This window comes from Streptomyces sp. LN549 (assembly GCF_043203805.1).
Classification (GTDB): Bacteria; Actinomycetota; Actinomycetes; order Streptomycetales; family Streptomycetaceae; genus Streptomyces.
Window position 1 is genome coordinate 746863 of record NZ_JAZHRI010000002.1, and the last position, 114920, is coordinate 861782.

Annotated in this window: 105 protein-coding genes and 1 pseudogene (2 of these 106 only partly in view); 50 read left to right on the forward strand and 56 right to left on the reverse strand. The window is 70.5% G+C overall.

The window, feature by feature from the left end; all coding sequences use genetic code 11:
- Positions 1-372: the 3' portion of a hypothetical protein gene (locus SH922_RS03380; protein WP_393054497.1), read on the forward strand. 93 nt of this gene lie to the left of the window's left edge; the window shows 372 of its 465 coding nt (coding positions 94-465); the start codon falls outside the window, past its left edge; the stop codon is at positions 370-372.
- 464 nt (positions 373-836) lie between these two features.
- The gene (locus SH922_RS03385) at positions 837-1610 is read left to right on the forward strand and encodes a hypothetical protein (RefSeq protein WP_393054499.1); all 774 of its coding nucleotides are present in this window, start codon (positions 837-839) and stop codon (positions 1608-1610) included.
- Between the two features lie 779 nt (positions 1611-2389).
- Here the strand turns inward: SH922_RS03385 and SH922_RS03390 are convergent.
- The 4 genes from SH922_RS03390 to SH922_RS03405 form a co-directional block, all read right to left on the reverse strand.
- Positions 2390-2923: an Lrp/AsnC ligand binding domain-containing protein gene (locus tag SH922_RS03390; RefSeq protein WP_393054501.1), complete on the reverse strand. Its 534-nt coding sequence runs from the start codon at positions 2921-2923 to the stop codon at positions 2390-2392.
- Between the two features lie 1009 nt (positions 2924-3932).
- On the reverse strand, positions 3933-4226 hold the full coding sequence (locus tag SH922_RS03395; protein ID WP_393054503.1) for a putative quinol monooxygenase: 294 nt from the start codon (positions 4224-4226) through the stop codon (positions 3933-3935).
- A gap of 32 nt (positions 4227-4258) precedes the next feature.
- Entirely contained in the window at positions 4259-6820 is a 2562-nt protein-coding gene (locus SH922_RS03400; protein WP_393054505.1) for a GH32 C-terminal domain-containing protein, read from the reverse strand.
- 219 nt (positions 6821-7039) lie between these two features.
- Positions 7040-8002, reverse strand: coding sequence for a carbohydrate kinase (locus tag SH922_RS03405; protein WP_393054507.1), 963 nt, complete (start codon positions 8000-8002; stop codon positions 7040-7042).
- A 248-nt stretch (positions 8003-8250) separates the two neighbouring features.
- Between SH922_RS03405 and SH922_RS03410 the strand changes: the two genes are divergently transcribed.
- From SH922_RS03410 to SH922_RS03425, 4 genes are all read left to right on the forward strand, one after another.
- Positions 8251-9273: a sugar ABC transporter substrate-binding protein gene (locus SH922_RS03410; RefSeq protein ID WP_393054509.1), complete on the forward strand. Its 1023-nt coding sequence runs from the start codon at positions 8251-8253 to the stop codon at positions 9271-9273.
- Between the two features lie 128 nt (positions 9274-9401).
- Positions 9402-10397 (forward strand): ABC transporter permease, encoded by a 996-nt coding sequence (locus tag SH922_RS03415; RefSeq protein WP_393054511.1) that lies wholly within the window; start codon positions 9402-9404, stop codon positions 10395-10397.
- A complete protein-coding gene (locus SH922_RS03420; protein ID WP_393054513.1) occupies positions 10394-11227 on the forward strand; it encodes an ATP-binding cassette domain-containing protein in 834 nt (277 codons plus the stop codon). Before SH922_RS03415 ends, SH922_RS03420 begins: the two co-directional genes overlap by 4 nt.
- 74 nt (positions 11228-11301) lie before the next feature.
- Positions 11302-12318 carry a LacI family DNA-binding transcriptional regulator gene (locus SH922_RS03425; protein WP_393054515.1) on the forward strand — a complete coding sequence of 339 codons (1017 nt, stop codon included), beginning with the start codon at positions 11302-11304 and terminating at the stop codon, positions 12316-12318.
- A 162-nt stretch (positions 12319-12480) separates the two neighbouring features.
- Here the strand turns inward: SH922_RS03425 and SH922_RS03430 are convergent, their stop codons facing one another.
- Complete coding sequence (locus SH922_RS03430) at positions 12481-13176, reverse strand: GH32 C-terminal domain-containing protein (protein ID WP_393054517.1); 696 nt, start codon at positions 13174-13176, stop codon at positions 12481-12483.
- Positions 13177-13384: 208 nt separating this feature from the next.
- Here SH922_RS03430 and SH922_RS03435 point away from each other — a divergent pair, with 208 nt between their 5' ends.
- The gene (locus SH922_RS03435; protein WP_393054519.1) at positions 13385-13834 is read left to right on the forward strand and encodes a hypothetical protein; all 450 of its coding nucleotides are present in this window, start codon (positions 13385-13387) and stop codon (positions 13832-13834) included.
- A 106-nt stretch (positions 13835-13940) separates the two neighbouring features.
- Here the strand turns inward: SH922_RS03435 and SH922_RS03440 are convergent.
- Positions 13941-14153 (reverse strand): annotated as a pseudogene (locus tag SH922_RS03440) (IS5/IS1182 family transposase); the annotation flags it as partial.
- Positions 14154-14263: 110 nt separating this feature from the next.
- The gene (locus SH922_RS03445; RefSeq protein ID WP_393054521.1) at positions 14264-14386 is read right to left on the reverse strand and encodes a hypothetical protein; all 123 of its coding nucleotides are present in this window, start codon (positions 14384-14386) and stop codon (positions 14264-14266) included.
- 424 nt (positions 14387-14810) lie between these two features.
- Here SH922_RS03445 and SH922_RS03450 point away from each other — a divergent pair, with 424 nt between their 5' ends.
- Positions 14811-16199: an MFS transporter gene (locus SH922_RS03450; protein WP_393054523.1), complete on the forward strand. Its 1389-nt coding sequence runs from the start codon at positions 14811-14813 to the stop codon at positions 16197-16199.
- A 59-nt stretch (positions 16200-16258) separates the two neighbouring features.
- On the opposite strand, the gene SH922_RS03455 is transcribed toward SH922_RS03450, so the two are convergent.
- Both SH922_RS03455 and lnt read right to left on the reverse strand, forming a co-directional pair.
- Positions 16259-16741, reverse strand: coding sequence for an NUDIX domain-containing protein (locus SH922_RS03455; RefSeq protein WP_393054525.1), 483 nt, complete (start codon positions 16739-16741; stop codon positions 16259-16261).
- 30 nt (positions 16742-16771) lie between these two features.
- Positions 16772-18367 carry an apolipoprotein N-acyltransferase gene (gene lnt, locus SH922_RS03460; RefSeq protein WP_393054527.1) on the reverse strand — a complete coding sequence of 532 codons (1596 nt, stop codon included), beginning with the start codon at positions 18365-18367 and terminating at the stop codon, positions 16772-16774.
- A 195-nt stretch (positions 18368-18562) separates the two neighbouring features.
- On the opposite strand from lnt, the gene SH922_RS03465 reads away from it, so the two are divergent.
- Positions 18563-19636 (forward strand): O-antigen ligase family protein, encoded by a 1074-nt coding sequence (locus tag SH922_RS03465; RefSeq protein ID WP_393054529.1) that lies wholly within the window; start codon positions 18563-18565, stop codon positions 19634-19636.
- Between the two features lie 66 nt (positions 19637-19702).
- Here SH922_RS03465 and SH922_RS03470 read toward each other — a convergent pair whose 3' ends face one another.
- Positions 19703-20263 carry a hypothetical protein gene (locus tag SH922_RS03470; RefSeq protein WP_393054531.1) on the reverse strand — a complete coding sequence of 187 codons (561 nt, stop codon included), beginning with the start codon at positions 20261-20263 and terminating at the stop codon, positions 19703-19705.
- 69 nt (positions 20264-20332) lie between these two features.
- Positions 20333-21118, reverse strand: coding sequence for a glutamate racemase (locus SH922_RS03475; protein WP_393054533.1), 786 nt, complete (start codon positions 21116-21118; stop codon positions 20333-20335).
- A 58-nt stretch (positions 21119-21176) separates the two neighbouring features.
- Here SH922_RS03475 and SH922_RS03480 point away from each other — a divergent pair, with 58 nt between their 5' ends.
- Positions 21177-22349 (forward strand): glycosyltransferase, encoded by a 1173-nt coding sequence (locus SH922_RS03480; RefSeq protein WP_393054535.1) that lies wholly within the window; start codon positions 21177-21179, stop codon positions 22347-22349.
- A 31-nt stretch (positions 22350-22380) separates the two neighbouring features.
- On the opposite strand, the gene SH922_RS03485 is transcribed toward SH922_RS03480, so the two are convergent.
- The 9 genes from SH922_RS03485 to SH922_RS03525 form a co-directional block, all read right to left on the reverse strand.
- Entirely contained in the window at positions 22381-23733 is a 1353-nt protein-coding gene (locus tag SH922_RS03485; RefSeq protein WP_393054537.1) for a TerD family protein, read from the reverse strand.
- 193 nt (positions 23734-23926) lie between these two features.
- A complete protein-coding gene (locus tag SH922_RS03490) occupies positions 23927-25210 on the reverse strand; it encodes an MFS transporter (protein ID WP_393054539.1) in 1284 nt (427 codons plus the stop codon).
- A 168-nt stretch (positions 25211-25378) separates the two neighbouring features.
- Positions 25379-27697 carry a beta-glucosidase gene (locus SH922_RS03495; RefSeq protein ID WP_393054541.1) on the reverse strand — a complete coding sequence of 773 codons (2319 nt, stop codon included), beginning with the start codon at positions 27695-27697 and terminating at the stop codon, positions 25379-25381.
- A gap of 269 nt (positions 27698-27966) precedes the next feature.
- A complete protein-coding gene (locus tag SH922_RS03500) occupies positions 27967-28647 on the reverse strand; it encodes a GntR family transcriptional regulator (RefSeq protein ID WP_393054543.1) in 681 nt (226 codons plus the stop codon).
- Between the two features lie 91 nt (positions 28648-28738).
- Complete coding sequence (locus SH922_RS03505) at positions 28739-29677, reverse strand: NAD(P)-dependent oxidoreductase (RefSeq protein ID WP_393054545.1); 939 nt, start codon at positions 29675-29677, stop codon at positions 28739-28741.
- A 162-nt stretch (positions 29678-29839) separates the two neighbouring features.
- The gene (locus SH922_RS03510) at positions 29840-31264 is read right to left on the reverse strand and encodes a gluconate:H+ symporter (RefSeq protein WP_393054547.1); all 1425 of its coding nucleotides are present in this window, start codon (positions 31262-31264) and stop codon (positions 29840-29842) included.
- Positions 31265-31347: 83 nt separating this feature from the next.
- A complete protein-coding gene (locus SH922_RS03515) occupies positions 31348-31863 on the reverse strand; it encodes a ribose-5-phosphate isomerase (RefSeq protein WP_393054549.1) in 516 nt (171 codons plus the stop codon).
- 64 nt (positions 31864-31927) lie between these two features.
- A complete protein-coding gene (locus SH922_RS03520; protein WP_393054551.1) occupies positions 31928-33664 on the reverse strand; it encodes a dihydroxyacetone kinase family protein in 1737 nt (578 codons plus the stop codon).
- A 330-nt stretch (positions 33665-33994) separates the two neighbouring features.
- A complete protein-coding gene (locus SH922_RS03525) occupies positions 33995-34930 on the reverse strand; it encodes a sugar phosphate isomerase/epimerase family protein (RefSeq protein ID WP_393054553.1) in 936 nt (311 codons plus the stop codon).
- A 972-nt stretch (positions 34931-35902) separates the two neighbouring features.
- Here SH922_RS03525 and SH922_RS03530 point away from each other — a divergent pair.
- The 4 genes from SH922_RS03530 to SH922_RS03545 all read left to right on the forward strand — a co-directional run bounded on the left by SH922_RS03530 (position 35903) and on the right by SH922_RS03545 (position 40585).
- Positions 35903-36379: a DUF6643 family protein gene (locus SH922_RS03530; RefSeq protein ID WP_393054555.1), complete on the forward strand. Its 477-nt coding sequence runs from the start codon at positions 35903-35905 to the stop codon at positions 36377-36379.
- 58 nt (positions 36380-36437) lie between these two features.
- Entirely contained in the window at positions 36438-37262 is an 825-nt protein-coding gene (locus SH922_RS03535) for an MOSC domain-containing protein (RefSeq protein WP_393054557.1), read from the forward strand.
- 133 nt (positions 37263-37395) lie between these two features.
- Positions 37396-38001: a hypothetical protein gene (locus SH922_RS03540; RefSeq protein ID WP_393054559.1), complete on the forward strand. Its 606-nt coding sequence runs from the start codon at positions 37396-37398 to the stop codon at positions 37999-38001.
- Between the two features lie 151 nt (positions 38002-38152).
- The gene (locus SH922_RS03545) at positions 38153-40585 is read left to right on the forward strand and encodes a right-handed parallel beta-helix repeat-containing protein (RefSeq protein WP_393054561.1); all 2433 of its coding nucleotides are present in this window, start codon (positions 38153-38155) and stop codon (positions 40583-40585) included.
- On the opposite strand, the gene SH922_RS03550 is transcribed toward SH922_RS03545, so the two are convergent.
- The gene (locus SH922_RS03550; protein WP_393054562.1) at positions 40545-42929 is read right to left on the reverse strand and encodes a hypothetical protein; all 2385 of its coding nucleotides are present in this window, start codon (positions 42927-42929) and stop codon (positions 40545-40547) included. The two genes, SH922_RS03545 and SH922_RS03550, sit on opposite strands and share 41 nt — an antisense overlap.
- 195 nt (positions 42930-43124) lie before the next feature.
- Here SH922_RS03550 and SH922_RS03555 point away from each other — a divergent pair, with 195 nt between their 5' ends.
- The 3 genes from SH922_RS03555 to SH922_RS03565 all read left to right on the forward strand — a co-directional run bounded on the left by SH922_RS03555 (position 43125) and on the right by SH922_RS03565 (position 45107).
- Entirely contained in the window at positions 43125-43967 is an 843-nt protein-coding gene (locus tag SH922_RS03555; RefSeq protein WP_393054564.1) for a DeoR/GlpR family DNA-binding transcription regulator, read from the forward strand.
- A gap of 53 nt (positions 43968-44020) precedes the next feature.
- Positions 44021-44473, forward strand: coding sequence for an SRPBCC family protein (locus SH922_RS03560; protein WP_393054566.1), 453 nt, complete (start codon positions 44021-44023; stop codon positions 44471-44473).
- A 154-nt stretch (positions 44474-44627) separates the two neighbouring features.
- A complete protein-coding gene (locus SH922_RS03565; RefSeq protein ID WP_393054568.1) occupies positions 44628-45107 on the forward strand; it encodes an SRPBCC family protein in 480 nt (159 codons plus the stop codon).
- Positions 45108-45154: 47 nt separating this feature from the next.
- On the opposite strand, the gene SH922_RS03570 is transcribed toward SH922_RS03565, so the two are convergent.
- Positions 45155-46306, reverse strand: coding sequence for a PLP-dependent cysteine synthase family protein (locus SH922_RS03570; RefSeq protein ID WP_393054570.1), 1152 nt, complete (start codon positions 46304-46306; stop codon positions 45155-45157).
- A gap of 226 nt (positions 46307-46532) precedes the next feature.
- Between SH922_RS03570 and SH922_RS03575 the strand changes: the two genes are divergently transcribed.
- Positions 46533-46850, forward strand: a complete 318-nt coding sequence (locus SH922_RS03575) for a hypothetical protein (protein WP_393054572.1) — start codon at positions 46533-46535, stop codon at positions 46848-46850.
- Between the two features lie 186 nt (positions 46851-47036).
- Positions 47037-47558 carry an ATP-binding protein gene (locus SH922_RS03580; RefSeq protein ID WP_393054574.1) on the forward strand — a complete coding sequence of 174 codons (522 nt, stop codon included), beginning with the start codon at positions 47037-47039 and terminating at the stop codon, positions 47556-47558.
- Between the two features lie 151 nt (positions 47559-47709).
- On the opposite strand, the gene SH922_RS03585 is transcribed toward SH922_RS03580, so the two are convergent.
- The 3 genes from SH922_RS03585 to SH922_RS03595 are packed head-to-tail and all read right to left on the reverse strand — an operon-like array spanning position 47710 to position 51340.
- On the reverse strand, positions 47710-50280 hold the full coding sequence (locus tag SH922_RS03585) for an ABC transporter permease (RefSeq protein WP_393054576.1): 2571 nt from the start codon (positions 50278-50280) through the stop codon (positions 47710-47712).
- Positions 50277-51053, reverse strand: a complete 777-nt coding sequence (locus SH922_RS03590; protein WP_393054578.1) for an ABC transporter ATP-binding protein — start codon at positions 51051-51053, stop codon at positions 50277-50279. Before SH922_RS03590 ends, SH922_RS03585 begins: the two co-directional genes overlap by 4 nt.
- On the reverse strand, positions 51050-51340 hold the full coding sequence (locus SH922_RS03595) for an SHOCT domain-containing protein (protein WP_393054580.1): 291 nt from the start codon (positions 51338-51340) through the stop codon (positions 51050-51052). The genes SH922_RS03590 and SH922_RS03595 overlap by 4 nt, the downstream gene beginning before the upstream one ends.
- 203 nt (positions 51341-51543) lie before the next feature.
- Here SH922_RS03595 and SH922_RS03600 point away from each other — a divergent pair, with 203 nt between their 5' ends.
- The 4 genes from SH922_RS03600 to SH922_RS03615 are packed head-to-tail and all read left to right on the forward strand — an operon-like array spanning position 51544 to position 54041.
- Positions 51544-52113: a TetR/AcrR family transcriptional regulator gene (locus tag SH922_RS03600; protein WP_393054582.1), complete on the forward strand. Its 570-nt coding sequence runs from the start codon at positions 51544-51546 to the stop codon at positions 52111-52113.
- Positions 52114-52154: 41 nt separating this feature from the next.
- The gene (locus tag SH922_RS03605; protein WP_393054584.1) at positions 52155-52553 is read left to right on the forward strand and encodes a cupin domain-containing protein; all 399 of its coding nucleotides are present in this window, start codon (positions 52155-52157) and stop codon (positions 52551-52553) included.
- A 10-nt stretch (positions 52554-52563) separates the two neighbouring features.
- Entirely contained in the window at positions 52564-53145 is a 582-nt protein-coding gene (locus SH922_RS03610; RefSeq protein ID WP_393054586.1) for a DUF4865 family protein, read from the forward strand.
- Entirely contained in the window at positions 53139-54041 is a 903-nt protein-coding gene (locus SH922_RS03615; RefSeq protein WP_393054588.1) for a phosphotriesterase, read from the forward strand. Before SH922_RS03610 ends, SH922_RS03615 begins: the two co-directional genes overlap by 7 nt.
- Positions 54042-54084: 43 nt before the next feature.
- On the opposite strand, the gene SH922_RS03620 is transcribed toward SH922_RS03615, so the two are convergent.
- On the reverse strand, positions 54085-55299 hold the full coding sequence (locus SH922_RS03620; RefSeq protein ID WP_393054590.1) for an ROK family protein: 1215 nt from the start codon (positions 55297-55299) through the stop codon (positions 54085-54087).
- 262 nt (positions 55300-55561) lie between these two features.
- On the opposite strand from SH922_RS03620, the gene SH922_RS03625 reads away from it, so the two are divergent.
- The 4 genes from SH922_RS03625 to SH922_RS03640 all read left to right on the forward strand — a co-directional run bounded on the left by SH922_RS03625 (position 55562) and on the right by SH922_RS03640 (position 58324).
- Positions 55562-56683, forward strand: coding sequence for an MFS transporter (locus SH922_RS03625; protein WP_393054592.1), 1122 nt, complete (start codon positions 55562-55564; stop codon positions 56681-56683).
- A 114-nt stretch (positions 56684-56797) separates the two neighbouring features.
- Entirely contained in the window at positions 56798-57169 is a 372-nt protein-coding gene (locus SH922_RS03630; protein ID WP_393054594.1) for an SCO4225 family membrane protein, read from the forward strand.
- A gap of 21 nt (positions 57170-57190) precedes the next feature.
- On the forward strand, positions 57191-57946 hold the full coding sequence (locus SH922_RS03635) for a maleylpyruvate isomerase family mycothiol-dependent enzyme (protein WP_393054596.1): 756 nt from the start codon (positions 57191-57193) through the stop codon (positions 57944-57946).
- A 63-nt stretch (positions 57947-58009) separates the two neighbouring features.
- A complete protein-coding gene (locus SH922_RS03640) occupies positions 58010-58324 on the forward strand; it encodes a DUF6332 family protein (protein WP_393054598.1) in 315 nt (104 codons plus the stop codon).
- Here SH922_RS03640 and SH922_RS03645 read toward each other — a convergent pair.
- The 3 genes from SH922_RS03645 to SH922_RS03655 form a co-directional block, all read right to left on the reverse strand.
- On the reverse strand, positions 58285-58950 hold the full coding sequence (locus SH922_RS03645; RefSeq protein WP_393054600.1) for a response regulator: 666 nt from the start codon (positions 58948-58950) through the stop codon (positions 58285-58287). The genes SH922_RS03640 and SH922_RS03645 overlap by 40 nt on opposite strands.
- On the reverse strand, positions 58947-60296 hold the full coding sequence (locus SH922_RS03650; RefSeq protein WP_393054602.1) for a sensor histidine kinase: 1350 nt from the start codon (positions 60294-60296) through the stop codon (positions 58947-58949). The genes SH922_RS03645 and SH922_RS03650 overlap by 4 nt, the downstream gene beginning before the upstream one ends.
- A gap of 167 nt (positions 60297-60463) precedes the next feature.
- Positions 60464-61198 carry a TetR/AcrR family transcriptional regulator gene (locus SH922_RS03655; protein WP_393054604.1) on the reverse strand — a complete coding sequence of 245 codons (735 nt, stop codon included), beginning with the start codon at positions 61196-61198 and terminating at the stop codon, positions 60464-60466.
- A gap of 128 nt (positions 61199-61326) precedes the next feature.
- Here SH922_RS03655 and SH922_RS03660 point away from each other — a divergent pair, with 128 nt between their 5' ends.
- Positions 61327-61779 (forward strand): nitroreductase family deazaflavin-dependent oxidoreductase, encoded by a 453-nt coding sequence (locus tag SH922_RS03660; RefSeq protein ID WP_393054606.1) that lies wholly within the window; start codon positions 61327-61329, stop codon positions 61777-61779.
- Positions 61780-61848: 69 nt separating this feature from the next.
- Here the strand turns inward: SH922_RS03660 and SH922_RS03665 are convergent, their stop codons facing one another.
- Complete coding sequence (locus tag SH922_RS03665) at positions 61849-63063, reverse strand: geranylgeranyl reductase family protein (protein WP_393054608.1); 1215 nt, start codon at positions 63061-63063, stop codon at positions 61849-61851.
- Positions 63064-63247: 184 nt separating this feature from the next.
- Between SH922_RS03665 and SH922_RS03670 the strand changes: the two genes are divergently transcribed.
- Positions 63248-64612 (forward strand): dipeptidase, encoded by a 1365-nt coding sequence (locus SH922_RS03670; protein ID WP_393054610.1) that lies wholly within the window; start codon positions 63248-63250, stop codon positions 64610-64612.
- 151 nt (positions 64613-64763) lie between these two features.
- Positions 64764-65441 carry an MBL fold metallo-hydrolase gene (locus SH922_RS03675; protein WP_393063454.1) on the forward strand — a complete coding sequence of 226 codons (678 nt, stop codon included), beginning with the start codon at positions 64764-64766 and terminating at the stop codon, positions 65439-65441.
- Here SH922_RS03675 and SH922_RS03680 read toward each other — a convergent pair.
- The gene (locus tag SH922_RS03680; RefSeq protein WP_393054612.1) at positions 65400-66437 is read right to left on the reverse strand and encodes an NUDIX domain-containing protein; all 1038 of its coding nucleotides are present in this window, start codon (positions 66435-66437) and stop codon (positions 65400-65402) included. The genes SH922_RS03675 and SH922_RS03680 overlap by 42 nt on opposite strands.
- Positions 66438-66656: 219 nt before the next feature.
- Between SH922_RS03680 and SH922_RS03685 the strand changes: the two genes are divergently transcribed.
- The gene (locus SH922_RS03685; RefSeq protein ID WP_393054614.1) at positions 66657-66833 is read left to right on the forward strand and encodes a hypothetical protein; all 177 of its coding nucleotides are present in this window, start codon (positions 66657-66659) and stop codon (positions 66831-66833) included.
- Positions 66834-66872: 39 nt separating this feature from the next.
- On the opposite strand, the gene SH922_RS03690 is transcribed toward SH922_RS03685, so the two are convergent.
- Together SH922_RS03690 and SH922_RS03695 are read right to left on the reverse strand one after the other, a co-directional pair.
- Complete coding sequence (locus SH922_RS03690) at positions 66873-67298, reverse strand: hypothetical protein (RefSeq protein WP_393054616.1); 426 nt, start codon at positions 67296-67298, stop codon at positions 66873-66875.
- A 9-nt stretch (positions 67299-67307) separates the two neighbouring features.
- Entirely contained in the window at positions 67308-67574 is a 267-nt protein-coding gene (locus SH922_RS03695; protein ID WP_393054618.1) for a hypothetical protein, read from the reverse strand.
- A 195-nt stretch (positions 67575-67769) separates the two neighbouring features.
- On the opposite strand from SH922_RS03695, the gene SH922_RS03700 reads away from it, so the two are divergent.
- Positions 67770-68918 carry a hypothetical protein gene (locus tag SH922_RS03700; RefSeq protein WP_393054620.1) on the forward strand — a complete coding sequence of 383 codons (1149 nt, stop codon included), beginning with the start codon at positions 67770-67772 and terminating at the stop codon, positions 68916-68918.
- Between the two features lie 1041 nt (positions 68919-69959).
- Entirely contained in the window at positions 69960-72002 is a 2043-nt protein-coding gene (locus SH922_RS03705; protein WP_393054622.1) for an NPCBM/NEW2 domain-containing protein, read from the forward strand.
- 158 nt (positions 72003-72160) lie between these two features.
- On the opposite strand, the gene SH922_RS03710 is transcribed toward SH922_RS03705, so the two are convergent.
- Positions 72161-73117, reverse strand: a complete 957-nt coding sequence (locus SH922_RS03710; RefSeq protein ID WP_393054624.1) for an ROK family protein — start codon at positions 73115-73117, stop codon at positions 72161-72163.
- A gap of 180 nt (positions 73118-73297) precedes the next feature.
- On the opposite strand from SH922_RS03710, the gene SH922_RS03715 reads away from it, so the two are divergent.
- A complete protein-coding gene (locus SH922_RS03715) occupies positions 73298-74326 on the forward strand; it encodes a LacI family DNA-binding transcriptional regulator (protein ID WP_393054626.1) in 1029 nt (342 codons plus the stop codon).
- A gap of 10 nt (positions 74327-74336) precedes the next feature.
- Here SH922_RS03715 and SH922_RS03720 read toward each other — a convergent pair whose 3' ends face one another.
- The 5 genes from SH922_RS03720 to SH922_RS03740 all read right to left on the reverse strand — a co-directional run bounded on the left by SH922_RS03720 (position 74337) and on the right by SH922_RS03740 (position 78853).
- Positions 74337-75635, reverse strand: coding sequence for a DUF6986 family protein (locus SH922_RS03720; RefSeq protein WP_393054628.1), 1299 nt, complete (start codon positions 75633-75635; stop codon positions 74337-74339).
- A 182-nt stretch (positions 75636-75817) separates the two neighbouring features.
- Positions 75818-76780, reverse strand: coding sequence for an electron transfer flavoprotein subunit alpha/FixB family protein (locus SH922_RS03725; RefSeq protein ID WP_393054630.1), 963 nt, complete (start codon positions 76778-76780; stop codon positions 75818-75820).
- Positions 76781-76838: 58 nt separating this feature from the next.
- Entirely contained in the window at positions 76839-77624 is a 786-nt protein-coding gene (locus tag SH922_RS03730) for an electron transfer flavoprotein subunit beta/FixA family protein (RefSeq protein ID WP_393054632.1), read from the reverse strand.
- A gap of 199 nt (positions 77625-77823) precedes the next feature.
- Positions 77824-78330: a flavin reductase family protein gene (locus SH922_RS03735; protein WP_393054634.1), complete on the reverse strand. Its 507-nt coding sequence runs from the start codon at positions 78328-78330 to the stop codon at positions 77824-77826.
- Positions 78331-78526: 196 nt separating this feature from the next.
- Positions 78527-78853, reverse strand: coding sequence for a TlpA family protein disulfide reductase (locus tag SH922_RS03740; protein WP_393054636.1), 327 nt, complete (start codon positions 78851-78853; stop codon positions 78527-78529).
- Between the two features lie 218 nt (positions 78854-79071).
- Here SH922_RS03740 and SH922_RS03745 point away from each other — a divergent pair, with 218 nt between their 5' ends.
- Entirely contained in the window at positions 79072-79794 is a 723-nt protein-coding gene (locus SH922_RS03745) for a lysophospholipid acyltransferase family protein (protein ID WP_393054638.1), read from the forward strand.
- 114 nt (positions 79795-79908) lie between these two features.
- On the opposite strand, the gene SH922_RS03750 is transcribed toward SH922_RS03745, so the two are convergent.
- From SH922_RS03750 to SH922_RS03765, 4 genes are all read right to left on the reverse strand, one after another.
- Positions 79909-80508, reverse strand: a complete 600-nt coding sequence (locus tag SH922_RS03750; protein WP_393054640.1) for a transglutaminase family protein — start codon at positions 80506-80508, stop codon at positions 79909-79911.
- A 73-nt stretch (positions 80509-80581) separates the two neighbouring features.
- A complete protein-coding gene (locus tag SH922_RS03755; RefSeq protein ID WP_393054642.1) occupies positions 80582-81664 on the reverse strand; it encodes a threonine aldolase family protein in 1083 nt (360 codons plus the stop codon).
- Positions 81643-82410, reverse strand: coding sequence for an SDR family NAD(P)-dependent oxidoreductase (locus SH922_RS03760; RefSeq protein ID WP_393063455.1), 768 nt, complete (start codon positions 82408-82410; stop codon positions 81643-81645). The genes SH922_RS03755 and SH922_RS03760 overlap by 22 nt, the downstream gene beginning before the upstream one ends.
- 26 nt (positions 82411-82436) lie before the next feature.
- Positions 82437-83834 (reverse strand): DUF6421 family protein, encoded by a 1398-nt coding sequence (locus tag SH922_RS03765; protein ID WP_393054644.1) that lies wholly within the window; start codon positions 83832-83834, stop codon positions 82437-82439.
- 337 nt (positions 83835-84171) lie between these two features.
- Here SH922_RS03765 and SH922_RS03770 point away from each other — a divergent pair, with 337 nt between their 5' ends.
- Together SH922_RS03770 and SH922_RS03775 are read left to right on the forward strand one after the other, a co-directional pair.
- Positions 84172-84324, forward strand: a complete 153-nt coding sequence (locus SH922_RS03770; protein ID WP_393054646.1) for a hypothetical protein — start codon at positions 84172-84174, stop codon at positions 84322-84324.
- Positions 84325-84376: 52 nt separating this feature from the next.
- Positions 84377-85060: a glycerophosphodiester phosphodiesterase gene (locus tag SH922_RS03775; protein ID WP_393054648.1), complete on the forward strand. Its 684-nt coding sequence runs from the start codon at positions 84377-84379 to the stop codon at positions 85058-85060.
- A 49-nt stretch (positions 85061-85109) separates the two neighbouring features.
- Here the strand turns inward: SH922_RS03775 and SH922_RS03780 are convergent, their stop codons facing one another.
- Entirely contained in the window at positions 85110-85667 is a 558-nt protein-coding gene (locus SH922_RS03780) for a GNAT family N-acetyltransferase (protein WP_393054650.1), read from the reverse strand.
- Positions 85668-85907: 240 nt separating this feature from the next.
- Here SH922_RS03780 and SH922_RS03785 point away from each other — a divergent pair, with 240 nt between their 5' ends.
- The 6 genes from SH922_RS03785 (at position 85908) to SH922_RS03810 (ending at position 89706) form a co-directional block, all read left to right on the forward strand.
- Positions 85908-86513 (forward strand): DUF5134 domain-containing protein, encoded by a 606-nt coding sequence (locus tag SH922_RS03785; RefSeq protein WP_393054652.1) that lies wholly within the window; start codon positions 85908-85910, stop codon positions 86511-86513.
- 85 nt (positions 86514-86598) lie between these two features.
- Positions 86599-87534 (forward strand): M56 family metallopeptidase, encoded by a 936-nt coding sequence (locus SH922_RS03790; RefSeq protein WP_393054654.1) that lies wholly within the window; start codon positions 86599-86601, stop codon positions 87532-87534.
- A 133-nt stretch (positions 87535-87667) separates the two neighbouring features.
- A complete protein-coding gene (locus SH922_RS03795; protein ID WP_393054656.1) occupies positions 87668-88360 on the forward strand; it encodes a phosphatase PAP2 family protein in 693 nt (230 codons plus the stop codon).
- 47 nt (positions 88361-88407) lie between these two features.
- Positions 88408-89109, forward strand: a complete 702-nt coding sequence (locus tag SH922_RS03800; RefSeq protein ID WP_393054658.1) for an HAD family hydrolase — start codon at positions 88408-88410, stop codon at positions 89107-89109.
- A gap of 70 nt (positions 89110-89179) precedes the next feature.
- Positions 89180-89359: a hypothetical protein gene (locus SH922_RS03805; RefSeq protein ID WP_393054660.1), complete on the forward strand. Its 180-nt coding sequence runs from the start codon at positions 89180-89182 to the stop codon at positions 89357-89359.
- 122 nt (positions 89360-89481) lie between these two features.
- On the forward strand, positions 89482-89706 hold the full coding sequence (locus SH922_RS03810; RefSeq protein ID WP_393054662.1) for a hypothetical protein: 225 nt from the start codon (positions 89482-89484) through the stop codon (positions 89704-89706).
- A gap of 278 nt (positions 89707-89984) precedes the next feature.
- On the opposite strand, the gene SH922_RS03815 is transcribed toward SH922_RS03810, so the two are convergent.
- Positions 89985-91475 carry an LVIVD repeat-containing protein gene (locus SH922_RS03815; protein ID WP_393054664.1) on the reverse strand — a complete coding sequence of 497 codons (1491 nt, stop codon included), beginning with the start codon at positions 91473-91475 and terminating at the stop codon, positions 89985-89987.
- A 175-nt stretch (positions 91476-91650) separates the two neighbouring features.
- On the opposite strand from SH922_RS03815, the gene SH922_RS03820 reads away from it, so the two are divergent.
- The gene (locus tag SH922_RS03820; protein ID WP_393054666.1) at positions 91651-92319 is read left to right on the forward strand and encodes a DUF305 domain-containing protein; all 669 of its coding nucleotides are present in this window, start codon (positions 91651-91653) and stop codon (positions 92317-92319) included.
- Between the two features lie 109 nt (positions 92320-92428).
- Positions 92429-93799 carry an FAD-dependent oxidoreductase gene (locus SH922_RS03825; protein ID WP_393054668.1) on the forward strand — a complete coding sequence of 457 codons (1371 nt, stop codon included), beginning with the start codon at positions 92429-92431 and terminating at the stop codon, positions 93797-93799.
- A 62-nt stretch (positions 93800-93861) separates the two neighbouring features.
- Here SH922_RS03825 and SH922_RS03830 read toward each other — a convergent pair whose 3' ends face one another.
- Positions 93862-94230, reverse strand: a complete 369-nt coding sequence (locus tag SH922_RS03830) for an ArsR/SmtB family transcription factor (RefSeq protein ID WP_393054670.1) — start codon at positions 94228-94230, stop codon at positions 93862-93864.
- Positions 94231-94381: 151 nt separating this feature from the next.
- Here SH922_RS03830 and SH922_RS03835 point away from each other — a divergent pair, with 151 nt between their 5' ends.
- Complete coding sequence (locus SH922_RS03835) at positions 94382-94957, forward strand: YdeI family protein (protein ID WP_393054672.1); 576 nt, start codon at positions 94382-94384, stop codon at positions 94955-94957.
- Positions 94958-94964: 7 nt separating this feature from the next.
- On the opposite strand, the gene SH922_RS03840 is transcribed toward SH922_RS03835, so the two are convergent.
- From SH922_RS03840 to SH922_RS03870, 7 genes are all read right to left on the reverse strand, one after another.
- Positions 94965-95381, reverse strand: coding sequence for an acyl-CoA thioesterase (locus tag SH922_RS03840; RefSeq protein WP_393054674.1), 417 nt, complete (start codon positions 95379-95381; stop codon positions 94965-94967).
- Between the two features lie 66 nt (positions 95382-95447).
- Complete coding sequence (locus SH922_RS03845) at positions 95448-96527, reverse strand: aldose epimerase family protein (protein WP_393054676.1); 1080 nt, start codon at positions 96525-96527, stop codon at positions 95448-95450.
- 102 nt (positions 96528-96629) lie between these two features.
- Positions 96630-97667: a LacI family DNA-binding transcriptional regulator gene (locus SH922_RS03850; RefSeq protein WP_393054678.1), complete on the reverse strand. Its 1038-nt coding sequence runs from the start codon at positions 97665-97667 to the stop codon at positions 96630-96632.
- A 98-nt stretch (positions 97668-97765) separates the two neighbouring features.
- Positions 97766-98809 (reverse strand): ABC transporter permease, encoded by a 1044-nt coding sequence (locus tag SH922_RS03855; RefSeq protein ID WP_393054680.1) that lies wholly within the window; start codon positions 98807-98809, stop codon positions 97766-97768.
- A complete protein-coding gene (locus SH922_RS03860; RefSeq protein ID WP_393054682.1) occupies positions 98806-99780 on the reverse strand; it encodes an ABC transporter permease in 975 nt (324 codons plus the stop codon). Before SH922_RS03860 ends, SH922_RS03855 begins: the two co-directional genes overlap by 4 nt.
- Entirely contained in the window at positions 99777-101456 is a 1680-nt protein-coding gene (locus SH922_RS03865) for a sugar ABC transporter ATP-binding protein (RefSeq protein WP_393054684.1), read from the reverse strand. Before SH922_RS03865 ends, SH922_RS03860 begins: the two co-directional genes overlap by 4 nt.
- Before the next feature lie 168 nt (positions 101457-101624).
- Positions 101625-102710: an ABC transporter substrate-binding protein gene (locus SH922_RS03870; RefSeq protein WP_393054685.1), complete on the reverse strand. Its 1086-nt coding sequence runs from the start codon at positions 102708-102710 to the stop codon at positions 101625-101627.
- Between the two features lie 516 nt (positions 102711-103226).
- On the opposite strand from SH922_RS03870, the gene SH922_RS03875 reads away from it, so the two are divergent.
- Both SH922_RS03875 and SH922_RS03880 read left to right on the forward strand, forming a co-directional pair.
- The gene (locus tag SH922_RS03875) at positions 103227-105680 is read left to right on the forward strand and encodes an RICIN domain-containing protein (protein WP_393054687.1); all 2454 of its coding nucleotides are present in this window, start codon (positions 103227-103229) and stop codon (positions 105678-105680) included.
- Positions 105681-105846: 166 nt separating this feature from the next.
- Entirely contained in the window at positions 105847-108117 is a 2271-nt protein-coding gene (locus SH922_RS03880) for an AbfB domain-containing protein (protein ID WP_393063456.1), read from the forward strand.
- Between the two features lie 77 nt (positions 108118-108194).
- Here the strand turns inward: SH922_RS03880 and SH922_RS03885 are convergent, their stop codons facing one another.
- Together SH922_RS03885 and rph are read right to left on the reverse strand one after the other, a co-directional pair.
- Positions 108195-108707, reverse strand: coding sequence for a GNAT family N-acetyltransferase (locus SH922_RS03885; RefSeq protein ID WP_393054689.1), 513 nt, complete (start codon positions 108705-108707; stop codon positions 108195-108197).
- 25 nt (positions 108708-108732) lie between these two features.
- Positions 108733-111342 (reverse strand): rifamycin-inactivating phosphotransferase, encoded by a 2610-nt coding sequence (gene rph / locus SH922_RS03890; RefSeq protein WP_393054690.1) that lies wholly within the window; start codon positions 111340-111342, stop codon positions 108733-108735.
- 465 nt (positions 111343-111807) lie between these two features.
- Here rph and SH922_RS03895 point away from each other — a divergent pair, with 465 nt between their 5' ends.
- Entirely contained in the window at positions 111808-112905 is a 1098-nt protein-coding gene (locus SH922_RS03895; RefSeq protein WP_393063457.1) for a MerR family transcriptional regulator, read from the forward strand.
- 155 nt (positions 112906-113060) lie between these two features.
- Positions 113061-113552 carry a hypothetical protein gene (locus tag SH922_RS03900; protein WP_393054692.1) on the forward strand — a complete coding sequence of 164 codons (492 nt, stop codon included), beginning with the start codon at positions 113061-113063 and terminating at the stop codon, positions 113550-113552.
- Between the two features lie 102 nt (positions 113553-113654).
- Here SH922_RS03900 and SH922_RS03905 read toward each other — a convergent pair whose 3' ends face one another.
- Positions 113655-114920, reverse strand: partial view of a LamG-like jellyroll fold domain-containing protein gene (locus tag SH922_RS03905; RefSeq protein ID WP_393054694.1) — the end only. The gene runs 2019 nt beyond the window's last position; the window shows 1266 of its 3285 coding nt (coding positions 2020-3285); the start codon falls outside the window, past its right edge — the gene reads right to left on this strand; the stop codon is at positions 113655-113657.

Sequence of the window (114920 nt, forward strand, 5' to 3'; positions counted from 1 at the left end):
CTCGACGAGATCGAGGCAGCGCGTCAGAAGCGCGTCCACTGGGAAGCCGCCGTGGAAGAAGCGCGCGTCCAGTACGCCGAGGCGTACCGCTTCAGGCACTTCGAGGCGCAGGAAGCGGCATGGCGCCACGCCATCCGACTGACGGATTACGTGAGCGCCGTACTCGCCCGGGTCGAGGCCATGCCCCCAGGCCAGGCCAGAACCGAAGCCGAAGCATGGCTCGACTGGGCAGCAGCACGCGTGGAGCGCCTCAACCCTCTGAACACACCGCCCCGCCTGCCCGACATCCCCGAACCACGAACCGACAGTCTCAGGCCCTTTCTCGGGCACTGGAGCCCCTACGACCCCCACAGCACGCGAGGATGCGCATGACGCTCCAGACCCGGCCCCAGTCGGTATCGATCCCTGCGACCGAGGCGCGGGTTCGTGTGCCTGAGGCGTCGGTCTCCCGCCAGTCCGTGGTGTTCTGCTCCACCCAGGTCAGCCAGGTAGTCCCGTGTACATCGCGGGGGCCGAAGCCGGCGAACTCCCCTTGCAGCCCAGCCGAGGCGTCACCCGGGAAGCCCCGGTCTTCCGCCAGGGGGCGGAAGCCGAAGGAGTTCCGGACAGCTGATCGGTGGCAGCACGCCAGCTTCTGTTCATCATGCGGTCTTCTGATGGGCAAAGCATTCACGGCATGGAGATCGTCTTCGGTGAGATCCACAGCGCGGGGCCCTCGCTGGACTGGGCCGCCGCCCAACGCCCTTGACTACCCCGGGGACCTCAACTCGGCCGACGAAGCCCGGTCGTGCCCGCCGGTGTGGGCTCGACTGACCTCAGGAATGGACCAACACCTCATGAAGCGACGCAACTTCGCTGCTGCTCTGACCGCCGGTACGGCCGCTCCCGCGCTGATGGGCGCAGCCCCTGCGCGGGCGGCTGACGGCTCCGCAACCGGTCTGCGTCAGCACATGCGTGCCGTCCTGGCCGCGGAACTCGCGGACAGGGATGCGGCCCAAGCCCTGACTCCCCTTCTTCACGATGTGGGATTCGACTGGCATCCGGAGACGGTGCCGGTAGCTGACTGCGACTTCGTCCTGGCGTTCGGCTTCGGCAACCGCCCCCCGGCCGGCGGCGGCGACCCGGCCAAGGTCCGCTACGAGCCGGGCCCGGTGAACGAGGAACTGGCGGACACGGTTGCGAAGGTCCGGGCCCGGCGCAATGTTCCGGTCTACGCCCAGTGGGAGATCGCCCGTTTCCTGACTTCCAAGTACGGGATGTCGGACGTGACGTCGATCGAGCCGTTGATTGCGCCGGACGGCACGATCACCTACCTGAGCACGGACGGGGTCGCGGCTCAGGTGGCGGAGGCCCGGAAAGGGGCGCCCGGCGGTGCCGGCACCGCTTGCGTCATCGGCTTCCGCGACCATCACAAGCGGTGCGTCCAGACCACCCGGGACCGCGGCTTGAAGGCTTACGCCCCTCGTGGTTTCGACATGCCGCACACCTACGATCCGGAATCGGGCCAGCCCTGGACCCGCCGCCGCGACCTCTACCTCGTGAACGACATGCTGGCTCAGTGGTCGGCCCTGCGCTCCAAGCTGATCGCCGAGGCCTTCCCGAACGGATGACCCGACCCCGACATGTCGAGCCCGAGGGACGTTAGGGCCCGGTGAGCCGCCGGCCCCGGTCACCACCGGGGCGCAGGCGCTGGTGCTCCTCGTTCCGGCAAGCACACGCCGTTGTTGGCCACTGGGTCCAAGGGCGCGGCGGCCCGAGTATGCCGGAGGGCACGGGCAGCTGTGAACCGCGTGGCGGTACGTCATGTCCCGCAGCTGCCGGCTGGCGTGTCCGGTTCATTGATCAAGTCATGTGTCGGATTTCAGACTGTCGGCTTCGGACCAGGCGTCCGGGCCGGGTCACCGGGACCCAGATCCGTCGACTCTGTCGTCGGTGCATGCGGACGCGAGCATGCTGTGGTGTTCATGCTTCCCGGGTTGTGTGCGGTGAGGCGCTCGTTGTTCGAGCGGAGGTGGAAGGCCCTCACCGCCGCCCTGTCGCAGGGCGGTTGGAGCTGAGGGCAGCTGTGCGACGTGAGGTCGCGCGATATGAGTGACCTGGAAGCTCAACACCGTTACGGGCGATCTTCGTCAGGGCCCCTTCCAGCCTCAGAGGGCATTATGAGCCATAGCGCCCTGTTCCTGTCTTGGGGTTGGTGAGGATCGCTGGTCGGGGGTTCGCGGCCGGTGCTACTGGCGGGGTTGAGCGAACAGGCTGGGTTCGGGCTGGTAGGCCGGGGATTCCGGTGCGACGGCTGCGCAGGCCGCCGCCTGTTCCCGGACGGTGGCGCCCCAGCCGGCCAGCTGCTCCTGAGCATTGAGACGACATCGGAACGACCGGCGATCCACATCTACGAATGGACAGGTCTTCCAGAGGTACGAGACGTACGGGGCCGATGCGTAGGCACACGGGCTGAACTGATCCCGCCGACCCGCAGTACTTCACAACGTCCCTGGTGCGGTGAAGGTGGGTGGGGCTGCGCGCCCCGCCTCTCGGCCGCCCTCTCCGGGCTCGGTGGCCGGGTGCTCGTTCCAGCTGTGCGCACGTCCAGGGGGATGCCGCCGATGCGGTAGCCCTGTTCGTCGAGGAGGTGGCCGCTGAGCTTCAGCGGCCACAGGGCCACGGCCCGGTCGGTGATCTCCAGGCCGGGGACGCGCTGGGCGAGTCGTACCTCGAAACGCTGTACGTCGGTGAGGGACTTCACCCACGCGATGATGAGGATGTTGTTCCGGCCGGTGACGCCGGCGCACAGCCGGACCTCCCGGGCGCCGGTGACTCCGCGTGAGACGTGTTCCAGCTCCCCGGCGGCTGCCCGGCCCCATTGGATCACCGTGACCGGCCACTCCGACAGGGGGCGTGCGACCTCGCAGCGGGTTTGGACCATGCCGGCGGCGAACTGTCCGACCGGCAGGCCGCTGAGTCACGGCGACGGCCGGCTGCGCGCCGCCTGGATCAGCTGCTAGGCCTCGCCCCACCGGGTGCCACTGGTCATTGCTCACAAAGTGTCAGGGAGGAAGGGGCACTCCTACTGGGCTCGGTGGACCTACCAGAGGCCCGGGCAGGGTGTGAGGTCCAGCCGGTGGAAGAAGTCTTCCTGGACGGGCGAAAATGGCCGCGCACCCGGCGTTGCGGTGGAGACCCTCTGGGGACACACCGAACGCGCCGGCGGTCCGAAACTGCCCGCGAAGACGGTGGTCTGTACTCAGTTCAAGGGCTCCGGGAAGAAGGCCTGTTACCGGCTTCCCTGATCTGGTGCGCTTGTCTCCAACCGTCCACGGGGGCCGCTCGCAACTTGAGCCGCCGGCACACGCGGCAAGGCCCCGCTCTCACCGGAACCGGTGCGAGCGGGGCCTTCGAGCGCCTTGCGAGTGATCTGTGCAGCCAAACGCCGTGCACCCACGTCACCGTGTGATGTCAGGCATGCTTGAGCATGGTGTTGGAGCAGGTGGAAGAGGTGCCCTTTTACTCCATGCCTTTCTGCGCCGCTATACGCCCGCGGGCGGGCGGCCCGGGGTCCTTGCCGCGGTGGGTCTGCCCGCGGAGCCGGCGGAGGAAGTGCAGGAAGCGCTGCGCGCGTTGACGCTGCCACTCTCGCGGCATCGCACCGATGCCCGGCCACCGGCGGTCCTGGCCACGGCGCGTGGACTGCGGGCCGAGCAGATCCTGCAGGCGCGAGCGTTGTCGGCTGCACCCTTCCCCCCGCTCTTGCTGTTCAGCCTGAGATCGCCCGGCGGGTCGCGGAGCGGGGGTAGGCGGGGCACGCTTCGCCGACCGGCGAGCGGGTCGCCTGGCGGAGTGAGCAGCAGGCTCACACCGCCGAGTTGTATCGCGGATCCCGATCTGTGGAGGTGCGAGGACTGGGTTCGCTTCGCAGCCCGCCGGACGTCATGTCGTCAGGACTCGGGATCGAGGAAGGTCAGGCGAGAGGCGACCTCCTCGATCAGTGGGGCGAGGGCAGTGTTGAACGGGTCGGCGCACTGAGCCGTGAGGTGGCGATGGAAGGCGGCCTCGTCCTGGTACGTCTCGAAGATGAGGTAGGCACGAGGGCTGGACGCCTTGGTGTAAACCTCGAAGGACAGGTTGCCGACCTCCTTGCGCACCGTCTGGGCATACTCCCGCAGGAGGTGTGCGACCTCGTCCTCCGCTCCTTCGCGGGCGGTGAACTCGGCGAGCAGGGTCTTCTTCACGTCCGGTCCTTTGCGGTCGGGGATCACTCGCGTCACTTCCGAGAGGATTCGAGGTGCCAGACGCGGGCGTGGTCCAGCTTCACCGATCCGTTCTCGGCGAAGACCTCCACTCCCTGGCTGGAGGGATCGGGGAAGATCTGGTCCGTGATCACCGCTTCGCCGCTGCCGCCGAAGACCTCGACGGATGACCAGTCGACGACGATCCGCAGCTTCACCTTGCCGTTCACGGCGTGCAGGGGTGCGCGCTGGACGCCGGCGAAGGTGTCGCTGAAGTCCACAGCGCCGGAGCGGGTCCGGTCGACGTACAGCTCCTGCGTCGTGGTGTCGTATCCGATGACGGTCTCCTCTCCGCCGGCACCGGTGCGCACCTTGATGCCGAACCGTTCGGCGTCCTTGAGGGAGAAGGTCGCCTCGATATCGAGGGTCTTGCCCTGGGCCGCGCCGCGGCCCAGGGGCCGTGACGTGCTGGTCACCGTGGTGCCGGCCGACGCCACCGGGCGGCCCTCCCGCAGGGAGGTCAGACTGCTCACCGGCTCGCTGGTCAGCTTGATCCGGCCGTCCACGGTGCGCAGGGCCATCTGACGGGGGATGCTCTGCGCGCTGCGCCAGGGGGACGTGGGGAGGGAACCGCTGTACTCCCAGTTGTTCATCCAGCCGATCATGTGCCGCTTGTCGCCCGGTGCGTCCTCCCAGGACACGGCCGCGTAGTAGTCCTTGCCGTAGTCGGCCCAGTCGGCACGCTGCACGGCGGACCTGGCGGGCGTTGCCGCGGCGGTGAACTGGTCGGCCATGATCTGGCCCCAGCCGCCGGTGTTCATGTCGACGATCTGGATCTGTGCTTTCTTGCCGGCGTACGAGCGCATGTCGATGGAGGCCCAGTCCAGTGTTTCGCTGTTGGTGCCGGTGGCGCTGCCGACGACCTTGCCGTCGACGACCAGATTGACTGCCGTTTCCCGGGAGATGGGCTGCGCCCGGGTGTCGGAGAGCACGATGTGGTCGACGTTGATGTGGCCCCATCCGCTGGTATTTTCGTCGACGATCTTGATCTGCGCCTTCTTGCCGATGAGTTCGCGGACGTCCCATGAGTCCCAGTTGAGTGCCTCGCCGTCGTGTCCGGTGGCGCTGCGTACCACCTTGCTGTCGACGAGGAGTTCGACGGCGGTGGACTCGGCCTGACTTGCGGGATGGTTGCCGCCGCCGATGAGGAAGTTGACGTAGTTCTTGTCGATGGTGAACTCCGGCGAGGTGAGGCTGCCGGTCGTGGCGTCGCCGTTCAGGAAGGAGTTGGCCAGACCACTGCCGAGGAAGCCGGTGACTTCCTGCTGGCCGGCGTGACTGCCGGTGGCCGGTGCGGTTCCGAAGGCATCGCCCGTGACCGTCCAGTTGCCGTAGGTGCCGCCTTCGAAGTCGGCGAGGGTCGTCCCCTCCGGTACTGGTCCCCGTTCCTGCACGGTGCCCGCCTGGTGGGGGTGCCGTCCGCCGGCGATCTTGAAGTTGAGGTACGGGCTGTCGACGGTGAAGGGCGGGGAGGAGAGGGTTCCGGTGCCGCCGTCACCCGCGTGGAAGCTGTTGGCGAGGCTTTTGCCCTCGAAGCCGCTGAGGGGTCCCTGCCCGGTCAGCGCCCCGGCCGTCGGTCCCCGGCCGAATGCGGTGCCGGTAGCCGTCCATGTACCGAAGTCCGGGTTCTCGAAGTCCTGCATGACGGTGCCGGTGGGCGGGGTGTAGGAGCCCTTGTCGTCGGCGGTGAACTTCGTGCCGTCGAAATCACCGACGAAGTACTGGGCGCCCGAGCCGCCGGCGATGCCGCCGGGGTTGATGTTGACGACCAGGACCCACTTGATGTTCTTCTTGTTCCCGTCGACCGCCAGGGGGAACAGGTCGGGGCATTCCCAGACGCCGCCCGTCGCCCCGGCCGGCCCGAACTCGCTGAGCAGGTCCCAGTTCTTGAGATCCTTCGAGGAGTAGAACTGCACCTTGTGCTCGGTGGACAGCAACACCGTCATCAGCCAGCTCTTGGTCGGCGCGTACCACTGGACCTTGGGGTCGCGGAATTCCTTGGAGCCGATGTCGATGACCGGATTGCCGTCGTACTTGGTGAACGTACGTCCGCGGTCGTTGCTGTAGGCGAGCGACTGGGCCTGGGTACCGGTGCTCTTGTCGTAGCTCGTGTAGATCGCCACCATGGGCGGGTTCTTCTTCGTGCCGAATCCGGTGGTGTTGTTCCAGTCGATGACCGCGCTGCCGGAGAACACCATCTCCTTGTCGTCGTGGGACAGGGCGAGCGGCAGCTCCTTCCAGTGCATGAGGTCGGTGCTCACCGCGTGTCCCCAGGACATGTCGCCCCAAGAGTTGCCGTTGGGGTTGTACTGGTAGAAGAGGTGGTACTCGCCCTTGTAGTACACCAGTCCGTTGGGGTCGTTCATCCAGTTCTTCTGCGGCGTGTAGTGGAACTGGGGCCGGTAGGTCTCGGCGTACGGCCGGGTTCCGGAGGCGACTGCCTGAGGCGTCAACAGGGCGGCGGACAGGGCGCATACGGTCGCCGTCGCGGCGATCATCCGCGTGCGGGCATGCCGGGATACGCGTCTTGAGGTCATGGTGTCTCCTGGACTGCGGCCGATTCCGCAGCCGGGTGCTTTCCGGCGCGCGGACGGAACGTAAAGGGAGGCCCTGCTGACGGTGTGGCACCGCGTCGGCCATGAGTGTCATCGTTGACTTATGTCAGCGATGACACCGAGTGGGGCCGATGATGGACGCATTCCGGCCGACGCGTCAACGGCTGGGACGCATTTCCCCCGGCTCGGCCGGACTGCCCGTCACACGATGATCTGCGATGCGTACTGCGGCAGTTGGCTCTGCCACGGAGGGTTCGGACCGGCGACCGAGCAGGTCAGGGCCGCGACATGGGCGGCGAACCGGCAGGATTCCGCCACCTCGCCCAGGCGGAGAGCGGTGAGCCGCCCCCCGAGGAGTCCACGCACACCCAGATGGTGCAGCAGACCCGCCGTGAAGGAGTCACCCGCCCCGACCGTGTCGACGACCCGCGTCGTCACAGCCGGCACGTGCACCCGCTCGCCGTCCAGCGAGACGAGAGCACCATCGGAGCCACGCGTGACCACGACGAGCCGTGCGCCGGCAGCGTGCCAGACGTCGCACGCTTGCTCCAGAGGCGTTTCCGGCAGCAGGAGCCTGAGGTCCTCTTCGCTCAGCCGCAGTATGTCCGCGAGGTCGCACCAGTGCCGCAGTTTCGCGCGGTAGGTCTCGGGATGCACCAGCAGCGGCCGGACGTTGGGATCGATACTGATGGTGGCCCGGGACGAGGCCGTTGCCAGGAACTCCTCCACCGCCGCCGCCCCCGGCTCCCGGACCAGGGCGAGCGAACCCGTGTGCAGACAAGCGGTGGAGGACAGGTCCACACCGGCCAGTTCGGCGCTCGACCACTGCCAGTCGGCCGTGCCCTGCGCATGGAACGCATACGCGGCCTGCCCCTGGGCGTCCAGGTCCGCCACCGCCAACGTGCTCGGCTCCGACGCCACGACTACGTGCGACAGGTCCACCCCTGAAGCCTCCAGGTGCGCCCGGAACAGCCGGCCGAACACATCCCCGGACAGCCGCGCGAGGAAGCGGGACGGAGTGCCCAGGCGGGCCAGGGCCACGGCCGTGTTCGCTGGCCCACCACCAGGCAGTACATGCAGGTCGAGCTCATTCGGAGCACTTGCGGGCCGGGCGAACGCGTCTGCGACGCATTCGCCCAGGACGGTGATCTGACGCGGACTCATGGACTGCTCTTCTCTGACGAACGGACGGGCAAACCGAGTACGTCGCCACACGGGCGTTGCGGCTGTGGGTGAGCGACGGCCGGGGACGTTGCCGATTTGTAACAGCGGCAAGGCATTGACGTGCCCGGGAGACGGAGTCCATCATCCTCGGCAAGCAGTGTCAACGATGACATAAGTCAACGATGACACCCCTGGGACGGCATGCTTCGATGCCGGCCGAGCCGCACGCGATCCCGCAGGAGCCGTTCATGCCTCGCACCATTCGTCTGACCCCCTCCCTGATCAGAGCCGCCGCGTGCCTGGGTATCGCGGCTCTCACCCTGACGGCCTGCGGATCCGGCTCCGGATCGGATTCCGCGGGCGACGGCTCGGGCAGCGTCAAGGTCGGTCTGATCACCAAGACCGACACCAACCCGTTCTTCGTGAAGATGAAGGAGGGTGCGGAGAAGGCCGCCAAGGACAGCGGTGCACAACTGATCACCTCAGCGGGCAAGTTCGACGGGGACAACGCCGGGCAGGTCACCGCGATCGAGAACATGATCGCCGCAGGTGTGAAGGGAATCCTGATCACCCCCAGCGACTCCAAGGCGATCGTGCCCGCCCTTGAGAAGGCCCGCGCCAAGGGGATTCTGGTCATCGCCCTGGACTCCCCGACCGACCCCGAGAGCGCGGTCGACGCCCTCTTCGCCACCGACAACCTCCGGGCCGGGGAGATGATCGGCGCCTACGCCAAAGCCTCGATGAAGGGCAGGACGGCCAAGATCGCCACCCTCGATCTGGCGCCGGGCGTCGCCGTCGGGGTCCAGCGGCACAACGGCTTCCTCAAGGGCTTCGGCATCGGCGAGAAGGACCCGGCGATCGTCTGCTCCCAGGACACCGGAGGCGACCAGGCAAAGGGCCAGACCGCCATGGAGAACTGCCTGCAGAAGGCACCCGACATCAACGTCGTCTACACCATCAACGAGCCGGCCGCGCTCGGGGCGTACACCGCGCTGAAGGCCAAGGGCAGGGAGAAGGACGTCCTGATCGTCTCCGTCGACGGCGGCTGCACCGGGACGCAGGCGGTCAAGGACGGCAAGATCGCCGCCACCTCCCAGCAGTACCCGTTGAAGATGGCCGCCGAAGGCGTCGGGGCCGTCGTGAAGTACGCCAAGGACGACAAGAAAGCGACCGGTTACACCGACACCGGCGTCAGCCTGATCACCGACAAGGCACAGGCAGGGGTCGCGGCGAAGGACACCGCCTACGGCCTGGACAACTGCTGGGGCTGAGTCGCTCTCCGCCCGAGCAGCCGCCGTCCGAAACCCGTTGGCGGGGTGGCCGGCCCTGCCCCGATCGGGGACGGCCGCCCCCAACTGTCCTCCCCCGAGGACCTCTGCTTTTCCGACAAGGACTTCGCATGACAGCCACCACCGCGCCGTACGCCGAGCTAAAGACGCCGACCACGGCCCGCAGACTCCTCACCGCGCCGACCACCGGCCCTCTGGCCGCTCTCCTCCTCGCCTGTGTGTTCTTCTCCCTGTCGACGGACCAGTTCCTCACGGGCGGGAACTTCTCGCTGATCGTGCAGCAGGTCATGGTCGTCGGCACCCTCGCCATCGGCCAGACCCTGATCATCCTCACGGCCGGCATCGACCTGTCGTGCGGTGCCGTGATGGCGTTCGGCAGCATCGTGATCGCCAAGATGGCAGCCGAGGGCACCCTGCCCCCGCTCCTCGCCATCACCCTGGGCCTGGTCGTCTGCGGCGGCTTCGGACTTCTCAACGGGCTTCTGGTCCAGAAGATCCCGCTGCCGCCGTTCATCGTGACGCTCGGCATGCTCAACGTGGCGTTCGCCCTGACGCACATCTACTCCGAAGAGCAGACCGTCACCAGCCTGCCCGGCCCGCTGACCGCACTCGGAGAGACCTTCCCGCTCGGCCGCACGGACATCACCTACGGCTCGCTCGTCACCATCGTCCTCTTCCTGCTCCTGGCCTACGCTCTCAGCAGCACCGGATGGGGCCGGCATGTCTACGCCCTTGGCAACAGCCAGGAAGCCGCACGCCTCAACGGCATCCGCACCTCCCGCCTGACCATCGGCATCTACACCGTGGCCGGCGTGCTGTACGGCCTCGCCGCCCTGCTGCTCATCTCCCGCACCGGGGTGGGCGACCCGCAGGCAGGACAGACCGAGAACCTCGACAGCATCACCGCCGTGGTCCTCGGCGGTACCAGCCTCTTCGGTGGACGCGGTTCGGTCCTGGGCACCTTCATCGGTGTGCTCATCGTCGGTGTCTTCCGCAACGGCCTCCAACTGATGGGTGTGGCCTCCATCTACCAGACCCTGATCACCGGGATCCTCGTGATCCTCGCGGTGACCGTCGACCAGATGTCCCGGAGGAAGGCCCGATGACCACCAGCACTCCCACCCCTGTGCTCCAGGCCCGCGGTCTGGTCAAGCGCTACGGGCAGGTCACCGCCATCGACGGCGCCGACTTCGACCTGATGCCCGGCGAGGTCCTCGCGGTCATCGGTGACAACGGAGCCGGCAAGACCAGCCTGATCAAGGCCCTCACCGGTGCGGTGGCACCGGACGCGGGCGAAATCCGCCTCAACGGTGAACTCATCCAGTTCACAGGGCCGCAGAGCGCGCGCGCCCACGGCATCGAGACCGTCTACCAGGACCTGGCGGTGGCCGCCTCGATGGACATCGCCTCGAACATGTTCCTGGGACGTGAACTGCGCCGGCCCGGCGTCCTCGGCAGCGCCTTCCGCATGCTGGACAAGAAGCGCATGCGCCAGGAGGCCGCGGAGCACATGGCCGACCTCAAGATCGGACTGCGGTCGCTCACGCAGGCTGTCGAAACCCTCTCCGGCGGGCAGCGGCAAGCCGTGGCCGTCGCACGTTCCGTCGCCTGGGCGCGCAGCGTCGTCGTCATGGACGAGCCCACCGCCGCCCTCGGTGTCAAGGAATCGGGGCAGGTCCTCGACCTCATCCGCCGAGTCCGCGACAAGGGCATGCCCGTGGTCCTGATCAGCCACAACATGCCACACGTCTTCGAGATCGCCGACCGGATCCACGTCCACCGGCTGGGCCGTCGCGCTGCCGTGATCAAGCCCTCCGACCACAGCATGGCCGAAGTCGTCGCCATCATGACCGGCGCGCTGACCCTTGATGAGGCCGGAGGTACTGTCGTAGCGGATTCCGAGGCCGCCAAGGCAGCGGGAGTCCAGGCCACCTGACATCCGACGAAACTCTCACAGGTTCCGGCCGAGGCCGCGGCCGGAACCGACGAGCACAGGGAGACCCCCGCTCCATGGCAGCGAACCGCCGTCCCACCCTGGCCGACGTCGCCCGAGAAGTAGGCGTCAGCGCCAAGACGGTCTCCCGGGTGCTCAACGAGGACGGACCCGCCTCGGCCCGGACCAGGGAACAGGTTCTCGCCGCCGTGGCCAAACTCGGCTTCCAGCCGAATCTCATGGCCCGCAACATCCGTGTCGGAGGGCCCGACACGACCATCGGGCTCGTCGTGCCCGACCTCGGAAACCCCTTCTTCGGAGCGGTGGCCGGCGGCATCGAGGACGTCGTGCGGGACCGCGGCCTCACCCTGCTCATGGGGTCCTCCGCGGACGAACCCGCACGCGAACGGGGACTGACCGACAAGTTCCTCGCCCGTCGCATCAGCATCCTGATGGTCATCCCATCCGTCGGCTCCGACCACTCTCACCTGCGGAGCCATCGGAGCACGGGGCTGCCCGTCGTCTTCGTCGACCGGCCGGGAGCCGGGCTGACCACGGACAGCGTCGTCAGTACCAACCTCGCGGGGGCACACGAGGGTGTCGCCCACCTGATCGCCCACGGCCACCGCCGCATCGGCTTCGTCGGCGACCTCCCCACCAACCTCTACACCCGCCGTGAACGCCTGGCCGGATACCGCTCGGCCCTGGCCGAGGCCGACCTCCCCCACGACCGCTCCCTGGTCATCAACGCCCACGACCAGCAAGGCGCCTCAGCCTGTACCTCCAGCCTGCTGGAATTGGCGAGTCCCCCCACCGCTCTGTTCGCCGGCAACAACATCGTCGCGCTGGGAGTGGTCGCCGAACTGGCCCGCATCAAGCGGAAGGACGTCGCCGTGGTCGCCTTCGATGACGTGCCACTCGCCGAAGCCCTCGAACCCGCCCTGACCGTCGTGGCCCAGGACCCCGAAGAGATCGGCCGGAAGGCAGCGGAGACCGCCCTGGCACGCCTGGACGGCGACCGTTCCCGCGCCCGCACCATCACCGTCCCCACCCGGCTGATCGTCCGAGGATCGGGAGAACTCACTGCTCCTTAGGCGCAGGAGGACGGAAACGGTGCGGGCCGGCTCACGCCTGTCTGCCCGGATCCCCCGTACGTCGGCGTTCCTCGTCGTGACTTGTCGCAGCGTCGTAGCACTGAGGGACGGCGGGCACCGCGGTGAACAGGTCCGGTCAGGCGTGCCCGGTCAGGAAGAAAATCAGTCGGTCGGCGCCCATCCCCGGCCCGTAAGGGTCGGCTCTCTCAGAGAGTGTGCCTGGGTCAGGTCCCAGGCTTCGACCGCGAATTCACCGCGCAGCGTGCCCGTCGTACGGGCCTGGAGCCGCCACGGCCCCTCACCCAGTGGATAGAACCGCAGGGTGAGGACCTGTTCGTCGGCCAGGTAGATCTCGGCTATCGAGCGGTCCACGATCACGCGCAGTTCGACAGGACTGCCGGGGCGCTGCATGGCCGGGAAGGGCAGGGTGTACGAGCCTCCCCGGGCTCGTGTGTCGAGCGACGCGTGGCTGCGGTCGACGGTGAGGTGTCCGGCGGCGGGGTCGAGACGGATGTCGAGGTATTCGGAGCCGTCGGCGGACGTGATCAGCCGCAGCCCGCTCGTCCCCGTGGCGTCGGGAACGAGGGCAGCGGTCAGGTCGAAGGCAGGGCTGACCTGACCGAGCTCGACCGGCTCGGCCCGCGTGACGTGTCCGGTTCGGTGAAGCGTGCGCGCACCTCGCAGAGCAAGCACTTCGCGAGCGGGGCGTTGGGCGATCGTTCCCTCGGCCGTCAGGCTCACCTCACGAGGAAGGGTGAGAACACCGGCCCAGCCCGCCTCACGCGCCCAGGCGTCATCGCGAGCCTCCCACGCCCACGCCCACAGCAGCCACCGGTCGTCCCCGGGGGCCTTCAGCAACGCGGGGCCAGGGCCGTGGTCGGGGCTGTCCGATGGGTCGTGTGAGCTGATCAGGGTCGTGGCTTTGGCGCAGATGAGCTTCTCCGAAGACGCCGTCGTCGGGCTCGCTGACAGTGAGAGCTCGTCGCCAATCCGCCCACCCTTGCCTGCGTCGGTCGGTTGAGGAATTTGGTTGCCGTGGATCAGGCGGATGCGGTGATATTCCGGCATGAGTAGAGACGCCGAGGTCATCGTGCTCGCCCGCGGGTCGGACGAGGTGATGGAACCGCTGACCCAGGACGATCCGGAACGTATGTGGAGAGGCCGCTTCGTCCCGATCGCGGGGCACTGGGGTTACGAATTCGGGTGGGCCCTGGAGTTCGAGAAAGTGCGTGCCCGCAAGGGCCTGCTCTGGCACCTGGAGTCGCTGCCGTGGCCGGATCCGCATACGGTGCAAGTTCTGCTTCGCGACCAGGACGACGACTGCTTCGGGCTATGGATGTTCCAGGAGGGCCGGCTGGTGGAGGTCACCATTCCGCGCACCGAGCGTTTCCACAAGCCGGCACCGCCCAATGAGGACTTCGAACCCGACCCGGGCATGCTGCTGCGCACCGACCAAAACACGGCTCTTCCCGAGCAGACCCCAGAAGCAAGCCGCGACCCGCGCTCACCCTGGTAGACCGAGTTCGACAGCTCATCTTGGGACGTCAGGGCTGTCGACGCGCGCCTACTTGGCGGACTGCGCCACCACTACCCAGGTGCCGATAAGCTCTGACCGCGGCGTTTCACTGCGGACGGAGCCATAGGCGAATCGCGGCCATGGTGACCGTCCCGTGGAAGACGTACGCCCGTTTGTCGAAGCGCGTGGCGACGGCTCGGAAGTTCTTGAGCCGGTTGATGGTCCGCTCGACCTCGTTGCGGCGGCGGTAGATCGTCTTGTCGAAGCCTGTGGGCCGGCCTCCTTGGCTGCCGCGGCGCCGGCGGTTGGCCCGCTGGTCTCCTCATCGCACCGGCCGCGCCCAGGACGACATGCTCGGCGTTGACCAGGCCCACCCGGCCTGCCGCGACACCAATCCGCAACAACCCTGCCTCGGCAAGCAATCAAAGCTCAATCGACCGCTTCTGCTCCCGCACCTCCGAGCAGCACCGCGTCCGATTCGCTCGCGCGTTGCGCCGCCCCCTTTTGCCAGCCCTTCTTCAGCCGCCCGAAACCGGCCTTCGCAGTCTCCATTCCGAGGACGCCACTCGCCCCTCCCCGGGATGGGTCCATACCTGCGGCAGCGTCCGCGCTGCCGTCCTCACAGCCCCCTTCGAGACTGAGACACGCGCCTCACGGATCTGCAGCAAGGACGCGTCCAAACGGAAGCTTCAGCCGTCCGCTCCGCACCGAATTACCCGACTGCAACGCAGCGTAGTCAGCACCAAGTCAGCACGGGAGTCAGCACCGCCCTTGCGAAACATAGCGAACAGTGCAACTCGGACAGCCCTCTCCCGCCCCTCCGAAGCGGAAACGGGCTCGCGCCCCCTCCCCGTAGCGCCGGCCCGCACACCGGCAACCCGAACTATGGTGTCCCGCCACATACGCCCCTGACCTGGCCCTTCCTACGGTATGGCGACACGGAACCGTCCCCGCCAACCGTCCGGAAGTGGTACCCATGGCCGCCCCAGCAACCGCTCCCCCACCCGCCTCCAACCTCCGGCGCATCGTCGCCGCCAGCCTCATCGGCACCACCATCGAGTGGTACGACTTCTTTCTGTACGGATCAGCGGCCGCCCTGGTCTTCAACAAGCTGTTCTTCCCGGAGTCCGAGCCGCTCGTCGGAACCCTCCTGTCCTTCCTCACCTATGCCGTCGGCTTCGCCGCCCGGCCGATCGGTGCCCTGGTCTTCGGGCACTACGGCGACCGCCTCGGGCGCAAGAAGCTGCTGGTCCTCAGCCTGTTGATGATGGGGGGAGCCACGTTCGCGATCGGGCTGCTGCCGACGCACTCCACCGTCGGCGTCGCCGCGCCCGTCCTGCTCACCGTGCTCCGGCTGGTGCAGGGCTTCGCCCTCGGCGGTGAATGGGGTGGGGCCGTGCTGCTCGTGTCGGAGCACGGGGACGCGAAGCGCCGAGGGTTCTGGGCCTCGTGGCCGCAGACCGGTGCGCCGGCCGGACAACTGCTCGCCACCGGGGTGCTCTCCGCACTCACCGCACTCATGTCGGACTCGACCTTCGAGGCCTGGGGCTGGCGTATCCCCTTCCTGCTCTCCGGCGTACTGGTGATCATCGGTTTGTGGATTCGTCTTTCTGTCGATGAATCCCCCTTGTTCAAGGCCGCACTGGCGCAGGCCGAGGAGCGCAGAGCCGCCACCGGGGCGGCGGAGAAGATGCCGGTCGTGGCCGTGCTGCGGCACCACTGGCGCGATGTGCTGATCGCCATGGGCGCGAGGATGGCGGAGAACATCAGCTACTACGTCATCACGGCGTTCATCCTCGTCTACGCGACGACCGCGGCCGATCTGAGCAAGCAGACGGCGCTCAACGCCGTCCTCATCGCGTCGGCGATCCACTTCGCCGTCATCCCGCTGTGGGGTGCGCTGTCCGACCGGGTCGGGCGCAGGCCGGTCTACCTGGTCGGCGCGGTCGGGGTGGGGCTCTGGATGTTCCCGTTCTTCGCCCTGATCGACAGCCGGAGCTTCTGGAGCCTGCTCCTCGCCGTCACGGTGGGGCTGTTCTTCCACGGGGCGATGTACGCGCCGCAGGCGGCCTTCTTCTCGGAGCTGTTCGCGACCCGGATGCGGTACTCGGGTGCCTCGATCGGCGCCCAGTTCTCGTCCGTCGCGGCCGGTGCCCCGGCGCCGCTCATCGCCACCGCGCTGCTCGCCGACTACAACAGTTCGACACCCATCGCGCTGTACGTGATCGCGGCCGCGCTCATCACCGTACTGGCCGTGGTCTGTGCCAAGGAGACCCGGCACCGGGACCTGGCGGACGTCGAGCCGGGTGCCGGGCAGGACGCGTCGGCGCAGCCGTCCGCAGGTGCCGTACGCAGTGGGACGTAGCGTCTGGTCGGCAACGGACCTGGGGCGGGTGGCCGTGTGCGGCCACCCGCCCCTCCCCGTCACGCCTGCGGGTCGGTGGCCTCGAACCAGGTGGGGCCGTCGGTCATCGACTGCTTGATCCGGAAGAGCGCGAACTCCTGCAGGGGTGGCAGCGCGTCGACGCGGAACCAGTCCACTTCCAGCGACTCGTCGTCGTTGACCCGTGCCGTGCCGCCGGTGGCGCGGCAGCGGAAGGTGACGTCCAGGTACTGGCAGCGGTCGCCGTTCTCGTACTGCACGGGAGGCAGGGCCTGGGTGAGTACCACCCGCTCCGCCACACAGCGCACGGCCGTCTCCTCGTACACCTCGCGCTCCGCCGTCGCCGCGGGCTGCTCCCCGGGCTCCGAGATGCCTCCGATCACCGACCACTTGCCGGTGTCGGCGCGTCGTCCGAGCAGCACTCTGCCTTCGTCGTCGAAGACGACGGCGCTGACGCCGGGCAGCAGGAGCAACTGTTGACCCGCGGTGGCGCGGATCTCGCGGATGAAGTCAGGAATTGCCATGCCACGACCCTACGTGGCGCACGGACCCGGTCAGCGGGAGCGTCGTGCGCGCACCGTCCGCGTCGTCACCCAGCCGAGGCCGGCCACCGCGAGCAGGGCCAGCAGGCCCTCGGGCAGCGGGCCCATCCTGGTCGCCGGGGTCAGCGAGGAGCGCAGCGGCACCTCGTCCACCAGGGCGTCAGGCGTGAACATCTTCGTCTTCTGGACGACGGTTCCGTCCGGGCGGATCACCGCGCTGACACCGCTGGTGACCGGGACGACCACGGAACGGCTGTGCTCGACCGCGCGCACCCGGGACATGGCGAGCTGCTGGTAGGTCATCTCGCTGCGGCCGAAGGTGGCGTTGTTGCTGGGGACGGCGATCAGCTGGGCGCCGTGCTCGACCGTGTCGCGTACGGCGTCGTCGAACGCGGCCTCGTAGCAGGTGACCAGGCCGACGTCGGTGCCCGCCAGGTCGAAGACGCCGACCTTCTTGCCCGGTCCGAAGTCGCGCTGCACCCGGTCGACGTCCGAACTGAACATGCGCACGAAGGAGCGCATCGGCATGTACTCGCCGAACGGCTGGATGTGGCGCTTGTCGTACGTGGCCACGGGCCCCTTGTCCGGGTCCCACTGGATGAGGGTGTTGCGCAGGTTGCCCGTGTCGGGTTCGACGACCGCGCCGACCACGGTCGGCACACCGATCGCCTTCACGGCGTCGTCGATGACGATCCTCGCGTCGGCGTTGCGGTAGGGGTCGAGGTCGGAGGAGTTCTCGGGCCACAGGACGAAGTCGGGCTGCGGGACCTTCCCCGCCTTCACGTCCCGGGCGAGCTGCTCGGTGCGCTTCGCGTGGTTGTCCAGGACGGCGCGGCGCTGGGAGTTGAAGTCGAGGCCGAGCCGCGGCACGTTGCCCTGGATCGCGGCGACGGTCGCGGTGCCGTCCTCGGCGGAGTCGTCCACCAGCGGCAGAGCGGCGAGGGCCGCGGCGACGGGTACCAGGACGGCCGCAGCGGTCGCAGCGGCGGCCAGGCGGGGCAGTTCACCCGTGCTGCGGTGGATACGGAAGCGGCGGACCGCCTCGAAGAGGCCGAAGCCGCACAGGACCACGGCGAAGGAGAGGAGCGGCGTGCCGCCCAGCGCCGCGAGCGGCAGGAACACGCTGTCCGCCTGCCCGAAGGCGATCTTGCCCCAGGGGAAGCCGCCGAACGGCACCCTGGCCCGGAGCGCCTCGTCGAGCGTCCAGACCGCTGCCGCCCAGAGCGGCCAGCAGGCGAGCCGGGACACGGCGGAGATGCCGATGCAGCCCACGGCGATGAACAGCGCCTCGGCCGCGGCGAGTGCCAGCCACGGCACCGGGCCGACCTCTTCGCCGGTCCAGTGCAGCAGGGGCAGCATGAAGCCGAGTCCGGCGAGCAGGCCGAGGCCGAACGCGGCGCGGAGCCTGCGTTCGAACAGCACCCAGCCGAGCAGGGCGAACCCGGGCAGAACCAGCCACCACAGCGGCCGGGGCGGGAAGCTCGCGTACAGCATCACCCCGGACAGGACGGCGGCGGCGGGCCGTGCGAGGAGCGGCAGCAGACGGCCGGCTCGGGGGGCGGAGACGGGCTTCTGCGGGTCGCCGACCTGGGCGATGGTGGTGCTCACCCGGCGGAGTCTACGGTGGCGGGCCGGGTACCGGGGAGCCCCGTCCTGGTGACGGAATCCCTACCGCCGGATCGTTTCTCCGCATCTTCTGCACATATGACCGCTGTGGCCGTTAACGTGTGCGCCAGTCCCCCGCCGACCGGGCCGGATCCGGCCCTCGCGGACGGGACGGTCACAGGCCGGGGGACGGACGTGATGGCTGCACCAGAGCGGGGGCCCGAGGGCGGCAACGCGTCCGACGTCGCCGGGGCACTGATTCTCGCCACCTGTGCGATCTGGTCGCTGATCAGCGCGGCCGGACGCGAGACCCGGCCCGAAGGGGTACTGCTCGCGCTGCTCGCCGTCGCGGCGGGTTTCGCCTGCGGGCGGATCTGCGGAACGCTGCTGCCGGTGGCCACCGCGGCCGTCGCCGCCCTGGCCGCCCTCGTCATGGCGCTCGTCTGGCGTCACGGCATGCCCGGCGCGACGGCCACCGTGGAAACCGCGCCGGGACACACCGGTGCGGCCGCCGCGCTGCTGGTCCTGGCGGCCGGTGCGGCCTGCTGCGCGGCGGCCGCGGCCCGGCGGGAATCGCTGCGGTTCTCGCTGCGACTGCTGGCTCTCGGCACGGCCTGTGCCTCGCTCGGTCTCGGCTCCGTCGCCGGGTTCGCGGCCGCTGTCGGCGTGCTTCTGTGCTCTCTGGCCGCGGCCAGGATGCGGAACCGGCTGCTCGGTCTCACCGGATTCGCGCTGGCTGCCGGTCTGATGGTGGGCGTCTCGTGGGCGGTGGCCGAGGACGTGCTGCCCGACGGCCTCACCATCTCCCTGGAGGGTCAGCTGACCGGTAACCGCGTGCAGCTGTGGCAGGACGCCGCGCGGCTCGCCGCGCAGCACCCGGTTCTCGGCATCGGACCCGACCGCTTCGCCGAGCTGAGCCCCACCGCGCAGCAGACCCTCGGTTCGGACGGGAAGCCGCACTCGGCCGCGCTGCAGCAGGCGGCCGAGCAGGGGGTGGTGGGTGTGGTGCTGCTGGGCGCCGCGTTCGGCTGGCTCCTGTACGTGCTGTGGCGCTCGCCGCGCAGCACCGCGGTCGCCCTGACCGCCGGGGCGGCGCTCACCGCGCTGGCGGCGCTGGCGAGCGTCGGCAATGCGCTGAGCTTCACTCCGGTGACGGCGGGTGCGGGGCTGCTGGCCGGGCTGGCATCGGCCAGGCGGCCGATCGGAGCGAGCGGGCCCGCGGGCGGCAACGGTTCGGAGCAGTCTCCGGGCAGCGGAGACGACCTGCCCTGACTCGGCCACGAAGGCCGACCGGGCCGGTCTGTGGGACGGGCACGGGGCCATGTCCTCAGGGCGCGGTCAGACCCCGGCCGCCGCGCCGGTGGGCGGCAGGTGCAGGCGGTCGCGGATGAACCGGACGCCCGCCTCCGCGTCGTCGACCGTGACGGTGAAGGTCCTGCCGTCGCCGAGCCTGAGCACCAGTCCCTCGCCCCGGCGCACGACCACGGCCGTGCCCTGCTCGGGACGCCAGCGGTAGCCCCAGCCGCCCCACTGGCGCGGGGTGACCTGCGGCGCGAACTCCGCGCCCACCACATGGGTGAGCAGAATCCGGCGGCGCGGCAGCCCCATGTGGCCACAGCGCACTTCGAGGGCGTCACCGTCGACGCGGACCACCACGTTCACGAAGGCGAGGGTTCCGAACAGCATGAGCAGTCCGGCCGCCACGCAGCCGATCACCGACATCAGCAGCGGGGCGATGCCGGAGGTCCAGTTGGAGCTGACGGCGAGCTGGATGCCGAGCGCCAGGCAGGCGGCGCCGGCGGCCGCGAGTACCCACTGGGTCCGGTTGGTGGCCCGGCCGGTCCAGACGGCGGTGTGCGTGTCGGCACCGCTACGCGTCGGATTTCGGGGGTCCCTCATGCCAAGCAGCGTACTGAAGAATCCGCGCGACGGGACGCGTCGAACGGCCCCCGGCGGGCCGCCGGACGGTCAGCGGGTGGTGCTGACGGCGGCGAGCCCGCGCCCTTCCTGGTAGGCCAGCGCGGCTTCCGGCAGCTCGGACAGGTGTCCGCCGAGGAGTACGGCGAGTCCGGTGGCGGGTTCGGCCGACGGAGCGGGCTGGGCCCCGATCCGGCGCAGGGCCTGGGCGGCGACGGCGCCGGCTGAGCCGTGCAGGACGACGGGCGGGCGGCCGGGCTGCTGGATGGCACGGCGAATGCGTTCGGCGACCAGCTCGTAGTGGGTGCAGCCCAGCACGACGGCCTGCACATCGGGCGGAGTGAGCGCGGCGGCGGCGGCCAGGGCCTTGTCGATGCCCGCCTCGTCCGCGTACTCCACGGCATCGGCCAGGCCGGGGCAGGGCACCTCGGTGACGGCCGCGGACCCGGCGAAGTCACGGATCAGTCCGCGCTGGTACGGGCTGCCGGTGGTGAGGGGGGTGGCCCAGATCGCGACCGGGCCTCCTGCCGCGGCGGCCGGCTTGATCGCGGGGACGGTGCCGATGACCGGCAGCGCGGGCTCCAGCTCGGCCCGGAGCGTGGCCAGCGCGTGCACGGAGGCCGTGTTGCAGGCGACGATCAGCGCGTCGGGCCGGTGGTCCGCGGCGGCGCGGGCGACGGCGAGGGCGCGTGCCGTGACGTCCTCGGGCGTCCGCGGGCCCCAGGGCATGCTGCCGGGGTCGGAGGAGAGCACCAGATCGGCGTCCGGCCTCAGCCGGCGTACTGCGGCGGCGGCGGCCAGCAGGCCGATTCCGGAGTCCATGAGCGCGATCTTCACCCGGTCACCATAGTCGACCGCCCTTGCGGTCCCGGCTCAGTGGGGCAGACTTCGGCCAATGAGCGCCGTTGCCTGGATCGCCGTGGGTTCGCTGGTCGTGTGGGTGTGGCTGCTGCTGGGGCAGGGGTTCTTCTGGCGGACCGACCAGCGGCTGCCGAGCCGCGCGGCGCCGGCGCACTGGCCCTCGGTCGCCATCGTCGTGCCCGCGCGTGACGAGGCGGACATGCTCCCGGTGAGCCTGCCGTCGCTGCTGGCGCAGGACTATCCGGGCACCGCCGAGATCTTCCTGGTCGACGACTGCAGCAAGGACGGCACCGGTGACCTCGCCCGTGAGCTGTCCGTACGGTGTGCAGGGCTGCCCGTCACCGTGGTGTCCCCCGGGGAGCCCGAGCCCGGCTGGACGGGCAAGCTCTGGGCCGTCCGGCACGGGATCGCGCTGGCCCGGTCGCGGGATCCCGAGTACCTGCTGCTCACCGACGCCGATATCGCCCACGAGCCGGACAGTCTGCGGGAGCTGGTGGCGGCCGCTGTGTCGGGCGGCTTCGACCTGGTCTCGCAGATGGCGCGGCTACGGGTGGAGAGCGTCTGGGAACGGCTGGTCGTGCCGGCCTTCGTCTACTTCTTCTCGCAGCTCTATCCGTTCCGGTGGGTGAACCGGGCGGGGACCCGGACGGCTGCTGCGGCGGGCGGATGCGTGCTGTTGCGGACCGAGGCCGCCGTACGGGCGCGGGTGCCGGAATCGATCCGGCAGGCGGTGATCGACGACGTGTCCCTGGCGCGGGCGGTGCAGCGCAGCGGTGGACGGATCTGGCTGGGGCTCGCGGATCGGGTGGACAGCGTGCGGCCGTATCCACGCCTGGCCGACCTGTGGCGCATGGTCTCGCGGAGCGCGTACGCCCAGCTGCGGCACAATCCGCTGGTGCTGCTCGGCACGGTGCTCGGCCTCGGCATCGTCTACCTGGCACCGCCCGCGACACTCGCCGCGGGGCTGCAGGGCGGCGACCACGCGGCAGCCTGGGCCGGGGGCACGGCGTGGGCCGTGATGGCCGGGACGTACATGCCGATGCTGGGGTACTACCGGCAGTCGCTGTGGCTCGCCCCGCTGCTGCCGTTCACCGCGCTGCTGTATCTGCTGATGACGGTCGACTCCGCGGTGCAGCACTACCGCGGCCGCGGTGCGGCCTGGAAGGGGCGTACGTACGCCCGTCCCGAGGCCGCACCGGATCAGTGACCGCTGCCCTGTCTCACTTGCGGGCCGCGACTCACTTGCGGCCGGGTGTCCAGTTCATGCCCCAGCCGTACGCCTGGTCGATGGTGCGCTGCGGGCTCACTCCGCGCTGCGGCACGAGATAGCGGGCCTCGCGCTGCACCGTGAAGTCTCCCCCGTTGCTGGTGATGAGCGCGAGCGCGCAGACCGTCGAGGGAACGGTGCATTCGTCGAGCGAGAAGTCGATCGCCGCGCCGTGCTGCGGCTGGAGGGTGACGGTCGCGTGCAGATCCGCGAAACTCCGGGCCCCTTCATAGATGGTGACGAAGATCAGGATGCGGCGGATCCTGGCCTTCTGGTCGAGGTTGATCGTCAGGTTCTCCCCGGAGGCGACGGCGCCCGTCCGGTCATCGCCGTCGAGCTGGACGTACGGCGGCTGCTGAAGAGCGCCGAAGGCGTTTCCGAGCGCCTGCACCACTCCCTTGCGGCCGTCGGTCAGTTCGTAGAGGGCGCAGAGATCAAGATCGAGATCCGCATGGTGTGCGACGGCCCGGCCGAGTTTGCTGCCCCAGCCCTTGAACTGCTTCCGTACTTCCCAGTTGAGATTGACGCGCATGGCTCCCGAGGTGCCGCCCTGCTTCGCGAGCGAGACGGACGGTGCGTCCTTCGTGAGCGTCACCTTGGTGAGGCGGACGGGCTGGGTGACGGGCGGTGCCGGGGGTGCGGGAGGGACCGGCGGAGCCATCGGGGCGGCGAGCGTCGGCTGGGGGTACTGCGGCGGAGGCGGCGTGGCGGCAACCCTCGTTGCAGGGCGCGGTGGTTGGGGTTGCGGGGGCGTATGAGGCTGAGGCGCCCGCGGGGACTGCTGCGGTTCGTCGACGGAGATCCCGAAGTCCGTGGCCAGCCCTTCGAGCCCGGTCCCGTAGCCCTGACCGACCGCCCGGAACTTCCAGGAGCCCTGGCGCCGGTAGAGCTCGCCGAGGATGAAGGCGGTCTCGACCGTGGCGTCGGTGCTGTCGAAGCGGGCGAGTTCCGAGCCGTTCGCCGCGTCCGTGATCCGTACATAGAGCCCGGTCACCCGGCCGAACGAACCACCGTCGGCGGAGGCCGCCAGCACCACACGGTCGACGGCGGGCTCGACCCGGGCCAGGTCGACGAAGAGCGTGTCGGTGGCGGCTGCGGCAGCGGTCCGCTTGCCCTCGTGGCGTACCGCTCCGGATGCGTGGGCCGGCTGATTGTAAAAGACGAAGTCCGCGTCGCTGCGTACCTTTCCGGACCCGAGGAGAAGGAGCGCCGAGGCGTCCACGTCCGGGGTCCCGGGGGCGGCGCGCCACCCCAGTTCGACGCGCACGGCCTGAGCCGCCACCGGAACATTGGTTCCTTTTAGCATGGTCATGCTCGCCCCCATCGCGAGTCCGGCTGCCGAGACTTATCCCGGTCAACCTAATGCCCGTCCCGTCACGAGGCCCACAGTGGTGCCCGGACGGACCCGTGGACCCGTCGGTAACCCCGTGATCGTGGTCATCGGGCGGTAGTCCTGCTGTCCCTGATGACGCCGTCGTTCTCCGGCGAAACGGCGGACGGCGTCATGAGCAAGGGCACTAGCGCACCTTGCGCACCGGCAGGATCGCCAGCGCGCCGCAGAGGCACACCAGGGAGGAGGTGATCAGCAGGATCGAGTAGTTGTGGCCACCGCCCAGGGAGATGAGCAGCGCTCCGAGTGCGGGCGCGAAGATCTGCGGGGCCGACATCGCGATGTTGAAGATGCCGAGGTCCTTGGAGGGATTCGCCGGGTCCGGCAGTACGTCGATGACCAGGGCGAGGTCGACACCGAGGTAGGTGCCGAAACCCAGGCCCAGGACGATCTCGGCGCAGTAGAACAGGCCGATCGTGTCGGACTGGCTGAGGATCAGCATGCCGATGCCGAACAGGACCGCGGCGACGGCGATGAACGGCTTGCGGCGTCCGAAGCGGTCCGAGAGCCAGCCCGCGGCCTGCGCTGAGCTCATCACGCAGAGCCCGTAGATGAGCACGCCGGTGGCGAGCGTCTCGGTCGCCTCCGCGGTGGTGAGCCGCATCTCGTGCTGGAGGTAGATGAGGCGGAAGGTGGTGAACATCCAGTTGGCGAGGGTCAGCAGGAAGCGCGAGAGCCAGGCCCAGGCGAAGTCCGGGTGCTGCCTGGGGCTGACCCAGTAGGTGCGCAGGACGGCCTTGAACCCCTCCCGCGGGGGCTTGCGCTCCAGCGGCTTGTCCGGGAGGACCAGGACGTAGCCGATCACCAGGAGGATGCCGATGACGCTGGGGACCAGGAAGAGCAGCAGCATCTGGTCGGTGAAGCACTTGGCGATCCAGGTGCCCGCGGTGGGGGCCAGGTTCTGCATGATGCCGAGCAGCCCGCTGATCTTGCCGCGCTTGTGCTCGGGAACGTTGTCGGCGACGGTCGCGACGAAGGCGGCGAGTGCCGCGTTGGCGGACGCGGAGGCGATGACGAAGCCGACGGTGACGACGGCGACACTGCTCGCCGTCGCGATGATCATCAGACCGGCCAGCAGGCCCAGCATACCGAGGACGAGCCAGGGCCTGCGGCGGCCGAAGCGGCCGGCGGTGCGGTCGCTGAGGCGCCCGAAGAACGGGTTCGCCAGCATCGCGGCCACCGAACCGGTCGTGGTGATGATGCCGAGCGACGCGACCTGGTCGTCCTCGGGGACGATCGACTGCACCTTGAGCTGCAGGCTGACCAGGATGGGCGTCAAGAGGGCGAGGAACAGGCCGAGTTGGCCTGCTGCCATGCCGACCACCAGTCGGGGCCGGGGGACCTGGGCGGTGGGGGCGGACTCGCCGGGCGTTGGTGCTCCGGTGTCGCGGCGGAGAGTGTCCGTGGTCACGGGGAGGACTGCTTCCTGTTGAGCGGGCAGGACGTGCACAGAGCGGGGGATGCACGGTGCGGGGCAGGGCTCGAATGCCGTCGGCCGCGGCAGGGGTCTCGCGGCGTCGGGGAGACGTACGGCGCGTGGGGCCGGGCGGGCGTTCCGGGAAGGCCGCTCGGGCGCTGGTTACGAGTGGGTGAGGTGGCGGTCTGCACCCACCTGGCGCTGCGGTCCGGTGAGTTCGACGTCGGCGCTCAGCCGGATGTCGCCGCTGGAGGAGCCGACCATGAGGCGGATGATGCCGGGGTCGACGATGCGCAGGCCGTCGCCCGAGGCATCCTTGGTGTACGAGGTCTGGTCGGCGTGCACCCTGAAAGACACCCGGGTCTCCTCGCCGGGTGCGAGGTCGACCACGCCGAAGGCCGCCAGTTGCTGGGTGGGGCGGGCGACCTGTGCGACCGGGTCGTCGTAGTACAGCTGGACGGTCTCCCGGCCCGCGCGCTCACCCGTGTTGCGCACGAGGCAGGAGACCTCGATGAACCCGTCGGTGGGCACGCGCCCCTCCTGGGCGACGCGCAGGTCCTCGTAGCCGAAGGAGGTGTACGAGATGCCGTGCCCGAACGGGTACAGGGGCGTGTTGTCGAGAACGCTGATCCCGTCGCTGAACCGGCCGAGGGGCGGGTTGAGGTAGGTGCCGGGGCTGCTTCCCGGGGTGGCCGGGATCTGCACGGGCAGCTTGCCGCCGGGAGTGACCCGGCCCGACAGTACGCGGGCCAGCGCGGGGCCACCCTCCTCGCCGGGCATGAAGACTTGCACCACAGCAGCACAGCGCTCAGCGAGACCGCCGAGCGCATACGGGCGGCCGGAGACGACCAGCAGGACGACCGGGACGCCTGTGGCGAGCACATCCTCGACCAACTGCGCTTGCACGCCCGGAAGTTGGAGGTCAGGGGCGTCGCAGCCCTCCCCCGAGGTGCCGTTGCCGAACATGCCGGAGCGGTCGCCGACGACGACCAGGGCCAGATCGGCCGAGGCGGCGGCCCGGGCGGCGGCGGGCAGACCGGAGCGGTCGGTGCCGCTGACCGCGCAGCCCTGCTCGTAGGTGAAGGCCACGTCCGGCAGTTCCGCGGTGAGCGCCTCGCGCAGGCTGGGCAGCGCGAGGCCCGCCGGATGGCCGGGGTGCTTGGGCAGCACATGGTTGGGAAAGGAGTAGCAGCCCAGGAAGGTGCCGGAGTCGTCGGCACCCGGTCCGATCAGCGCGATGGCGGGAGTGCGGGCGGCGTCCAGGGGAAGCGCGGCCCCCTCGTTGGCGAGCAGGACGACGGAGCGTTCGGCAATGGTCCGCGCGAGGGCGCGGTTGGCCGGGGAGTCCAGGTCGACGACGGTGCCGACGCCGGCGTCCGCCTCCGGGGCGTAGCCGGCGTCCAGCAGGCCGAGCGAGAGCTTGTGGCGCAGGACGCGTTCGACGGCGCGGTCCAGGAGCTCGGGGGCGACCTGGTCCGCGTCGAGCTGCTGGGCGAGAGGCTCGCCGTAGCAGCCGGTGTTGGGGAGTTCGATGTCCATGCCGGCGCTCAGGGCCAGGCGGGCCGCGTCGCCCTCGGTGGCGGCGACGCGGTGCATGGTGCGCAGGAACGCGATCGACCCGTAGTCGGAGACGACCGTACCGGTGAAGCCCCACTGCTCGCGCAGCACGGTCGTCAGCAGGTACTCGTCGGCGCAGGCGGGGACGCCGTCCTGGTCGGTGTAGGTGTTCATCACCGAGCCGACAGCGCCTTCGCGCACAGCCATCTCGAACGGCGGCAGGATCACATCGGCCATCTCGCGGGCCCCGATGGAGACGGGCGCGTGGTTGCGGGCCCCCCGCGAGGCGGCGTGACCGGCGAAGTGCTTGAGGGTGGCGATGACGCCCTGGGACTGCATGCCGCGCACATAGGCGGTGCCCACGAGCCCGGTCAGGTACGGGTCCTCACCGAGGGTCTCCTCCACGCGGCCCCAGCGGTAGTCGCGTACGACGTCAAGCACCGGGGCGAGCCCCTGGTGGACGCCGACGGACGCCATGTCGCGGCCGATCGCGGCGCCCATTTCCTCGACCAGTGCGGTGTCGAAGGTCGCGGCCCAGGCCAGGGGCGTGGGGTAGACCGTGGCACCGAAGGCGGCGAAGCCGGTGAGGCACTCCTCGTGGGCGATGGCGGGGATGCCCAGGCGGGTGGCGTCGGTCAGCCGCCGTTGCAGACGGACGAGCTCGGTACGGCCCTCCTCGGGGGTCAGGGGCCGGGTGCCGTAGGGGCGGGTGAGATGGCCGATGCCGTGGGCGAGGGCCGCGGACTCACCCGAGCGGGCGGCGAGCGCCTCCTCGATCGGTGCGACGCGGGCGTCGCCGCTGCCGACATTGGCCTTGGCCCAGTAGCTGCCCAGCTGGGCGAGCTTCTCGGCCTGCGTCATCTCGGCCATGAGGGCCTCGATCCGCTGGGCGTCGCTGAGCGAGATGTCGTTCCAGTGGTTCATGGGGGGGCTCCTGCTCGCGGCCCGAAAGCCTGCGATGCCACGTCGGGAGTCGGACCGGTTAGATAAATTCACGCCATTTACAAATGGCCGCATGCAGCATGCACGGCTGCAAACAGCAAGGTCAAGAGGTTTCGAGTGTGGTCTTCAATTAACCGGAAGAGATGATTCCGGCCATGCTGAAGAGCGGCTGCGGCCCCGGTCGGGGGCAGCGCGCAGCCGCTACGGTCCTTCAGGAACGCAGAGCGGTACAGCCGCAGGGAGAACCGGCGTCAGTGACCGAACGACCGGTGTGCCACGCCCTCCAGATGCAGGCGCATCGCCGCCTCGCAGGCATCCCCGTCCCCGGCCTGGAATGCCCCCAGTACCGCGGCGTGCTCGGCGAGCGCCTCCTGCGTGTCGGTGACGCGACCGCCGGTGAAACGCCGGAAGCGCTGGATGTGCGCGCCCAGCGGGTCGATCGCCGCGGAGAGGAAACGGTTGCCGGCGGCCCGGGCGATGGTGGCGTGGAAGGCGGAGTCGGCCTGGAGGTAGGCGCGGAAGTCGTCCGCCACGCGCTGCACCGCCGCCGCTTCCATCAGCCGGTGGCTCTCGGCCAGTGCGCGCGCCGTGCCCGCCGCATCCCTCTCGCAGGCCTGGCGCGCGCTGTACGGCTCGATGAGCAACCGGGCGCCCATCAGCTCACGGAACCCGCCGTCGTCCAGAAGCGGGGCGACCGTGTAGCCGCGGTGCGGGACGCGCACGACCAGGCCGGTGTTCTCCAGCTTGGCGAGTGCCTCGCGCAGCGGCGTCGGCGAGACGCCCCAGTCCTTGGCGATGGTGTCGATGCGCAGGGGCGTGCCCGGCTCCAGGCCCTCGTCGAGGATCAGGGCGAGCAACGCGTCGTACGCCTCGTCCATGAGCACGGTCCTGCCGAGCCCCGCCGGACGTACCTGCCTGCCGACTGGTCCCATCGTTGACTCTCCCTGTGATGAGCCGGACACTGCCGGCGGACCGGCTTTCAGCCTAGTCGGAGCGGCTGCCCCTCCCTCTGTGGGGCAGCGTTCAGTGCGCGGTGCGCGGGGAGAGCAGTGTGACCAGCGCCGAGTCGTCCTCGGCGGCGAGGCCCTGGCTGATGGCGAGCTGGTAGAGCTGGTCGGCCGCGGCGGCCACGGACGTGGCGACGCCGGCCTTCTTGGCGAGGGACACCACGATGTTCATGTCCTTGCGGATGATGTCCAGCCGGGAACGCAGCTCGGGTCCGCCGGTGCCGTCCTCCTTCACCTCGTACTGCTGGACCATGCGCGGACCACGGTCGGCCAGCATGAACGACGCGGCGGCGCCCTGGCCCAGGACGTCGACGGCGCGGTCCAGGTCGATGCCGAGGGCGCGGGCGAGCGCGAGGGACTCGGCGGCGGCCGCAGTGTGGATGCCGCACAGGAGCTGGTTGACGGTCTTCATGATCTGGCCGTCGCCGACGCGCGGTCCGACGACATGCAGCGTGGAGCAGAGCCGGTCGAGGACCGGCCTGGCGGCAGCGAGGGCCTCGTCGTCCGCGCCGACCATGATCAGCAGATCCCCGGTCCCGGCGCGTACGGAGCCACCGCTGACGGGGGCGTCGACCAGCCGTACGCCCTGCTCGGCGAGGCGCGCCGCGACGTCCTGGACGCCGTCGACGCCGACGGTCGAGGTGACCACGACGACCGCGCCCTCGCTCAGCGACTCGGCGGCGCCGTGCTCGACGATCCCACCACCGAACAGGCAGGACTCCAGCTGCTCCTGGTCCCGTACGGCGATGACGACCACATCGGCGCCCTGCGCGGCCTCGGCCGGAGTGGCGGCGGGCGTGGCACCGGCCTGCGCGGCGAGGGCGCGGCGTTCCTCGAAGACGTCGAAGGCCTGGACCGGGAAGGCACCGGCGAGGCGGGTGGCCATGGGCAGACCCATGGCGCCGAGGCCGAGGACGGCGGTGGTGGGGGTGGAGGTGGGGTTCTCAGCGGGCATCGGGTGCTTCTTCCTTGCGGGATGCGGTCGTGAGGGCCGCATGGACAGATTCTCTTACGGGTCCGTGGGCGCCCGGGCCTTTGCGGTTCCCGTACGGGCTACCCCGTACGGGAACGCGCGGACCACAGGCGACGCGGGCGCGGACGCCGCAGGTGTGACGGGTCAGACGAAGACCGCGTACATGAGCAGGGACATGGCCAGGCCCATCACGGCGACGATCGTCGAGAGGGCGGACCAGGTCTTGATGTTCTGGGAGACGCTCATCCCGAAGTACTCCTTCGCCAGCCAGAAACCGGCGTCGTTGACATGCGAGAAGAAGAGCGATCCCGCGCCCACCGCGAGCGCGATCAGGGAGGCCTCCACCGAAGGGATGCCTGCCGCCATCGGAGCCATGATGCCTGCGGCGGCGGTGGTGGCGACCGTGGCCGAGCCGGTGGCCAGCCGGATCAGGACGGCGAGCAGCCAGCCGAGGACGAGCAACGGCATGTGCGCCTCCGCGGCGAACTTGCCGATGGCGTCGGCGACGCCGGTGTCCACGATGAGCTGCTTGAAGCCACCGCCCGCGCCGACGACGAGCAGGATGCCGGCGACAGCGGGCAGGCCCGCGGACACGGTGGCGCGGACCTCGGCGCGGTTCCGGCCGAGCCGGAAGCCGAAGGCGACCATGGCGACGAGCACCGCGATGAACAGCGCGACGAGCGGCGTTCCGAGGAAGTCCAGCAGGTGGTTGTACCAGGCATTACCCGGGAAGGCGATGTCGACGACCGACTTGGCGAGCATCAGCACGACGGGCAGGGCGACCGCGCCGACGGAGACGGCGAAGCCCGGCAGCCGACGGTCCGCGCCCCCCTCCCGTGTCTCGTCGGCCTCCTTGACGAGGGAGGCGACGAGTTCGGCCGGGGCCTCGCTGCGCACGTGGCGGGCGATGAACTTCCCGTACAGCGGGCCCGCGATGATCACGGTGGGTATCGCCGCGAGCAGGCCCAGGCCGAGCGTGGTGCCGACGTCCGCGTTGAGCGCGCTGACGGCCACCAGCGGGCCGGGGTGCGGCGGCACGAACGCGTGCATGGTGCCCAGGCCCGCCAGGGCGGGCACGGCGAGCAGCACCAGTGGCCTGTTCGTCCGTTCGGCCAGGACCACGATGATCGGCACCAGCAGGACAAGGCCGACCTCGAAGAACATCGGCAGGCCGATGACCGCGGCGATCAGCGCCATCGACCAGGGCAGCAGGCGGGGCCCCGAGCGTGAGCCGATGGTGTCGACGATGCGGTCGACGCCTCCGGAGTCGGCGAGGAGTTTGCCGAGGATCGCACCGAGCGCGATCAGGGCGCCGGTGGAACCGAGCGTGGAACCCATTCCGGTACTGAACGAGTCGACGACCTTGGACAGTCCGGCGCCCGAACCGATCCCGAGGACGATGGATCCGCCGATGAGGGCGATGAACGGATGGAAGTCGAGAATCGCGATCAGCGAGATGATCACGCCGATGGCGAGGGCGACCATGACGATGAGCCGGGTGTCGTGCCCGGTCCACGGCGCGGTCGCCGTGGCCAGGATGTCAGTCCTGGGCAGGACGAGCGGAGGCATGCGGGGTGCACCTTACGTCGTTGTAAGTGAGGGCAGAGGGGCGATGTGGGCCGGTGGGGCTGCTGCGTCGGCGTCGAGGGGCGTCAGCAGCCCGACACGGGCTCGCCCTCGGGACCGGCGACCGCGGCGGTGTCGTACGCGTCGAGGACCGCGACCTTCTCGCCCGAGGGCGAGGACTCGTCGAAGCGGTAGCCGAGCCACTCGCGCACCAGACGGCGGGCGAGTTCGATGCCGATGACGCGCTGGCCCATGGCGAGGACCTGGGCGTTGTTGCTCAGTACCGCGCGCTCTACGGAGAAGCTGTCGTGGGCGGTGACGGCGCGGATGCCACGGACCTTGTTGGCGCTGATCGCGACCCCGAGTCCGGTACCGCAAAGCAGCAGGGCCCGGTCGGCGTCCCCGTCGGCGACCACGCGCGCGGCGGCCACCCCGATGTGCGGGTAGGCGGTGTGCTCGCCCACGGTGACGCCGACGTCGGCGACGGACTCGACGCGGGGGTCGGCTTCCAGATCGGCCTTGAGAATTTCCTTGTACGCGTATCCGGCGTCGTCGCAGCCTATGACGATGCGGAGCGGAGCAGGGGGCTGGTTCTGCGTCATGTCAGGTTTCCCATGGGGTGGTGGGGATGGTCTAGTTCGTTCGGGCCGTGGGCCCGGCTGTCGTTCAGCCGTTGCCGTTGCCCTTGCCTTCGCCGCCACCGAGCAGCGCCGCGACGGTCCGCGCACACAGGGCCAGGGAGAGGGCTCCGGCGTCGGGGGTGCCGACGCTGCGTTCGGCCAGCGGGCGGGCGCGGCCCAGGCGCGGGGTGAGCGCGGCGGTGGCGGCAGCCGCATCGGTGGCCACGGCCGCGGCCTCCGCGAAGACGGATCGGGGATTCCCGCCGCGTGCGACGCCTGCGGTGAAGGTGTCGACGAGCGGGACGAGGGCGTCGACGAGGGTCTTGTCGCCGGGCTTCGCACCGCCGAGCGAGGTGACGGCTCCGAGAGCGGCGCGGGCACCCGCGGCAGCGCGCAGACCGTCGGCCCGGCCCGTGTCGCCGAACTCCTGGGCCAGGGCGCGCAGGGCGACGCCCCAGAGCACCCCGGAGGTGCCGCCGGCCTCGTCGGCCCAGGCGTCGGCGGCGGCGCTCAGCAGCGAACGGGCGCCCGCCCCGAGCAAGTCCGCTTCCTCGGCGGCCCGTACGGCGGCGTCGACGCCCTTGGTCATACCGCGCCCGTGGTCGCCGTCGCCGGCGACCGCGTCGATGCGGCCGAGTTCCTCGGCGGCATCGTGCAGCGCGGTACGCAGCGCGTGCAGGGCGGCCAGGGTGTCGGCCGCGGCCGCGCGCGAGGCGCTGTCCCCCCGGGTGACCGGGGCCTTGGCTATCGCTTCGGGCTCGGTGTACGGCCCGTCCGGGGCCTTCGGCAGTGGCAGGCGGCTGAAGCCGGGGGCGTCGGCCACGGCGCACCACCAGCGCTCCAGGTCCTCGTCGAGCCACATCAGGGTGAGGGAGCACGCGGCCATGTCGAGGCTGGTGACGAGCTCTCCGACCTCGGGCCGCACCACCGTGAGCCCGGCTTCGGCGAGGCCGTCGGCAACGTGTCCCCACAGCAGGAACAGTTCCTCGTACTTGGTGGCGCCCAGGCCGTTGAGGATCGCGGCGACGCGTCGGCCCGCCCCTTCCGGCCGCTCGCCGAGGAGCCGCTCGACGAGGGTGCGGGCGATCGCCGGTGCGTCGGCCATGTCGGCGTCGCGCACACCGGGTTCGCCGTGGATGCCGAGGCCGATGGCCATCTTGCCCTCGGGAACGGTGAAGAGCGGAGCATCGGCACCGGGCATGGTGCAGCCGTCGAAGGCGATACCGAAGGAGTACGTACGGTCGTTGGCGTGGTGGGCCGCGGCTTCGACACCGTCCAGGTCGAGGCCCTCCTCGGCGGCGGCGCCGGCGACCTTGAAGACGGTGAAGTCGCCTGCGATGCCGCGGCGTTCATGGCGTCGCCCGGCCGGGGCGCTGGCCACGTCGTCGGTGACCATGACGGTGCGGGTGTCGATCCCGGCGTCGCGCAGGCGGGCCTGGGCCATGCCGAAGTTCATGCGGTCGCCCGCGTAGTTGCCGAAGGAGAAGAGGACTCCCGCGCCGGCGTCGGCGGCCCGTGCCACGGACTCGGCCTGCCGGGCGGAGGGTGAGGTGAAGATGTTGCCGACCACGGCACCCGCCGCGAGCCCTTCCCCGACCAGTCCGCTGAACGCGGGGTAGTGCCCCGAACCGCCGCCGACGACGACCGCGACCCGGCCCGCGGCCTGCGGCCGTGTACGGACGACGCCACCGGGCACCACGGTGACGTGCTCCGGGTAGGCCGCGGCGAAGCCTCGCAGCTGGTCCTCGCTGAAGCGGTCGGGGTCGTCGAAGAGCCGGGTCATGGCGGGTGAGCTCCTAGTCGGAGAGGTACGGATGGGTGCGGGTACGAGGCTTCGTCGGTGCGCCGAGGGGCGGCCTGCGGAGTGACGGCCTCTGAGGGCCTTGGGGTCAGGGGCGCCAAGCACTCCACATCCAGGGGCCCGGCCCGGGTCCGGGGAGGCGGCAGCCGGGCCGAACCCGGCCGTGCGGAAACGTGGGCAAGGACCGGGAGGCCGGGACCGGCTCGTCGGGCAGGCCCCCGAACGGTTGATGCGCGGACGCCCAGGGCATCGCGTCACGGCCTCACATCACGACGCCGTGTACCGCGTGAGCCGCGCGGTGCGGTGCGCTGCTCAGGCCCCGGTGCGGCGCGGCAGGATGCGCCTGAGGTAGTCGCGGTTGGAGGCCGCCACGCTCAAGCCGTCGCCGCCGTAGTGCTCGACGCAGAACGCGCCGGTGTAACCGTGCGCAAGAGCGATCCGGATGGCCTGGCGGTAGCTGACGAAGCCGGACTCCATGGGCGCCGGGGAGGTGAGCACGGTGCCCGTGGCGGGGTCCTCGACACGGTAATAGCTCTTCACGTGCCAGTAGTTGGCGTGCGGCAGCGTCTTGGTCACCATCGATTCCCAGGACTCGATGGGGCGCTGCATCCGGATGAGGTTGCCGAGGTCCGGGTTGAGGCCGACGTTGTCGCGGCCGATGTCGGTGAGCAGCGCGACGGAGGAGTCTGCGGTGCCGAGGTAGGTGTCCTCGTACATCTCCAGGGACAGCTCGACTCCCACCGAGGCGGCGTGGTCGGCCAGTTCACGCAGGCGGGTGACGGCCCTGCCCCAGGTCTCGCGGTCGCCGACCGGATCCTTGGGGCCGGGCACCGTCCAGAACCAGAGCACGGCCTGCTGCTCGGGGGTGAGCGGCCGGTGCAGACCTACCGAGACGAGCGGGACACCGAGAGCGGCGGCCGCATCGATGGTGCGGTGCGAGTAGGCCAGGTTGGCGTCGCCGTCGACGGGGTCGATGACGCTGCGACGGATCGCGGAGATGGCGGGGGCACTCAGGCCGATCGCGGAGAGCGTGGTCCGCAGTTCCTCCAGGCGGGCGGGGGCGAGGTCGCCGGGGCGCAGCCAGCCGTCCGTGAGGTCGACTTCGGTGAACCCGGCGTCCACGACGTCCTGCAGGCTCTCGGCCCACTGCTGAGCGGTCTGCTCCTGGGTGGAGACACCATCGGGCCCGGCATTCGGGAACTGCAGCAGGGCGGCGGCGATCGGCCAGGTTTCTGCGGTGTGAGTCATCATCGGCTCCCTTTCTCTATTTCATATAGGATCTAGAATTGTGGAGCCTGTCAATGTGGTCCACCTCACACCCCCTCCCCGGCGATCCGCCCAGGACTCAACTCGCCCCGCCCGGCCCCGGCAACCGGCAACCGGCAACCGGCAACCGGCCAGGGTGTACGACGACGACGGCGCCGGCACAGGCGGCAGCGACCCGCCCGTCAGTGGCCTGCCTGTGCCCCGGAGACACGGCAGGGGCAGGCGTGAGAACGGCCCCGGGCCCAACCCGGTGCCGGGTCAGCCCTTCGCGGCGTCGGTGGTTCCGCCGACGACCCGCTTCTCGGCGACCGAGAAGAAGATCAGTGAAGTTGGCTTGTCCGCTGACGAGGCCGTGCCGACGGATGCGCTGCGCGGGAAAGGGAAACAACGACGTCCGCGTCGCCGGCAGGAGGCCGGATCCGCAGGGCCCGGCTACGAACCCCGGCCAACCGCAGCGGTCATCCGCAGGCACCGCACTCCGGCCTGGGGCTGTCCGCATCCAGCGTGGCGGCCCGGTCCGCGGAGCCGGGCTGACGCCGCGCCCTGGCCACAGCGCCCGAGGCTGTTCCGGTTGTCTGTCAGGAGCGCCAGCCGATCGCGGCACACGCCACCCGTTCAGACAGTCACGAAGAACGAACGGCTGCTTTTCCGCAACGCGTGAACGGCGCCACCGCCGACCACTGCCGGCGGTTTCCTGATCGCACGGTTCCGGGGGGCTCGGGCCAAGGCTCTCCGTCCCCGGAAGGTGCCACGTGGGGACCCGCCGGGGCCCGCCCATTTGCGGCCCATCCCCCAGTTCGCTGCGGCCACGCGCCTGACCGGCGAAGTGACACCGCTGTCAGCGGGCGTTTCTATCAGTGTTTTAGCAGGTAAGGCGGTCAGAATTAGCGTAAAAAGGATGACCCCAAGATTGGGACTCCCCAATCAGCACATCGTGGGCTTAACTTAGGTGCCATGACCTCCCCCCGCTCCACCTACGGCGGCGGCTACTACGCCGCACCGTCGTTCCCCGACACTCCGATCTACGACTCCCTGGTCGCGGAGCGGGGCACGCCTCAGATCGCACCGATCCGAGTGCCTGCCGCCTATGACACCGGCAACAGCTATCTGCCGGCGCTCCCGTCGGCCCTGCCGGCTCTGCCCGCGGCACCCTCCCAGCCGAATCCGTCCTACGGCTACCAGCAGCCGATGGCGCAGCAGGGGTACGCGCCGATGCAGCCGGCGCAGCTGCAGCACGCTCCGGCGCCGTACATCCCGCAGCAGCCTTCCGCGGGCCGCGGGGGTTATCAGTCGCCTCCGCAGTACCAGCAGCAGCGGCCCGCGCCGGGTACCGGCTACGAGTCGATGCGTCCGGCGTCGCCGCGGCCCGCGCCCGCACAGTCCCCGTACGAGGACCCGTACAACCGCCCGTACCAGGGCCGGGGCTACTGAGAAGCACCGCCCGCAGGCAGCGACGGGCTGCCGGGGAGTGGCTGGCAGGATGGGGGGCATGCCTTCCCCGGAACTGAGTGCCGTCCACATCCACCCGGTCAAATCGCTGGCCGCGTGCACAGTCGGCGAGGCCGCCGTCGAGCCATGGGGACTCGACGGCGATCGCCGCTGGATGCTGGTCGACGCCACGGGCAAGGTGGTCACGCAGCGTCAGCAACCGCGCATGGCGCTGATCTCCGCCACCCCGGTGCCGGGTGGTGGAATCGTGCTGGCCGCGCCGGGGAGCGCGTCGCTCACCGTGGAGGTCCCGGAGCCGCGGGGGACGATCGGCGTGGTGCTGCACCGCAGTCGCCTCGACGTGGTCGAGGCGGCGCGGAGCGCCCACGCCTGGCTCGGCGAGTTCCTCGGCGCGGAGGTCAGACTGGTCCATCTCGACGCGCCGGACCTGCGCAGACTCATCGACCCCGCCTATGCGCGGCCGGGTGAGACCGTCAGCCTGGCCGACGGCTTCCCCCTGCTGCTCACCACCCTCGCCTCGCTCGACGCGTTGAATTCGCTCATCGCGCAGGGCGACCGTCCCGGCGAGGGACCACTGCCGATGAACCGCTTCCGGCCCAACGTCGTCGTGGCCGGTACAGCAGCGTGGGCCGAGGACGACTGGACCCGGATCTCGATCGGCGACGTGGCGTTCCGCGTGGTCAAGCCCTGTGGCCGCTGTGTCATCACCACGACCGATCAGCACACCGCCCGCCGGGGCGCCGAGCCGCTGCGCACGCTCGCCCGGCACCGCCTGTCCGGCAAGGAGCTGCTCTTCGGCCAGAATCTGATCCCGGACACGGCGGGCGTCATCAGGGTCGGGGACCCGGTGCGCATCCTGGGCTGAGAAGTCCCGGTGAAACGGGAACTCCCAGGGACGCGGGGCGGGTTGACGGGGTGAGGTTGCTCTCTCTTCGTCGCTCCAGCGCGCGGACCGCGCCGTATCGGGTTATGACGGATACGGAAGGGGGTGCAGGACTGTGCGAGCGCTTACGGGAGTCTGGCGTTGGCGGCACAATCCCCTGCGCCGCGCCACGGACAGGCGCGAGGCGTGGGTGGCTCTGGTGACGCTTGTTCTGCTCGTAGTGGCGGCGCCGGTGCTCGGCTGGTACTGCGGGTCGCGTACCGACCACGTGCTGCAGGAGTCGGTGCGGGCCCAGCAAGCCGACCGTCGGCTCACCACCGCCGTCGTGGTGCGCGGTGTGGCCGACCGGCACCTCGTGTCGGACCCCGAGGTCTCCACGGACCGGATGGGGCAGACCACCGTGGTGGCCCGCTGGCACGCCCGGGACGGTACGGCGCGCAGCGCCACGGTGACGACCGCCTCGCGCGACACCGCGACCGGCGCACAGGTGCGGATCTGGACCGACCTGGCGGGCAACCCCGCGCTGCGCCCCATGGACGCGCCGACGGCGCACACCCATGCCGCGCTGGCCGGATTCGGCGCAGCGATGCTTTCCGTCCTGCTGATCGAGGGCGGGCGGCGTCTGATCGTATGGCGCATGGTGCAACGGCGGTACGAGCGGCTCGACCGGGCGTGGGCCAAGGCCGGTCCGGACTGGGGCAGGACGGGCACCGGCAGCTGATGAGCTGCTGATCGGGTCAACTCCCGCCCTCCACGCGCGCTACGGTGGACCGGCCCGCCCGTCACTCCTGCAGGCAGGCCCCGGGTGATCGCTGCCGCGAGGCCGGTGACACGGGCATCACACACGCACGAGGTGGGGGCACGACAGCGCCATGGCACAGGGCACGGTCCAGGTGACGCACAGCGGCACATCGCGGTGGCGGCGCCGCACAGGCGAATACGCCTCCCTCACCGCGGCTCTGGAAGCGGCGGCGGACGGTGATGTCCTCACCGTCGCGCCGGGCACCTACCGGGAGAATCTGGTCATCGCCCGCGCGGTGACGCTGCGTGGTCCCGAGGGCTCCGTCGGTTCCGTGCGGATCGCCCCCGTCGACGGTGTCCCGCTGACCCTGCGCGCCTCCGCCGTCGTCCAGGACCTGCACGTGGAGGGCCAGGACTCCGCCTCCCCGGCCCTGCTGATCGAGGAGGGCGCCCCGGAGATCGCGGACCTGCGGATCGTGACCCGCTCGGCCGCCGGAATAGAGGTGCGCGGTGCGGCCCGGCCCACCGTGCGCCGCTGCACCGTCGACAATCCGGCCGGCGTCGGCATAGCCGTACTCGACGGCGCGGGCGGGGTGTTCGAGGAGTGCGAGATCGTCTCGGCCGGGCAGTCCGGTGTCTCGGTGCGCGACGGCGCGCGCCCCCGCCTCGATCGCTGCCGTATCCATCACGCCTCGGGCGCGGGCCTGTCCGTCACGGGCGAGGGCAGCGGCCTGGAGGCGGTCGGCTGCGAGATCTACGAGATCAAGGGCAGCGGGATACAGGTGTCCGCCCGCGCCGCAGCCCACCTCACCGACTGCACGGTGCACCGCACCTCCGCGGACGGCGTCACACTGGACACCGACGCGGTGCTCACCCTGGCGGACTGCGACATCCACGACATCCCCGAGAACGCGGTGGACCTGCGCTCGCGCGCCGTCCTCACGCTGACCCGCTCGACCGTGCGCCGGTTCGGCCGCAACGGACTCTCGGTCTGGGACCCGGGCACCCGGGTCGACGCCAACCAGTGCGAGATCCACGACAGCACCGGCGACTACCCCGCGGTCTGGGTGAGCGACGGAGCCACCGTAATACTGGATTCGTGCCGCGTTCATGACGTGCCGGACGCCCTCTTCGTCCTCGACCGGGGCTCGCGCGCCGATGTCGTGGACAGCGATCTGTCCCAGGTCCGCAACACGGCGGTGTCGGTCAGCGACGGAGCGACCGCGCAGCTCGACGACTGCCGCATCAGGGAGGCGTCCACCGGCGCCTGGTTCCGCGACCACGGCAGCGGCGGGACCCTGAACAACTGCACCATCGACGCGGCCCAGACCGGAGTGATCGTCACCAAGGGCGCCGATCCGACGATCGAGCGCTGCACCGTCACCTCGCCCGCCGAGGCCGGCTTCTATGTGTCGGCCGAGGGGCGCGGCACCTTCCACAGCTGCCGGGTGACCGGCAGCGAAGGGTACGGCTTCCATGTGATGGACGGCTGCCGTACGACGCTGACGCGCTGCCGCACCGAGCGGTGCGCCCGTGGCGGTTACGAGTTCGCGGAGGGCGGGGCCCACGGCGATGCCTCGGCCACGGGGCCGGTCGTGGAGGACTGCACCAGCGACGAGAGCGCTCTGCGTACCGCCACTCCCCCGCCGCCCGCCGTTCTGACGGCCACCCAGTCGGCTCCGGGGCTGCTGGGTGCGATCCCCGCGCCGCGCGCGGTGGAGCCCGTCGCGGCCGAGGTGCCGGCCGAGCCCGCGCGGACCTCCGGAGCGGTGCTCGGCGAACTGGACGCGCTGGTCGGCCTCGACAGCGTCAAGCGCGAGGTGCGCGCCCTCACCGACATGATCGAGGTGGGGCGCCGGCGTCAGCTCGCCGGTCTGAAGGCGGCTTCGGTCCGCCGCCATCTCGTCTTCACCGGCTCCCCCGGCACCGGCAAGACCACGGTGGCCCGGCTGTACGGCGAGATCCTGGCCTCCCTCGGGGTGCTGGAGCGGGGTCATCTGGTCGAGGTGTCCCGGGTCGACCTGGTGGGCGAGCACATCGGCTCGACCGCCATCCGCACCCAGGAGGCCTTCGACCGGGCACGGGGCGGGGTGCTGTTCGTCGACGAGGCGTACGCCCTGTCACCCGAGGACTCCGGCCGGGACTTCGGCCGGGAGGCGATCGACACGCTGGTGAAGCTGATGGAGGACCACCGGGACGCGGTGGTCGTCATCGTCGCCGGGTACACCCACGAGATGGAGCGGTTCCTCACCGTCAACCCCGGTGTGGCCTCCCGGTTCTCCCGGACCATCACCTTCAGCGACTACGAGCCCGACGAGCTCCTTCGTATCGTCGAGCAGCAGACCGAGGAACAGGAGTACAGCCTGGCTTCCGGGACCGGGGAGGCGCTGCTGAAGTACTTCACCGAGCTTCCCAAGGGACCCGCTTTCGGCAACGGCCGCACGGCCCGCCAGACCTTCGAGTCGATGGTCGAACGGCATGCGGGCCGGGTCGCACAGCTCGCCGAGATGAGCACCGACGACCTCACTCTGCTGTTTCCCGAAGACCTTCCGGAACTCCCCTGAGCCCACTCCTGGACTCGTCCGCCTGATGGGGCAGGACGGGGACGAGCCGGGCCAGGAGCGCTGCGCGCTCCTGGGCGAAGACGGGGTCCGCCTGGTAGTCGGAGTGCCCCAGCACCGGCTCGGGGAGCGGGTGTTCGGGGGTGCGCCCGTAGACCAGCGGGTCCTTCAGCGGGCCCCGGTCCACCTCGGGCCCGGACTCCTCGCCGAGCCGCACCTCGCCGCCGATCGGGTCGGTGGCCCGCCACAGGTTGCGCCAGCAGTGCACCGACCGGTGCAGCCCGTGCAGCTGGACGGGCCCGAAGTAGGCCGGGAACCAGCGCCCGTAGAGGCGTTCGATCGGCGAGCCGTAGGTGAGCAGGGCGACCCGGCCGCGGGTCTCGGCGGGCAGTTGCCAGACGGCGGAGGCGGCCAGCACGCTGCCCTGGGAGTGGCCTGAGATGACGAGCCGGCCACGGGTGCGCGCTGTCCAGCCGGACATCCGTGAGGCCAGGTCGGGGACGGCCCGCTCCGCGTAGCAGGGCGGGGCGAAGGGATGTGCGGCGCGCGGCCAGAACGTCCCCACGTCCCAGAGGATTCCGATGGTGCGCCGGGCCGCGGCGTCCCGATAGGCGCGCCGCCCGCAGGCGACGAACAGCAGGAAGCCGAGACCGACGAGCCAGGATCCGGTGGACTGCGCCGCCTCGGCCACCGACTCCACGAAGGGGCTGCTGCCGTCCAACGCGAGCCCGGGGACCTGTCCGCTCGCCCACGCCCCGCCGACCGCCGCCGCGCCGAGCAGCAGTGTGGCGCCGGAGACCAGGCCCAGCATTCCGGGTGCGGAGTCGGTGAGCGCGGCTGTGGCCCGGGTCCTGGCGATCTGCTTCGTACGCGCGGGGTCGGGCCGCGCCTCCTCGTACTCCGTGTCGATCAGCGGCTCCAGCCGGCGGGCCGCTCGATACGTGCGTGCGCCGAGCACGAGGCCCGGGACCAGGAGCAGCATCAGCAGCACGGGAATGACGGAGGCCTGCCAGCTGAGGAGCACCGGTGGTCCCTCTATGACGGCGCTGCGTCCCATGCCGGGGCTGCCGGGCCCGTCGAGCCAGTCCGCGACGCGCTGGGCCACTCCGCCGGTCATCACACCGCCGAGCGCACAGGCGAGCATCGCGACCGCGGGGCCGCCCAGTCCGTGCAGCACGGTGCGCGGTTCGGGGCTGCGCCGGTACAGGTTGAGCGACACGACGGCGAGGACGACGACGAGTGCGCCCTGGGCGAGGGTGACGACGCGGAACATGACGTCACCGGGAAGCGTTCCGGCGGAGACCCAGCCGGGGCGCGACCATGCGGCGTGCAGCGCGGCGAGGACGAGCAGGACGAGGGCGGTCGCGGGCAGGTACGTGACGACGGCGCGGTCGAGGCGGTTGTCCAGGCGCCGTTCGCTCCGCCCGCGCCGGCAGACGACCCAGAGCACGACGAGCGTCCCCGCCACGAGCAGCGCCTCGATCAGCCTCCCGAACACCTCGGGCACCGGTCCGGCGACGGAACGGTCCTGGCGGGCCGTCGCGCCCGTGACGAAGGCGGTGACGGTGAGGAATCCGGCCGCGGTGTGTGCGGCACGCAGTCGCGCGACGAGCCGGCGTCCGTACCAGAATCCGGGCCGTCCGAGCGCGGGCCGCACCACGGGGACCGCGTCCGTCCCGGGGACCGGCTGCGGCGCGTCCTCCTCCGGGTCCGTGCCGGTGAGCGGTCGCTGGGACTCGTACGCGCTCCAGGTCCGGTTGGACAGGTACCAGAGCAGTCCCACCAGCGCTGTCGGCGCCAGGGCGGCGAGGGCGAGACGGCGGCCCGGCTGGGACCACCATCCGCCCTGCGAGGTCGACAGGAACCCCAGCCATGACCGCTGGTCGGAACAGTCCGGCACGCCCGCGCACTGCCAGGCGGTCAGATCGAGCGCGACCTCGCACACGGCTGCGGTCAGCAGAATGGTGAGGCTCAGCGCGATGAGCCGGACGAGCACGCCGTACAGCCGGATCGCCCGGGGGCGGCGCGTGGCGGCCGGGCGCATCCAGTGGGCGAGGTTGATCACCATGAACGGGAGCAGCAGGAGCCACAGCGCGCGGGAGCCGTTGCCGGACGTCAGGTTGGACCAGCAGTACGCCTCGGGGATGGGCCGGTCCTGGTAGCGCTCGGGGTGCGCCTCCGCATCGATGTCGCCGGAACGCCGGAAGATGGCGGCGGTGGCGTCACCGGTGATCCGGACCGTGCGCGGATCGACGAGCATCTCCTGGGGGGTCGTTCCGCCCACGCCGTGGACCAGCAACTCCAGCGCGGGTCCTTCGGTCTGCGGGGCCTGGGTGGCAGGTGGCACGGGGGTGACTCGCTCTCGAAGGTGGAAGACCGAAGGGGACGCGGCTGATGCCCGGTCACCAGAGTGGTGGATGGCTCCGGGTGCCCGCACCGCTCTCACGGAATCTCCCCAGTGCGGCGGCCCGCGACACCGCGTGGCAGGATGAGCCGTCGACATGGACTGCCGCACGGCCAGAGGGAAGGACCGGGCACAGCGTTGAGCGAGAATCAGAATCTGCTCGCGGAGCAGCGGCGTGCGCTGATCCTCGACGAGGTGCGCAGGCGCGGCGGGGTCAGGGTCAACGAGCTGACCCGGAAGCTGAACGTCTCCGACATGACCGTCCGCCGGGACCTGGACGCGCTGGCCCGCCAGGGTGTCATCGAGAAGGTGCACGGCGGCGCGGTGCCCGTGGTCGAGGCGAGTACACACGAGCCCGGCTTCGAGGCGAAGTCGGCGCTGGAGCTGACCGCGAAGGAGGACATCGCGCGGGCCGCCGCCGCGATGGCCGTGCCCGGCAGCGCCATCGCGCTCTCCGGCGGCACCACCACCTATGCCCTCGCCCAGCATCTGCTGGACGTACCGGACTTGACGGTGGTGACCAACTCGGTGCGGGTCGCCGACGTGTTCCATGCGGCGCAGCGTCCGGGCTCGCCGGGTTCGCGGCCGGGTGCCGCGACAGTGGTGCTCACCGGCGGGGTCCGGACCCCCTCCGACTCGCTGGTCGGCCCCGTCGCCGACCGGGCGATCGCCTCGCTCCACTTCGATGTGCTCTTCCTCGGTGTGCACGGGATCTCGGTGGAGGGTGGACTGTCCACGCCGAATCTGGCGGAGGCCGAGACCAACCGCCGCTTCGTCCAGTCGGCGCGGCGCGTGGTGGTGGTCGCGGACCACACCAAGTGGGGGACGGTGGGCCTGAGTTCGTTCGCCACGCTGGAACAGGTACACACGTTCGTCACGGACGCGGGCTTGTCCGGGGGCGCCCGCGAAGAGATCGAGGAGCATCTTCCGGGTCTCGTGGTGGCGGGCCGGAGCGCGGACGGCGAGCCGGCCCAGGACTGAGCCGCGGATTCCGCTCAGCTCGCGCCGGGGCCGTGACGTCCTAGGATCGACCTGTGGCCGTCTTCCGGATCGAGCGCTTCACTCCTCTGCCCGCTGCCGAGTCCTGGCGCCGGGTGACGGACTGGGAGCGGCATGCCGGGCATGTGCCGCTGACGACGATCACGGTACCCACCGGGCTGCCGACGCATATCGGAACGGTTTTCGTGGCCCGTACCGGGATCGGACCGCTGGCGTTCGACGATCCGATGGAAGTGGTCCGGTGGTCAGCGCCGGCCGGCAGCCGGGCGGGGATGTGCCGGCTCGAGAAGCGCGGCCGGGTGGTGCGCGGACGGGCCTCGATCGATGTGTATCCCACCCATGCCGGCTCCCATGTGGTGTGGGTGGAGGAGCTGTGCGTGCGGCTGCTGCCACGGTGGGCCGATCCGCTGATCGCCGGCGCGGGCAGGCGGATCTTCGGCCGGGTGCTCGACTCCATGCTGGACATGCCCGCGCGGCCGTACCGCTGAGGGGCGGCCCGGGGTGGCGCCCGGCTCACAGGAGCGCGTCAGTCGCCGTACGTGACGCATCGCGATCCGGGGCCGCTGGCTCCGACGACATCTGACGGTGCGCCAGCTATGGTGTGCGCGAGCCCGTCCGCCGACCGCACGGGAGGTGCGTTCCATGGCACGCCGACTCCGCTCCGTAGGCCTCGACTTCGTCGAGTCCGCTCCGTTGCGGCTGGTCTTCGCCGCCGAGGTGTCGGCTCCACCCGATGCCGTCTACCGTGCCCTGGCCGACGACGTCGAGGGCTGGCCCGGCTGGTTCACGCAGGTGAAGGTGGCGCTGCCGCTCGACGGGGGCGCGGGCCGCGAGGTGCGGTTGCGGGGCGGGATCGCGTTCCGGGAGACGGTCGTCGCCACCGATCCCGGCGAGCGGTACGCATACCGGGTCGATCAGTCCAACGCACCAGGCCTGCACGCCCTGTTGGAGGAATGGAGGCTGACCCCGGCCGGTACCGGCACCCGGGTGCAGTGGACCTTCGCAGCCGACGGTTCGCCGCTGTTCCGGTTCACGTTGCGGCGGGCGCGGGGGGCCGTGGGCAGGTCGTTCCGGGACGCGTTGCGCAGTCTGGACCGGCGGCTCTCGGCGGCCGCCGCCTGAGGGACGTATCGCTGCGGCACGCCCGGACTGTGCCGTGATGGAGGGGATCAGGACGAACTCTCCTCCTGCCCGGGCCAGTTGCCGCTGACCAGGAAGCGATCGATCGTCTGCGTGTACGGGTCGATGTCGAGGCCCTGGGCGGCCAGCCAGGTGTCGGAGTAGTACTTGTCGAGGTAGCGGTCACCCGGGTCGCAGATCAGGGTGACGATACTGCCGGTACGGCCCTGCGCGACCATCTCGGCGACCAGCTTGAAGGCGCTCCACAGCCCCGTGCCGGTGGAGCCGCCCGCCTTGCGGCCGATGGACCGTTCCAGGGCGCGCACGGCCGCGACGCTGGCCGCGTCCGGGACCTTCATCATCCGGTCGATGGCGCCCGGGACGAAGCTCGGCTCCATCCGCGGTCTGCCGATGCCCTCGATGCGGGATCCGCAGTCGCTGGTGGCGTGGGGGTCGTGGTTCGTCCAGCCGTCGAAGAAGCAGGAGTTCTCCGGATCGGGTACGCAGATGCGGGTGTCGTGCTGCATGTAGTGCACGTACCGCGCGATGGTGGCCGAGGTGCCGCCCGTGCCCGCTGTGGCGACGATCCAGGCGGGCTCGGGGTACCGCTCCAGCCTGAGCTGCTGGTAGATGGACTCCGCGATGTTGTTGTTGCCCCGCCAGTCCGTGGCCCGCTCGGCGTAGGTGAACTGGTCCATGTAGTGACCGCCGGTCTCCGCGGCGAGCCCGGCGGACTCCTCGTAGAGCTTGCGCGAGTCGTCGACGAAGTGGCAGCGGCCACCGTGGAATTCGATGAGCCGGCACTTCTCGGGGCTGGTGGTGCGTGGCATCACGGCGATGAACGGGACACCGATCAGTTTCGCGAAGTACGCCTCCGAGACGGCGGTCGAACCGCTCGACGCCTCGATCACGGGCTTGCCGGGACGGATCCAGCCGTTGCAGAGCCCGTAGAGGAACAGCGACCGTGCCAACCGGTGCTTGAGGCTGCCGGTGGGGTGCGTCGACTCGTCCTTGAGATAGAGGTCTATGCCCCAGCTCTCGGGCAGCGGGAATCGCAGCAGATGGGTGTCGGCGGAGCGGTTGGCGTCGGCCTGGACCTTGCGGACGGCCTCCTTGAGCCAGGCGCGGTACGCCAGGTCGGTACGGTCGATGTCGACGGTCGCCACGGCTTCGCCGTCGTGCCTGTGCTCACTCGTGTCCATCAGCGCGCTTCTCCTCGTACGACCGGTCTCGGCGAGCTCCACGATATGCCCCCTACCTGGGCAAACGTTGACTTTGATACTCCATAGCACTGCCTTGGTGCTGCGGGCCGTGCAGGCGGACCAACGCGTCGGGAATGGATACTTGCGTCCCGTTCCGCCCTGGTGCACACGCTCCCGGTTGTGCACACTTCCTCTCAGGGGCGCAAACGGAGGGGGCGAAGGGACCGTGCACGAAACGGAGTTCAGTGAGACGGGCGTACGCATCGACCGGTGGGCGCGCTCGCTCACCCGAGCCGGGCAGGTCACCGTCAAGGACGGCAGGGTGGCCCTGCTCACCAGCTACGGCCGGGAGATCGACAGTGCGCCGGCGGGGACGGTGAGCGCGGGCCGACCGTGGTTCGCGCGCGCGGACGCGACAGTGGCGCGGGTCAACGGGACGCGGTACCGGCTGACGATGCAACGACGCCGCGGCAAGCCCGATGACACCGCCCCCGCTCACCGCTTCCTCGAGGCCGTGCGCAGGGCGGGGGGCCGGCGGGGCTGACGGAGCGGCGCCGCGGAGACACCGCGAGTTGCGGAGCGGTGGCAGCTGGGCGACATTGGAGACGCGTCACTCATGGTTCACCAGCGGTGACACTGCGATCCGGGCCTCCGGCCAGTATCAGCAGCCAGCCATCCACTGGATCCGTTCCTTCGTCTTCTTCCGGACCTACTTCGGGGAGTCGCAGCCGTGATCAGCGAGCCAAGCAGGCACTGCACGGTGGAGCTCCAGGCCCTGCCGTCGCGGATCGGTCAGGTCCGCAGAATCATCTCGGCGCAATTGCGCTACTGGCACCTCGATCCTCTGGTCGACCAGGCAGCGCTCGGCGTCACAGAACTGCTGACCAATGTCCACCGGCATGCACAGCCGGACAAATCATGCACCGTCGAGGTCGAGTTGCTGCTCGAACGGCTGACGGTGTCCGTCCACGACCACGACCCACGGCTGCCGACCGTGCGCGAGGCCAGTGACTCCAGTACGTCGGGGCGCGGACTCGCACTGATTGCCGCGGTCAGCGAGAGCTGGGGCGTCCGCCCCCGGGGCGGAGCGGGGAAGGTGGTCTGGTTCACCCTTCCCACGCCCTCCCTGTTCACCACGCATCCACCGCATGCGTTGTACGGGGCGACGACCGACGGGCCGTTCGAACTGAGCGGCATCACGGCGCCGGAAGGCGTGTCGCCCTCGGTGGCACGGTCGGTGGTCATCGGCTGACGCGGCAGGAGTGGGGCGCCCCTTGTGCGGGCGCCCCACTCGCTTCTTGGCGGGGCGCCTCCCGGGGCGCCCCCTTCTGCCGTACCCGTCCTCCGCCTTGCAACTGCACGCACCGGGCGCCGCGCGCCCGCCAGGAATCGCGGGACAGCCGTTAGTCGGTGGCGATGGCGCGGAGCACGTCCAGCCGCGCCGCCCGCCGGGCCGGCCGCCAGCCGGCCAGTGCGCCCGCCGCGATGCCCACCAGGGCGACCACGAGCAGCCGCATCGGCGGCAGTGCGAAGGCGAACGCGGTGTCGCCCGCACCCTCGGAAGCCTTGACCAGCACCCAGCCGAGGAAGCCGCCCAGCAGAAGACCGCCGGCCGTACCGAACGCGGCGACCAGGACCGATTCCCAGCGGACCAGGGCGCGCAGCTGCTTCCTGGTCTGCCCGACCGCCCTCAACAGGCCCAGTTCCCTGGTGCGTTCATGGATGGCCAGGGTCAGCGTGTTCGCGATGCCGAGCAGGGCGATCAGTACCGCCAGGGCCAGCAGCGCGTAGACCAGGGTGAGCATCATGTCGATGCCGCCCGCCGAGGACTGCGCGTACTCACCGCGGGTCTGCACGTCCGGGTTCCCGTACGCGGCAGCGGCCTGCTCGACCGCGGCCTTGCCGTCGGTTGTGGGCACCCCGTCCTTGAAGGAGACGGCAACCAGCGAGTCGGAGTCCTGGCCGCGGTGCGGGGCCCAGGCCTGGCGGGTGATGACGTAGTCCCCGGCCAGCTCGGACCGTCCGTACACGGCCCGGACGGTGAAGGTGTGCTCCTTGCCGTCGGTGAAGGTGAGCCTTGCGGTGGAGCCGGTGTGCAGCCCGCGCCTGCCCGCCTCGGTGTCCGAGACGGCGAGTCCGTCTGCCCCCAGCGTCTTCATCGACCCCTCGATCCGGCCGAGGTCGAAGACCGTGGCCAGCGCTGCCGGGTCGGTGACGGTGAGAGCGCGTCCGGAGCCGTTGACCTGTGCGACGCCCTTGCCCAGGCCGACAGCGGTGGCCACGTCCGGCAGCCGGTCGACGGCCGGAGCCAGGCGGGGGCTGAGACCGCTGCCGCCGGCGCCGAAGGATGGGGCGCTGATGGCCACGTCGCCGGCGAACGAACGGTCGACGGTCTGGTTCATGGTGGCCTTCAGTGAGGCCCCGAACACCGTGAAGAGCGAGACCACCGCGACGCCGATCATCAGGGCGGTCGCGGTCGACGCGGTCCGCTTCGGGCTGCGCAGCGCGTTGCGCCGGGCCAGGTGGCCGGTGGCGCCGCGCAGCCGGCCGAGCGGCGCGCCGAGAATCCGTACGGCGCAGGAGGAGGCGACCGGGCCGAGCACGACGAAGGCGGCGAGGGCCAGTACCGCGCCGACGGCCGACAGCCAGACGGACGGGTCGGCCAGGACGCCGGTCAGGATCACCCCGACCGCGGCGAGCAGCAGCGCGAGCCCGGTGACAGCACGGGTCCGGGAGGCGGCCGAGTCGTCGACGGCGGTCTCGCGCAGAGCTGCCAGGGGTGCGGTGCGTCCGGCGTGGAGGGCGGGCACCAGGGCGGAGCCGACACAGACGACGACGCCGACGGCGAGCGGCAGCAGCATGGACACGCCGCTGATGACGAGGGAGCCGTCGGGGAACGGGAATCCGATCGCGGGGAAGAGCGCCTGGAGTCCGGCGGCGATCCCGATGCCACCGGCCAGACCGGCCGCGGAGGCGGCCACGGCCACGATGCCTGCCTCGGTCAGGGTCGAGCCGAGGATCTGCCGTCGGGAGGCACCGAGCGCGCGCAACAGGGCGTTCTCCCGGGTTCGCTGGGCGACGACGATGGCGAAGGTGTTGTGGATGGAGAAGGTCGCGACCAGCAGCACGATGCCGGAGAACACCAGCAGCAGGGTGGTGAACAGACTCAGGAAGGCGCCCGAGATCATGTCCTGGTCCTCGGCGGCCGATGCCTGTCCGGTGATGGCCTCGGTGTCGGGTGGCAGCACGGTCCGCAGTGCGTCGACGAGTTCCTGCTGGCTGGTGCCGGGATCGGCCCGGACCTGGATGCCCGACGCCTGGCCGGGCTTCGGGGTGAGGTGCTTCTCGGCGTCGGCGAGCGTCATTCCGGTGTACGTCACCTGCGCCATGCCGTCCTCGCCACCGAAGGTGGCCAGGCCGACGACGGTGACACGGACCGGGTCGGGGGTGCGCAGGACGGTCGTGTCGCCGATCTTCAGCCCGCCCTTTTCGGCGGTGCCGCGGTTGACGACGACCTCGCCGGGCGCGGAGGGGGCGTGTCCCTCGGCGAGCCGGTAGGGGTTGAGCTTCGGGTCGTCGATCCAGTTACCGGCGAGGGTGGGCGGCCCCTGGCCGCCGATGGGCTTGCCGTCGGCTCCGATCAGCTGGCCGGCGCCCTGGATGTCGGGGGCGGCAGCGGCGACCTGGGGCAGCTTGTCGATGCGGCGCACGAGGCCGGTGGACACGGGCTGCCGGGTGCCCTCGGACTCGCCGGAGACGGTGACGACGTTGGTGCTGCGGACGACGGCGTCGGTGCCGCTCGCGGCATTGCCGAACATCGTGTCGAAGCTCGCGCGCAGGGTGTCCCCCATGACGAGGGTGCCGGCAAGGAAGGCGACGCCGAGCAGGACGGCGGTCAGGGTGCCGACGAAGCGGCGCCGGTGGGTACGGAGCGAGGAGAGGCCGATGCGCACGGAGGCGCGGGTGCTGTTCATGACGTCCCCCGGGTGCCCGGTGCGGGGTCGAGGGCCTTGAGGCGGTCGAGTACGCGTTCGGCGGTGGGGTCCGGCATCCGGTCGACGAGCCTGCCGTCGGCCAGGAAGACGACTTCGTCGGCGTGCGCGGCGGCGACCGGGTCATGGGTCACCATGACGACGGTGCGGCCGGTCTGCCGGACCGTGCGGGCCAGCAGCCGGAGCACCTCCTGGCCGGCGCGCGAGTCGAGGTTGCCGGTGGGTTCGTCCGCGAAGACGACGTCCGGATCCCCTGCGAAGGCCCGGGCGACGGCGACGCGCTGCTGCTGGCCGCCGGAGAGTTCGCTGGGCCGGTGGTGCAGCCGGTCGCGCAGTCCGACGGTGTCGACGAGCGCGTCCAGCCGGGCCCGGTCCGAGCGCTCCCCCGCCAGGTCCATGGGGAGCGTGATGTTCTCGGCGACGGTGAGCGTCGGCAGGAGGTTGAAGGCCTGGAAGACGAACCCGATGCGCCGGCGGCGCAGCAGGGTGAGCCTGCGGTCGTCGAGCGCCCCGAGTTCGGTGTCCCCGATGAAGGCGGTGCCGGAGGTCAGGGTGTCCAGTCCGGCGGCGCAGTGCATCAGCGTGGACTTGCCGGAGCCCGAGGGCCCCATGATCGCGGTGAAGCGGCCGGCCGGGAAGCCGACGCTCACCCCGTCCAGGGCCCTGACCTCGGTGTCGCCCGTGCCGTAGACCTTCACGGCGTCGACGACCCGGGCGGCGGCCGTCGTGTCGGTGACGGGGGCGGTGGTGGTCATGCCGCACCACCCTTGCCGAGGGTGCCGAACTGCTCGTCGAGGACGGAGAGCCGGCGCCAGTACTCGTCCTCGTCGATCTCGCCGGCGGCGAAGCGCCGCCCTAGCAGGGTGATCGGTGAGGCTTCGGCGGGACCGTTCTGTGCCGCGCGGGCCTGCCAGGGGCTGCGTCGGCCGCGCCAGACGGTGCGCCGCAGGACGGTGACGACGGTGATGACGACGGCCGCCCAGACGAGCGGGAAGAGGAGGACCCACGGTCCGGGTCCGCCGTCGAAGGCGAGGGTGTTCATCTCGGTCAGCTCCTCGGTTCACGGTTCGGATGCACGCTTCGCTGTCATCACCGAGCCTGTCTCCACAAGGGGGTCCGCGTCGTCGTACGGCCAGCGGCAGTGCGCGTACCCCGCCGGGAGTAGACGGCGGTCCCCCGGCTGCTCCCGGACGCCGGCCGCCGGACATCTGGATTTCTGTACCTACTGGTATGTACAGTGGTTGCATGAGCACTTCGGACCGTCTGATCGAATCCACCAGGGAGCTCCTGTGGGAGCGCGGGTATGTGGGTACCAGCCCAAAGGCCATCCAGCAGCATGCGGGCGCGGGCCAGGGCAGCATGTACCACCACTTCGCCGGCAAGCCCGATCTCGCCCTTGCGGCCATCCGGCGCACGGCCGAGGAGCTGCGTGCCACGGCGGCCCGGGTGCTGGACGCGCCGGGGCCGGCGTACGAGCGGATCTCGGGCTATCTGCTGCGTGAGCGCGATGTGCTGCGCGGCTGCCCGGTCGGGCGGCTGACGATGGACCCGGAGGTCATCGCGAGCGACGAGCTACGGGCGCCCGTCGACGAGACGATCGCGTGGCTCCGCGGACGGCTCGCCGCGATCGTCCAGGAGGGCCTGGACAACGGCGAGTTCACTCCTTCGCTGGTGCCCGATGACATCGCGGCGGCAGTCGTCGCGACCGTGCAGGGCGGCTATGTGCTGGCCCGCGCCTCGGGCTCGACGGACGCCTTCGACGCGGCCGCACGCGGGCTGCTGGCGCTGCTCGCGCCTCGTACGGAAGCTTCCTGACTCCCTGTCATACGTCACCCACCCCGAGGAGCACCTCGCGCATGCGCATCACCAGGAACCGGCCCGACACACAGTGCGGACCGGCCGAGCACTTCAACGGCACCGTCTGGATCGACGAGGTCGCGGCGCCCGAAAAGCCGTCCAGGCTACGACTGTTCAGCGTGCACTTCGCACCGGGCGGTCACACCGGCTGGCACACCCACCCGCACGGCCAGGTCCTCCACGTCACCGAGGGCGAAGGCCTTGTTCAGCGCAGGGGCGGGCCCGTGGAGGCGATCCGGGCGGGCGACACGGTGTGGATCGACCCGGACGAGTGGCACTGGCACGGCGCCGCACCGCGCACGTTCATGACCCATCTCGCCCTCGTCGAGGCAGCCGAGGACGGCAGCACCATCCACTGGCACAGCGAGGCCCGCGTCCCCGAGTACCCGGCAGCCTGAGGAGCGCACGATGCACGCGATGCAGTACGAGATCACGTTGCCCGCCGACTACGACATGGGCATCATCCGCGACCGGGTGGCGACGCGGGGCCATCTCATGGACGCCTTCCCGGGGCTCGGCATCAAGGCGTACCTGATGCGGGAGCGCGGCGAGGACTCCCCGGTCAACCAGTACGCGCCGCTCTACCTGTGGACCGGCCCCGAGGGCATGAGTTCCTTCCTCCGGGGGCCCGGATTCCAGGGCGTCGTGCAGGACTTCGGGCGCCCGGAGGTGCAGCACTGGACCGGCCTGTCGTACGAGGAGGGCCCGTCGTCGGCCACGCTCCCCCGCTCGGCCACCCGCCTCCGCTCCGCCGTCCCGCCCTCGACCGCTCCGGCGGACGCGATCGGGGCCGCGCTGGAGGAGAGCCGGCGGCTCGCGAAGGTGCCCGGTGCGGTCGCCACGGCACTGGCCGTCGACCCCCGCCACTGGGAACTGCTCCACTTCACGCTCTGGGACCATCCCGCGCCGCAGGAGGCCGGAGACCGTTACGAGGTGCTCCACCTCAGCCGGCCGGAGCGTGACCGGCTCGAGGAGGGACGCCAGTGGTGACCGCCGTCCGCACCGTCCTCGGGGACATCCCCGCTGGCGAGCTGGGTGTGTGCGACGCCCACGACCATCTCTTCCTGCGCAGTCCCGTGCTGCCGGGCCAGGAACTCGACGACCCCGCGGCGGCGGCCGAACGGCTGCGGGCCTTCAGCGGGTTCGGCGGCCGGTCCGTGGTGCAGTGGACGCCGTACGGCATGGGGCGTCGAGCCGATGCGCTGGCCGATCTGTCCCGTTCGACGGGTACGCATGTGGTGGCGGCCACGGGGCTGCACCAGGCCGTGCACTACCCGGCCTCGCTGCTCGACCGGATCCGGGGCGATCTCGCCTCGCTGTTCGTCTCCGAACTGACTGTGGGGATCGGCTCCACGACGGTGCGGGCGGGCCTGATCAAGGTCGCCGGCGCCTTCCACGCGGTCGACGCCCACGCCCGGCTCACCATGACGGCGGCCGCCGAGGCACATCACCGTACGGGGGCGCCGATCGCCGTCCATCTGGAGCTGGGTACGGCCGCCCCGGACGTACTCGACCTCTTGTGCGGCCGGCTGGGCGTCCCGCCGGACCGCGTGATCCTCGGGCATCTCGGCCGGTCGCCCGACGGAGCGGCCCAGAGGGAGGTGGCGCGGGCCGGGGCGTTCCTCGCCTTCGACGGTCCCTCGCGCGCCCACCATGCGACGGACTGGCGGCTGCCCGAGGAACTCGCGGCGTTGGCCGGGGCCGGGTTCGGCGGGCAGTTGCTGCTGGGCGGTGACACCACCGTGCCGGAGACCCCGGGCATGCCGCATCTGCTCCGCCGGCTGCGCCCCCGGCTGAGCGAGGTGCTGGGGGCCGGCACCGTGGAGGCCATGCTGGTCGCCAACCCGGCACGGGCGTTCGCGTTCGCGCCACCGCCGGCCGCCTGACGGGCGGGCGACCGGCGTCGAAGCGACAATCGGCCGCCCCGCCTCAGGCGAGCGCGCCCAGCGGGTCGTCCAGCACCGGCTGCCAGGCCAGCTCCGCCGCGCCGACCAGGCTGTTGTGGTCGAGGGTGCAGGGCAGGATCGGCACGCTGCCGCTGCGTCCCCACAGGCTGCGGTCCGCGACCACCGCGCGCAGCCGTTCCGGGTCGGCGTCCAGCAGGGCGCGGTGCAGGCCGCCGAGGATGATGCGGTCCGGGTTGAGGATGTTGACGAGTCCGGCGAGGCCGAGGCCCAGCCGGTCGATCAGTTCCTCCGCGGCGTTGCGCACCGCCACGTCGCCGTACTCGTTGCGCAGCAGGTCCCCGGACTGCTTGAGCAGCGACTCCTCGGGGCCGGGTGCGCGTCCGGCCGCGGTCAGGAAGGCGAGCGGGTCGGTCTCGACGTCGAGACAGCCGCGGCCGCCGCAGTGGCAGGGCCGGCCCTCGGGGTTGACGGTGAGATGGCCGACCTCCAGGGCAAGCCCCGAACTGCCTGTGTGCAGACGGCCGTCCAGGACGAGGGCGCCGCCTACACCGCGATGGCCGGTGGCGACGCACAGCAGGTGCTGGGCCCCGCGCCCGGCTCCGTGACGGTGCTCGGCCAGCGCGGCGAGGTTGACGTCGTTTCCGGTGAACGCCGGCCCGGTGATGCCCGCTTCGCGGACGCATGTGGCGAAGATCTCCCGGACCGGGGCGCCGGCGGGCCAGGCGATGTGGAGCGGGTTGAGGGCGGTGCCCTCCGGCTCCGCGACGGCGGACGGCACCGCGAGGCCCGCCCCGACGCATCGCAGACCACTGTCGCGCAGCAACCGTGCGCAGTCGTCCACGACTTCACCGATGACCTGGGCGGGATCGGCCGTGATGGTGACGCAGCCAGGGGCGGTCGCGACGAGCCGGCCGCCGAGCCCGACCAGCGCGGCCCGGAATCCGTCCGCGTGCACCTGGGCGGCGAGGGCAACCGGCCCGGACTCGCGCACGGCCAGCCGGTGCGAGGGCCGGCCCTGCGAGCCGGCGGCCGAGCCGGGGCTGGAGTCGACCTGGATCAGGCCGAGCGCCTCCAGCTCCGCGGCGACCGCTCCGGCGGTGGCACGGGTGACACCCAGCTCGGAGGTGAGGACGGCGCGGGTGGGCGCGCGTCCGGTGTGGACCAGCTCCAGCGCGGGCCCGAGCGCGCTGCGGCCCCTCTCCAACTTCGTCCGGGTGGTGGTCACCTTGCCGTTCATGGGGGCGAGTCTCCCATGATCCGGAGGTGGTGCGGACGCCACTGCGCCCACCTCCTCGCCCGCGCCGCCCTGCTCCACGGCGTGGAACGACCGCCCGTGTCACGTCATCCGGGCCGGGTGGGCGGCCGTCTTGCGCCTGTCGTCCACGGGCCCCTATGCTGAGTTTGTGCCGCAACTAAACAAACTGCGGACGGCCTTGCCGGGGGGACCGGGCGGAAACACCGCCCCACCTCCATCGACACGCCTCCGTACCGCGCTGACCGTGTTCTTCGCCCTCGACGGTTTCCTCTTCGCCGGCTGGGTGGTCCGCATCCCGGCCATCAAGCAGCAGACCGGCGCCTCGGCCTCCACCCTCGGCCTCGCACTTCTCGGCGTGTCCGCCGGCGCCGTGATCACCATGATGCTCACCGGCCGGCTCTGCCGCCGTTTCGGCAGCCATCCGGTGACCGTGGTCTGCGGCGTCCTGCTGCCGCTCAGCATCGCGCTGCCCGCCCAGACGCATTCGGCACTCTCGCTCGGGGTGGTGCTGCTGGTGTTCGGCGCCGCGTACGGCGGCATGAACGTGGCGATGAACAGCGCGGCAGTGGATCTGGTCGCCGCCCTCCGGCGTCCGGTTATGCCCAGCTTCCACGCCGCGTTCAGCCTCGGCGGCATGATCGGCGCCGGACTGGGCGGTCTTGTCGCGGGCGGCCTCTCGCCCTCCGCGCACCTGCTCTGCCTGACCGGAATCGGACTGCTCGTCACCGCCTTCGCGGGCCCGGTCCTGCTGCGGTACCCGTCGCGCAAGCCCGCCCCGAAGGCGGCCGACGGCGAGGCGGGCCCCCGGGGCCTGAGCGGACGGGCACGCCGTGTGGTGATCCTGTTCGGCGTGATCGCGCTCTGCACCGCGTACGGCGAGGGGGCCCTGGCCGACTGGGGTGCTCTCCACCTGGAGCAGGACCTGCACGCCCACCCCGGGGTGGCGGCAGCGGGATACTCGCTGTTCGCGCTCGCCATGACGGCGGGCCGGCTCACCGGCACGGCACTGCTCGAACGGCTCGGGCAGACCCGCACCCTGGTCGCGGGCGGCACCACCGCGGCGGCCGGAATGCTGCTCGGCTCGCTCGCCCCGACCGCCTGGCTCGCGCTCGTCGGATTCGCCGTCACCGGGCTCGGCCTGGCCAACATCTTCCCGGTGGCGGTCGGCAGGGCAGGCGAGCTGGCCGGTCCCGGCGGAGTGGCCGCGGCCTCGACGCTCGGCTACGGCGGCATGCTGCTCGGACCGCCGGCGATCGGCTTCCTGGCCGACTGGTCCTCCCTGCCCGTGGCCCTGACCACGGTGGCACTCCTGGCCGTGGCCGCGGCGGCGCTGGGATACGGGGCACGCAACGCGGCGCACACATGAGTGAGTAGCCGTACTCAGGCAGGAACGGTTCTCCCGCCGCAGGATGGAGACGTAACGCCCCCTCCCGCCGGCTGTCGTCGGGCGAGGTCGTAGGCCATCGACGGGGAGCACTCCATGAACAAGCCGGTCCTGACCAAGCAACACGTCCATGCGCTCGCACGCCTCACGTTCGGCAACGCCGCATCGCTGATCTACCTGGGTGTGGTGGCGGCGACAACGGTGTTCGTCGCGGTGGACACGCTGTTCGTCTCCCACGACGACGCCTCGTTCGCCGGGGTGTGGCTCTTCCTTCTGGCGGCGCCGACCGTCTTCGTCTTCTTCGTCGGCAGTACGATGCTGGGCGCGGAAACGGCGGGGCCGGCCTGGTTCGTCCACCTGGCCCTGGTCGTGTCCGTGCTGGTGCAGTCGCTCGCGCTGGGCTGGTTCGTACGGCTGATGCGCGGCGGCCGCGGCCGGGCCCGTCAGGCCCGCCCCCAGGGCGCCTGATCCCCTGACAGAATCCCTGCCATGAAGATCACGGAGCACATGGAGTCCCTGGCCGCCGAGGGCCGCTTGCTGGCGGACGCTGCCGAGGGGGCGGGGACCGGGGCGCCGGTGCCGACCTGTCCGGGCTGGCAGGTGCGCGACCTGCTCAGGCACACCGCGATGGTGCACACCTGGGCGGCCGCCTTCGTGACCGAGGGCCACACCTCGTACGTCCCCGACGCCGGGGAGCCGGACCTGGACGGGCCCGAGCTGCTCGACCGGTTCCGTGCGGGGCACCAGCTCCTGGTGGAGGCGCTGGAGCGCGCACCGGAGGATCTGGACTGCTGGGCCTTCTTCGCGGCGCCGTCACCCCTGGCCTTCTGGGCGAGGCGGCAGGCGCACGAGACGACGATCCACCGGGTGGACGCGGAGTCCGCTCGCGGCGGGGCCCTCTCCCCCGTGGCGTCCGCCCACGCGGTGGACGGCATCGACGAGCTGCTGCACGGGTTCCACGCCCGCCCGAAGAGCAGGGTCCGGACCGACGTACCGCGCACGCTGCGCATACGGGCCACGGACACGGACACCGTGTGGACCGTACGGCTCTCCGCCGAGCCCCCGGCAGCCGTGCGCGAGGACGGGCCGTCCGTACTGCCGCCCGTGGACTGCGAGTTGAGCGCCACTGCCCAGGAGCTCTACCTCACGCTCTGGAACCGGCGGCCTCTCACGGCTCTTGCGGTGGAGGGCGACCCCGACCTCGCGCGGCTGTGGCGCGAGCGCTCCTCGGTCACCTGGTCCTGAGCCGGCCCCGGCACGCGTCGGGCGGGCTTGTCCGCCCGCCACCGCGCCTGTGACACTTCGGAGATGGGACAGAGAATCCAGGCGGACCGCGACGCCATGACCGTCGAGATCGGCTTCGCCCTGCTGACCGGAGCCCTGCTGGCGGCGGCCGCGTTCATCGTGGTCTGCGCCCCCGCCCTCCTGTCGGCGTCGGGCGGCGGTGTGGGCCCCGGGCACCTCGTCGCCGCAACCGTCGTGGCATCGCTGGTCTTCGTGGGCCGCGTCGTCGACGTGCTGTGGCGGTTCGGTCGCCGTGACACCGAGCGCGAGGTGGGCAGGCGCGGCCCCCTGCTGCCGGATCAGCCCAGCCAGCCCGGCCGCACCAGCCCCGACTCGTAGGCCAGCACGACCAGTTGAGCCCGGTCGCGGGCGCCGAGCTTCACCATGGTCCGGCTGACGTGAGTCTTGGCGGTGAGCGGGCTGACGACGAGCCGGCGGGCGATCTCCTGGTTGGACAGGCCGATGCCGACCAGCGCCATCACCTCCCTCTCCCTGTCGGTCAGTTCATTCAGCGCGGTCGCTGCGGCGGGCTCCTTGGACCGGGCGGCGAACTCGGCGATCAGGCGGCGCGTGACGCCCGGCGACAGCAGCGCGTCACCGCCGACCACCGCCCTGACGGCCCGCAGTAGTTCCTCCGGCTCGGTGTCCTTGACCAGAAAGCCGGAAGCTCCGGAGCGGATCGCCTCGAAGACGTACTCGTCGAGCTCGAAGGTGGTGAGCATGACGACCTTCACGTCGTCGAGCGCCGGGTCCCGGGTGATCGTGCGGGTCGCGGCGAGGCCGTCGAGGTGCGGCATGCGGATGTCCATCAGCACGGTGTCCGGCCGTAGTTCACGCACCAGGCGGACGGCCTCCTCACCGTCGGCGGCCTCGCCCGCCACCTCGATGTCCGGCTGGGCGTCCAGCAGGGCCCGGAATCCCGCCCGGACCAGCAGCTGGTCATCGGCGAGCAGTACGCGAATCACGGAGTCTCCTTCTGGTGCGCCGCCCGGCCCGAACCATCGGCCGGCAGCGGAAGTTCGGCTCGTACCCGGAAGCCGCCGTCGGGCCGGGTCCCCGCCTCGATCGTGCCACCCAGGGCCGCCGCCCGCTCCCGCATCCCGGCCAGCCCGTTGCCGCTGCCCCCGGCGTCCGTGCCGGTGGCAGGACCCTCGTCGTCGATACGGAGCGTGATGCGTTCCGGCCCGTATCCGACCCGGACCTCCGCGGTGCGCGAACCGGAGTGCCGCACCACATTGGTCAGCGCCTCCTGGATGATCCGGAAGGCGGCCAGGTCCGCGCCGGGCGGAACGGTCCCGCGTACGCCGTCCGTACCGACGGTGACGGTCAGTCCGGTGCTCGCGGCCTGTTCCACCAGCTCGGGGAGCCGGTCGAGTCCGGGGGCCGGCGCCCTGGGCGCGTCACCGGGCGCACGGAGGGTGTCCAGGACCTGTCGCACCTCGCCGAGCGCCTCCTTGCTGGCGGCCTTGATGGTCGTGAGCGCCGTACGGGCCTGCTCGGGATCGGTGTCGAGCAGGGCCAGTCCGACACCCGCCTGGACGTTGATGACGGAGATGCTGTGCGCGAGGACGTCATGGAGCTCACGCGCCATTCGCAACCGCTCCTCGTCGGCCCGCCGCTTCTCCGCGAGTTCCCGCTCGGCACGCTGTGCGGCCCACTGCTCACGGCGTACGCGGACGAACTCGGCGGCCGCGACGATGGCCACCACCCAGGCGGCCACACCCACTTCCTGCCCCCAGGGCGACGCGGCGTCGTCGTCCGGAGGCAGCCAGCGGTAGAGCCAGTGCCCCACCAGGAGATGCCCCACCCACACCATGGCGACCGCCGACCACGCGGCCCGCCGGTGTCCGGCGACGACGGCACTGAAACAGCCCACGGCGACGGTCAGGAAGACCGGTCCGTACGGGTAGCCGGCGCCGAGATAGAGCGTTGCCGCGGCCGAGGCCCCGAAGACGGACACGACAGGGTGACGGTGGCGGAACAGCAGTACCGCCACAGCGGCGATCAGCAGCAGCCGGGCAAAGAGGTCGAGGGGGGCCTTCTCGTCCAGCTGCCCGCGGGCCGCGATCGTGGAGCCGGCCATGACGACGACGCCGAGCAGGAGCGTGGACGCCCAGGGCAGCCGGCCGGCGGACCGGCCCCGCGTGCCCGTCAGCCAGCGCGGCGGCTCGCCGTTGTTCCAGAATCCCCACGGGCCCTGCGGGCCGGTCGTCCGGCCGTCCGGCCCGCCGCGCACCCAGGGCGGGCGACGCGACGATCCGCCCTGATTCCCGGGGGGACCGCCGCCGGTCTCTGCGCGCTGCTCTTCCATGGCGGCCACGCTAGACCGCACACCCGGGCCCGGGCGTCCGCCGGGCGTGGTGATCACCCGTACTCCCCGGGGAGTACGGCGAACAGGGCGGGCCGGGGCCCAGGTCCTGTCCGGTGCATCACGGCCGGGCTCGCGACCGATCCGCGGCAGGGACCGCCCTGCTGGCCCTACCGAGGGCCGCCGAGCAGGCCGACCGTACGGGCCAGCTCCGTCACGGCCTGCCGGAAGAAGACCTCGCGGGCCTCCACCACGCGGTTGAACTGGCCGAAGATCTCGAACGACAGCAGTCCGAAGAGCTGGGACCACGCGGCGACGAGCGGCACTGCCACGGCCGGCGGAAGCCCCGGGGCGATGTCCGCGGCAAGCCGTTCGGCCTCGGGGCGCAGTTCCTCGGCGAGCGGCGGCAGCGCGAGCCCTTCCTCGCGGTGCGCGTCCTCGACGACGGCGATCAGGGCGAGGCCGACCCGGGACGCGGGACCGATGGTGTCCTGCGGCGCGGTGTAGCCGGGCACGGGCGATCCGTAGATGAGCGCGTACTCATGGGGGTGTGCCAGGGCCCAGTCCCGTACGGCGCACGCGACCGCGACCCAGCGGGCCAGATGAGCGGCGGGCGGCCGGGCGGGTGCGGGGGCCCCTGTTGCCTCTTCCACCGCCGTCCGGTGGGCGTGCTCGGCGGCTTCGCCGACGGAGTCGTAGGCATCGATGATCAAGGCGGTGAGCAGCTCGTCGCGGCTGGGGAAGTAGCGGTAGAGCGCCGAGGACACCATGCCGAGTTCGCGTGCCACGGCGCGCAGCGAGAGCTTCGCCGCACCTTCGGCGGCGAGCTGTTTCCTCGCCTCCTCCTTGATGGCGGTGGTGACCTCGATACGGGCCCGTTCCCTGGCTCCCCGGATAGCGCTCATGGTCGCCAGTCTGCCACGAAACGGGAGCACCGACCAATAACGAGAGCAGCGCTCTTGCTTTTGAGCACGGGTTCCGTGCACACTGATCTCAAGCGAGAGCACCGCTCTCTCAAACAGTGGGGGTCCCCATGTCGCAGCCGTATTACCTTCAGGGCAGCCCGTTCGCCATCCGCATGAACAGCGTCATCGGCTGGCTGGCGCGACACGGAGTCAGCCTGCTCGGTTCGCAGGAGCTTTCAGTGCGGGGCCGCAAGAGCGGGCAACTGCAGCGCATCCCCGTGAACCTCCACACCTACGAGGGCGTGCAGTACCTCGTCTCCGCACGGGGACACTCTCAGTGGGTGCGCAACATGCGGGCCGCAGGCGGCGGTGAGCTGCGGGTGGGCCGCAGGACCCGCGCCTTCACAGCCGTCGAGATCGCGGACGACGAGCACAAGATGATCGTCATCCGCGCCTACCTGGAGCGCTGGGGCTGGGAGGTCAACCAGTACTTCAAGGGCATCACGGCCAAGTCCACGGACGCCGAACTGCTGGCGGCCTGCCCCGACCACCCCGTTTTCCGGATCACCGTCGAGAGCTGACCCGCGGCCGGATCGCCGTACCTTCCCGATCCGGCCGGACCTCTGATGTGCCGCCGGCCGCGACAGTCGCTAACGGTCCATCGCCGACAGCGCCCGCTGCGCCAGCGGGTGCGAACGGACCAGTTCGGCCAGCGAGGTCGTCCCCCGGGTGATGCCCGCGAAGGCGTTCCACGCGGGACGGAAGCCCGTCAGCACCGCGTGCAGCATGCCCGGACGCCGCTCGAAGAGCTTCAGCATGCGCCGTCCCACGCTCATCTCGACGCCGAGACCGGCCTTGATGGCGAACGCGTAGTTGAGCGCCTGACGGCGGGCGTCCACCGCGTCGTGCGACTCCGCCACCCGCACCGCCCACTCACCGGCGAGGCGTCCCGAACGCAGCGCGAACGAGATGCCTTCCCGGGTCCAGGGCTCCAGCAGGCCGGCCGCGTCCCCGCACACGAGTACCCGGCCGCGCGAGAGCGGCGAGTCGTCGCTGCGGCAGCGCGTCAGATGACCGGAGGAGATCTTCGGCTCGAAGCCGGCCAGACCGAGCCGCGCGATGAAGTCCTCCAGATACCGCTTGGTGCCGCCGCCGTCACCACGCGCCGAGATCACCCCGACCGTCAGGGTGTCCCCCTTGGGGAAGACCCAGCCGTAACTCCCCGGCATGGGGCCCCAGTCGATCAGCACCCGGCCCGCCCAGTCCTCCGCGACGGTCTCCGGCACGGGGATCTCGGCCTCCAGGCCGAGATCCACCTGGTCGAGCTTCACCCCGACATGTGCTCCTATCCGCCCGGCGCTGCCGTCCGCGCCCACGACCGCACGGGCCAGGACGGTCTCGCCGCCGGAGAGTACGACCGCGACCGTACGCCGGTCGGGCACGGCCGCACCGTGCTGCTCGACCCGGGAGACCGTCGCCCCGGTACGGAGTTCGGCACCGGCCTTCTGCGCCTCCTCGACCAGGCCCGCGTCGAACTCCGGGCGGTTGATGAGGCCGAAGAGCATGCGCCTGGAGCGACGGGTACGTGCCAGCCTGCCGTTCAACGAGAACGTGACCGCGTGGATCCGGTCCCGCAGGGGCAGTTCGAAACCGGGCGGCAGCGCATCGCGCGAATACCCGATGATGCCGCCGCCGCACGTCTTGTAACGGGGCAGTTCCGCCTTCTCCAGGAGCAGTACCCGACGGCCGGCGACCGCCGCCGCGTATGCCGCGGAGGCTCCCGCCGGTCCGGCGCCGACTACGACGACGTCCCACACGGACGACTCTTCGTGCTCATGTCCGGCGTCTGCGTTCTCGCTGCTCACGATGTGCTTCTGCTCCCGATCCGACCAGTGGCCCAAGCTGCTTCCGGCATCCTACGGCGCATTGCGGCCGGGCCCTGCTGTGGGAGGATCGGCCGAGCCTCCGCCGTACCTGCAACGCCGCACTCCTGGCGCTCATGTACCCGGAATACGTACACATAACGTCGCACCTACGAGGAGCGTGCCCATGACCGCCCATCCGATTTCCGAGACCGTCGCCTCGCTGATGCCCCGCGCCAAGGCGGAGCTGACCGAGTTGGTGGCCTTCCAGTCGGTGGCGGATCCCGCGGTCTTCCCGAAGAGCGAGTGCGAAGCGGCCGCCGCCTGGGTCGCCGACGCGCTGCGCGCCGAGGGATTCCAGGACGTCGCCCTGCTCGACACCCCGGACGGTACCCAGTCCGTCTACGGCTTCCTGCCCGGTCCGGCCGGAGCGCCCACCGTGCTGCTCTACGCGCACTACGACGTGCAGCCGCCGCTCGACGAGTCCGCCTGGCTCTCGCCGCCGTTCGAGCTGACGGAGCGTGACGGCCGCTGGTTCGGCCGGGGCTCGGCCGACTGCAAGGGCGGTTTCATCATGCACCTCCTCGCGCTGCGCGCCCTCAAGGCGAACGGCGGGGTCCCGGTCTCGGTCAAGGTGATCGCGGAGGGCTCGGAGGAGCAGGGCACCGGCGGCCTGGAGCAGTACGCACAGGCGCACCCGGAGCTGCTCGCCGCGGACACCGTGGTGATCGGCGACACCGGAAACTTCCGGGTCGGTCTGCCGACCGTCACCTCGACACTGCGCGGGATGACGATGCTGCGGGTGCAGCTCGACACGCTCGAAGGCAACCTTCACTCCGGCCAGTTCGGCGGCGCCGCGCCCGACGCCCTGGCCGCGATGATCCAGCTGCTCGCGTCGCTGCGCGCCGAGGACGGCACGACGACCGTCGACGGCCTCACGACGGACGCGAAGTGGGACGGTCTGCAGTACCCGGAGGAGGAGTTCCGCAAGGACGCCAAGGTCCTCGACGGGGTCGAACTGATCAGCACGGGTACGGTCGCGGACCGGATCTGGGCGCGCCCCGCCGTCACGGTCATCGGGATCGACTGCCCCGCGGTCGTGGGCGCGACGCCCTCGGTGCAGGCGAGCGCACGGGCGCAGATCAGTCTGCGCGTACCGCCGGGCCAGGACGCGGGCGAGGCCACGAAGCTGCTGACCGCGCACCTGCGGGCGCACGCCCCGTGGGGAGCGCGGATCTCGGTGGAGCAGGTCGGCCAGGGGCAGCCGTTCCGCGCCGACATCACGAGCCCCGCGTACACCGCGATGGCGGACGCCATGCGGATCGCGTACCCGGGCCAGGAGATGCAGTCCTCCGGGATGGGCGGCTCGATCCCGCTCTGCAACGCGCTGTCCGAGCTGTACCCGGAGGCGGAGATCCTGCTGATCGGACTGAGCGAGCCCGAGGCGCAGATCCACGCGGTGAACGAGAGCGTGTCCCCCGAGGAGCTGGAGCGGTTGTCGGTGGCCGAGGCGCTGTTCCTGCAGAACTACGCCGCCTCCAAGAAGGCCTGAACAGCCGGGCGGAACGGACGGCGCCCCGTTCCGCCCGGCCGGCCGCTACGCACCGAGCGAAGCTCGCCCCGAGCGTAGTTCCGTGCGGCGGACGCCCGCTGCTGCGTACGTTCGCTGCATGGAACTCGTCTAGGTGCTTCCCCAGCTGCACATGTTCCGCTTCCCGATCGGCCAGGCCTATCTCTGGCGGGACGGGTCGGAACTGACCCTGATCGACGCGGGTGACGTGAACGCGGCGCCCGCCATCGAGAACGCGGTTCGCGGTCTCGGTCTCGAAACCGCCCGCATCGCCCGGATCGTCATCACACACGGCCATCGCGACCACTACGGCGCGGCCCAGGAACTCGCCGATCGCCACGGCGCCGAGATTCTGGCGCACCGGCTCGACGCGCCGGTGATCCGCGGCGAGGAGGAGATCGGCGATCCGGTCCTGCTCGACCGGGAACGCCCGCTGTACGCGAACGGGCTGAAAGTGCCCGTGGCTCCGCCGACCCGGGTCGACACCGAACTGTCCGACGGCGCGGTGCTGCCGTTCGGCGGTGGGGCACGGGTGGTCCACTCCCCCGGCCACACCCCGGGGGCCATCGGTCTCCATCTGCCCCGCCACGGGGTGTTGTTCACGGGTGACTGCGTCGCCGAGGCGGGGCGCGTGATGCTCGGCGTGATCAACATCGACCGCGCGCAGGCCGTGGCCTCGTTCCGGCGGCTGGCCGCGCTGGAGGCGGCCACGGTCTGCTTCGGCCACGGCGACCCCCTCACCACCGACGCGGTCGCGGTCATGCACGCCTCAGCCGACCGGGACGCCGCCCTCCAGGTTGAGCACGGCTGAGCGCTCCCGGGCGCGCAGCGCCCAGCGCAGCCTTTCGTATCTGGTGGGCGGCAGCATGGTGGCCGCCTCCTCCTCGGTGACGAACCGCCAGCCGCGCAGTTCGGAACCGGGGAGCACCAGCCGTTCGGCGACCGCACCCGGCAGCGTCCCGCCGTCGAACAGCAGCCGCAGCCCTCCGTATCCGGGTGGCTCGGGCGCCTCCCAGTCGATGACGAGGAGCCCGGGCACCCGATCGAGTTGGATCCCTATTTCCTCGGCCACCTCCCTGATCCCGGCCTGCGCCGGTGCCTCGCCCGCCTCCACCACCCCTCCGGGGAACTCCCAGCCGGGCTTGTACGTGGGGTCGACGAGCAGCACACGGTCGTGTTCGTCGAAGAGCAGCACGCCGGCCGCGACGGTCTCCGCGGTGGGGTCGGGTGTCTGGACGATCTCGCAGGCCGGGGCCGTCCCGGTACGCACGGCCTCGGCGATGAGCTCGGCCGTCTCGCGGGGGGTGAGTGCGCTGTTGTCGATGGTGTGTGCGTCCCGGGTGATCCAGTCGAGCGCCGAACGGTAGGGCTCGATACGGTCGTGCGCCCACTGCCCGGTCCCGCCGGCCGTCCCGGGATCGTCGGGGAACTCGGCCCGGTGGGCGATCCGTTGACGCAGGATCGTTTCCTCAGGTGAGAGCAGGACATGACGCACCGCGATGCGCCGGGAGGCGAGCCCTCCGAATATCTCGTCGCGATACTCCTGTCGCAGCAGCGTCATCGGCACCACCAGTACCCCGCCGACCTCGGCCAGCAGCGCAGCCGCCGTGTCCACCACGAGACGCCGCCAGATCGGCAGGTCCTGGAAGTCGGTCACCTCTGCGAACCGCTTCTGGGGCAGCAGGGAACCCAGCCCCGTGCCGGTCAGTTCCGGGTCGTAGAAGGTGCTGTTCGGGATCAGATCGATCAGTTCACGCGCGGCGCTGGTCTTGCCCGCGCCGAACGCACCGTTGATCCAGACGATCACGGTTCCCCCTCTTCCGTAGCCCCCTGTGGCTTGCCCGCAACACCCTGCCGCGAAAACACGACTGTGGCGATGACGTTGCACGAACGCAACCGCGCACCGCGGCCGGCCGGCGTCTTCCCGTACGGAAGCAGGCGCGGGCGCCCCGGCCGCATCCGGCCGTAACGGCGGCGGCGGGGCGTCGTTGGAGCGGACAGCAGAACGAACGACAGGGGGCGGACCGTGCGTCGCACCGTACTTGAGCAGTTTCCGGCAGGCGGCCCGCGGGGCAGCTGGCCCGCGGAAGAGTTCGCAGCGGCCCGCCGGGGCGAGGGCGTCGCGGCGGAGGTCGTGATGGATCTGGAACAGGACGCGTTCCTGGTGGTCGTACCGCAGCAGTCGGCGGACCGGGGCCGCTGACGTCCGGGGCGCGCCGGTGGAACGGCCCGACGCCGCAGGTCAGTCGGTCGGACCGGTGTTGCCCTGCTCCGGTTCCTCGTGGGACCGCTCGGGCCTGCGTGCCGACACCGCGGTGAAAAGGGTCCAGCCGTCGATCATCCGGGGCACCGCGTCCTCCGGGTCCCAGCCGTGGGCGGCCACCGCCTCGTCGTACAGCGCGCGAACGGTCCCCGTCTCGTGCAGGTTGAGGTAGGCACCCTCCGTGCCCACCGCGCCGGAGTGCAGCAGCCCGTCGGGCACCAGCCGGCCAGGCCCTGCCCGGAAGATGATCTCCAGTCGCCCCCGGCCGTCCCGCTGACAGAGGGCGAGGGTTTCCCGGCAGACATGCAGCCCGCCCTCGTCCCTCTCGTGCCGGTGACGCACCGACCAGAGGAAGGTGGTGCCCTCGACGACGAGGCGGCGGGACTTCTTCTCGCTGCGGGCCATCCCGCGATGCTAGGGCGTGTCGCCCCGCCAGTCCCACATTTTCGGGTTGTCCGTCCGCGGTCCGTACTCCGCCCTGCCGCCGGCCCCGTAGGCGCCGATCTCCGTGATCAGGGCGGAGCCGTCCGCGAGGGCGACCTCCGTCCAGCCGGTCACGTCCAGCAGCAGCCCGTCGAGCGGGCCACCCACCAGCTCCCGGTAGACACGTCCCGGCCGGGGCCCCGGGTCGGGGTCGTCGTGATCGGCGCCGTACACCCGCCGCCGCATGATCTCGTCCATGCATGCAGGATCGCACCCGCCACTGACAACGTCGTCGGTGAGTGGCCTGTGTGACTCGATCGGCGGCACGCCCCCTCGTCCTGGCTGTGCCCACGCAGATCCCGGCTGGTGGCGGTCGGGGGAAACCGGCTGTGCAGGGTGGTCCCGGAGGCGGGACGCCTTGATCCCCCAACTCCTTGCCAGTTCAATCAACGCATGACCGAGACCGATGCCGACCGGCGCGCGTGGGCCGCGCTGACCAAGGGCTCTCAGCTTTCCGAGCGCACCACTCAGGCGTGGTTGCGCGGTCTGGGCTCCAACCGGGCGGCACCGACGGAGGTACTCGTCAGCCTGTTCGACGCGGGGAAGAGCCCCTCCGCGCACTTCCTGTACCGCGACGACCTCCCGACCGGTGTCCTGGACGCGGCGGTCGTCCACTCCGCACGGAGCATCCGTGCCTTGGCAGCCGAATCGGGACAGCTCTCATCCGCGCAGTGGACTCGGCTCCTCGACGCCACTCCGGCTTCGGGCTTCCGCGATCTTCTTGCGGAGGTGGCAGCGGAGCAGACCGCGTTCCGGGCGTCGGGAGCACGCATCGGTGTCGAGGAGGCGCCGGGCTCCGGGGCCCGGCCGCCTTCGAGTCCGGCCGAGATCACGGCGATGGCGGCCACGGTCTCCGACATCAGCGCCGATGACCGCACGTACGCGGTGTGGTGGATCGCCGCCCTCCACACCGACGCAGCCGCGATGCGCCGGCTCGCGGTGTCGCCGAACCTTCGGATCCGCAGAAGCGTGGCCCGCGCCCCGCGCCTTCCTTCGGACGTGGTGGACATGCTCGCCCACGACGAGGACCGGATCGTGCGCCTCTTCCTCGCCGAGTCCTGCGAGGACGCCCCCGCGGACCTGCTCCTGGAGGTGTGGAGCTGGTGGCCCGGCAGCTTCTCCTTTCCCGGGCGCCCCCGCAATCACCCCAACTTTCCCCGCCACGACCTGCTCCGCTTCGCCGAGGACCCGAACCCCCGGTTCCGCCTTCTGGCGCTCGACGATCCCTCATCGTCCACCACGCTGGTCGAACGGTTCAGCCGTGATCCCGACGCCCATGTGCGCGGCAGCGCCGCCGCTGACCCGCGGCTGTCGCCCGAATCCGCTGTCCGGCTGGCCGGCGATGCCGACGGAGGTGTCCGCCGGACCGCCTGGCACAACCCCGTCCTGCCGCCGGAAGTCCTGGTCTCCTTGCTCCTCGACGAGCACAGCGCTGAGGACGCGGCCCGGAACCCGGCGATTCCGACGGCCGTCATGCACCGCATGGTTTCCCTGGCCGCTCTACCCCCTGCGCCAGCGGTGCCAGATGCGGGTGCCGGGTGATCGTCGTCATGCGGGGCCGGGGCTGCCTGGCTTCCCCGCATCGGAAGTCGGAGGCGGGTGCCGCACGGCCCGCTCCCAGGATGCGCCCGGGGCAGGGCGGGGAACGGTAGTCAGCGGGAAGCACATCAATGTTGGTCAACTCCCGGCAGATGGGCATGTGATGCCGGCCGATCCGGACGGCAACGAGTTCTGTGTACGGAGGCTCTGCCGGCGGGACCGCTGTCGGGTGGGCTGTGTCTCACAGACGTTCGCCCGGGAACGCGCGGCCACTCAGCTGTCCGTCACGAACCGGCTCAGCCGATACGTGGTTGGCTGCATCAGGCGGCCACACAGGGTGTCGATCCGAATCGTCGCCCCGTCGATTCGTGCCTCCCGGAGGCGGCGCAGTTGCGCGTGCAGCTCCGTCTGATCCCGGGTCTCAAAGATCACTTCCCACCGTCCCGCGTCCGGTGCCGTGCGAGCGGCGAGCCGCTGCCTCTCGGCTTCTTGCCGCCGCCTCCTCTTCCCCTGTCCTGGCACCTGCTCAGAATCACAGGCCTGCGACGACGTAGCAAGAGAACGGAGACGAGCACGCCTCCCTGACCGATCGCCGACCCGAGAGGTACGACGGAAGAAAGCGATCCCCCCACATCCAGGTCACAGGATGGACAGATCCCCGAACTCACCGCTCACCCCTTGCTGGACCCCAGCGTGAGCCCCGCGATGAAGTGCCGCTGGATCAGCAGGAGGGTGCGGGGCGGCACAGGGGCAGGGTGATTCGCCAGTACTGGGTCCAGACGCCCGCACCGTCCACAACGGCCGCGCAGATCCGACCTGTCGTACGAGTGCGCCATGACCCTCCCCTCCGGAAGGCAACCCAACACAACCGAACGTGCACTTGGATCTCACTCCCAGCGAGCGGCGGCGTCAAGGGTTTTGACGAGACACCGAACAACCGACACCACCCTCTTCCAACAGACTTCAACACGCTCTAACGTAATCGCTCGTCTTGGCGTGTTCATGGCGCCACTCGATTCGGCACGAGCACGGAGGAACGTAACGATGCGTCAACTCCCAGGTCGCACAACCCGCACCAGCCGCCACAGAGTCATCGGAGCGCTGACCGCAGGCCTCCTGTGCGCGGCGGGAGCCACCGTTCCCGCCGTCGCGCAGTCCCCCGCCCCCGTCCTGTCGCCGACGGCAGGCGCACGAGCCGGCAACGGTCTCGCCCTCACACCCCCCATGGGGTTCAACAACTGGAACTCGACCCATTGCCGGGCCGAGTTCAACGAGGCGATGATCAAGGGAATCGCCGACATCTTCGTCGAGAAGGGGCTCAAGGAAGCGGGCTACGAGTTCGTCAATCTGGACGACTGCTGGGCGAAGCCGCAGCGCAATGCCGACGGCAAGCTGGAGGCCGATCCGGTGCGATTCCCGAACGGGATCAAGGCCGTCGCGGACTACGTCCACTCGAAGGGACTCAAGCTCGGCATATACACCAGTGCGGGCACCAAGACCTGCGACAGCGTCGGACTTCCGGGCGCGCTCGGGCACGAGTACAGCGACGCGCAGCAGTTCGCCGACTGGGGTGTCGACTACCTCAAGTACGACAACTGCAACAACCAGGGGGTGGACGCGAAGGAGCGGTATACGACGATGCGCGACGCGCTGGCCGCCACCGGCCGGCCGATCGTCTACAGCATTTGCGAATGGGGCGAGAACAAACCCTGGGAGTGGGCCGCGGATCTGGGCAACCTGTGGCGCACCACGGGTGACATCAACGACAGCTGGAGCAGCATGCTGTCGATCATGAAGCAGAACCTGCCGCTCGCCGCGGCCGCGGGCCCCGGCCACTGGAACGACCCCGACATGCTCGAGGTCGGGAACGGCGGGATGACGGACACCGAGTACCGCACGCACTTCTCCATGTGGTCGGTGATGGCCGCGCCGCTGCTCATCGGTTCCGATCTGCGCACGGCGACACCCGAGACGTATGAGATCCTCTCCAACCACGAGGTCATCGCCGTCGACCAGGACCCGTTGGGCAAACAGGGTGTCGTACTCTCCTCCGACGGCGGGCGGTGGGTCGTCGGCAAGGAGATGCAGGACGGCAGCCGGGTGGTGGCGCTGTTCAACGAGACCGGGAGCGCGCAGCGGATCTCGACGACGGCTGCGGCGGCGGGGCTTCCGCAGGCCGACGCGTACACCGTGCGCGACCTGTGGGCGCACACCACGCGCAACACGGCGGGCGGCCTCTCCGCGACCGTTCCGGCTCATGGGACGGTACTGCTGCGCGTCGCCACCGACAGCCACTGGGCGTCGTATCCGCCGGCCGTGGAACTGGCCCTGGACGGGAGCCCGTTGATGGAAGCCGGCCGCACGGCCCGGCTGACGACCACGGTCACCGATCTGGGACGTACGCCCGCCGTGAAGGCGTCGGCCGCACTCACCGCACCGTCGGGCTGGCAGGTCAGGGCCGACTCCGCGACCTCGACGGCAACCCTGCCGACGGGCAGGGCGCTGACCACGCGCTGGCGGGTGACGGCTCCGGCCGGCACGGCCACCGGCACATACGACCTGACGCTCACCGCCCAGTACCGCTCGCCCTCCGGCAAGGAGGTGCGGTCCTCCGTACCGTTCCAGGCCCATGTGGTTGTGGCTCCAACGCCCGGCGGCGGCTACCTGAGCGATCTGCCCCAGCTCTCCGCGGCCAACGGCTACGGACCGGTCGAGAAGGACACCAGCAACGGTGAGAGCGCGGCAGGAGACGGCAAGCCGCTCACCATCGGCGGCGAGGTGTACGCAAAGGGGCTGGGCGTGCATGCGGCCAGTGCCGTCGAGTACTACGCGGGCGGCGCGTGCAGCACCGTGACGGCCCGCGTCGGGGTCGACGACGAGAAGGGCGCGAAGGGAAGCGTGGCCTTCGAGATCTGGTCGGACGGCACGAAGGCGGCATCGACCGGCGTCCTGACCAACGCGATGGCAGCGCAGTCCGTCTCGGCGGACGTCAGCGGCGCGCAGGTCGTGCGTCTGGTGGTCACCGACGGGGGCGACGGCGTCGACTCCGACCACGCGGACTGGGCGGACCTCCGCATCACCTGCTGAGGCCGCCTGCCCGAGGGAACGGGTGGCGGCGTCCGACGTCGTCGCCACCCACGGGAGGCCGCGGTGCCCCCGGCGAGCACCGCTCCGGTCGTCCAAGGCCTTTCGTTCGGATCAGGGCGGTCCTCGCGAGACCCGGCATGATCCGAACGAGAGGGGCCCTAGACGGAAACAGCCCCGTCCGCACCCATGCGCGCGGCGAAGGCCGCCGCTGCCGCGCCCACCAGTCCCGCGTCATTGCCCATGACCGCCGGCGTCACGGTCAGCCGCTGGACGAAGGACAGCGTCGCGTACCGCCGCAGGGCGCTGCGCAGCGGGGCGAACAGCACATCGCCCGCGCCGGCCACTCCCCCGCCGATCACCGCGATGTCGATCTCGACCAGGGTGGCCGTCGCGGCGATGCCCGCGGCCAGCGCCTGTGCGGCCCGTTCGAACGAGGCAACGGCGACCGGGTCCCCCGCCCGCGCCGCGGCCGCGACCGCCGCCGCGGTCGTGTCACCGTCCGGGCCCGGACGCCAGCCGCCCTCCAGCGCGCGGCGGGCGATGTTGGGGCCGCTCGCGATGCGCTCGACGCAGCCGCGCGCGCCGCACGGGCACGGGTCCCCGTCGAGGTCGACGCTGATGTGCCCGATGTGGCCCGCGTTGCCGCTGGGGCCGGGGTGGAGTGTGCCGCCGAGGACGAGCCCGCCGCCGACTCCGGTCGACACGACCATGCACAGCGCGTTGTCGTGGCCGCGGGCCGCGCCCAGCCAGTGCTCGGCCGCCGTGATCGCGACCCCGTCGCCGACCAGCTCGACAGGGAGACCGCCGGTCGCCGCGCTCACCCGTTCCACCAGCGGGAAGCTCCGCCAGCCGGGCACGTTCACGGGACTGACCGTCCCGGCGGCGGCGTCCACCGGGCCCGCGCTGCCGATACCGACGGCTGTGGCCCGGCCCCACAGCGGCGATTCGGCCAGCTCCGCCAGCACGTCATCGACCGCCGTCATCACCGTCTCGCCGTCCTCGCGGGCGGGCGTCGGACGCTGCACCCGCACGCGGAGCGTGCCGTCGCCGTCCACCAATGCCCCGGCGATCTTGGTGCCGCCGATGTCCAGCGCGGCGACGAGGTCGGTATGCATGGGCGTGGCTCCGTGGGTGAGGTGGCGGGACCTGCGGCTTCAGTAAATAGTCTGCATAGTCTCCATTCCGCTGACAACGTTGTCCAGGGCCTATGCTCGACGCCACAGCTTCCGGCCTCCTCCGCGGCACTCTCCGCGGCCGGTCCGGATCGCCCGTACCCGACGACAGGACTGCGCACCGTGGCCGAGCCCACCCGTCACCCCGAGCCCCGTTACGGCAACCGGCCCACCATGAAGGACGTGGCCGCCCGTGCCGGAGTGGGCCTCAAGACGGTCTCGCGCGTGGTCAACAGCGAGCCGGGGGTCACGCCTGACACCGAGCGCCGGGTCCAGGAGGCCATCGACGCGCTGGGCTTCCGCCGCAACGACAGCGCGCGCGTGCTGCGCAAGGGCCGCACCGCCTCGATCGGCCTGGTCCTGGAAGACCTCGCGGACCCGTTCTACGGGCCGCTGAGCCGCGCCGTGGAAGAGGTGGCCCGCGCGCACGGCGCTCTGCTCATCAACGGCTCCAGCGCCGAGGACCCGGAGCGCGAGCAGGAGCTCGTGCTCGCGCTGTGCGCGCGACGCGTCGACGGGCTCATCGTGATTCCGGCCGGCGACGACCACCGCTATCTGGAGCCGGAGATCAAGGCCGGCATAGCGACGGTCTTCGTGGACCGTCCGGCGGGCCGTATCGAGGCCGACATGGTGCTCTCGGACAGCTTCGGCGGCGCCCGCGAGGGGGTCGCCCATCTGATCGCCCACGGCCACCGCCGGATCGGGTTCATCGGGGACCAGCCCCGGATCCACACCGCCACGGAGCGCCTGCGCGGATATCACACCGCCATGACCGACGCCGGGATCACGGTCGAGGACTCCTGGGTCTCGCTCGGCTCCACGGATCCCGAGCGGGTCCGCCCGGCCGCCGAGGCCATGCTCTCCGGCCCCGAACCCGTCACCGCCCTCTTCGCGGGCAACAACCGCGTGACCGTTACCGCGGTGCGCGTACTGGCCGGCCGGGAACATCCGGTCGCCCTCGTCGGCTTCGACGACATCGAGCTCGCGGATCTGCTCGGCATCACCGTCATCTCCCAGGACGCGGCGGCCGTAGGCCGCACCGCGGCCGAGCACCTCTTCCGACGGCTCGACGGCGCCGACCACCCGCCGGCACGCGTCGAGCTCCCGACGAGGCTGATCCCCCGCGGTTCGGGCGAGCTGCGCCCGGCCTGAGCCGGGGGGACTACGGCGCCGTCACGGTCAGTCCGCCACGCCGCGGTGAGGCGAAGGCGTCCAGGTCGGCGCGGGTCAGTCCGGTCAGCCGGGCCACCTCTGCGGTGTCCAGCGCGCCGCAGTCGATGCCGCGCAGCAGGTAGCCGCTGAGCGCCTTGGCGGTGGCGGGTTCGTCCATCACGTCGCCGCCCGTCCTCGCCACGTATGCGGCGAGCCGGGCCGCGGCCTGCTCCAGGCCCTCGCGGTAGAAGGTGTAGACGGCCGCGTAACGGGTCGGGAGGTGGCCCGGGTGCATGTCCCAGCCCTGGTAGTAGGCGCGGGCCAGGGCGCGCCGGGTGAGGCCGTAGTGAAGCCGCCAGGCCTCGTGCACCTGGGGGGTGGGGCCCACGGGCAGGACGTTGGTGGAACCGTCGGAGACACGTACGCCCGTGCCCGCGGCGGCCACCTGCATCACGGCCTTCGCGTGGTCGGCCGCCGGGTGGTCACTCGCCTGGTACGCGGCGCTGACCCCGATGCAGGCGCTGTAGTCGAACGTGCCGTAGTGCAGACCCGTCGCGCGGCCCTGCGCGGCGTCGATCATGCGGGCGACGGCGGCGGTGCCGTCGGCGGCGAGGATCGACTGACTGGTCTCGATCTGGATCTCGAAGCCGAGCCGCCCGGAGGGCAGTCCGTGCACCTCCTCGAAGGCTTCGAGAAGCTGGACGAAGGCGGTGACCTGTTCGGGGTACGTCACCTTCGGCAGGGTGAGCACGAGCCCGTCGGGAAGGCCGCCCGCCTCCATCAGGCCCGTGAGGAAGACGTCCGTGGTGCGGATGCCCCGGTCGCGTACTGCCGCTTCCATGCACTTCATCCGGATGCCCATGTACGGCGCCGCCGTGCCGTTCGCGTACGCCTCCGAGATCAGCCGGGCCGCACGGGCCGCGGCCTCGTCCTCCTCGGCGTCGGAGCGGGGGCCGTAGCCGTCCTCGAAGTCGATGCGGAGGTCCTCGACGGGCTCACGGCTCAACTTGGCGCGCACGCGGTCATGGACGGGGCCGGCGAGGTCGGCCGGGATGCCGAGCACGGCGGCGAAGGAGGCGGCGTCGGGGGCGTGCTCGTCGAGCGCCCGCAACGCCTGGTCACCCCAGGAGCGGATGGTGCCTGCGGTGAAGGTGTCCCCGGGCACGTAGACCGTGTGGACGGGCTGGCGCGTTCCGGGGTCGCCCGGGTAACGGCGGGCGAGCTCGGCGTCCACCGCTGTGAGGGAGGCGCTGATCCCGTCACTGACCGCACCGGCGAGGCTCGTCGCCACCTTCTCCTGCTGACCCATTTCCGCACCCTCCACGCTCTCGCTGTTTCCGCTTCCCGGAATCAACAATCCGTATAGTGAAGTTATAAGGCTGCCGTATCTGCGTCAATGGTGATCGGAAACGGTGCGGGGCCGCGCGGTGGGTTCACCGTGCGGCCCCGGACTGCGGGTCCTGCTCTCGTGCCGTGTGCCGTGCGGCGGGGTCAGCCCTTGCGGGCGGTGACCTCGTCGGTGAGCTGCGGGACGACGTTGAAGAGGTCACCGACGACGCCGTAGTCGACGAGGTCGAAGATCGGGGCCTCGGCGTCCTTGTTGATCGCCACGATCGTCTTCGAGGTCTGCATACCCGCCCGGTGCTGGATCGCGCCCGAGATACCCGAGGCGATGTACAGCTGCGGCGAGACGGACTTACCCGTCTGACCCACCTGGTTGGAATGCGGATACCAGCCCGCGTCCACCGCCGCACGCGACGCACCCACCGCCGCACCCAGCGAGTCCGCGAGCGCCTCGATGATGTGGAAGTTCTCCGCACCATTGACACCACGGCCACCCGAGACCACGATCGCGGCCTCCGTCAGCTCCGGACGCCCCGTCGACTCACGCGGCGTCCGCGACAGCACCTTCGTACCCGTGGCCAGCGCGGAGAACTCCACCGCCAGCTCCTCCACCACACCCGCACCCGCGACCGGCTCCACCGGAGCCGAGTTCGGCTTCACCGTGATCACCGGCACCCCACGCGAGACACGCGACTTCGTCGTGAACGACGCCGCGAACGCCGACTGCGTCACCACCGGACCCTGCTCACCCGCCTCCAGGTCCACCGCGTCGGTGATGATCCCCGACCCGATTCGCACCGCGAGGCGGGCGGCGATCTCCTTGCCCTCCGCCGACGACGGCACCAGCACGGCAGCCGGGGACACCGCGTCACAGGCGGCCTGGAGCGCGTCCACCTTCGGCACGACGAGGTAGTCGGCGTACTCCGACGCCTCCGACACCAGCACCTTCACCGCACCGTGCTCACCCAGTACGCCGGCCGTTCCGGCGGCACCGGCACCCAGCGCCACCGCGACCGGGTCACCGATCCGGCGGGCGAGCGTCAGCAGCTCCAGCGTGGGCTTGCGGACGGCACCGTCCACGTGATCGACAAAGACGAGAACTTCAGCCATGGGACTTCAATCTCCTGCGAGGGAACGAAGAAACAACGAAGGAATGCGCGAGCGGGGCTCAGATGAACTTCTGGCCGGCCAGGAACTCGGCCAGCTGCTTACCGCCCTCGCCCTCGTCCTTGACGATCGTGCCCGCCGTACGCGCCGGACGCTGCGCCGCCGAGTCGACCGCGGTCCACGCACCGGCCAGGCCGACCTCGTCCGCGTCGATCCCCAGGTCGTCCAGATCCAGCGACTGAACCGGCTTCTTCTTCGCCGCCATGATCCCCTTGAACGACGGGTAACGGGCCTCGCCCGACTGGTCGGTCACCGACACGACCGCCGGCAGCGACGCCTCCAGCTGCTCGGACGCCGTGTCGCCGTCCCGACGGCCCTTCACGACCCCGCCCTCGACCGACACCTCCGACAACAGCGTCACCTGCGGCACACCCAGCCGCTCCGCGAGCAGCGCCGGAACCACACCCATCGTGCCGTCCGTCGACGCCATCCCCGAGATCACCAGGTCATAACCCGTCGCCTCGACCGCCTTCGCCAGCACCAGCGACGTCCCCATCGCGTCCGTGCCGTGCAGATCGTCGTCCTCGACGTGAACAGCCTTGTCCGCACCCATCGACAACGCCTTGCGCAACGCGTCCTTGGCATCCTCCGGACCCACCGTCAACACGGTGACCTCCGCATCGTCCGCCGCGTCCGCGATCTGCAACGCCTGCTCGACCGCGTACTCATCCAGCTCCGACAGCAGCCCGTCGACATCCTCACGATCCAACGTCAGGTCATCGGCGAAATGCCGGTCACCGGTCGCGTCGGGCACGTACTTCACACAGACAACGATCCTCAAGCTCACGCCGGCTCTCCTACTGCATCGTCATTTCCGGGCTGCCTTGTTGCACGCAGCATAGGCGCCTGATGGGGCGATTTCCGGTCGGGGCGACCGATGCTCCGACCGTAATATTACTCGCCAGTACACCCATTGGTTGCCCATTGAGCAAGCGCTTTGCACTGTGATCTGGCCTACGCTCGGCGCCCTGGTGCCCCGGGGGATCTCAGTCTCGCAGAGCCGTGAACCTGCCCTGGTGATAGACGAGCGGCCTGCCGCCGCCGGCCGGGTCGCCGACGACCGCCTGCGCGATCACGATCCGGTGGTCCCCCGCCGGAATCCGCGCCACGACCCGGCAGACGAGCCAGGCGAGCACGCCGTCCAGCACCGGGACGCCTTCCGGTCCGCTGCGCCAATCGGTGGACGGACCGAAGCGGTCGGCGCCGCTGCGGGCGAAGGTGGCGGCCAGGTCCCGCTGATGCTCGCCGAGTATGTGGACACCGATGTGGTCGGCCTCCGCGACGACCGGCCAGCTGGAGGACGAGGTGCCCACGCCGAAGGAGATGAGCGGCGGATCGGCGGCGACGGAGTTGAGGGAGGTGGCGGTGAAGCCCACCGGCCGGTCACCGGCGGCGGTGATCACGGCGACACCGGCGGCGTGCTGCCGGAACACGGAACGCAGGAGGTCCGGGGATGCCGTCCGGGGAGTACCGGTCTCGGGTGATGCCGTCATGGAGATGTCCTTCTGCGCGTCGGAAGTGCGGGGCCGTGGATGCTCAGGCATCCGGACAGCGCGCACTCGCGTGGCGGGCGAGGTCGATGTGGACCCGGCCGTGGAGAAGGAGTTCTGGCGGCATAGCGTCACAGTGACGATGTGTGGCACGTGCAGTCAAGAGCGTCCCACAAGGTGGGAGAAGCATCACGGTCCGTCACATCGCCTGCCCCAGCGCGGCGACGACGTCGACGGTGCGTGGCTGCCCGACAGCCCGGCGGACGACCAGGCCGGAGGCGTCGAGGACCAGGACGGTCGGGGTCCGGCTGACGCCGAGCGCGCGCACGAGAGTGAGATGCGCCTCGGCGTCGATCTCCACGTGAGCGACGCCCTCGACCATGCCGGCCACCTCCGTGAGGGTGCGACGGGTGGCCCGGCAGGGCTGGCAGAACGCGCTGGAGAACTGGACCAGCGTGGCCCTCTTCCCCAATTCCACGCCGAGTTGGGCTGCATCGAGCCTGTCCGCACGTGCCCGCTCGTCCACCTTCGGCCTCCTGTCAGAGCTCTACGCAAAGGATCAGCACCCGCGGCAGCCTGGGCATTCCCCACCGTTCCACGTGACGAGAATCTCGCGCCCCACGCCCGCCGAGACTGGCCACCACGACGCGTATGGGGCACGATCGGCCCAATGCCGAAAACCTACGGCTGCGTAACTTCCGCCGGGAGAACCCTCCCCAGGCGCTGAAGAAGGGTCTTCTCCAGATGGCAGAACTCGTCTATCGGCCGGTCATCGGCGCCGCTCGTACGTTTTTCAAGGCGCTCGACCTGAAGATCGACACTCAGGGTTCGGAGCACATCCCGAAGACCGGTGGCGCGGTTCTGGTAAGCAACCACATCAGCTATCTGGACTTCATCTTCACCGGGCTCGCGGCGTTGCCGCAGAAGCGGCTGGTGCGGTTCATGGCCAAGGAATCGGTGTTCCGGCACAAGGTCTCGGGCCCCTTGATGCGCGGCATGAAGCACATCCCGGTCGACCGCAAGCAGGGCGAGGACGCGTACGAGCACGCGCTGGCCTCACTGCGTTCCGGCGAGATCGTCGGGGTGTTCCCCGAGGCGACGATCTCGGAGTCCTTCACCCTGAAGAGCTTCAAGTCGGGTGCGGCACGCCTGGCCCAGGAGGCCGGCGTGCCGCTCATCCCGATGGCGCTCTGGGGCACCCAGCGCCTGTGGACCAAGGGCCGCCCGCGCAACTTCAGGCGCAGCCACATCCCGGTGACCATCCGGGTCGGTGAGCCGGTGGAGGCCCCCACCGACCAGTACGCGGGCGCGATCACCCGTCGGCTGCGAGAGCGCGTGCAGGAGCTGCTCGAAGCGGCCCAGCGCGCCTATCCGGTACGCCCGAAGGACGCGAGTGACACCTGGTGGGTGCCCTCGCATCTCGGAGGTACGGCTCCGACGGCCGCCGAGGTCCGCGAGCGCAGCTGACCCCACCCTGCGGGGCCGCGGCTGAAACGTCCCTCCGGGGTACGGACGCGGCTCCGGGCGGGCCCTCCCCGGCCTCGGGAGAGTCCGGCGCCGGCTGCTCCGGGCCGCCCGCGGTCAGAGCTCTGTGGGCAGCTTGCGCCAGAGCTCCGTCCGGTCGCCGGCCGTCCGCAGGGCGCGCAGAACCTCCGGATGCGGTGCCGCATGGAGCAGCGGGTAGTCCACTTCGTTGAACTCCGGCCGGACGGGCCAGGCCAGCCGCTCCCCGTCCAGCGAGAACTGCGCGTCCACGCCCGGCCGGTTGCCCCGCGGATCCTGCCGGTCCCAGCGCGCCCGGCCGGGAAGCCGCAGTGCGATCAGACCGTGGAGCACTCCGGGATCTCCGTCGTCGTCCGCGAGCCCCTGATAGCAGAGGGCCGCGGGGATGCCTTCCGCGCGCAGCAGCGCGGCCAGGGCGTGCGATTTCGCGTGGCAGATGCCGTTGCGGGTGGCGAGGACGTCCGAGGCGCGCCAGGCGACCCTCATGTCACCCGAATCGACGGAGTGGACGACGGTGTCGCGTACAAAGCAATAGGCCGCCTGCGCGTATGAGTATGCGTCTACCGACTCGGAACGCAGCCGTGCGGCCACCTCACGCACCAGCGGGTGTTCATGGTCGATCGCGTCGTCGGCGGCCAGATATGCAGAGATTTCCGGGACCTGCTGTACGAGTTCCATGGCCGCAGAGCATAGAGATGCGGCCGACCGGAAGTCAATGAATTTCCGGTCGACCGCATACTCATGCATCGAGTTACTGTGTGGCCATTTCTTCCTTGAGGGCGAGGACGAACGCGTCGACATCGTCCTCGGTGGTGTCGAAGGCGCACATCCAGCGCACGTCGCCGGCCTTCTCGTCCCAGAAGTAGAACCGGAAGCGCTTCTGCAGCCGCTCGCTCACCTCGTGCGGCAACCGCGCGAACACGGCGTTGGCCTGGACGGGGTAGAGGATCTCCACGCCGCCCACCGCCCGGACACCCTCGGCGAGCCGCTGAGCCATGCTGTTGGCGTGCCGGGCGTTGCGCAGCCACAGGTCGCCCGCGAGCAGCGCCTCCAGCTGTACCGAGACGAAGCGCATCTTGGAGGCGAGCTGCATCGACAGCTTGCGCAGGTGCTTCATCGCCCGGACGGCGTCCGGGTTCAGCACCACGACGGCCTCGCCGAAGATGGCCCCGTTCTTCGTCCCGCCGAAGGAGAGCACGTCGACCCCGACGGTGTTGGTGAACGTACGCATCGGTACGTCCAGGGAGGCCGCGGCATTGGCTATGCGGGCCCCGTCGAGGTGAACCTTCATGCCGTGCCCGTGCGCGTGCTCGCAGATGGCCCGGATCTCGTCGGGCGTGTAGACCGTGCCCAGCTCGGTGTTCTGGGTGATCGAGACGACCTGCGGCATGGCGCGGTGCTCGTCGTCCCAGCCGTACGCCTGCCGGTCGATGAGCTCCGGCGTGAGTTTGCCGTCCTCGGTGGGCACGGTGAGCAGCTTCAGGCCGCCGACCCGTTCCGGCGCGCCGCCCTCGTCCACGTTGATGTGGGCGGACTCGGCGCAGATGACCGCACCCCAGCGGTCGGTCATCGCCTGGAGCGAGACCACGTTGGCGCCGGTTCCGTTGAAGACCGGAAAAGCCTCGGCGGTGGGGCCGAAGTGGCTGTGCATCACGCGCTGGAGGTGACCGGTGTAGTCGTCCTCGCCGTAGGCGATCTGATGGCCGCCGTTGGCGAGGGCGAGGGCCGCGAGGACCTCAGGGTGGGTCCCCGCGTAGTTGTCACTGGCGAATCCGCGTACCTGCGGGTCGTGATGACGACGCGCGTCGGTCCTTACGGTTGCGGGGTCAGCCACAGGCGCTTTCCGTTCACTTCCGAGGCGGGCCGGTCCCAGACGCCGGCGATGGCATCAGCCAGCTCCTTGACGTCGGTGAAGCCCGCGAACTTCGCATTCGGGCGCTCGGCGCGCATCGCGTCGTGCACCAGTGCCTTCACGACCAGGATCGCAGCCGCGCTCTGCGGCCCCTCCTCGCCCCCCGCCTTGCGGAAGGAGTCAGCGAGCGCGAGGGTCCACGCCTCGGCCGCCGCCTTCGACGCCGCGTAGGCGGCGTTGCCCGCGGTGGGGTTGCTCGCGCCGGCCGCGCTGATCAGCAGGTAGCGGCCGCGGTCGCTGCGCTGCAGACCGTCCTGGAAGGCCAGCGAGGTGCTCTGGACGGTGCGGATCAGCAGCTTCTCCAGCAGCGTCCAGTCGGCGAGGTCGGTCTCGGCGAAGCTCGCGCTGCCGCGCCAGCCCCCCACGAGGTGGACCAGACCGTCGATCCGGCCGAACTCCTTCTCCGTCTTGGCTGCCCATTCACGGGCGGCACCCAGGTCGAGCAGGTCCACGGTGTCGCCGGTGACGGTGGCGCCGCCGTGGGCGTAGCGGGCCGCGTCCACGGCCTCGGCGAGCCGGGTGGCGTTCGCGTCCGAGGCGACGACCACCGCGCCCGCTTCGGCGAGGCGGAGCAGGGCCGCACGGCCGGCCGGGCCGGCCGCGCCCGCGACCGCGACGACAGCGCCTTCGAGGGCACCGCTCCCGTTGCCCTTGCCGTTTCCGTTCATGGCCACCGCCTCCTCATGACGTGCGCTCACGCGGCCGCCTGCCCGGCGTCCGCGGCGGTGATCCCCTTGGTAGAGGCGATCACGTTCTTCAGCTTCTTGGAGAGCGCCTCATAGAACATGCTCAGGGGAAACTCGTCCGGAAGCACGTCGTCGACGAGCTTGCGGGGCGGCTGGGAGAGGTCCAGCGCATCAGGACCCTTGGCCCAGCGCGATCCCGGATGCGGTGCGAGATACGTGGCGACCAGGTCGTACGCGGCGAACCAGTGCACCAGCTTGGGGCGGTCGATGCCGTCCCGGTACAGCTTCTCGATCTCGCCGCAGAGCTGATTGGTGACCTGCGGGGCCCGCTCCCAGTCGATCTTCAGGGTGTTGTCCGTCCAGCGCACGACATCGTGCTTGTGGAGGTACGCGAAGAGCAGCTGGCCGCCGAGACCGTCGTAGTTGCGGACGCGCTCGCCGGTGACGGGGAAGCGGAACATCCGGTCGAAAAGCACGGCGTACTGCACGTCGCGGCCCTGCCCGAAGCCGTCGGCCTCCAGCTTCACGGCCTCCTTGAAGGCGGTGAGGTCGCAGCGCAGCTCTTCGAGCCCGTACATCCAGAACGGCTGGCGCTGTTTGATCATGAAGGGGTCGAACGGCAGGTCGCCGTGGCTGTGGGTGCGGTCGTGGACCATGTCCCAGAGCACGAAGGCTTGCTCACAGCGCTGCTGGTCGCCGACCATCTCGCGGATGTCCTCGGGCAGCTCGACGCCCAGGAGCTCGACGGAGGCCTCGGTGACGCGGCGGAAGCGGGCGGCCTCACGGTCGCAGAAGATGCCGCCCCAGCTGAAGCGCTCGGGGGCCTCGCGCACCGCGATGGTCTCCGGGAAGAGCACGGCGGAGTTGGTGTCGTACCCGGAGGTGAAGTCCTCGAAGGTGATGCCGCAGAACAACGGGTTGTCGTAGCGGGTCGCCTCCAGATCGGCGAGCCACTCGGGCCAGACCATCCGCAGCACGACCGCTTCGAGGTTGCGGTCGGGATTGCCGTTCTGGGTGTACATCGCGAAGACCACGAGGTGCTGGAGCCCGTCGACGCGGCGCTTTGCGGGCTGGAACGCCAGCAGCGAGTCGAGGAAGTCCGGGACACCGAATCCGCCGGCGGCCCAGCGACGCAGGTCCGTGACGAGGGCGCTGTGGTAAGCGGCGTCGTGCGGGAGCAGCGGTGAGAGCTCCTCGACCGCGGCGACCACCCGTTCCAGGGCCGCCTCGGCGGCTGCCGGGGCGGGCGCGCCCTCGGCGTCGAAATCGATGGATCCGTCCTTCGACTGCCAGGGGCGGATCTCCTCCACGGCATCCTTGAGCGCGGGCCAGGCAGGGTGCTCGATCACCCGCTGGGCGGAAGCTATGTCGCCGGCGGCGACGTCGTGCACAAGAATTTCCGTCATAACACTTCCTCCACGGGAGAACCTCGCGTCAAGCAACCGTATCCGTGTGCGGTTCCCCGAGACAAGTGGGGGCCTGGAAATTATCCTGCCCACCCCCACGGTCACCGCGATTTTTCCTGCCGTGCAACGCTTCGGCGAACTCTTCCGTGCACGGGCGAGCTCCGACAGGAGAGCGGCGGGCCGGAAGCAGCACACCCCGCCGCATCCCTTCGCACACCTGCCCGGCAACCCAGCACAGGACACGCTCACGTACGAGTGACACAGCTCGCGGCGGGCGGGCCGCTGCGGGTAGGACGGACGGCATCCGCCCCTCGTACGCACTCGGGAGAACCCGCGCGTGAGCATCCGTGCCGTCCTGGTCGCCGCCGTCATCACCGGATTCCTGCTCGGCACCGCCGACGTCCAGGGACACGGGGCCACGCCCCCGCGCACGGCCGGCCCCCACTCCGCGACGGGACACCGGGCAGCCGGATCTGCGGTCATGCCGTAGCGCCGCGTGGGTAGGCACACAGGGAGAAGCCGTCGACGGAAGCGAGAGTCCCTTGTCTTTTCTCACCATCGGTCATCGCGGGGTGATGGGTGTCGAGCCGGAGAACACGCTGCGGTCGTTCGTCCACGCCGAGCAGGCCGGGATGGACCTCATCGAGCTGGACCTTCATCTGAGCAAGGACGGCGCCCTCGCCGTCATGCACGACGCCGAGGTGGACCGGACGACCGACGGCAAGGGCCCGATCGCCGAGAAGACCCTGGCAGAACTGCGCGAGCTCGACGCCGGACAGGGAGAGCGGGTGCCGGTCTTCGAGGAGGTCCTGGATGCCGTGCGCTCCCCCTTGCAGGCGGAGATCAAGGATGTGGCCGCCGCCCGCACACTGGCCGAGGTGATGCGGCGGCGCGATCTCGTCGACCGGGTCGAGGTGATCTCGTTCCACGACGAGGCGATCGCCGAGATCACTCAGCTGGTGCCGGGGGTGCGGACCGCCCTCGTGGCCAGCCGCTGGGGCGACGACGTGGTGGACCGCGCGAAGGCGGTGGGCGCCACCCGGCTGGTGCTCAACGTCCGGCGCATCACGCTGGAGTTGGTCGAGAGGGCCCATGCCGAGGGGCTGACGGTGGTCGGCTGGGTGGTCAACACCCAGGACCATCTGCGGCTGGCCCGCGGGCTCGGACTCGACGGCGCGACCACCGACTTCCCCGAGATCCGCCGCGCGGGCCGTTTCACGGCGTAGCCGGCACATGGGCTCCGGGGCACCGCACAGCCGACCCGCGAGCCTCGGGTCAGCCCTCGGGCAGGTCCTTGACCAGCAGTTCGAAGGCGAGGTCGTCGCGCTGCGGGACACCGAAGCGCTCATCGCCGTACGGGAACGGGCTCAGCTGCCCCGTACGGCGATAGCCGCGGCGCTCGTACCAGGCGATCAGCTCGTCACGCACCGAGATCACGGTCATGTGCATCTCGCGCGCCCCCCAGCTCTCCCGGACGGTGCGCTCCGCCTCGGCGATGATCACCTTGCCGAGCCCCGCGCCCTGGAGCGAGGGGCGGACCGCGAACATTCCGAAGTAGGCGGCCTCACCCCGGTGTTCGAGCTGGCAGCAGGCGACCGGCTCGCCGTCGCGTTCCACCACGAGCAGCCGGCTGCCGGGGTCCTCCACCACGGCGCGCACTCCCTGCGGGTCGGTGCGCTGCCCCTGCAGGATGTCCGCCTCGGTGGTCCATCCCGCGCGGCTGGAGTCACCGCGGTACGCGGACTGGATCAGCTCCACGAGCGCGGGCACGTCTGCGTCGGTCGCGTCGCGGAAGGTCAGCTGACCCGAGTTGCGGGGCGGGGCGGTGTCCATGATGAGGCTCTCCGTTTCGCTGCTGTCGCCTTGCGGCAGCAGCGTAACTCCCGGGTGCCGGTCCGAGGACGGGCGCCGGTCTCTGCGCTGAGTCGCCGGAACCCGGTGTGCCGGCGACGCGGCCCTGCACTTCACCACCGCCGCGCGCTCCCCCTTCACCCCAGTGCGCCGCGTACGGCCGTCCCGCCGCGGGCATCGACTGGACGACGGCGATGTCATTCGCCCAGGGGAGGTTCTGCTGTGCACGGACCTGCGACGTCCGGCTGGCTGCTGATGGCGCTGTGCGCCGTGACGGGCGCGTACTGCCTGCTGCGGGCCCGCAGCGGGAGCGGTGAGGAACGCAGGACGGCGCGAGCGGAGGCGCTGATGGGCTTCGGTATGGCCGCGATGGCGGTGCCGGCCGCCGTCGTCGCACCGCCCGCCTGGGGATGGGCGTTGTACACCGTGCTGTTCGGCGTCGCCGCGCTGCGCGCCCTCTGGTTCTCGCGCCGTAGCGGCCACCATCTGCACCACCTGGTCGGCTCGTCGGCGATGGTCTACATGTCCGTCGTGATGGCCCGGTCCGGCGGGGCGGGGCACGGCGGTCACGCATCGCACGCCATGGCCGCCGCGGGGGGCGTTCCCCTGCTGACCGGGCTGCTCCTCGCCTACTACGCCGCTTACGTGCTGCGCTCAGGCACCCGGCTCATACCGGTGCCCGCGACGGCGGCCGGGGGCGGGGCCAGGGCAGGCGGGCTGTCTTCGGGCGGGCTGTCGGCGGGCGGCTGGGGGGCACGGCCGGAGCTGACGCTGGCCTGTCGGCTGACCATGGGGATAGCCATGTTCGCCATGCTGCTCACCCTGTGAGACAGGGGGCCCGGCAAACCGTGGCGTACGTCACTTGCTGAGCGCAGCCATACCCTGCGTGCCATGCCGCTCATAGGCTGACGCCATGTTGGTCTCCCTCGCGCTGCTGCTGCTCGGTGCACTGGCCGCCGTCGTGACCCCGCGGCTGATGGCGCGGGCCGAATGGCCGGAGCGCGAGCCTGTGGTGGCGCTGTGGGTCTGGCAGTGCGTGGTGGCCGGTGTGCTGCTGTCGTTCGGGTTGTCCATGACATTCAGTGCGGCGGCAGCCTGGCAGGCGGTGCGCGGCCATGTGTTCGCACCTGCCCCGCACGCCGTCGTCGAGGCGTATGCGCTCGCGGCCTACGGACCGTGGTCGGCCGTGATGGCCGTGCTCCTGGCCCTCGGTGGCGTGTGGACCGGCGCGATGCTGACCCGCGAGATCCGCCGCGTGCGCCTGGAGCGCAGGCAACGGCGGGCCGAACTCCTGGTGCGTTCACCGCTGCTGCCCGGCGAGGTGCCGAGCAGCGGCCGGCTGGTTGTCCTGGAGGGGGAACGCCCCGACGCCTGGTGGCTGCCCGGCACGGCGCCCCGGCTCGTCATCACCACCGCCGCACTGGGGCGATTGAAGGGCCGTCAGCTCGATGCGGTGCTCGCTCATGAGCAGGGGCATGCGAACGCGCGCCACGACTGGCTGCTCAACTGCTCGGCGGCGCTCGCATCCGGGTTTCCGCAGGTTCCGGTGTTCGCGGCGTTCCGCGGCGAGATGCACCGGCTCGTCGAACTGGCCGCCGACGACATGGCTTCCCGGCGCTTCGGCCGGCTGACAATCGCACTGGCGCTGGTCGAACTCAACGAGGACCGTGGGGTGTTCGGCCCCTGCCCGACGCCGGATGCACAGATGCCGCTGCGGGTGAACCGGCTGCTGGCGCCCGCGGGCCGACTCACGGCGGGCCGTAGGCTGCGGCTGACCGCGGCAGCCACGCTCCTGCCGGCGATTCCGCTCCTGGTGGCGTTCGTTCCGGCGCTCAGCGCACTGGGGTAGGGCCTCTCGTACTGAGCGCACCGGGCAGGCGGTCCCAGTCCTTACGGGCCCGCCCGGCAGCAGCCGAGACCCGTCGAACGGCCCCACCGCGCCGGGATGGCCGTACGCCCCGCCCGTCGGCGAGGATCCCCTCATGCACTCCCCGCCCCTCTCCCCCTCGCGCCACACCCGCACCCCCTCTCCGGCACCGTGGACAGGGGCCGTCTGCGGAGCCCTTGCCCTGGTGCTGCTGGGCCTGGTCGCCGCGCGATGGTCTCCCCTGATGCGTCTGGACCGCGACATCGCCGAAGCCCTGCACCGGCGGGCGGTGACGGAGCCCGGCCTCGTCCATGTGAACCGGGTGCTGACGGACTGGCTGTGGGACCCCTGGACGATGCGCGCGCTGATCGCCGTCGCCGTGGTCGTCCTGTGGCTGCACGGGACCCGGGTGCTCGCGGTCTGGGTGGCGGTGACGAGTCTGGTCTCCAGCCTTCTCCAGCAGGGCATCAAGGCCGCCGTCGGCCGGGAGCGCCCCCGATGGCCCGACCCCGTGGACTCCGCCCACTACGCGGCGTTCCCCTCCGGACACGCGATGACGGCCATGGTGAGCTGCGGTCTGCTGCTGTGGCTCCTGCACCGGTCCGGCGCCCGCCCCTGGATCCGGCGGACGGCCCTGGCCGCCGCCGGAATCTCGGTGCTCGGCGTCGGTCTGACCCGGCTCTACCTGGGCGTGCACTGGCCGTCCGACGTACTGGGCGGGTGGCTGCTGGGGGCCGCCCTGACCGCCTTCGCGGTAGCCGGATACGAACGGTTCGCCTCCCGCCGTCGCGCGGACGAGGATGGTTGAGCAGGGCCACCTTGCCCCGCCCGGACCGCGTCGACGAGGATCGGGCCATGCCGATCAAGGGTGCACTCTTCGACTTCTCCGGGACACTGTTCCGGATCGAATCCGTCCGTTCCTGGCTCGCTGCGACCCTCGCCGAACGAAAGCTGAGCGTGGACGATGCCGACTTCGAGCGGTACGTACAGGAACTGGAGGCCGCCGGCGCACTGCCGGGCGGCCCCGCTCCGCAGCGGGTGCCCGCAGGGCTGGCGTCGGCCTGGGCCTCCCGGGACGAGAGCGCGCACCGGCACCGTGAGGCGTACACCGGCCTGGCCCGCCAGGTGGAGCTGCCGGATCCGGGGCTCTACGACGCCCTGTACGACCGGCACCGGACCCCGGCGGCCTGGCGTCCGTATCCGGACGCCGCGGAGGTGCTCGCCTCCCTGCGCGATGGGGGTATCGCGATCGGCGTGGTCAGCAACATCGGGTGGGACCTGAGGCCGGTTTTCCGGGCGCACGGCCTGGACGCCTATGTGGAGGCCTATGTGCTGTCCTTCGAGCACGGAATCCAGAAGCCTGACGCACGTCTCTTCCACACCGCCTGCACACTTCTGGGACAGGATCCGACCGATGTGGTGATGGTCGGCGACGACCGGCACGCGGACGGCGGGGCGTCCGCACTGGGCTGCGAGGTGCGGTTCGTGCAGCATGCGCCGGTGGACGAGCGGCCGGACGGACTGCGGGAGCTCGGACTGGCCACCGAGGTTGCCTGACAGACATGTGAGAGATGTCCCTGACGCGCCATGGGTCGGATTGTCACATCGGGGCCTTAGCCTGGTAACCATGTCCCCGACTCCGTGCCCATCCGGTTCCGTGCGTTCCGCCGCAGTGGTGAATGAAGACATTCGCGACCTGTGGCAGCGCTCGGGCGGATGCCTGTCCCCGGAGGACGAGGAGGAGTACCAGCGACTGCTGGTCGAGTGGGCCGCGGCCACCGGCGGGAGCGCCAGGTCCGCCGCCTGAGCACCCTGCGCACCTGGCGGCACAACGGCCGGCGCAGGCCCGCTGAGGCCTTCCTGATCCACTGCGGAGCCGTGTTTCCGGTTCGCTGTGCGGCAGCCGTCGGCACGTCGCACCCTGGAGGCATGACTTCTCCCCCGATCGTGATCTTCCGGCCGTCCCCCTCCGGCGGGCGGCGCGTCACCGTGCAGCGCGACGGGCGGGTCCAGATACTCGGCCTCGCACACTCGGATCACGATGTGATCGTGTTCCTGGAGGGTGCGGGGCTGGACGACCCGGAGCGGATCCTGGACAGCCCCGAGTGGGTCGATTGGCGGGGCGGCCGGGCGCACCGCTACGAGGCCGCCTGAGACGTCTGATTCCGGCGATCCCCTGCGTCGCCGGAACCAGCCGGTCACCCCGGCCGGCAGTGCCGGCCGAGGACCGCGCGACGGACTGCGTACGTCAGCCGGCCGGTGCGGGGGTACAGCATGTCCCGGCGCGGCGGATCGGTCAATGAACACACGCGCCGTACGAAAGCCGGCCCCGCCGGGCGGAGACCCGGGCGGGACCGGCTGCACGGTCCGGCGGTCAGCCGGCCGCCGGGTTCACCGGCCGGCCACCGGCGGGCACAGTGGACTCAGAGGGCTCAGCGGTCGAAGTAGTCAGGCTGCGTCTGGACATTGAGCTCGTCCGTCCGCACCCGCTTCGCCGGGTCGGTCCGCCGGTCGTCGATCTTCAGGACGTCGAAGCCCTTGGCTATGTCGTTGGAGTAGATGTAGCCGTTGTAGTAGTACGCCGACCACGGGCCGGCCGTGGTGACCTCGTCCGTGGTGACGGGACCGCGCTCGAAGAAGCCGATCTCCTTCGGGTGGGACGAGTCGGTGAAGTCCCACACCGAGACACCGCCCTGGTACCAGGCCTGGACCATCAGGTCGCGGCCCTTGACCGGAATGATCGAACCGTTGTGGGCGACACAGACCTCGGTGTCGGCCTGCGGACGGTCGATCTTGAAGTAGCTGCGGAAGACGAGCTTGCGGTGGTCGCCCTTGCCGACGATGTCGTAGATGCCGTCGGCGCCGCGCTTCGGACCGATCTCCTCGTTGCAGGTGGCCGCGCCACCGCCGCCGAGCTCGTCGGTGAAGACGACCTTGTCCGCCCGCTGGTTGAACGTGGCGGAGTGCCAGAACGCGAAGTTCACGTTGTCCTGCACCCGGTCGATGATCTTCGGGTTCTCCGGGTCCTTGATGGAGAACAGCAGACCGTCACCCATGCAGGCACCGGCGGCCAGGTCCTTGGACGGCAGCACGGTGATGTCGTGACAGCCGGTGGTCTTGGAGACGCCCGGGTTGGTGGGACCGCCCGGGTTCCCGCCGTCCGGGAAGAGGACCGGGAAGTTCACGATGCGGGCCTCTTCGGGTGCCTTGCGCGGCACCTTGATGACGGAGATCCCGTCGTGCGGCGGCTGGCAGTCGGGGAACGTCTCGCTCGGCGAGTACGAGGAGACGTACACGTAGACGTTGTTGCGCTCGGGAACCAGCGTGTGGGTGTGCGATCCGCACGAGGTCTCGACGGCGGCGACGTACTTCGGGTTGCGCTTGTCGCTGATGTCGAAGACCTTCATACCCTCCCAGGAGGACTTCTCCGTGGCGGGCTGGGTGGTGCTGGTGCACGAGTTGTCGCTGCGCGAGGAGTCCGTGGACAGGAACAGCAGGTTGCCGGAGACGGAGATGTCGTTCTGCGAGCCGGGGCAGAGGACCTGGGCGACCGTGCGAGGCGTCTTCGGATTGCTGATGTCGAAGATCCGGAAGCCGTCGTAGTTTCCGGCGAAGGCGTACTTCCCCTGGAAGGCCAGGTCCGTGTTCAGCCCCTTGAGTGCGTCCTTGGGGACATTGGCGAGGTGGGTGATGTTGCGGCTGTGGACGATCTCGTCCACTCCGGGTATCTCACCGCTCGTGATCGCGGCGGCCGCCTCCGCCTCCTGGCTCGCGGAGACATCGGTTCGGCTCGCGGCCGCGTCACCGGGGTCGGGTGTCGCGGCCGCGGGCCCGGCCATAAGCAGAGTGGCGAAGAGCCCGGCGGCGGCTGCCGCCACGCCCAGACGTCTGCGCCGCACCGGGATGGTGTGCAACGAGGTCACTGCGTCCTCCCATGGATCCGTATGTAGTTGACCGGTTCACGGACTCCGGCAGTATCGTCCTTGCCATGGGCATCTCAACAGACGGCAACAGAGACGTAATGAAAGTTTTTGATCAAAGCTGTGCGTTGACGTGCTAGGACAGAGCGCAATCGCTCCTGCGCCAACGGAGGTCGCTTTGTTGATTCGTCGTCAGACCCTGCGGTTCCGCAGATTCGCCCTCGGTGCGGCCGTCGCGGCAGTCGTACTCACCTCGGCCGGCTGCGACGCGGGGAGTGGTGACAGCGGCTCGAAGTCCGATGCCCACGGGGCCGGTTCGGTGGTGGCGCCCGGTAAGCCGGGCGAACCCGCACGCACGCTCTCCCCCTCGGAGGCCGTCAAGGAGGCCGGGGTGGACACCCCCAACTCGGCGGACGTCCGGTATGTGCAGCTCATGATCCAACACCACGAGCAAGCCCTGGAGTTGACGGAACTCGTACCCACCCGCTCCCGCTCGGCGACGGTCAAGAGGCTCGCCGAACGCATCACCGCCGCCCAGCAGCCCGAGATCGGCGCGATGGAGGGGTGGCTCTCCCGCCACGGCCGGTCCGGACAGCCCGGCAAGCACGACCACGGTGCGATGCCCGGCATGGCGACAGCCGGCCAGCTGGAGAAGCTCAGAGCCGCGAAGGGGACGGCCTTCGACCAGTTGTTCCTCAAGCTGATGATCACGCACCACCAGGGGGCGATCACCATGGCGACCGACGTCCTCTCGGAGGGGAACAATGTGCAGGTCGAGGAGATGGCCGGTGACGTCGTGGCCCAGCAGACAACCGAGATCAGCCGGATGCGCGCTCTCTCCTCCTGAGGACTGACGGCCCCCGAAGGGCACATGGCGCCAAGAGCACAGGGCGCGCCTCTCCCCCGCCGGGCCCGCCGGTGCGATGCTGGAGACACCCTCAGGGAAGAGGTGCGCCGTGCTTCGTGTCGCCGTCGTCGGCTCCGGCCCCAGCGGGGTCTACACCGCCCAGGCCTTGGTGACCCAGACCCTGGTGCCCGATGTGAGCGTGCATGTCCTGGACCGGCTGCCCTGTCCGTACGGACTCGTGCGGTACGGCGTCGCACCGGACCACGAGAAGATCAAGTCTCTGCAGCAGAACCTGCGGGCCGTCCTGGAGCACGAGCGAGTCACTTTCGTCGGCAATGTCGGCGTGGGTGGGGACGGGGTGCCGGCCGGACGGCTGGCCGAGCTCTACGACGCGGTCGTCTACTGCGTCGGAGCGGCCACGGACCGCCCGCTGGGCATCCCCGGCGAGGAGCTGCCCGGCAGCCACTCGGCGACCGAGTTCGTCTCCTGGTACAGCGCCCACCCGGATACGGCCGCAGGTCTCTTCGCGCTGCGCGCCCGTTCGGTCGTCGTGATCGGCGTCGGCAATGTGGCGGTCGACGTGGCGCGGATCCTCGCACGGGGAGCAGACGAGCTGCGGCCCACCGATGTGCCGCAGCCCGCGCTCGGTGTCCTGGCAGACAGCCGGGTGCGCGAGGTGCACATGGCGGGCAGGCGGGGGCCCTCCCAGGCGCGGTTCACCACCAAGGAGCTCCGCGAGCTCGGCACGCTCCCCGGGGCCCGGATGGTCGTGGACCCGGCGGAGCTCGCCCTGGACCCGGCGTACGGCGGCACGGCACCGGGCGCACCGCCGCTGCCGGCGCTGGTGCGGCGGAACCTCGACGTGCTGCGCGGATGGGCTTGCGAGGCGCCCCGGCCCGGCGACGACCGGTCCAGGACCATCGGGCTGCGGTTCTTCCTGCGCCCGGTCGAGCTGCTGGAGCGCGGCGGCCGGGTGGCCGGTGTCCGGTTCGCCCGTACGGCCCCGGACGGCGACGGCGGGGTGCGCGACACCGGTACGTACGAGGAGATCGGCGCCGAGCTCGTCCTGCGGGCGGTCGGCTACCGGGGCATGCCGCTCCCCGGGCTTCCGTTCGACTCGGTGCACGGGACGGTGCCCCATCGGGCCGGGCGGGTGCTGCGGCACGGAGTGGCGTCGCCCGGGGAGTACGTCGCGGGGTGGATCAAGCGCGGCCCGACCGGTGTCATCGGGTCGAACCGTTCGTGCGCGAAGGAGACCGTCGCGTCGCTGATCGAGGACGCGCCTTTGCTCATGGGGCGCGTGTCTGCCCCGGATCCACTGGCCGTGCTCCGGTCGTGGGGGCTACGGCCGGTGGAGTGGGACGGCTGGCTGTCGATCGAGCGGGCCGAGGCGGCCCTGGGGCGCTCGCTCGGCCGGGGGCCCGTGAAGATCCCGGACTGGCCGGGGTTGATGGGGGCGGCAGGCGGCGGTCCGGTGTGACGGATGGGCGTGGGGGCCGGCCCGGAGCGATCTTTGGAGCGGCCTGGAGCGGCCTTGGACGGTCAGCCCTCGCGGAGGCGGTCCGTCTGGAGGTTCGCCGCTTCGAGCACGCGGTCGAGCAGTCCGGGGAAGAGCGTCTCCAGGTCCTCGCGCCGGAGCCCGTTCATCTTGGCCGTTCCGCGGTAGATCTGCTGGACGATGCCGCTCTCGCGGAGCACCCGGAAGTGATGCGTACTGGTGGACTTGGTCACCGGAAGATCGAACCGGGAGCAGGTGAGTTCGGCGTCGGCGGCGGCCAGTTCGCGGACCACGCACAGCCGCACCGGGTCCGAGAGCGCGTGCAGAACCGCCTCGAGCCTGATCTCGTCGCGTGCGGGGTGGGCCAGCGTACGAGCACCGGCTGCCGGGTCTGTGGCGCTGGCAGGGGTCACGGTCGCTCCGCATCGTCGCTTCGTCCGGGGTTCCCCATGATACGAGACCCATCGTAGTTCGACGCATCAGGACAGAATCAGACCTGAATGATGACTAGCGTGGCGTTGCGGCCGGGCAGGTGGCCCGGCGCCCCTCAGGAGGCGCAGTCGGATGACGGACACCCCGGAGAACGCACGTCCCTTCGCGCGGATCGCCGAGCTCGAATCATGGCTGGAGCAGCACCACGCCGACCGGACCGGGCTCTGGTTGAAGATCGCCAAGCGCAACTCCGGCGTGGAGTCGGTGAGTGCGGCCGAGGTCATCGATTGCGTGCTGTGCTTCGGCTGGATCGACGGGCAGCGCAAGTCCTTCGACGAGGTGTACTACCTCCAGCGGATCACGCCCCGCCGACGCCGGAGCGTGTGGTCGCAGATCAATGTGGAGAAGGTCGGGGCGCTCCTCGCAGCCGGGCGGATGCGCGAGTCCGGCCTGGCGGAGGTCGAGGCGGCACGCTCGGACGGGCGGTGGGAGGCGGCGTATCTCTCGCAGAGCAAGGCCACCGTCCCGGCCGATCTCGCCGCGGCCCTGGAGGCGGACGAGCCGGCGCGGCGCTTCTACGAGGAGCTCGGCGGTTCGGACCGCTACCTGGTGCTCCTGCGGCTCATGACGGCGACGACCCCCGAAGTCAGGGCGGCCCGCCTCCAGAAGGCGGTGGCCTCTCTGGCGGCGGGCCGCAAAGTCCGCTGACGCCGAGTCAGCCGGTCAGCAGTTCCGGGTCCTTGGCGAGCGCGGCGAGCCGGCCGGCCGGATCGGCGACCAGTCTGCGCGTCGTCAGATCGAGGATGCCTGCCACGCCCATGATCTCGGCCGCCACCGTGCCGTCCTCCTTGAGGATCTGCTGGGCGACCGTGAACGTCTTGCCCTGCCCGTAGTCGAACCGGCAGGAGACCCGCACCCGTTCCCCGCCCCGCAGCTCCCTGCGGAACTTGACCGTGACCTCCAGCGCGACGGGCCCCACTCCGTCGGCCAGCAGCTTCTCCTGGGGCAGTCCGGCGGCCCGCAGCAGCTCCCAGCGCGCGTGCTCGGCGTACTGGAGGTACACGGCCTGGTTCAGATGTCCCTGCGTATCGAGCTCGTAGCCCCGTACGGTCACGTCCACAAAAAAGGTCATGGACATCGAAACAGCCCGTCCTGTTCCCGCATTCCCGCACCGGCCCGCCCCGGGTGGCGCGTCGGTTCAGTCCGTCGCCGCGGTGAGGTGCGGGAACCTCAGCTCGGTGCGGCTGGAGAAGACGTCGCCGGGGCGCAGGACGGTGCCGGGGTGGTCGGGCCGGTTGGGCGAGTCGGGCAGGTGCTGGGTCTCCAGGCAGACGGCGCTGTGGCGTTCGTGACGCCCGCCGTCGGGGGCGGCCAGTGTGCCGTCCAGCTGGTTGGCTGTGTAGACCTGGATACCCGGTTCGGTGGTCCACACCTCCATGATCCGCTCGGCGCCGGGGGCGGTGAGCCGGGCTGCCCGGCGCAGGCCGGCCGCTGTGCCGGAACCGTCGAGGACCCAGCAGTGGTCGAAGCCGCCGGCTCGGCGCAGTTGCTCGTCCGGGAGCGCGATGCGCTCTCCGATGCCGTGCGGGGCGGTGAGGTCGAACGGGGTGTCGCGCACAGCCTCGGCGGGGCCTTCCGGGATGCCCTCGTCGTCGACGGGAAGGTAGCTTCCGGCGTCCACCTGGAGCGTGTGCCCGAGGATGTCGCCCTGTGCGGCGAGGTCGAAGTAGGCGTGGTTGGTGAGGTTGACGACGGTGGGCCGGTCCGTGGTGGCGGTGTAGTCGAGGGCGAGGGTGCCCGCCGTGTCGAGGGTGTACGTCACGGCGACGTCCAGCGCACCGGGGAAGCCCATGTCGCCGTCGGGGCTGTGGAGGGTGAGCCGGAGCGTCGCGGCCGTTTCGGTGGCCTCACCGGCGGCCTGCCAGACGCGGGTGTGGAAGCCGTCCGGGCCACCGTGCAGGGCGTGGCCCCGGTCGGTGGCCGGGATCCGGTACGACACTCCGTCAAGGACGAAGCGGCCCTGCGCGATGCGGTTGGCGAAGCGGCCGATGAGGGCGCCGAAGAACGGGTTCTTGCCCGTGTAGTCGTCGAGGGACGCCAGCGACCGCACCACCGACGCAGGTGCTCCCCCGGTGTCCGGCACGGTGAGACGGTGCAGGATGCCGCCGTAGGTGAGGATCTCGGCCCGGACCTCGGTTCCGGAGTCGAGCGTCCAGACATCGACGTCCGTGGGCCCGTGGGCGCCGAACGGTGTGCGGTTCACGGTGGGGCGAGGCATCAGAGATCCTTGGGACGAGCGGACGGCCCGGCGGACGAGGACGGCGGGCCTGGACACAATCGCCGGACTCCCCTGGCGGAAGAAGGGGGTCCGGTGCCGGATCTACGGTCCGGCGGCGGGTTCGGCGGGGGGCCGGGCAACGGTGGATTCGCGGACGACGAGCCGGTAGCCGGGCCGGGGGCGCCGGGGTTCGGACACCGGGTTGCCGGAGAGGCGCTCGACGAGGCTGTCGACGGCCAGCCGGGCGATGGCCTCCTTGTCGGGGGCCACCGTGGTGAGAGTGGTGGCCCCGTAGAGGCTCTCCTCGATGTTGTCGAACCCGACGACGGCTACGTCCTCGGGGATGCGCAACCCCCGTTCCGAGAGGGTGCGCATCGCCCCGATGGCGATGAGGTCGTTGTACGCGAACACGGCGTCGGGCCGTTCCCCGCGGTCCAGGAGGGCGGCCATGCCCGTGGCGCCGTCCTCGCGGCCGTAGCCGTCGGTGACCACGACGAGCGACTCGTCGGCCTCGATGCCCGCTGCGGCGAGCTCCTCGCGCCAGCCGCGCAGCCGCAGATGGGCCGGTTGGCGCTCCCGGCCGGTGCGCGAGCCGAGGAAGGCGATCCGGCGGTGACCTTGGTCGATGAGATGGCGCACGGCCTCGCGGGACGCCGCCACGTTGTCGATGGCGATGTGGTCGTAAGGGGCCTCGTACTCGCGCTCCCCGAGCAGCACCAGGGGCGCGGTCTCGGTGCGCGCCATCAGGTCCTCGGTCTCCAGATGGATCGGGCTGAGGATGAGGCCGTCGATCACATGGGACCTGAAGCCCTGGCTGACCAGGAGCTCCTTCTCCCGCAGTCCGCCGGTGTGGTCGACCAGCACGGTGTAGTCGTGCCGGGCGGCCGCGTCGACGACCGCACCGGCCAGCTCCGCGAAGTACGGGTTGCCGAACTCGGGGACGGCGAGGGCGATGATGCCGGTGCGGCCCTTGCGCAGATGGCGTGCGGTGAGGTTCGGCCGGTAGCCGAGTTCGTCGATGGCCTGCTGCACCTTGGCCCGCATCTTCGGTGTGACGTGCTGATAGTTGTTCACCACGTTCGACACGGTCTTGATGGACACGCCCGCCCGTTGCGCAACGTCCTTGAGGCTGACGCCCACGGCACTCCCTGAATCGACTTGTCGCGCGTTGACGCGCAGTGGCCCGGCTCTGCCGGTTCGGCTCGAACGGTGCCGGGGCCCAGGGCCCCGGCACCGGATCAGGTGGTTCTGCGGCTGCGCGCCAGATAGCGCTGGGCCACGACGACAACGATAAGGAACCCTCCGCTGACGACCGACTGGTACGAGGAGTTCAGCGAGCCGATCTGGTTGATCAGATTCTGGATGACGGCCAGTAGCAGTACACCCCAGAGCGTGCCGCTGATCGATCCTGCGCCGCCGATCAGGAGGGTGCCCCCGATGACGACGGCGGAGATCGCGTCGAGCTCCATGCCCACGCCGACGATGGTGACGCCTGAGGAGAGCCTGGCGGCGTTGAGCGCGCCGGCGAGTCCGGCCAGGAGCCCGCTGAGCGTGTAGACGAGGATCTTGGTACGGGCTACGGGCAGGCCCATCAGCGTGGCCGCGTCACTGCTGCCGCCGACCGCGAAGAGCGTCTGCCCGAACGAGGTGCGCTGGAGGAGAAGTCCGCCGATGCCGAACAGCACCAGGGCGATCAGGATCGGGTAGCCGAAGCCCCAGACGCTGCCCTGTCCGAGCTCGGCGAAGGCGGAGCCCTTGGGGACCAGATAGGTGGTGGCGCCCTCGTCGGTGAACGCGAGGAGCAGGCCGCGCGCCCCGAGCAGGGTGGCGAGAGTGACGATGAAGGGTGCCATCCCGGCGCGGGCCACGAGGAAGCCGTTGAGCAGTCCGATCGCACCGCACACCACGAGCGGGACGAACAGAGCGGCCAGGAAGCCCCATTGGGAGGCCCAGGCGGCGAGCACACCGCCCAGGGCGAAGACGGACCCGACGGACAGGTCGATGCCGCCGGTGATGATGACCATGGTCATGCCGAGTGCCACGACGGCCAGGAAAGAGGCCTGGATGGTCACACCGCGGGCGTTGTCCAGCGTGGCGAACGTCGGGTAGATGAAGGACGCGACGATCACGACCGTGAGCAGGACCGCGAGCACGCCCTGGCGCTGGAGGACTTCGGCGATGCGCTGCCCGGCCGCGGGGCGGGGTGCGCCGCCGCCGGCCGCTGTCGGTGTCCTGCGCGGTGCCGGGGCCTGAACCGCGGGGGCAGGTGAGGTTTCGTTCATCGGGACCGACGCTCCCGGGCGACGTAGACGGCGGCGATGATGATGGCCGCCTGGGCGATCTGTGCGGTGGAGTCGGGCAGGTCGTGCTTGACGAGGGTGGCGCGCAGCAGTTGCATCAGCAGGGCGCCGGCGACCGTGCCGAGAACCCGGATGGAGCCGCCGTTGAGCGGGGTGCCCCCGACCACGACCGCCGTGATGGCGGAGAGTTCCATGAGGGTGCCGAGCGAGGAGGGGTCGCTGGCGGTGAGCCTGGCCGTGGCGAGGATGCCGGCCAGGGCCGCCAGGACCCCGCAGAGCACGTACACACCGATGAGCACGCGTCGTACGGGAAGTCCGGCGAGGGCGGCCGCGGACCGGTTGCCGCCGATGGCGACGACCTGGCGGCCGAAGGTGGTGCGCTGGACCAGGAACGCGACGGCCACCGCGAGGACGGCGGCGATGAGCACGACCAGCGGGATACCGAGGAAGGATCCGGTGCCGAGCGACAGCAGGTCGGGGTTGACGATCTGCTTGAGCTGACCGTCCGCCATGACCAGGGCCAGGCCCCGGCCGCCGACGAACAGGGCGAGGGTGGCGACGATCGGCTGCAGCCCGACGAGGGAGACCAGTGAGCCGTTGATCGCTCCGACGACAGCGCCGGCCAGCAGCGCCATGCCGAGAGCGGGCACCAGCCCGTACCCGAGGTAGAGCGGTAGCAGCGCGGTGGCCAGCGCCATGGTCGAACCGACGGAGAGGTCGACGCCCTCGGTGCCGATCACGAGCGCCATGCCGAGGGCGACGATGACGATGGGGGCGACCTGCACGAGCTGGGTGCGGAGGTTGTCCGCGGTCATGAAGTGCTCGGTGAACAGGGCGTTGAAGAGGAGGACGACCGCGACGGCGAGATAGACGCCGTACTCCTGGTACCAGGAGGGGTCGCGCAGCCGGGCCAGCGGCCGGGCTGCGGGCGTGGTGAGTGCGGCCTGAGTCATCGGGGGTCCTCCTTGGCGGCCGGGGTCTTTCCTGCGAGCGCCGGTGAGTGGTCGGCGAGCACTTCGAGCAGATGGCTCTCCGCCACCTCGTCGCCCGACAGTTCGCCCGCGACCGCGCCGCCGCGCAGGACGACGATGCGGTCGGCGCCCTCGATGAGTTCCTCGATGTCGGAGGAGATGAGCAGGACGGCGAGGCCCTCGCGGGCAAGGTCGTCGATGAGGCTCTGGACCTCGGCCTTGGCACCGACGTCGATGCCGCGGGTGGGTTCGTCGAGCAGCAGGACCTTGGGCTCAAGGCAGAGCCAGCGGGCCAGCAGGACCTTCTGCTGGTTGCCTCCGGAGAGTTCGCCGACCTTCTGCTCGGGGCTCGCGGCCTTGATCCGCAGCCGCTTCATGAAGATGTCGACGATGCGGTCCTGCTTGGCGCGGGAGACGATGCCGGCGCGGGAGAGGCGGGGCATCGCGGCCAGCACGATGTTCTCGCGGACCGAGAGGCCGGGCACGATGCCTTCGGCCTTGCGGTCCTCGGGGAGCAGGCTGATGCCTGCCCGGATGGCGCCGGCGGAGGTGAGGCGGCGCAGGGTGCGGCCGCCGATGCTGAGTTCGCCGGAGTCCAGGGCGAGCGCGCCGGCCAGGGCCTTCGCGGTCTCGCTGCGGCCGGAGCCGAGGAGTCCGCCGAGGCCGAGCACCTCACCCGCGTACAACGACAGGGATATGTCGTGGAGCTGGTGGTCGCGGAAGAGGCCGGTCGCGGTGAGCACGGGGGTGCGGGAGGCGTCGTGGCCCTCGGAGCCGAAGTTGGTGAGACCGGAGCGGCGGACCTCGGCCATGTCGCGGCCGAGCATCATCGAGACGAGCTGCATGCGGTCGAGGTCGGCGAGGTCCCCGGTGTGGATGTGCCGGCCGTCGCGGAGCACGGTGACACGGTCACAGATCCGGTAGAGCTCGTCCATGCGGTGGCTGACGTAGAGCACGGCGATGCCACGTGCGCGCAGGTCCTCGATGACCCGGAAGAGCGTCTCGACCTCGCGCGGCTCCAGCGAGGAGGTGGGCTCGTCCATGATGACGACCTGGGCGTTGACCGAGACGGCGCGGGCCAGCGCGACCATCTGCTGGGTGCCGATGCCCAGGGTGTGCAGGGGCCTCTTCGGGTCGACGCGCACGCCGAAGCCGTCGAGCAGTTCGGTCGTCTCGCGGTGCATCCGGGCGAAGTCGATCAGGCCGAGCCGGTTCTTGGGCTCACGGCCGAGGAAGATGTTGCGCGCCACGCTCATCAGCGGGACGAGGTTCACCTCCTGGTAGATCGTGGAGATGCCTGCCTGCTGCGCCTCGAACGGCCGCGTGAAGGCGATCTGTTCACCGGCCAGCCGCAGTTCGCCCTCATCGGGCCGGTAGACGCCGGTCAGCACCTTGATCAGGGTGGACTTCCCGGCTCCGTTCTCCCCCACGAGTGCGTGGGTCTCCCCGGCGCGCAGGGAGAAGGAGACATCGTCGAGGGCGACGACGCCGGGGAATCGCTTGCTCACCGAGCGGGCTTCGAGGACGGCCGCGGCCGGCGCGGAGTCCTGCCGCGCGCCGGACCCGGCGCCCGGCCGCGCGTCGGCGGCCGGGACGGATGCCTCCTTCGCGTCGGCGGCCGACTGCGGCGGCTGCGGTACTGCTTCGGGTGGTGCCATGGCTGTTCTTGGCCTTCCGCTCTTCCAAGGGTGTGGGCCCGGGGCCGCCGTGACGGGTGGCAGCGTCACGGCGGCGGGTGGTCCGGCAGATCCGGTACGGGCCGGGGCCGCGTACGGATCAGTACGCGGCCGGCTGTCGGCCGTCCGGGCAGGTGGGGCCGGTCTCGGTCAGAACGCGCCGCCGAGCGAGGCCTTGGCGTTGGACTCGTCGTAGGCGCGGTCGGTGATGATGACGTTCTCCGGGATCTCCTCGCCGCCGTAGAACTTCTGGGCGGTCGCGAAGGCCAGCGGGCCGAACCGCGGGTTCGACTCGATGACGGCGTTGTACTCGCCGTTGACCAGCGCCTGGACGGCGTTGCGAGTCCCGTCGACGGAGACGATCTTGACGTCCTTGCCGGGCTTCTTGCCGGCGGCCTTCAGCGCGGTGACGGCACCGAGGCCCATCTCGTCGTTCTCCGCGTAGACGGCGGTGATGTCGGGCTTGGACTGGATCAGCTGCTCCATGACCTGCTGGCCCTTGTCCCGGGCGAACTCACCGGTCTGCTGGGCGACGATCTCCAGACCGGGGGCCTTGGCCTTGAGCTGGTCGACGAAGCCCTTGGTGCGGTCGGTGGTGACGTTGTTGCCCGAGGCGCCGAGGAGGATGGCGACCTTGCCCTTGCCGCCGGTCGTCTTGATCATCGCGTCCGCGGCGCGCTTGCCCTGCTCCACGAAGTCGGAGCCGAGGAAGGCCACATAGTCCTTGCAGGCGGTGGAGTTGACCTTGCGGTCGATGGTGAGGACCGGGACCTTCTTGGCGGCGGCGGCCTTCAGCGCCGGCTCCAGGCCGTCTGAGTTCAGGGGGGCGACGATGAGGAACTGGGCGCCCTGGGACAGCATGTCCTGGATGTCGCTGATCTGCTTGGACAGCTGCGACTGGGCGTTGGTGGTGAGCAGCTTCTTGACGCCGACCTTCTTGGCCTCGTCCTTGATGGACTGGGTCTCGGCGATCCGGAACGGGTTGGCCTCCTTCTCCGACTGGGAGAATCCGACCACGGCGTTCTTCAGGTCCAGCTTCGGCGCACCGTAGGTCTGCAGTGAGCAGCCTGAACCGGAAGAGGACTCCGGGGTCTTGGCCGCCTGGGCGCCCTGGCTGCTGTCGGTGCTCGCGGTGTCCGAGGTCTCCGACTTGGAGCAGCCGGAGGCGGCCAGCGTGGCGGTGGCGGCGAGGAGGCAGGCCACGGCGAGGGTACGGGTTCGGCGCTGGATCATCATGCGCGGGAGCTCCTTGGCGGGATGACGGCACGCCGATGGGCGTGCGGTCGGGCATGGCTGGACGATGCATCGGCTACCGCTCGGCGGCTGATGTCACTGCATTCCTCACGACCCCGCTAGCTGGACGAACTGCGGTCGTGAGAGTCTGCGCGGCCTCTCGGCGGCTCGGTTTACAACGTTATATAGGCGCCGCGGCGCAGGCGGCAAGAGCGTTGTCGATGCGTTTCCAAAATGTGTCGGAGTCACGCGGCACGGCGGACGGCGCCCACCCCACCAGTTGCCGCCGCACCCCTGGACAGTCGCCTGACGCCGTGCTGTCATACCGCCGGTACCCAATTTTCCAACGTTGCAAGCACGGTGCCGCCGCCACCCCCTCCGGTCGCGACGGCGTTGCCTTGCCATGCGCGCGTCCGGAATCCGCCCCCGGGACCGGTGGGCGTCATGGCAGCCCCGCACGTGTCATGTGCCGACCCCGAGCCGGAGCCCCGCACGGCCGGCCGAGAGCAGGAGCCCTCCATGCCCCTGAACCGCAGACAACTCATGGCCGGTGCGCTGGCCACCGTCGCCGCCACCACAGCCGCGTCCGGCCGCTGGGCCACCACGGCGACCGCGGCCGAACACCGGGTGAAGCCGGTCCACGGCGGCCATTACTCCCCCAACGCCGCCCCCTTGCACCCGACCGCGTTCCTGAAGCTCCCGCCCGGCCGCGTCTCCGCGCGCGGCTGGCTGGCCGGACAGCTCAAGCTCCAGCTGGACGGATTGTGCGGCCGCTACGAGGAGTTCTCGCACTTCCTGGACTTCACCGCCACCGGCTGGGTCCGCCCCGAACTCGGCGGCTGGGAGGAGGTCCCGTACTGGCTGCGCGGATACACCGACCTCGCGATCGTGACCGGCGACGCCAAGGCGCTGGCTGCCGTGCGCCGCTGGTTCGACGCGATTCTCGCCACCCAGCAGTCCGACGGCTTCTTCGGCCCGAAGCCTCTGCGTACGTCCCTGAACGGCGGCCCGGACTTCTGGCCCTTCCTGCCGCTGGTACAGGCCCTGCGTTCCTGGCAGGAGTACTCCGGCGACACCCGCGTCATCCCGTTCCTCAGCCGGTTCTTCCGCTACATGAACGCCCAGGGGCCCGGCGCCTTCAACACCAGCTGGATCGCCCTGCGCTGGGGCGACGGCCTGGACAGCGTCTTTTGGCTCTTCAACCGCACCGGCGACACCTTCCTGCTGGACCTCGCCGACAAGATCCATGCGAACGGCGCCGACTGGGGCGACAACCTGGTCAATCTGCACAACGTGAACATCGCGCAGGGCTTCCGCGAGCCGGCCCAGTACGCACTGCGCAGCGGATCGGCCGACGACACCCGCAATACGTACGGGACGTACGGCAAAGCCATGGCCCAGTACGGCCAGTTCCCCGGCGGCGGCTTCGCCGGGGACGAGAACGCGCGCCCCGGGCACGGCGATCCCCGCCAGGGCTTCGAGACGTGCGGGATCGTCGAGTTCATGGCCAGCCACCAGTTGCTCACCCGGATCACCGGCGATCCGCTGTGGGCCGACCGCTGCGAGGAGCTGGCGTTCAACTCGCTGCCCGCCTCGCTCGACCCGTCGGGCAAGGCGGTCCATTACATCACCAGCGCCAACAGCATCGATCTCGACGATGTGCCCAAGAGCGGCCGGCAGTTCCAGAACGGCTTCGCCATGCAGGCGTTCCTGCCCGGCGTCGACCAGTACCGCTGCTGTCCGCACAACTACGGCATGGGCTGGCCCTACTTCGTCGAGGAGCTGTGGCTCGCCACCCCCGACGGAGGTCTCGCCGCCGCGATGTACGCGAGCTGCGAGGTCACCGCGAAGGTCGCTGACGGCACCGAGGTCACGTTCACGGAGGAGACCGGCTACCCGTTCGCCGACACGGTCACACTGACCCTGAAGACGCCGAAGAGGCTGTCGTTCCCCCTGGTGATGCGCGTTCCCGCCTGGTGCGACAGCCCGGAGATCGCGGTCAACGGGAGTCCGGTCGACGCCCCGGCCGGACCGGCCTTCACCCGGGTCGACCGCACCTGGGCGGACGGCGACAAGGTGACCCTCCGCTTCCCGCAGAGGACCACGGTCCGCACCTGGGAGCAGAACCACGGTGCCGTGAGCGTGGACCGCGGTCCTCTCACGTACTCCTTGCGGATCGGGGAGGAGTACCAGCGCATCGGCGGCACCGACCAGTTCCCCGAGTACGCGGTGCACGCCACGAGCCCGTGGAACTACGGACTCGTCCTCGACGACCGGAAACCGGCCGCATCGCTGCGCCACCACACGGTCCGCCACGTCAAGGACGCCAACCCCTTCACGCTCGACGGCACCCCGCTGACCATGACCGCGAAGGCCCGCCGGATCCCGGAATGGACGGCGGACGGCGAGCATGTCGTGGCCCCGCTCCAGGACGGTCCGGCCGGCAGTACCGAGCCGGTGGAGGAGATCACGCTCGTTCCCATGGGCGCGGCCCGGCTGCGCGTCACCTCCTTCCCCACAGCCGACCCGGGTGCGGAGCCCTGGCTCTCCGACCACTGGTACCGGGTCCGTAACCGCCACTCCGGCAAGGTCCTCGGCGTCGACAACATGTCCACGGCCAACAGCGCCCACGTCGTCCAGTTCGGTGACACGGGCACCGACGACCACGACTGGCAACTGGTCCCCGAGGGCGACGGCTCGTACCGGATCCGCAACCGCCACTCCGGCAAGGTCCTCGGCGTCGACAACATGTCCACCGCCGACAGCGCCCACGTCGTCCAGTTCGACGACAACGGCACCGACGACCACCTCTGGCAGCTCGTCCCCGACGGCGACGGCTGGTACCGCATCCGCAACCGCCACTCCGGCAAGGTCCTCGGCGTCGACGGCATGTCCACCGAAGACAGCGCCCACGTCGTCCAGTTCGACGACAACGGCACCGACGACCACCTCTGGCAGCTCGTCCGACCCTGACCGTTCCACGCAATCCCGCACCGCTCCCCGCGCCACCCGGCGCGGGGAGTTTCCCCTTACCGGGGCAGAACCCGACGAAGGAGACGAACCGATGAGCCGTTTACGTGTGCCCGGCCGGAGGCCGTGGTGGAGACGGGCGATCGCCGCGACCGGACTGCTGGCGCTGGTGTCCACCGCGCTGGTGGGAATCGGATCGGTGCCGGCCGGCGCCGCCTCCTGGGCGCCCAAACCGTCCCCGATGACGACGCCGTGGACCGGCCAGGTCCCGGTCGACAAGCCGCTGCCCGAGTACCCGCGCCCACAGCTGACGCGCCCCGACTGGGCCAATCTCAACGGCATCTGGGACTTCGCGGTGACCGGCCGGGACGCCGGGCAGCCCTCCTCGTTCCCCGATCAGATCCGCGTGCCGTTCGTCGCGGAGTCCGCCCTCTCGGGCATCCAGCGGAAGATCACCGAGAACGACAAGCTCTGGTACAAGCGCACCTTCACCGTGCCGGCCGACTGGAACGGCCGCCGGGTCGAGCTGAACTTCGGCGCTTCCGACTGGCAGACCACGGTATGGGTCAACGGCACTCAGGCGGGCGCCCACAAGGGCGGCTACGACTCGTTCGCGTACGACATCACCCCGCAGCTCAACGGCGGGACGAACACCGTCGTGGTCTCCGTGTACGACCCGACACAGACCGGCGGCCAGGCCGTCGGCAAGCAGCGCATCAACGACGTGCAGCCGCACAGCGGCGGCGGCATCTTCTACACGGCGGCTTCCGGCATCTGGCAGACGGTCTGGCTGGAACCGGTCGCGACGGCCCACATCACCCGTCTGGACATGACGCCGGACCTGGGCGCCGGTGCGCTGCGCGTGAAGGTGCAGGGCGCCTCGGCGGCGGGGCGCAGCGCCCGGATCACCGTCTCCAGCGGCGGGAACGTGGTCGGCACGGCCACCGGGAACGTCGGCTCCGAGCTCTCCGTGCCGGTGCCGAACGCGCATCTGTGGAGTCCGGAGGACCCGTTCCTCTACGACGTGAAGGCGGAGCTGCTCGACGGTTCGGCCGTCACGGACTCGGCCGGCAGCTACGCGGGCATGCGGTCCATCGCCGTGGCGAAGGTCGACGGCGTGCTGCGTCCGGTCCTCAACGGCAAGTTCGTCTTCCAGACGGGCACCCTGGACCAGGGCTACTGGCCGGACGGCATCTACACCGCACCGACCGACGCGGCGCTGAAGTCGGATCTCCAGGCGCACAAGGACCTCGGATTCAACATGGTCCGCAAACACATCAAGGTCGAGCCGCAGCGCTGGTTCTACTGGGCGGACAAGCTGGGCCTGCTGGTCTGGCAGGACATGCCTGCCATGGACACCGGCAAGAGTCCTGACGCGGCGGCCCGTACGCAGTGGGAGGCGGAGTACCACGCGGTCATCGACCAGCACCGCAGCTCGCCCGCACTGGTGATGTGGGTCGACCAGAACGAGGGCTGGGGGCAGTACGACCAAGCCAGGATCGCCGACGAGGTGAAGGCGTACGACCCGTCCCGGCTGGTGAACAACATGAGCGGAGTCAACTGCTGCGGTTCGGTCGACGGCGGCAACGGGGACGTGATCGACAACCATGTCTACGTGGGACCGGGCAACACCGCGCCGACGGCGACCCGGGCGGCCGTCCTCGGCGAGTTCGGCGGCCTCGGCTACAAGGTCCCGGGGCACGAGTGGTTCCCCGGCGGCGGCTTCAGCTACGAGGACCAGGCGAGCGTCGCTGCGCTCAACAACCGTTTCGTCGGGCTGCTCGACAGCATCCGCGTCGGCCAGTTGCCCGCAGGCCTCTCCGCCTCCGTCTACACGGAGATCACCGATGTGGAGAACGAGGCGAACGGGCTGCTCACCTATGACCGCCAGGTGGTCAAGGTGGACGTGGCACGGGTGAAGGCGGCCAACCAGGCCCTCATCAACGCCTCGAAGAACCCTGCCCCGCCGGTGGCCCTGCCCACCGGTCAGTACACGTCCCTGCGCGTCACCACGCCGGAATACACCGACAGGTACCTGCGCCACCAGGACTCGCTCGCCTTCACCGCCGTCGTCGACGGCGCGAGCGACGGGCTGCTGAAGAGCGACTCCACCTGGAAGGTCGTCACCGGGCTCGCCAACGGCAACTGCTACTCACTGGAGTCCCGCAACTATCCCGGCGAGTACCTCCGGCACCAGAACTTCCGGGTCCGGCGCGACGCCGATGACGGCTCGGCGCTCTTCAAGGCCGACGCCACCTGGTGTGCGGTCGCCGGGACGGGAGGGGTGCGGCTGTCCAGCGCCAATCTGCCGGGCAGCTATCTGCGCCATATCGACTCGGAGGTGTGGCTGGCCATGCCGGGCGGCACGCACACCTGGGACAACCCGGCGACGTTCACCGAGGACACCACCTGGGCGGTGGAAGCACCCTGGGCCCCGTGATCTGACCCGCAGCGCCGTTTCACCCGTTACGGCCACGGCCCGGATGCGACGTGCCTGCGTCGCATCCGGGCCGTCGGCTAACGGGTCCCTGCGGCCGGGGCCACGTAGGTGTGCAACAGCGCCGTCCGGCCGTCGGCCGTCGTCCAGTCACCGGGGCGGCTGCCGGCATGGCGCCACCCCTTGCGTTCGTAGAGGGCGATGGCGGCCTTGCCGCCGTCCTCGACCTCGAGGACCAGTCGCAGGCCCTCGGCTGCCGCAGCCGCCATCGCGGTGTCGAGCAGCACACGCGCCACGCCTCGACGGCGGGCCGACGCCGTGGCGAACAGCCGGGCCACCGAGGCCACTCCCTCCGGCGGAAGTCCCGCCTCCGCCGCCAGGACGTGGTCGGTACGGGTCAGTGCCACATGCCCCAGGACGTCCGGGCCTGACATGGCCACCCAGGCCCCGAGCACGCCGTCGGGCGTCAGCCAGCGTCCCGGGTCCGCCGGCCACTCGGCCGGGTAGCGGTCCACCTCGTGCACGGTGGCCAGCGCCTCAACGCATGCGGACAGGTCGTCTTCGCGACGGCGACGGATCTCCGGCTCTCCCATTCCTTGATCCTCACACACCGTGCGGTCACGGCAGGATCTCCACGTACCCGTCGGTTCCGTGCACACGGATCCGCTGCCCGTCCCGGATCAGCCGGGTGGCCTGTTCCACGCCCACGACAGCCGGCAGTCCGTACTCCCTGGCGATCACCGCGCCGTGGGTCATCAGGCCGCCCACCTCCGTCACCAGCCCCGCGATGCCGACGAACAGCGGCGACCAACTGGGGTCCGTGAAGGCCGTGACCAGGATGTCACCTGCTTCGAGATCGGCCTCCGCCATGTCAAGGACGACCCGGGCCCTTCCCTCGACGGTGCCGGAGGAGACCGGTAGGCCGACCAAGGCGCCGGGCGGCACGTCGTCGCGACGGTACGCCCCGGTGACGGCCTCACCGTCCGAGGTGAGCACCCGGGGCGGTGTGAGCGCGTGATACGAGCGGAACGCGTCCTTGCGCTGCTGGATGAGCTGGTGGTCCGCCTCGTTCGACCGCACGAGGTCGTGGAGTTCCTGGAACGTGAGGCAGAAGATGTCCTCCCTCTCAGGAAGCACATCGGCCCGCACGAGGCGGTCGGCCTCCGCCAGCAGGGCCTGCTTGTAGAGGAAGTAGCGGCTGATGATGCCGTACTTCGGGTACTCCCGGTACCCGATGAAGGTCCGGACCCGGTCGATCATCCGCTTGGCCTCGTCCGCTTTCCGGTCCCCGTCCGGCAGGGCCCGCAAGCGTGACAGCACGTCCTGTTCCTTCTTCTGCGCCTTCTGCCGCCCTTGCTCGAAGCGCCGCCCGGCGGCGCCCGGCTCGAAGTTCCTGACATTGTCGAGGATCACGGGCACGAGCGTGCTGGGGCGCTCGCGCCACCGCGGCCTCGTGATGTCGATCTCGCCGACGCAGCGCATGCCGTACCGGTCGAGATAGGCCTCGATGGCGTCGCGCGCTCCGGTCCCGCCCGCGAGCTTCGCCAGCTCGTCCAGGAAGGCTTCGTCCTCGGCGTACTCGACGCCCCGAAGGAACGCCACCACCTCCGGATACGGGCGGATCACGTCCGCGACGTCGAGCAGCGCCAGTCCCATCTCCGAGGTGATGTTGTCGGGGGCGGACAGGGTGAGCGTGTCAGCCGCGTTCTTCTCGCCCAGCCACTCCTGCAGCTTGTCGTTGAGCCACCAGGTGGCCTCCATCCCCGCCATGATCACTTGCATGCTCAGTGGGTCGCTGAGGACGCGCTTGTGCTCGTCGAAGGCCTCCAGCAGGAAGTCGAACAGCGCCGGTCCGGTCTTCGTCCGGATGTCGCGCTCCAGGGCGGCGATGGACTCCCGGCTGCGCTCGATCAGCTCGGTGACAATGGCCGGATCGGTCTCGATCGGGGCGGGCGCACCGCCGGCCGGCGGTCCGCCGCCGGGACCTGCGTCAGGAAGCGACGGTACGAAGCCGTCGCGGTCCAGGACGGTCTCCAGGGCGTCCCTGATCAGCGGATCGCCTTTCCCCATGGCGTCCAGGAGACCGGCGCGGCTCGCGGGCGAGGCCAGGCGCCGGGTGACGTCGACGAACAGCCTCCCGCCGGCCTCGTGCATGGCCACCATGGCCGTCAGCTGCCACATGGAGAACCCCAGGGGCTTCATGGGGTCGGTCATCATCTGCCCATGCCCGACGGAGACGTAGACGTGGTTGTCCTGGTCACCGGCCTCGGGGATGGGGAACAGTGTCGTGATCGGACGGCTCTGAACGATCTGGAACTCGTCTTCGGCCAGGCACCATTCGATGTCCTGCGGGCGGCCGAAGTGCGCTTCGATCTGCCGCCCGAGCTGCACGAGCCGCACGACCTGTGCATCCGTCAGCGCCGGCTGCTCCTGCCGCTGCGCGTCGATCGCCACTTCCTGCGTACCGCCGGCCGGCAGGGCGTGAACGGCTCGCTGTTTGGCGGCGATCGTCCTGGCGACGACTTCGCCGTGCCGCACCTTGAAGACGTCCGGGTTCACCACGCCGGAGACCAGTGCCTCGCCGAGGCCGAAACCGGCGTCGACGGTGGCGACCGTCCGGTTGCCCGTGACGGGGTCGGCCGTGAACAGGATGCCGGCCGCCTGCGGGAAGACCATCCGCTGCACGACCACGGCCATGTGGACCGAACGGTGGTCGATGCCGTTGCGCCGGCGGTAGGTCACGGCCCGCTCGGTGAACAGAGAGGCCCAGCACCGGCTGACGTGCCGGAGGATCGCCGTCGTCCCCACGACGTTCAGGTACGTGTCCTGCTGGCCGGCGAACGAGGCCGTCGGCAGGTCCTCCGCCGTCGCGCTGGACCGGACGGCGTATGCGGCCTGCGCGCCGTGCTCGGCGAGCGCGTGCGTGATCGCTGCCACGAGATCGTCCGGGACGGCGATCCCTTCGATGGTCCGACGGATCTGCGCACTGAGCGTGCGGATCGCCTCCCGGTCGTCCGGGTCCAGGCGCGACAGCTGCTCGATCCGGTCGACGACCTGCGGCGCTTCCGCCATGATCCGCCGGAAGGCGTCCGTCGTCACACAGAAGCCGGCCGGCACGTGGATGCCGTCGATCCGCAACAGCCCGCCCAGGTGCGCGCCCTTGCCGCCGACGACCGCGACCTGCGTCTCGTCGGCCTCTTCCAGATCCCGCACGTACTGCCCAGTCACTTCGATACCTCCGAAACAGCCATGCTCCGTCGTTGCACTGCGGTGGCCGGTCGAATCACCGGCGCCTCCCACTCTGTCGAACCTCTTGTCGAGCACGTCCTCGTCCCTGGTTGCCCTGCCTCCGACGGGCCGGGCGGCGCGCACTCCCGCACCACCGCTCCGCGCACTCGCGACCGCACTGCCGGTCCCCTCGCTGATTCGACGTCACCGCATCCCCCGTACGTCGACAGCAACACACGCACGTCCTTCTCCGATTTCCGCAGGTTGTGGCACAGGCCGACGATTCTGCGCTGTGACCGGGGTCTTGCGGCAAGCCCCCCGGCGCGCTATATGTTGAGAGTGGCAAGGAGAGCTCTCTCCTTGCCTTTGCCATTTCGAGCGCCCTTGGCGCCGGCTGGCCACGAGGCTCTTGACCCTCACGTGGCGTCAGGCTGCATAGTCGGAGCCGTGGAAGATCACTGGACCGTGGGACGCGTGGCCGAGCTGGCAGGCGTGAGCGTCCGCACGCTGCATCACTATGACGAGATCGAGCTCGTGCGGCCGTCGGCGCGGACCGTGGCCGGGTACCGGGCCTATTCGGCGAGCGACGTGGAGCGGCTGCGAGAGGTGCTGGCCTATCGACGGTTGGGCTTCGCGCTGCGGGAGGTCGCGGAACTGGTCGGCGACCCGTCCACCGACGCGGTCGCGCACCTGCGCCGACTGCGCGGGCTGCAGCTGGAACGGCGTGATCGCGCTGACGCCATGGTGGCGGCCATCGACAGGGAACTCGAGGCACGGGCGAAGGGAGTGAAGGTGACACCGGAGGAACAACTGGAGATGCTCGGTGCACGGCTGTACGACGTGATCGGCGGAGCCTACACCGCGACACGGCGTACCGAGCCGCGGATCGCCGCGCAGATCTGGGACGCGTTCGGGGACGCGCAGACGGTGCTGAACGTCGGGGCCGGCACCGGCTCCTACGAGCCTGTTGACCGCGATGTGACCGCGGTGGAGCCATCGGCGGTCATGCGGGGGCAGCGGCCTGCCGGCTCGGCATCGTGCGTGGCCGCCGCCGCGGAGAGTCTGCCGTTCGAGGACCACTCCTTCGACGTCGCGATGGCCGTCTCCACCGTTCACCACTGGGGGGACCCGATAGCGGGGCTGCGCGAGATGCGGCGCGTGGCCCGCCGCGTGGTGGTGCTCACCTTCGACACCGACGAGCCCGGGTGGCAGGACCGGTTCTGGCTTACCCGCGACTACCTGCCCGAGTTCGCCGCCGTCCTCGCAGAGTTTCCCTCGCTCGGTGGGATGGCCGACGCGATCGGCGCCCGCGCTGAGCCGGTGCCCATCCCGTGGGACTGCGCCGACGGTCTGTTCGAGGCGTACTGGCGCCGGCCGGGGGCATATCTGGAGGATCACGTACGCCGTGCGATGTCGGTGTGGACGAGGGTCGGGCCGGAGGCCGAGCAGCGTGCGGTACGAAGCCTCGGCGACGACCTCGAGTCCGGCCGTTGGGGCGAGCGGAACAGCGACCTCGCCGGCCTCGACGCGGCAGATCTCGGCCTCCGCCTGCTCATCGCCTGAACTGCGTCGCGGCGTGGCCAGGCCGAGCCCGGGTGCCCGGATGGTTGCTGGGGCGTCCTCGACCGGCCGTCGTCGACGGCCCACACGTTCACAAGCACGGCGCCGTGCTGATATCGACGTGCGAACCGGACCGGGAGAGTGCCACAGTCCCTGTCGTGACCTTGATGGATGTACTCGTCGACTTCTCCCGCACCGGCCGGATCGGGCCCCTGAACTGCGGAATGGCCCTGACCGAGGCCGAAGAGCTTCTCGGCCCGGGGCGCCCGCACCCGGCCCACGTCCTGAAGGGGCCCGATATCGACGGCTACCCGTACGCCTGGGACGGGCTGCGGCTGGTGATCACTCAGCGGGCTGTCAGCGGGATCTGGATCAGCCTCCGGCCCGGTTCGACCGTCAGACTGCCGCCCCTCGTCCTGCCCGATTCCGAGTCCTTCGAGGCCACTGTCCTCCGCGAGGAGCTGATCGCCGCCCTCGACGGCGCAGGCTGCCGGCATGCGGTCAACGGCAACCTCACCTTCGGGCGGCAGTCCAGCCTCATCACCCGACCCGCTGATGTCTGCGCGGTCTTCAGCCTGCCGGGACGCGACAACCACGTGCCGCACCGTGATCGGCACTACCTCGATGTGATGCACAAACACACGGCCTGACATTGCCGGTTCCCGCAGATGCCGCTGCCTGCTGTCGCGCGGGGCGACAACAGGCAGCGGCTCAGTGGTTCAGCTCTTCGGCACTTGACGAACAGCTGGTGGCTACGGCTGCTCGGTGTCGTGCAGCGCACTCACCTCGTCGCCGGTCAGCGCCCTGTCGTACACCGCGACCCGGTCGACGGAACCGTTCCAGAAGTCGGTGTTCCCGCCCGACCACTTGGCGCGGCCCACGGACAGGGCGCCCGTGCTGACATCGGCGCTTCCAGCTGCCGCGGTCGCGGCGAGCTTGCCGTCGACGTACAGCTTGATCTCGTCACCGCTGCGTACGCCGACCACGTGGTACCACCGGCCGAGCTCGGGCTTCATCTCCAGCCGGGCGCGGTGGGCGCCCGGTGTGGAGAAGGCGAACCCGCCCTGACCGTACTGAAGGTAGAACGGGTTCTCCTGACGCCGCCCGTCCTGGCTGACGACGGTTGCGTAGTTGCCGGGAAGGGCGTCCAGCGACGCCCAGGCCGACACGGTGTAGTCACCGGTGGTGTCGACAACCGGGCCGTCGGTCTGCGCGAACTGGCCCTCACCGTTGAACTTCAGCGCGGAGCCCTGCACGCCGGACGTCCAGGACGTTCCCTCGGAGAGGGTGAGGTCCTTGTGGTTCGGCCCGCTGTCTGCAGCCTTGGCACCCTCGTTCTCGTCGAGGGACCAGGCGCCGCCGCCCTTGATCTCGTCCCGCTCGCCGGCGGCCGCGCCTGCGGCGATGACCTCCCGGTTGATCTTCCGCACCTGGGCGGGGTCGACCTTGATCTCCCGGCGGTCGTACGTCCAGAGCCCGTTGAGCTCGTTCTCCAGGTCGGTCACCTGGGTGTAGATGGAGCCGGAGAGTTCGGCGCCTGCCGCCTCCAGATAGTGGGTGCGCGTGTTCTCGACGTACTTCGCGGTCAGGGCGTCCTTGTCCGCGACACCGCTGTAGATCGCGGTGGGCGCGCCCGGCCACATGTGTCCGGGCATCCGCAGGGTGAAGCCGCCGTGCTCACCGTCCATCGCCGCGCGGTTGTCGTCCGGGAAGGCCGGGTCGGTGTTGTTGTAGTCGTGGTGGTCGATGATGTCGCCCTTGCCCGAATCCCCCTTGGAGTTGCAGCAGTTGACACCACTGTGGGCGTTGACGACGCGGGAGGGGTCAGCGGCCTGGACCTCTTCTGTGATCTTGCCGGTCTCGGTGCGGTCCCACTCGCCCCAGCCCTCGTTGAAGACGATCCAGGCACCGATCGACGGGTAGTTGTGCAGCTGTCGCATCATCTCGGCCCCCTGGTCGAGGAAGGCCTTGTGGCCCTTCTCGCCGGTGAGGTTGCCGGAGACGAAGTCCTGCCACAC

Excerpts from the sequence above, each read along its gene's own strand:
- SH922_RS03695 (WP_393054618.1), bottom strand. The coding sequence starts at position 67,574 with ATGGACGAGATCATGCGGCGGCGGGTGTACGGCGCCGATCACGACGAC.
- SH922_RS03835 (WP_393054672.1), top strand. The coding sequence starts at position 94,382 with ATGACGGACACCCCGGAGAACGCACGTCCCTTCGCGCGGATCGCCGAG.
- SH922_RS03865 (WP_393054684.1), bottom strand. The coding sequence starts at position 101,456 with ATGGCACCACCCGAAGCAGTACCGCAGCCGCCGCAGTCGGCCGCCGAC.
- SH922_RS03545 (WP_393054561.1), top strand. The coding sequence starts at position 38,153 with ATGGCACAGGGCACGGTCCAGGTGACGCACAGCGGCACATCGCGGTGG.
- SH922_RS03870 (WP_393054685.1), bottom strand. The coding sequence starts at position 102,710 with ATGATGATCCAGCGCCGAACCCGTACCCTCGCCGTGGCCTGCCTCCTC.
- SH922_RS03805 (WP_393054660.1), top strand. The coding sequence starts at position 89,180 with ATGTCCCCGACTCCGTGCCCATCCGGTTCCGTGCGTTCCGCCGCAGTG.
- SH922_RS03455 (WP_393054525.1), bottom strand. The coding sequence starts at position 16,741 with ATGGCAATTCCTGACTTCATCCGCGAGATCCGCGCCACCGCGGGTCAA.
- SH922_RS03735 (WP_393054634.1), bottom strand. The coding sequence starts at position 78,330 with ATGACGGCATCACCCGAGACCGGTACTCCCCGGACGGCATCCCCGGAC.
- SH922_RS03410 (WP_393054509.1), top strand. The coding sequence starts at position 8,251 with ATGCCTCGCACCATTCGTCTGACCCCCTCCCTGATCAGAGCCGCCGCG.
- SH922_RS03800 (WP_393054658.1), top strand. The coding sequence starts at position 88,408 with ATGCCGATCAAGGGTGCACTCTTCGACTTCTCCGGGACACTGTTCCGG.
- SH922_RS03745 (WP_393054638.1), top strand. The coding sequence starts at position 79,072 with ATGGCAGAACTCGTCTATCGGCCGGTCATCGGCGCCGCTCGTACGTTT.
- SH922_RS03705 (WP_393054622.1), top strand. The coding sequence starts at position 69,960 with ATGCGTCAACTCCCAGGTCGCACAACCCGCACCAGCCGCCACAGAGTC.
- SH922_RS03750 (WP_393054640.1), bottom strand. The coding sequence starts at position 80,508 with ATGGAACTCGTACAGCAGGTCCCGGAAATCTCTGCATATCTGGCCGCC.
- SH922_RS03535 (WP_393054557.1), top strand. The coding sequence starts at position 36,438 with ATGCCTTCCCCGGAACTGAGTGCCGTCCACATCCACCCGGTCAAATCG.
- SH922_RS03700 (WP_393054620.1), top strand. The coding sequence starts at position 67,770 with ATGACCGAGACCGATGCCGACCGGCGCGCGTGGGCCGCGCTGACCAAG.
- SH922_RS03530 (WP_393054555.1), top strand. The coding sequence starts at position 35,903 with ATGACCTCCCCCCGCTCCACCTACGGCGGCGGCTACTACGCCGCACCG.
- SH922_RS03780 (WP_393054650.1), bottom strand. The coding sequence starts at position 85,667 with ATGGACACCGCCCCGCCCCGCAACTCGGGTCAGCTGACCTTCCGCGAC.
- SH922_RS03635 (WP_393054596.1), top strand. The coding sequence starts at position 57,191 with ATGAAGATCACGGAGCACATGGAGTCCCTGGCCGCCGAGGGCCGCTTG.
- SH922_RS03425 (WP_393054515.1), top strand. The coding sequence starts at position 11,302 with ATGGCAGCGAACCGCCGTCCCACCCTGGCCGACGTCGCCCGAGAAGTA.
- SH922_RS03385 (WP_393054499.1), top strand. The coding sequence starts at position 837 with ATGAAGCGACGCAACTTCGCTGCTGCTCTGACCGCCGGTACGGCCGCT.
- SH922_RS03505 (WP_393054545.1), bottom strand. The coding sequence starts at position 29,677 with ATGCCCGCTGAGAACCCCACCTCCACCCCCACCACCGCCGTCCTCGGC.
- SH922_RS03810 (WP_393054662.1), top strand. The coding sequence starts at position 89,482 with ATGACTTCTCCCCCGATCGTGATCTTCCGGCCGTCCCCCTCCGGCGGG.
- SH922_RS03675 (WP_393063454.1), top strand. The coding sequence starts at position 64,764 with ATGTTCCGCTTCCCGATCGGCCAGGCCTATCTCTGGCGGGACGGGTCG.
- SH922_RS03435 (WP_393054519.1), top strand. The coding sequence starts at position 13,385 with ATGAGTAGAGACGCCGAGGTCATCGTGCTCGCCCGCGGGTCGGACGAG.
- SH922_RS03415 (WP_393054511.1), top strand. The coding sequence starts at position 9,402 with ATGACAGCCACCACCGCGCCGTACGCCGAGCTAAAGACGCCGACCACG.
- SH922_RS03650 (WP_393054602.1), bottom strand. The coding sequence starts at position 60,296 with ATGGAAGAGCAGCGCGCAGAGACCGGCGGCGGTCCCCCCGGGAATCAG.
- SH922_RS03725 (WP_393054630.1), bottom strand. The coding sequence starts at position 76,780 with ATGGCTGAAGTTCTCGTCTTTGTCGATCACGTGGACGGTGCCGTCCGC.
- SH922_RS03480 (WP_393054535.1), top strand. The coding sequence starts at position 21,177 with ATGAGCGCCGTTGCCTGGATCGCCGTGGGTTCGCTGGTCGTGTGGGTG.
- SH922_RS03495 (WP_393054541.1), bottom strand. The coding sequence starts at position 27,697 with ATGAACCACTGGAACGACATCTCGCTCAGCGACGCCCAGCGGATCGAG.
- SH922_RS03655 (WP_393054604.1), bottom strand. The coding sequence starts at position 61,198 with ATGAGCGCTATCCGGGGAGCCAGGGAACGGGCCCGTATCGAGGTCACC.
- SH922_RS03760 (WP_393063455.1), bottom strand. The coding sequence starts at position 82,410 with ATGAACGGAAACGGCAAGGGCAACGGGAGCGGTGCCCTCGAAGGCGCT.
- SH922_RS03610 (WP_393054586.1), top strand. The coding sequence starts at position 52,564 with ATGCACGCGATGCAGTACGAGATCACGTTGCCCGCCGACTACGACATG.
- SH922_RS03465 (WP_393054529.1), top strand. The coding sequence starts at position 18,563 with ATGGCTGCACCAGAGCGGGGGCCCGAGGGCGGCAACGCGTCCGACGTC.
- SH922_RS03500 (WP_393054543.1), bottom strand. The coding sequence starts at position 28,647 with ATGGGACCAGTCGGCAGGCAGGTACGTCCGGCGGGGCTCGGCAGGACC.
- SH922_RS03570 (WP_393054570.1), bottom strand. The coding sequence starts at position 46,306 with ATGGACACGAGTGAGCACAGGCACGACGGCGAAGCCGTGGCGACCGTC.
- SH922_RS03845 (WP_393054676.1), bottom strand. The coding sequence starts at position 96,527 with ATGCCTCGCCCCACCGTGAACCGCACACCGTTCGGCGCCCACGGGCCC.
- SH922_RS03450 (WP_393054523.1), top strand. The coding sequence starts at position 14,811 with ATGGCCGCCCCAGCAACCGCTCCCCCACCCGCCTCCAACCTCCGGCGC.
- SH922_RS03630 (WP_393054594.1), top strand. The coding sequence starts at position 56,798 with ATGAACAAGCCGGTCCTGACCAAGCAACACGTCCATGCGCTCGCACGC.
- SH922_RS03860 (WP_393054682.1), bottom strand. The coding sequence starts at position 99,780 with ATGACTCAGGCCGCACTCACCACGCCCGCAGCCCGGCCGCTGGCCCGG.
- SH922_RS03470 (WP_393054531.1), bottom strand. The coding sequence starts at position 20,263 with ATGAGGGACCCCCGAAATCCGACGCGTAGCGGTGCCGACACGCACACC.
- SH922_RS03420 (WP_393054513.1), top strand. The coding sequence starts at position 10,394 with ATGACCACCAGCACTCCCACCCCTGTGCTCCAGGCCCGCGGTCTGGTC.
- SH922_RS03445 (WP_393054521.1), bottom strand. The coding sequence starts at position 14,386 with ATGGAGACTGCGAAGGCCGGTTTCGGGCGGCTGAAGAAGGGCTGGCAA.
- SH922_RS03885 (WP_393054689.1), bottom strand. The coding sequence starts at position 108,707 with ATGGGAGAGCCGGAGATCCGTCGCCGTCGCGAAGACGACCTGTCCGCA.
- SH922_RS03765 (WP_393054644.1), bottom strand. The coding sequence starts at position 83,834 with ATGACGGAAATTCTTGTGCACGACGTCGCCGCCGGCGACATAGCTTCC.
- SH922_RS03515 (WP_393054549.1), bottom strand. The coding sequence starts at position 31,863 with ATGACGCAGAACCAGCCCCCTGCTCCGCTCCGCATCGTCATAGGCTGC.
- SH922_RS03640 (WP_393054598.1), top strand. The coding sequence starts at position 58,010 with ATGGGACAGAGAATCCAGGCGGACCGCGACGCCATGACCGTCGAGATC.
- SH922_RS03400 (WP_393054505.1), bottom strand. The coding sequence starts at position 6,820 with ATGACCTCAAGACGCGTATCCCGGCATGCCCGCACGCGGATGATCGCC.
- SH922_RS03720 (WP_393054628.1), bottom strand. The coding sequence starts at position 75,635 with ATGGGTCAGCAGGAGAAGGTGGCGACGAGCCTCGCCGGTGCGGTCAGT.
- SH922_RS03595 (WP_393054580.1), bottom strand. The coding sequence starts at position 51,340 with ATGAACACCCTCGCCTTCGACGGCGGACCCGGACCGTGGGTCCTCCTC.
- SH922_RS03405 (WP_393054507.1), bottom strand. The coding sequence starts at position 8,002 with ATGAGTCCGCGTCAGATCACCGTCCTGGGCGAATGCGTCGCAGACGCG.
- SH922_RS03620 (WP_393054590.1), bottom strand. The coding sequence starts at position 55,299 with ATGAACGGCAAGGTGACCACCACCCGGACGAAGTTGGAGAGGGGCCGC.
- SH922_RS03660 (WP_393054606.1), top strand. The coding sequence starts at position 61,327 with ATGTCGCAGCCGTATTACCTTCAGGGCAGCCCGTTCGCCATCCGCATG.
- SH922_RS03600 (WP_393054582.1), top strand. The coding sequence starts at position 51,544 with ATGAGCACTTCGGACCGTCTGATCGAATCCACCAGGGAGCTCCTGTGG.
- SH922_RS03520 (WP_393054551.1), bottom strand. The coding sequence starts at position 33,664 with ATGACCCGGCTCTTCGACGACCCCGACCGCTTCAGCGAGGACCAGCTG.
- SH922_RS03605 (WP_393054584.1), top strand. The coding sequence starts at position 52,155 with ATGCGCATCACCAGGAACCGGCCCGACACACAGTGCGGACCGGCCGAG.
- SH922_RS03510 (WP_393054547.1), bottom strand. The coding sequence starts at position 31,264 with ATGCCTCCGCTCGTCCTGCCCAGGACTGACATCCTGGCCACGGCGACC.
- SH922_RS03390 (WP_393054501.1), bottom strand. The coding sequence starts at position 2,923 with ATGGTCCAAACCCGCTGCGAGGTCGCACGCCCCCTGTCGGAGTGGCCG.
- SH922_RS03670 (WP_393054610.1), top strand. The coding sequence starts at position 63,248 with ATGACCGCCCATCCGATTTCCGAGACCGTCGCCTCGCTGATGCCCCGC.
- SH922_RS03565 (WP_393054568.1), top strand. The coding sequence starts at position 44,628 with ATGGCACGCCGACTCCGCTCCGTAGGCCTCGACTTCGTCGAGTCCGCT.
- SH922_RS03590 (WP_393054578.1), bottom strand. The coding sequence starts at position 51,053 with ATGACCACCACCGCCCCCGTCACCGACACGACGGCCGCCGCCCGGGTC.
- SH922_RS03710 (WP_393054624.1), bottom strand. The coding sequence starts at position 73,117 with ATGCATACCGACCTCGTCGCCGCGCTGGACATCGGCGGCACCAAGATC.
- SH922_RS03840 (WP_393054674.1), bottom strand. The coding sequence starts at position 95,381 with ATGACCTTTTTTGTGGACGTGACCGTACGGGGCTACGAGCTCGATACG.
- SH922_RS03585 (WP_393054576.1), bottom strand. The coding sequence starts at position 50,280 with ATGAACAGCACCCGCGCCTCCGTGCGCATCGGCCTCTCCTCGCTCCGT.
- SH922_RS03690 (WP_393054616.1), bottom strand. The coding sequence starts at position 67,298 with ATGGCCCGCAGCGAGAAGAAGTCCCGCCGCCTCGTCGTCGAGGGCACC.
- SH922_RS03790 (WP_393054654.1), top strand. The coding sequence starts at position 86,599 with ATGTTGGTCTCCCTCGCGCTGCTGCTGCTCGGTGCACTGGCCGCCGTC.
- SH922_RS03485 (WP_393054537.1), bottom strand. The coding sequence starts at position 23,733 with ATGGGGGCGAGCATGACCATGCTAAAAGGAACCAATGTTCCGGTGGCG.
- SH922_RS03855 (WP_393054680.1), bottom strand. The coding sequence starts at position 98,809 with ATGAACGAAACCTCACCTGCCCCCGCGGTTCAGGCCCCGGCACCGCGC.
- SH922_RS03875 (WP_393054687.1), top strand. The coding sequence starts at position 103,227 with ATGCCCCTGAACCGCAGACAACTCATGGCCGGTGCGCTGGCCACCGTC.
- SH922_RS03795 (WP_393054656.1), top strand. The coding sequence starts at position 87,668 with ATGCACTCCCCGCCCCTCTCCCCCTCGCGCCACACCCGCACCCCCTCT.
- SH922_RS03525 (WP_393054553.1), bottom strand. The coding sequence starts at position 34,930 with ATGACTCACACCGCAGAAACCTGGCCGATCGCCGCCGCCCTGCTGCAG.